Origin of the sequence: Marinovum sp. (genome assembly GCF_034669705.1) — a bacterium.
In the GTDB taxonomy this organism is placed as follows: Bacteria; Pseudomonadota; Alphaproteobacteria; order Rhodobacterales; family Rhodobacteraceae; genus Marinovum.
In genome coordinates this window covers 1-110760 of sequence record NZ_JAXMOR010000001.1, presented here as the reverse complement: position 1 = coordinate 110760, position 110760 = coordinate 1, and the positions used below count along the sequence as shown (strand labels likewise).

General features: G+C 64.6%; 112 protein-coding genes, 2 tRNA genes, 7 pseudogenes and 1 other annotated feature (1 of these 122 only partly in view). Of the genes and pseudogenes, 48 read left to right on the top strand and 73 right to left on the bottom strand.

What is annotated here, in order from left to right; translation table 11 throughout:
* The 16 genes from VOI27_RS00610 to VOI27_RS00535 form a co-directional block, all read right to left on the bottom strand.
* Positions 1–3233: the 5' portion of a phage tail protein gene (locus VOI27_RS00610; RefSeq protein WP_323763335.1), read on the bottom strand. The gene continues 91 nt to the left of window position 1, outside the view; the window shows 3233 of its 3324 coding nt (coding positions 1–3233); the start codon lies at positions 3231–3233; the stop codon falls past the left edge of the window.
* Complete coding sequence (locus VOI27_RS00605; protein ID WP_323763334.1) at positions 3230–3640, bottom strand: NlpC/P60 family protein; 411 nt, start codon at positions 3638–3640, stop codon at positions 3230–3232. The genes VOI27_RS00610 and VOI27_RS00605 overlap by 4 nt, the downstream gene beginning before the upstream one ends.
* Positions 3637–4161, bottom strand: a complete 525-nt coding sequence (locus tag VOI27_RS00600) for a hypothetical protein (protein WP_323763333.1) — start codon at positions 4159–4161, stop codon at positions 3637–3639. The genes VOI27_RS00605 and VOI27_RS00600 overlap by 4 nt, the downstream gene beginning before the upstream one ends.
* Positions 4158–4580, bottom strand: a complete 423-nt coding sequence (locus VOI27_RS00595; protein ID WP_323763332.1) for a hypothetical protein — start codon at positions 4578–4580, stop codon at positions 4158–4160. Before VOI27_RS00595 ends, VOI27_RS00600 begins: the two co-directional genes overlap by 4 nt.
* A complete protein-coding gene (locus tag VOI27_RS00590) occupies positions 4577–7378 on the bottom strand; it encodes a phage tail length tape measure family protein (protein ID WP_323763331.1) in 2802 nt (933 codons plus the stop codon). The genes VOI27_RS00595 and VOI27_RS00590 overlap by 4 nt, the downstream gene beginning before the upstream one ends.
* Position 7379: 1 nt before the next feature.
* Positions 7380–7607 (bottom strand): DUF1799 domain-containing protein, encoded by a 228-nt coding sequence (locus VOI27_RS00585; protein WP_323763491.1) that lies wholly within the window; start codon positions 7605–7607, stop codon positions 7380–7382.
* A 122-nt stretch (positions 7608–7729) separates the two neighbouring features.
* On the bottom strand, positions 7730–8050 hold the full coding sequence (locus tag VOI27_RS00580; RefSeq protein WP_323763330.1) for a hypothetical protein: 321 nt from the start codon (positions 8048–8050) through the stop codon (positions 7730–7732).
* 15 nt (positions 8051–8065) lie between these two features.
* Positions 8066–8995, bottom strand: a complete 930-nt coding sequence (locus VOI27_RS00575) for a phage tail tube protein (RefSeq protein WP_323763329.1) — start codon at positions 8993–8995, stop codon at positions 8066–8068.
* Positions 8996–9145: a hypothetical protein gene (locus VOI27_RS00570; RefSeq protein WP_323763328.1), complete on the bottom strand. Its 150-nt coding sequence runs from the start codon at positions 9143–9145 to the stop codon at positions 8996–8998.
* Positions 9142–9570, bottom strand: coding sequence for a hypothetical protein (locus VOI27_RS00565; protein ID WP_323763327.1), 429 nt, complete (start codon positions 9568–9570; stop codon positions 9142–9144). The genes VOI27_RS00570 and VOI27_RS00565 overlap by 4 nt, the downstream gene beginning before the upstream one ends.
* Entirely contained in the window at positions 9570–9998 is a 429-nt protein-coding gene (locus VOI27_RS00560) for a DUF1320 domain-containing protein (RefSeq protein ID WP_323763326.1), read from the bottom strand. The genes VOI27_RS00565 and VOI27_RS00560 overlap by 1 nt, the downstream gene beginning before the upstream one ends.
* Before the next feature lie 274 nt (positions 9999–10272).
* Complete coding sequence (locus tag VOI27_RS00555) at positions 10273–10626, bottom strand: hypothetical protein (RefSeq protein WP_323763325.1); 354 nt, start codon at positions 10624–10626, stop codon at positions 10273–10275.
* Positions 10627–10638: 12 nt separating this feature from the next.
* Positions 10639–11532, bottom strand: coding sequence for a Mu-like prophage major head subunit gpT family protein (locus tag VOI27_RS00550; RefSeq protein WP_323763324.1), 894 nt, complete (start codon positions 11530–11532; stop codon positions 10639–10641).
* Positions 11533–11544: 12 nt separating this feature from the next.
* Complete coding sequence (locus VOI27_RS00545) at positions 11545–11979, bottom strand: hypothetical protein (RefSeq protein WP_323763323.1); 435 nt, start codon at positions 11977–11979, stop codon at positions 11545–11547.
* Positions 11979–13025, bottom strand: a complete 1047-nt coding sequence (locus VOI27_RS00540; protein WP_323763322.1) for a phage protease — start codon at positions 13023–13025, stop codon at positions 11979–11981. Before VOI27_RS00540 ends, VOI27_RS00545 begins: the two co-directional genes overlap by 1 nt.
* A gap of 104 nt (positions 13026–13129) precedes the next feature.
* Positions 13130–13627, bottom strand: coding sequence for a phage virion morphogenesis protein (locus VOI27_RS00535; protein ID WP_323763321.1), 498 nt, complete (start codon positions 13625–13627; stop codon positions 13130–13132).
* A gap of 630 nt (positions 13628–14257) precedes the next feature.
* Between VOI27_RS00535 and VOI27_RS00530 the strand changes: the two genes are divergently transcribed.
* A complete protein-coding gene (locus VOI27_RS00530) occupies positions 14258–15127 on the top strand; it encodes a hypothetical protein (RefSeq protein WP_323763320.1) in 870 nt (289 codons plus the stop codon).
* A gap of 125 nt (positions 15128–15252) precedes the next feature.
* Here VOI27_RS00530 and VOI27_RS00525 read toward each other — a convergent pair whose 3' ends face one another.
* From VOI27_RS00525 to VOI27_RS00390, 28 genes are all read right to left on the bottom strand, one after another.
* Positions 15253–16191 carry a phage minor head protein gene (locus VOI27_RS00525; RefSeq protein ID WP_323763319.1) on the bottom strand — a complete coding sequence of 313 codons (939 nt, stop codon included), beginning with the start codon at positions 16189–16191 and terminating at the stop codon, positions 15253–15255.
* Positions 16184–17830: a DUF935 domain-containing protein gene (locus tag VOI27_RS00520; protein WP_323763318.1), complete on the bottom strand. Its 1647-nt coding sequence runs from the start codon at positions 17828–17830 to the stop codon at positions 16184–16186. Before VOI27_RS00520 ends, VOI27_RS00525 begins: the two co-directional genes overlap by 8 nt.
* Before the next feature lie 116 nt (positions 17831–17946).
* Positions 17947–19626, bottom strand: a complete 1680-nt coding sequence (locus VOI27_RS00515) for a hypothetical protein (protein ID WP_323763317.1) — start codon at positions 19624–19626, stop codon at positions 17947–17949.
* Positions 19623–19808 (bottom strand): hypothetical protein, encoded by a 186-nt coding sequence (locus VOI27_RS00510; RefSeq protein WP_323763316.1) that lies wholly within the window; start codon positions 19806–19808, stop codon positions 19623–19625. Before VOI27_RS00510 ends, VOI27_RS00515 begins: the two co-directional genes overlap by 4 nt.
* Positions 19805–20074 (bottom strand): DUF6527 family protein, encoded by a 270-nt coding sequence (locus VOI27_RS00505; RefSeq protein ID WP_323763315.1) that lies wholly within the window; start codon positions 20072–20074, stop codon positions 19805–19807. The genes VOI27_RS00510 and VOI27_RS00505 overlap by 4 nt, the downstream gene beginning before the upstream one ends.
* The gene (locus VOI27_RS00500) at positions 20071–20424 is read right to left on the bottom strand and encodes a hypothetical protein (protein WP_323763314.1); all 354 of its coding nucleotides are present in this window, start codon (positions 20422–20424) and stop codon (positions 20071–20073) included. The genes VOI27_RS00505 and VOI27_RS00500 overlap by 4 nt, the downstream gene beginning before the upstream one ends.
* Positions 20421–21002 (bottom strand): phage protein Gp27 family protein, encoded by a 582-nt coding sequence (locus tag VOI27_RS00495; protein ID WP_323763313.1) that lies wholly within the window; start codon positions 21000–21002, stop codon positions 20421–20423. The genes VOI27_RS00500 and VOI27_RS00495 overlap by 4 nt, the downstream gene beginning before the upstream one ends.
* Before the next feature lie 4 nt (positions 21003–21006).
* Positions 21007–21306, bottom strand: a complete 300-nt coding sequence (locus VOI27_RS00490; protein WP_048532394.1) for a hypothetical protein — start codon at positions 21304–21306, stop codon at positions 21007–21009.
* Positions 21307–21678 (bottom strand): DUF2730 family protein, encoded by a 372-nt coding sequence (locus tag VOI27_RS00485; RefSeq protein ID WP_323763312.1) that lies wholly within the window; start codon positions 21676–21678, stop codon positions 21307–21309.
* A complete protein-coding gene (locus VOI27_RS00480) occupies positions 21675–22202 on the bottom strand; it encodes a hypothetical protein (protein ID WP_323763311.1) in 528 nt (175 codons plus the stop codon). Before VOI27_RS00480 ends, VOI27_RS00485 begins: the two co-directional genes overlap by 4 nt.
* Entirely contained in the window at positions 22202–23113 is a 912-nt protein-coding gene (locus VOI27_RS00475) for a glycoside hydrolase family protein (protein ID WP_323763310.1), read from the bottom strand. The genes VOI27_RS00480 and VOI27_RS00475 overlap by 1 nt, the downstream gene beginning before the upstream one ends.
* A gap of 119 nt (positions 23114–23232) precedes the next feature.
* Entirely contained in the window at positions 23233–23625 is a 393-nt protein-coding gene (locus VOI27_RS00470; RefSeq protein ID WP_323763309.1) for a helix-turn-helix domain-containing protein, read from the bottom strand.
* Positions 23622–24230 (bottom strand): MT-A70 family methyltransferase, encoded by a 609-nt coding sequence (locus tag VOI27_RS00465; RefSeq protein WP_323763308.1) that lies wholly within the window; start codon positions 24228–24230, stop codon positions 23622–23624. The genes VOI27_RS00470 and VOI27_RS00465 overlap by 4 nt, the downstream gene beginning before the upstream one ends.
* Positions 24230–24484 carry a hypothetical protein gene (locus VOI27_RS00460; protein ID WP_082154505.1) on the bottom strand — a complete coding sequence of 85 codons (255 nt, stop codon included), beginning with the start codon at positions 24482–24484 and terminating at the stop codon, positions 24230–24232. The genes VOI27_RS00465 and VOI27_RS00460 overlap by 1 nt, the downstream gene beginning before the upstream one ends.
* Positions 24481–24939: a regulatory protein GemA gene (locus VOI27_RS00455; RefSeq protein ID WP_323763307.1), complete on the bottom strand. Its 459-nt coding sequence runs from the start codon at positions 24937–24939 to the stop codon at positions 24481–24483. Before VOI27_RS00455 ends, VOI27_RS00460 begins: the two co-directional genes overlap by 4 nt.
* A 112-nt stretch (positions 24940–25051) precedes the next feature.
* A complete protein-coding gene (locus VOI27_RS00450; RefSeq protein WP_323763306.1) occupies positions 25052–25225 on the bottom strand; it encodes a hypothetical protein in 174 nt (57 codons plus the stop codon).
* A gap of 16 nt (positions 25226–25241) precedes the next feature.
* Complete coding sequence (locus VOI27_RS00445; protein ID WP_323763305.1) at positions 25242–25550, bottom strand: hypothetical protein; 309 nt, start codon at positions 25548–25550, stop codon at positions 25242–25244.
* A gap of 1 nt (position 25551) precedes the next feature.
* A complete protein-coding gene (locus VOI27_RS00440; RefSeq protein ID WP_048532401.1) occupies positions 25552–26193 on the bottom strand; it encodes a DUF3164 family protein in 642 nt (213 codons plus the stop codon).
* Complete coding sequence (locus VOI27_RS00435; protein WP_323763304.1) at positions 26190–26579, bottom strand: hypothetical protein; 390 nt, start codon at positions 26577–26579, stop codon at positions 26190–26192. The genes VOI27_RS00440 and VOI27_RS00435 overlap by 4 nt, the downstream gene beginning before the upstream one ends.
* Positions 26572–26901: a hypothetical protein gene (locus VOI27_RS00430; protein WP_323763303.1), complete on the bottom strand. Its 330-nt coding sequence runs from the start codon at positions 26899–26901 to the stop codon at positions 26572–26574. The genes VOI27_RS00435 and VOI27_RS00430 overlap by 8 nt, the downstream gene beginning before the upstream one ends.
* The gene (locus tag VOI27_RS00425; protein WP_323763302.1) at positions 26891–27268 is read right to left on the bottom strand and encodes a hypothetical protein; all 378 of its coding nucleotides are present in this window, start codon (positions 27266–27268) and stop codon (positions 26891–26893) included. The genes VOI27_RS00430 and VOI27_RS00425 overlap by 11 nt, the downstream gene beginning before the upstream one ends.
* Positions 27265–27834, bottom strand: a complete 570-nt coding sequence (locus tag VOI27_RS00420; RefSeq protein ID WP_323763301.1) for a hypothetical protein — start codon at positions 27832–27834, stop codon at positions 27265–27267. The genes VOI27_RS00425 and VOI27_RS00420 overlap by 4 nt, the downstream gene beginning before the upstream one ends.
* Complete coding sequence (locus tag VOI27_RS00415; protein WP_323763300.1) at positions 27831–28523, bottom strand: ATP-binding protein; 693 nt, start codon at positions 28521–28523, stop codon at positions 27831–27833. Before VOI27_RS00415 ends, VOI27_RS00420 begins: the two co-directional genes overlap by 4 nt.
* A 119-nt stretch (positions 28524–28642) precedes the next feature.
* Entirely contained in the window at positions 28643–30796 is a 2154-nt protein-coding gene (locus tag VOI27_RS00410; RefSeq protein ID WP_323763299.1) for a transposase domain-containing protein, read from the bottom strand.
* Entirely contained in the window at positions 30789–31625 is an 837-nt protein-coding gene (locus tag VOI27_RS00405; RefSeq protein WP_323763298.1) for a ParB N-terminal domain-containing protein, read from the bottom strand. Before VOI27_RS00405 ends, VOI27_RS00410 begins: the two co-directional genes overlap by 8 nt.
* A gap of 3 nt (positions 31626–31628) precedes the next feature.
* Positions 31629–31880, bottom strand: coding sequence for a hypothetical protein (locus VOI27_RS00400; protein ID WP_323763297.1), 252 nt, complete (start codon positions 31878–31880; stop codon positions 31629–31631).
* Positions 31877–32350: a hypothetical protein gene (locus VOI27_RS00395; protein WP_323763296.1), complete on the bottom strand. Its 474-nt coding sequence runs from the start codon at positions 32348–32350 to the stop codon at positions 31877–31879. Before VOI27_RS00395 ends, VOI27_RS00400 begins: the two co-directional genes overlap by 4 nt.
* The gene (locus tag VOI27_RS00390) at positions 32350–32604 is read right to left on the bottom strand and encodes a hypothetical protein (protein WP_323763295.1); all 255 of its coding nucleotides are present in this window, start codon (positions 32602–32604) and stop codon (positions 32350–32352) included. The genes VOI27_RS00395 and VOI27_RS00390 overlap by 1 nt, the downstream gene beginning before the upstream one ends.
* Before the next feature lie 108 nt (positions 32605–32712).
* On the opposite strand from VOI27_RS00390, the gene VOI27_RS00385 reads away from it, so the two are divergent.
* From VOI27_RS00385 to VOI27_RS00375, 3 genes are all read left to right on the top strand, one after another.
* Positions 32713–33384 (top strand): helix-turn-helix transcriptional regulator, encoded by a 672-nt coding sequence (locus VOI27_RS00385; protein ID WP_323763294.1) that lies wholly within the window; start codon positions 32713–32715, stop codon positions 33382–33384.
* 373 nt (positions 33385–33757) lie between these two features.
* Complete coding sequence (locus VOI27_RS00380) at positions 33758–34267, top strand: hypothetical protein (RefSeq protein WP_323763293.1); 510 nt, start codon at positions 33758–33760, stop codon at positions 34265–34267.
* A gap of 1 nt (position 34268) precedes the next feature.
* Complete coding sequence (locus VOI27_RS00375; protein WP_323763292.1) at positions 34269–34511, top strand: hypothetical protein; 243 nt, start codon at positions 34269–34271, stop codon at positions 34509–34511.
* 479 nt (positions 34512–34990) lie between these two features.
* On the opposite strand, the gene VOI27_RS00370 is transcribed toward VOI27_RS00375, so the two are convergent.
* The 4 genes from VOI27_RS00370 to VOI27_RS00355 form a co-directional block, all read right to left on the bottom strand.
* On the bottom strand, positions 34991–35389 hold the full coding sequence (locus tag VOI27_RS00370) for a hypothetical protein (RefSeq protein ID WP_323763499.1): 399 nt from the start codon (positions 35387–35389) through the stop codon (positions 34991–34993).
* On the bottom strand, positions 35326–35562 hold the full coding sequence (locus VOI27_RS00365; protein ID WP_323763490.1) for a hypothetical protein: 237 nt from the start codon (positions 35560–35562) through the stop codon (positions 35326–35328). The genes VOI27_RS00370 and VOI27_RS00365 overlap by 64 nt, the downstream gene beginning before the upstream one ends.
* A 98-nt stretch (positions 35563–35660) precedes the next feature.
* Positions 35661–35870: a hypothetical protein gene (locus VOI27_RS00360; protein WP_323763291.1), complete on the bottom strand. Its 210-nt coding sequence runs from the start codon at positions 35868–35870 to the stop codon at positions 35661–35663.
* Positions 35871–36113: 243 nt separating this feature from the next.
* On the bottom strand, positions 36114–36800 hold the full coding sequence (locus tag VOI27_RS00355; RefSeq protein WP_323763290.1) for a fumarylacetoacetate hydrolase family protein: 687 nt from the start codon (positions 36798–36800) through the stop codon (positions 36114–36116).
* A 173-nt stretch (positions 36801–36973) separates the two neighbouring features.
* Between VOI27_RS00355 and VOI27_RS00350 the strand changes: the two genes are divergently transcribed.
* The 5 genes from VOI27_RS00350 to VOI27_RS00330 all read left to right on the top strand — a co-directional run bounded on the left by VOI27_RS00350 (position 36974) and on the right by VOI27_RS00330 (position 41095).
* Positions 36974–37654: a FadR/GntR family transcriptional regulator gene (locus VOI27_RS00350; RefSeq protein WP_323763289.1), complete on the top strand. Its 681-nt coding sequence runs from the start codon at positions 36974–36976 to the stop codon at positions 37652–37654.
* Between the two features lie 82 nt (positions 37655–37736).
* Complete coding sequence (locus VOI27_RS00345; protein ID WP_323763288.1) at positions 37737–38717, top strand: ABC transporter substrate-binding protein; 981 nt, start codon at positions 37737–37739, stop codon at positions 38715–38717.
* Between the two features lie 72 nt (positions 38718–38789).
* The gene (locus VOI27_RS00340) at positions 38790–39551 is read left to right on the top strand and encodes an ABC transporter permease (RefSeq protein WP_323763287.1); all 762 of its coding nucleotides are present in this window, start codon (positions 38790–38792) and stop codon (positions 39549–39551) included.
* A complete protein-coding gene (locus VOI27_RS00335) occupies positions 39538–40338 on the top strand; it encodes an ABC transporter ATP-binding protein (protein ID WP_323763286.1) in 801 nt (266 codons plus the stop codon). Before VOI27_RS00340 ends, VOI27_RS00335 begins: the two co-directional genes overlap by 14 nt.
* 4 nt (positions 40339–40342) lie before the next feature.
* Entirely contained in the window at positions 40343–41095 is a 753-nt protein-coding gene (locus VOI27_RS00330; RefSeq protein WP_323763285.1) for an ABC transporter permease, read from the top strand.
* 426 nt (positions 41096–41521) lie between these two features.
* On the opposite strand, the gene VOI27_RS00325 is transcribed toward VOI27_RS00330, so the two are convergent.
* Both VOI27_RS00325 and VOI27_RS00320 read right to left on the bottom strand, forming a co-directional pair.
* Positions 41522–43138, bottom strand: coding sequence for an alkaline phosphatase family protein (locus VOI27_RS00325; protein ID WP_323763284.1), 1617 nt, complete (start codon positions 43136–43138; stop codon positions 41522–41524).
* A gap of 176 nt (positions 43139–43314) precedes the next feature.
* Positions 43315–44223 (bottom strand): LysR family transcriptional regulator, encoded by a 909-nt coding sequence (locus VOI27_RS00320; RefSeq protein WP_323763283.1) that lies wholly within the window; start codon positions 44221–44223, stop codon positions 43315–43317.
* Positions 44224–44436: 213 nt separating this feature from the next.
* Between VOI27_RS00320 and VOI27_RS00315 the strand changes: the two genes are divergently transcribed.
* The 4 genes from VOI27_RS00315 (at position 44437) to VOI27_RS00300 (ending at position 47486) form a co-directional block, all read left to right on the top strand.
* A complete protein-coding gene (locus VOI27_RS00315) occupies positions 44437–45180 on the top strand; it encodes a glutathione S-transferase family protein (protein WP_323763282.1) in 744 nt (247 codons plus the stop codon).
* 133 nt (positions 45181–45313) lie between these two features.
* A complete protein-coding gene (locus VOI27_RS00310; protein ID WP_323763281.1) occupies positions 45314–46321 on the top strand; it encodes a hypothetical protein in 1008 nt (335 codons plus the stop codon).
* Between the two features lie 150 nt (positions 46322–46471).
* The gene (locus VOI27_RS00305) at positions 46472–46780 is read left to right on the top strand and encodes an IS110 family transposase (RefSeq protein WP_323763280.1); all 309 of its coding nucleotides are present in this window, start codon (positions 46472–46474) and stop codon (positions 46778–46780) included.
* Positions 46781–46913: 133 nt separating this feature from the next.
* Positions 46914–47486 carry a transposase gene (locus VOI27_RS00300; protein ID WP_323763279.1) on the top strand — a complete coding sequence of 191 codons (573 nt, stop codon included), beginning with the start codon at positions 46914–46916 and terminating at the stop codon, positions 47484–47486.
* 17 nt (positions 47487–47503) lie between these two features.
* On the opposite strand, the gene VOI27_RS00295 is transcribed toward VOI27_RS00300, so the two are convergent.
* Entirely contained in the window at positions 47504–47920 is a 417-nt protein-coding gene (locus VOI27_RS00295) for a secondary thiamine-phosphate synthase enzyme YjbQ (protein WP_323763278.1), read from the bottom strand.
* 212 nt (positions 47921–48132) lie between these two features.
* Between VOI27_RS00295 and yghX the strand changes: the two genes are divergently transcribed.
* On the top strand, positions 48133–49038 hold the full coding sequence (yghX, locus tag VOI27_RS00290) for a YghX family hydrolase (protein WP_323763277.1): 906 nt from the start codon (positions 48133–48135) through the stop codon (positions 49036–49038).
* Between the two features lie 56 nt (positions 49039–49094).
* On the opposite strand, the gene VOI27_RS00285 is transcribed toward yghX, so the two are convergent.
* The 4 genes from VOI27_RS00285 to VOI27_RS00270 form a co-directional block, all read right to left on the bottom strand.
* Positions 49095–49655, bottom strand: coding sequence for a hypothetical protein (locus VOI27_RS00285; RefSeq protein WP_323763276.1), 561 nt, complete (start codon positions 49653–49655; stop codon positions 49095–49097).
* A 5-nt stretch (positions 49656–49660) separates the two neighbouring features.
* A complete protein-coding gene (locus VOI27_RS00280; protein WP_323763275.1) occupies positions 49661–50200 on the bottom strand; it encodes a TadE/TadG family type IV pilus assembly protein in 540 nt (179 codons plus the stop codon).
* On the bottom strand, positions 50197–52107 hold the full coding sequence (locus VOI27_RS00275) for a TadE/TadG family type IV pilus assembly protein (protein WP_323763274.1): 1911 nt from the start codon (positions 52105–52107) through the stop codon (positions 50197–50199). Before VOI27_RS00275 ends, VOI27_RS00280 begins: the two co-directional genes overlap by 4 nt.
* A gap of 310 nt (positions 52108–52417) precedes the next feature.
* Positions 52418–53848: a Glu/Leu/Phe/Val dehydrogenase gene (locus VOI27_RS00270; RefSeq protein WP_323763273.1), complete on the bottom strand. Its 1431-nt coding sequence runs from the start codon at positions 53846–53848 to the stop codon at positions 52418–52420.
* A gap of 424 nt (positions 53849–54272) precedes the next feature.
* Here VOI27_RS00270 and VOI27_RS00265 point away from each other — a divergent pair, with 424 nt between their 5' ends.
* Genes VOI27_RS00265 through VOI27_RS00255 form a run of 3 tightly spaced genes read left to right on the top strand, consistent with a single transcriptional unit; the run spans position 54273 to position 57118 of the window.
* Positions 54273–56006 (top strand): pilus assembly protein TadG-related protein, encoded by a 1734-nt coding sequence (locus VOI27_RS00265; RefSeq protein WP_323763272.1) that lies wholly within the window; start codon positions 54273–54275, stop codon positions 56004–56006.
* The gene (locus VOI27_RS00260; RefSeq protein ID WP_323763271.1) at positions 56003–56542 is read left to right on the top strand and encodes a pilus assembly protein; all 540 of its coding nucleotides are present in this window, start codon (positions 56003–56005) and stop codon (positions 56540–56542) included. The genes VOI27_RS00265 and VOI27_RS00260 overlap by 4 nt, the downstream gene beginning before the upstream one ends.
* Before the next feature lie 6 nt (positions 56543–56548).
* Positions 56549–57118 (top strand): hypothetical protein, encoded by a 570-nt coding sequence (locus VOI27_RS00255; protein ID WP_323763270.1) that lies wholly within the window; start codon positions 56549–56551, stop codon positions 57116–57118.
* A gap of 78 nt (positions 57119–57196) precedes the next feature.
* Here VOI27_RS00255 and VOI27_RS00250 read toward each other — a convergent pair whose 3' ends face one another.
* Positions 57197–57676 carry a hypothetical protein gene (locus VOI27_RS00250; protein ID WP_323763269.1) on the bottom strand — a complete coding sequence of 160 codons (480 nt, stop codon included), beginning with the start codon at positions 57674–57676 and terminating at the stop codon, positions 57197–57199.
* A 172-nt stretch (positions 57677–57848) separates the two neighbouring features.
* On the opposite strand from VOI27_RS00250, the gene VOI27_RS00245 reads away from it, so the two are divergent.
* Entirely contained in the window at positions 57849–58760 is a 912-nt protein-coding gene (locus tag VOI27_RS00245) for a pirin family protein (RefSeq protein WP_323763267.1), read from the top strand.
* Positions 58761–58875: 115 nt separating this feature from the next.
* Here VOI27_RS00245 and argF read toward each other — a convergent pair whose 3' ends face one another.
* The 3 genes from argF to truA form a co-directional block, all read right to left on the bottom strand.
* Positions 58876–59802 (bottom strand): ornithine carbamoyltransferase, encoded by a 927-nt coding sequence (argF, locus tag VOI27_RS00240; RefSeq protein WP_323763266.1) that lies wholly within the window; start codon positions 59800–59802, stop codon positions 58876–58878.
* A 76-nt stretch (positions 59803–59878) separates the two neighbouring features.
* A complete protein-coding gene (locus VOI27_RS00235; protein WP_323763265.1) occupies positions 59879–61054 on the bottom strand; it encodes an aspartate aminotransferase family protein in 1176 nt (391 codons plus the stop codon).
* A gap of 193 nt (positions 61055–61247) precedes the next feature.
* Entirely contained in the window at positions 61248–62018 is a 771-nt protein-coding gene (truA, locus tag VOI27_RS00230) for a tRNA pseudouridine(38-40) synthase TruA (protein WP_323763264.1), read from the bottom strand.
* A gap of 108 nt (positions 62019–62126) precedes the next feature.
* Between truA and VOI27_RS00225 the strand changes: the two genes are divergently transcribed.
* The 4 genes from VOI27_RS00225 (at position 62127) to VOI27_RS00210 (ending at position 66230) form a co-directional block, all read left to right on the top strand.
* Entirely contained in the window at positions 62127–63542 is a 1416-nt protein-coding gene (locus VOI27_RS00225; protein ID WP_323763263.1) for a YcjX family protein, read from the top strand.
* Complete coding sequence (locus VOI27_RS00220) at positions 63539–63985, top strand: GNAT family N-acetyltransferase (protein WP_323763262.1); 447 nt, start codon at positions 63539–63541, stop codon at positions 63983–63985. Before VOI27_RS00225 ends, VOI27_RS00220 begins: the two co-directional genes overlap by 4 nt.
* Positions 63982–64971: a TIGR01620 family protein gene (locus VOI27_RS00215; protein WP_323763261.1), complete on the top strand. Its 990-nt coding sequence runs from the start codon at positions 63982–63984 to the stop codon at positions 64969–64971. The genes VOI27_RS00220 and VOI27_RS00215 overlap by 4 nt, the downstream gene beginning before the upstream one ends.
* A 68-nt stretch (positions 64972–65039) precedes the next feature.
* The gene (locus VOI27_RS00210; protein WP_323763260.1) at positions 65040–66230 is read left to right on the top strand and encodes a glycosyltransferase; all 1191 of its coding nucleotides are present in this window, start codon (positions 65040–65042) and stop codon (positions 66228–66230) included.
* Here the strand turns inward: VOI27_RS00210 and VOI27_RS00205 are convergent.
* The 3 genes from VOI27_RS00205 to VOI27_RS00195 are packed head-to-tail and all read right to left on the bottom strand — an operon-like array spanning position 66154 to position 68475.
* Positions 66154–67440 (bottom strand): MATE family efflux transporter, encoded by a 1287-nt coding sequence (locus VOI27_RS00205; protein WP_323763489.1) that lies wholly within the window; start codon positions 67438–67440, stop codon positions 66154–66156. The two genes, VOI27_RS00210 and VOI27_RS00205, sit on opposite strands and share 77 nt — an antisense overlap.
* Positions 67441–67489: 49 nt before the next feature.
* Positions 67490–67996, bottom strand: coding sequence for a PaaI family thioesterase (locus VOI27_RS00200; protein ID WP_323763259.1), 507 nt, complete (start codon positions 67994–67996; stop codon positions 67490–67492).
* A 56-nt stretch (positions 67997–68052) separates the two neighbouring features.
* A complete protein-coding gene (locus VOI27_RS00195) occupies positions 68053–68475 on the bottom strand; it encodes a PaaI family thioesterase (RefSeq protein WP_323763258.1) in 423 nt (140 codons plus the stop codon).
* 191 nt (positions 68476–68666) lie between these two features.
* Between VOI27_RS00195 and VOI27_RS00190 the strand changes: the two genes are divergently transcribed.
* The 7 genes from VOI27_RS00190 (at position 68667) to VOI27_RS00160 (ending at position 76124) form a co-directional block, all read left to right on the top strand.
* A complete protein-coding gene (locus tag VOI27_RS00190; RefSeq protein WP_323763257.1) occupies positions 68667–69053 on the top strand; it encodes a MerR family DNA-binding transcriptional regulator in 387 nt (128 codons plus the stop codon).
* A gap of 172 nt (positions 69054–69225) precedes the next feature.
* Entirely contained in the window at positions 69226–69627 is a 402-nt protein-coding gene (locus VOI27_RS00185; RefSeq protein WP_323763256.1) for a MerR family DNA-binding transcriptional regulator, read from the top strand.
* Positions 69628–69660: 33 nt separating this feature from the next.
* Complete coding sequence (locus tag VOI27_RS00180; protein WP_323763255.1) at positions 69661–71436, top strand: acyl-CoA dehydrogenase C-terminal domain-containing protein; 1776 nt, start codon at positions 69661–69663, stop codon at positions 71434–71436.
* 53 nt (positions 71437–71489) lie between these two features.
* Positions 71490–71702, top strand: coding sequence for a hypothetical protein (locus VOI27_RS00175; protein ID WP_323763254.1), 213 nt, complete (start codon positions 71490–71492; stop codon positions 71700–71702).
* 339 nt (positions 71703–72041) lie between these two features.
* Positions 72042–72683, top strand: a complete 642-nt coding sequence (locus VOI27_RS00170; protein WP_323763253.1) for a glutathione S-transferase — start codon at positions 72042–72044, stop codon at positions 72681–72683.
* Positions 72684–72694: 11 nt separating this feature from the next.
* The gene (locus VOI27_RS00165; RefSeq protein ID WP_323763252.1) at positions 72695–73906 is read left to right on the top strand and encodes an acetyl-CoA C-acetyltransferase; all 1212 of its coding nucleotides are present in this window, start codon (positions 72695–72697) and stop codon (positions 73904–73906) included.
* A 31-nt stretch (positions 73907–73937) separates the two neighbouring features.
* Positions 73938–76124 (top strand): 3-hydroxyacyl-CoA dehydrogenase NAD-binding domain-containing protein, encoded by a 2187-nt coding sequence (locus tag VOI27_RS00160; RefSeq protein WP_323763251.1) that lies wholly within the window; start codon positions 73938–73940, stop codon positions 76122–76124.
* A gap of 316 nt (positions 76125–76440) precedes the next feature.
* Here the strand turns inward: VOI27_RS00160 and VOI27_RS00155 are convergent, their stop codons facing one another.
* The 3 genes from VOI27_RS00155 to VOI27_RS00145 form a co-directional block, all read right to left on the bottom strand.
* On the bottom strand, positions 76441–77121 hold the full coding sequence (locus VOI27_RS00155) for an adenylate kinase (protein WP_416374625.1): 681 nt from the start codon (positions 77119–77121) through the stop codon (positions 76441–76443).
* Between the two features lie 5 nt (positions 77122–77126).
* A complete protein-coding gene (acs, locus tag VOI27_RS00150; protein WP_323763249.1) occupies positions 77127–79058 on the bottom strand; it encodes an acetate--CoA ligase in 1932 nt (643 codons plus the stop codon).
* Positions 79059–79547: 489 nt separating this feature from the next.
* Complete coding sequence (locus tag VOI27_RS00145) at positions 79548–80318, bottom strand: LytTR family DNA-binding domain-containing protein (protein ID WP_323763248.1); 771 nt, start codon at positions 80316–80318, stop codon at positions 79548–79550.
* A 481-nt stretch (positions 80319–80799) separates the two neighbouring features.
* On the opposite strand from VOI27_RS00145, the gene ileS reads away from it, so the two are divergent.
* From ileS to VOI27_RS00125, 4 genes are all read left to right on the top strand, one after another.
* Positions 80800–83790 (top strand): isoleucine--tRNA ligase, encoded by a 2991-nt coding sequence (gene ileS / locus VOI27_RS00140; RefSeq protein WP_323763247.1) that lies wholly within the window; start codon positions 80800–80802, stop codon positions 83788–83790.
* Between the two features lie 148 nt (positions 83791–83938).
* Positions 83939–84274, top strand: coding sequence for a GYD domain-containing protein (locus VOI27_RS00135; protein ID WP_323763246.1), 336 nt, complete (start codon positions 83939–83941; stop codon positions 84272–84274).
* Positions 84275–84382: 108 nt separating this feature from the next.
* On the top strand, positions 84383–85246 hold the full coding sequence (gene yghU, locus VOI27_RS00130; RefSeq protein ID WP_323763245.1) for a glutathione-dependent disulfide-bond oxidoreductase: 864 nt from the start codon (positions 84383–84385) through the stop codon (positions 85244–85246).
* Positions 85247–85298: 52 nt separating this feature from the next.
* A complete protein-coding gene (locus tag VOI27_RS00125; RefSeq protein WP_323763244.1) occupies positions 85299–85751 on the top strand; it encodes a methylated-DNA--[protein]-cysteine S-methyltransferase in 453 nt (150 codons plus the stop codon).
* A 209-nt stretch (positions 85752–85960) separates the two neighbouring features.
* On the opposite strand, the gene VOI27_RS00120 is transcribed toward VOI27_RS00125, so the two are convergent.
* Positions 85961–86794 carry a prephenate dehydratase gene (locus tag VOI27_RS00120; protein ID WP_323763243.1) on the bottom strand — a complete coding sequence of 278 codons (834 nt, stop codon included), beginning with the start codon at positions 86792–86794 and terminating at the stop codon, positions 85961–85963.
* Between the two features lie 119 nt (positions 86795–86913).
* Between VOI27_RS00120 and VOI27_RS00115 the strand changes: the two genes are divergently transcribed.
* The 11 genes from VOI27_RS00115 (at position 86914) to VOI27_RS00065 (ending at position 100456) form a co-directional block, all read left to right on the top strand.
* Positions 86914–87423: a cytochrome c family protein gene (locus tag VOI27_RS00115; protein WP_323763242.1), complete on the top strand. Its 510-nt coding sequence runs from the start codon at positions 86914–86916 to the stop codon at positions 87421–87423.
* Between the two features lie 217 nt (positions 87424–87640).
* A complete protein-coding gene (locus VOI27_RS00110) occupies positions 87641–89584 on the top strand; it encodes an extracellular solute-binding protein (protein WP_323763241.1) in 1944 nt (647 codons plus the stop codon).
* Positions 89585–89587: 3 nt separating this feature from the next.
* Positions 89588–90742, top strand: coding sequence for a microcin C ABC transporter permease YejB (locus tag VOI27_RS00105; RefSeq protein WP_323763240.1), 1155 nt, complete (start codon positions 89588–89590; stop codon positions 90740–90742).
* A 231-nt stretch (positions 90743–90973) separates the two neighbouring features.
* Positions 90974–92080 carry an ABC transporter permease gene (locus tag VOI27_RS00100; protein ID WP_323763239.1) on the top strand — a complete coding sequence of 369 codons (1107 nt, stop codon included), beginning with the start codon at positions 90974–90976 and terminating at the stop codon, positions 92078–92080.
* Positions 92077–93660 (top strand): ABC transporter ATP-binding protein, encoded by a 1584-nt coding sequence (locus tag VOI27_RS00095; protein ID WP_323763238.1) that lies wholly within the window; start codon positions 92077–92079, stop codon positions 93658–93660. Before VOI27_RS00100 ends, VOI27_RS00095 begins: the two co-directional genes overlap by 4 nt.
* A gap of 235 nt (positions 93661–93895) precedes the next feature.
* On the top strand, positions 93896–94639 hold the full coding sequence (fnrL, locus tag VOI27_RS00090) for a transcriptional regulator FnrL (protein ID WP_323763237.1): 744 nt from the start codon (positions 93896–93898) through the stop codon (positions 94637–94639).
* Between the two features lie 175 nt (positions 94640–94814).
* Positions 94815–97310, top strand: a complete 2496-nt coding sequence (locus tag VOI27_RS00085; RefSeq protein ID WP_323763236.1) for a heavy metal translocating P-type ATPase — start codon at positions 94815–94817, stop codon at positions 97308–97310.
* A complete protein-coding gene (gene cueR / locus VOI27_RS00080; RefSeq protein WP_323763235.1) occupies positions 97307–97741 on the top strand; it encodes a Cu(I)-responsive transcriptional regulator in 435 nt (144 codons plus the stop codon). Before VOI27_RS00085 ends, cueR begins: the two co-directional genes overlap by 4 nt.
* A 201-nt stretch (positions 97742–97942) precedes the next feature.
* Positions 97943–98128, top strand: a complete 186-nt coding sequence (hemP, locus tag VOI27_RS00075) for a hemin uptake protein HemP (RefSeq protein ID WP_323763234.1) — start codon at positions 97943–97945, stop codon at positions 98126–98128.
* Positions 98129–98195: 67 nt separating this feature from the next.
* A complete protein-coding gene (locus VOI27_RS00070) occupies positions 98196–99191 on the top strand; it encodes an aldose epimerase family protein (RefSeq protein ID WP_323763233.1) in 996 nt (331 codons plus the stop codon).
* Between the two features lie 92 nt (positions 99192–99283).
* Entirely contained in the window at positions 99284–100456 is a 1173-nt protein-coding gene (locus VOI27_RS00065; RefSeq protein ID WP_323763232.1) for an exo-alpha-sialidase, read from the top strand.
* On the opposite strand, the gene VOI27_RS00060 is transcribed toward VOI27_RS00065, so the two are convergent.
* Positions 100453–102984, bottom strand: a complete 2532-nt coding sequence (locus tag VOI27_RS00060; protein WP_323763488.1) for a cation:proton antiporter — start codon at positions 102982–102984, stop codon at positions 100453–100455. The two genes, VOI27_RS00065 and VOI27_RS00060, sit on opposite strands and share 4 nt — an antisense overlap.
* Positions 102985–103163: 179 nt before the next feature.
* Here VOI27_RS00060 and VOI27_RS00055 point away from each other — a divergent pair, with 179 nt between their 5' ends.
* Positions 103164–103913: a sulfite exporter TauE/SafE family protein gene (locus VOI27_RS00055; RefSeq protein ID WP_323763231.1), complete on the top strand. Its 750-nt coding sequence runs from the start codon at positions 103164–103166 to the stop codon at positions 103911–103913.
* Between the two features lie 88 nt (positions 103914–104001).
* On the opposite strand, the gene VOI27_RS00050 is transcribed toward VOI27_RS00055, so the two are convergent.
* Positions 104002–104078: transfer RNA gene (locus tag VOI27_RS00050), tRNA-Met, on the bottom strand.
* Positions 104079–104252: 174 nt separating this feature from the next.
* Here VOI27_RS00050 and VOI27_RS00045 point away from each other — a divergent pair.
* Positions 104253–104327 (top strand) — tRNA-Gln (locus VOI27_RS00045).
* A 793-nt stretch (positions 104328–105120) separates the two neighbouring features.
* Here the strand turns inward: VOI27_RS00045 and VOI27_RS00040 are convergent.
* From VOI27_RS00040 to VOI27_RS00015, 5 pseudogenes are all read right to left on the bottom strand, one after another.
* Positions 105121–105288: pseudogene (locus tag VOI27_RS00040) on the bottom strand (integrase core domain-containing protein); the annotation flags it as partial.
* A 487-nt stretch (positions 105289–105775) separates the two neighbouring features.
* Positions 105776–106218: pseudogene (locus tag VOI27_RS00030) on the bottom strand (IS3 family transposase); the annotation flags it as partial.
* Between the two features lie 305 nt (positions 106219–106523).
* Positions 106524–107553, bottom strand: a pseudogene (locus VOI27_RS00025) (IS110 family transposase).
* Positions 107554–107654: 101 nt separating this feature from the next.
* Positions 107655–107891 (bottom strand): annotated as a pseudogene (locus VOI27_RS00020) (transposase); the annotation flags it as partial.
* Between the two features lie 155 nt (positions 107892–108046).
* A pseudogene (locus VOI27_RS00015) lies at positions 108047–108192 on the bottom strand (transposase); the annotation flags it as partial.
* A gap of 110 nt (positions 108193–108302) precedes the next feature.
* Here VOI27_RS00015 and VOI27_RS00010 point away from each other — a divergent pair.
* Positions 108303–109344 (top strand): annotated as a pseudogene (locus tag VOI27_RS00010) (IS110 family transposase).
* A 326-nt stretch (positions 109345–109670) separates the two neighbouring features.
* A pseudogene (locus VOI27_RS00005) lies at positions 109671–110760 on the top strand (IS3 family transposase); the annotation flags it as partial.
* Positions 109952–110068 (top strand) — a sequence feature (AL1L pseudoknot). Its footprint overlaps the pseudogene before it by 117 nt.

The following is a 110760-nucleotide window of genomic DNA, read 5'->3' as shown; positions in this document are numbered from 1 at the left end:
GGGATGCAGACCGAGGTCTCGATGAAGCGTACCACCGCCGTCACCGTACCATCGAAATCCGAACTGGCCTCGAAGGCGAAGCCGGTGGGCGCGGTGGCGGCGCTGTCTGCGTCGAGGGTCTGGCTGAAGGTGCCATTGGCCGAGATCGCCGCGCCCGCGACCTCGTCGGAGCCGGTCAGGATGGGCGTAATCGTGCCCGCGGTCCGGCCACTCACCGTCAGGGCGATCCGCTGCTGGCCTGCGAGCGCGCCGGTGGTCTGAGACAGCCGGCCGGTGCTGCCCGCGGTATGGGTGGCGTCGCCGGTTCCGATGCTCCAGCCGGTGCCTTCAGTCCAGTCATCGGTGGTCGCGAAATCGCCATTCAACGCCAGATCAACGCGTGTTGAATCGCCGTCGACCACGGTGGCAAAGGTGCCAGGCGTGACCGAGACATAATCGCCGACGATGTGCTCGGAGCCTAAGGTCTCGCCGTCCGGCACTCGGAAGAGCAGGATCTTCGACCAGGCAGGATCGGTCACCGGAATGGTGAGCGTGGCGTGGCCAAGGCCACCCTCGACGGTGATCTCGTCGGAGGGCTGCGGCACCGCGGCGTCGGCCTGGATGAGCTGGCTTCCGGTAGTGGTGTAGGCGCTCGGCGTGCCGTCGGCCGCCTTGGCACGGGCGCGGTATTCGATCGTCTTACCGCCGTCGAATGGCCCCAGCTCCATGCCAGCTTCGGCGGCCGAGATGATCTCGATCGTCCAAGCGACGTCGCCAGCCTCGCGGTATTCCAGCTCGTATTCGGAGACCGGAGCCGTCGAGGCGAGGCCCGGCGCCAATTCGATCAAGAGCTGATAGCCGACGACGAACTCGCTACCGGAGAACTCCGAGGTGTTGACAATCAGCTCTGCGGTCACGAAGCGCGGCACCTGCGGCGCGATCTCCGAAAGGTCGATCTCCTCGCCGACGTAGCCGGTCCATGGCGGTGGCACCTCGGCGTCGGTGAGCGTGTCGATCTCCGGCGCGGCGGCGATCATATGCACCACCTGGGCGAACTCATCACCGGCTTCGATCCCCCGGATGCGCAGCGCGCGGCTCTCCTCGCCCAGCAGGCCGAAGTGGGCGATCTCGCCGATCCGCGGCGGATCGATCGCGGATTTGGCCAGCACGATCGACGACGTGCCGGCGCGGGTCACCAGCGGCACGACGACAGAGCTGCCGATCCCGTCTTCGGCGTCACTGTAGGTGCGGTAGCGCAGCGCATAGTCGGTGCCGGCCTCCATGGTCACCGGCTCGTCGAGGGTGATCATCTGGCCGTCGGCGGCGCGGATCCGCGCGGCGGTCAGTGTGCGGTCGAGCACATCGAAGGCGGCCATCACCGTATCGCCCCGGGTGGCCACGCGAGCGCCGCCGTCCTGAAGAGCCGAGAAACTGTCGGGGCGATGGATCAGCTCGTACTGCCGGCGGCGCGCCTCGATCCAGACCTCGTCGGGGTCGGTCTTGCCGATCATCGGCAGGTCCTCGGTCAGGGTGATGTCGCCCTCGTGGTCTGGCCAGGGGATGATGCGCTCGGCCAGCTCCCAGTCGTTGGTCTCATCGCGGAACTCGACCCGGAAGGCATGCGGCGGCTTGAGGTAGTTGCGGCGCCAGCGGAATTCGCGGGCATTGCGCGGGCTGATGTGATCGACCACGGGATCGCCCGGCCGATCGATGACCACGCCCCATTTCACGCCGTCATGGCGCGGGGTGGCGCGGCCCGCGGCGCAGATGGTCAGAAGCATCTCGCCGAAGCTCTGCGGCTGCTCGTGAATGTGGTCGTATTTGAGGCCCTTGGCGGCGCACCACTCGTGCCAGTCCTGCAGCTGTTCCAGGTCGATCTCGGCATCCAAGACCGGCCAGGGGTTTTGCTCGTCCTGCAGCGCCGCGCGATAGGCTGTGGCCGGGTTGCGACTCTCCTGCTCGGTCCAGGTGGTGCCGTCCCAGTCGAGTGCCTGGCGGTCGACCACGGCGTTCACCGAGTCGAGCGCGCCGCTCAGCTGCTCGGAGGCCTTGATCCGGACGCCCAAGAGCGCGAGCGGCTTGTCGAAGTTGAGCGGGTGCTCCGGCCGGAAGCTCTGGATCGCCGCGAGGATGACGGTCCGCGACTGGCGCGCGTCTTCGCCCTGTGTCGTCAGACGCATGACCTCGAACTCGTACTTGCCGCGCGCCGGCAGCTGGGTGCGATACTGGCGGAAGAACGGCTTGCGCTTCTTGGCCTTGAAGGAAAGCGAGATCATGTCGGTCCACGTCTCGGCACCGACAAGGCGCTGGCGGATCCGGACCTGCACCTCGGTGGTCTTGGTGTCGCCGTCGTCATTCACCTGGAAGAGCCCGGCGGGAAAGCCGAAGATGAAGGCCACCTCGGTGGCATTGCCGACGCCCTGGCGCACGATCGGCTTGTCGGTCCAGACGCCATCGATCTTCGGCCGGGTGAGCTCGACACCCTCGCGCTGCTCCAGCACCTGGCGGGGATAGACGGTTACCGGATCGTCATCCGTCCGCCCTTCGAAGAGCTGCAGCTCGACGTTGTCATACTCGTCGATCGATGTGTCGCCGATCCGGATGTCGGAGATGGTCAGCGGGCCGTAGCCGAAGGTGAAGAGCGCGGTGACAAACTGATCGTCGCCGACGATCGTGGTATAGGGCGGCGCGGCAAAGGGGGGCGCGGTGCGCATCTTGCCCAGGGCAAAGGGGATCGGCTCGTTCGGGCGCGCCGTGTTCTGCCAGCCTTGAATGGTATAGGTCTGACCAGGTTTCGAGGGACCTTCCGGCGGCTGGATCGGGATCAGCGCGTTCAGCAGCATGGTGCCGGCAACGGTAAGCCCGGCGGTAATCAACCCACCCACCAGCGTCTGGCCGAGCCCCGCGGTGGGCACGATTGCGGCCGCCCAGAACTGGCCCAGGGCCATCGCCGCGACCGAGATCACCACGGTCAGCACCGTGCGCATCGCGTTGTCGCCTGCCGGCACCATGCGCAGGATGACCTGGACCTCGGGCTTGGGCCGCACCATTGGCCAGAAGCGTGGATGCACGACGGCGACGTCGGCCGAGGTCACCATGAGCACGCGCAGGCCCGCCAGTTCCTCTTCGGACGTTGCCGGAAAGGCCCGCTCGATCATCTCGGAAATGGTGAGCCCGGCGGGCACCTCGACCGAACGGACCTCGCCCATGTCCAGGACCGGGATCGATGTGGTGGACATCAGTTCACGGGTCATTGAACGGCTCCTTCAACATACCTGAAACCGCCCCTGAACCGGTGCTGCCAGCGGCCGGTGCGGTAGTGTTCGAGCTTGGCGCAGTCATGGCCCTGGACATGCAGCATCAGCCGCGCGTCGAGGGCGATACCCACATGGCTGCGCCACCGGCCAACGCCGAAGGTCAGCACGTCGAAGGTTCGGATCACATGTGACGGCACCCACGGGCCGCGAGCCTCTGCGGCGTTGATCAGGCGGGAGACCTCGGCCACCTCACTCGGATCGACGTAGGCGCCGGCATAGCTCGGAAGCTCGATGCCCAGCTCCTCGCGATAGACCAGCTCCACCAGCCCCCAGCAATCGACGCCCTGCCAGCCTCGGCCGAGCCTGGCGGCCGGCAGTCCGACGTATCTGTCCGACCAGCTCATCGGAAGAGCCCCGGGAATCGCTGTGCCGTGAAGCGATCCATCGGCACGGTCTCGGCCTCGATCTCCTCGCGCGTGATTACCAGCTCGACGATCTCGGCATCGCCGTCGGCTGAGGTCATGTGAAGCCCGCGCGCCTCGCGCTCGATGACATCTGGCGTGTCGGCCATGACAAGCGCCATGTGCACCGTGGCGGGCGTGGTGAAGGAGCGCAGGAGCTTGGCGATGTCATTGTCGACATTGGCCAGCGTCAGCGAGAACGCGGTGGGCGCGTCCTCTTGATCCGAGGGCAGCGTGGCCGAGACAAGGACGAAGAAATAGGGATCGGTCACCGGGTCAGCACCGTTCCAGCGCGAGCGCGTGCCGTAGCGCAGCGGCTCGACAGAGAGACGCTCGGTCGGGTCGGTCGACAGCCGCACCGGCGCCGACAGCGCCTCGTGGTCGATCGAGATCAGCATGACTTCGACGGCAGCGCAATTGGCCTGCTCATGCGCAGTGCGGGCGTTGATCGAGACCTCTCTCATGGCAGCACCGCCACCTGGAAGGCGATCTCGAACTCGAGCTGACCATAGATGGCCTCACTGGGCGGCTCGGTGATCAGGCAAAGCCAGTTGGCCGAGATCAGGAGCGGCGTGCCGTCTTCGGTGGTCAGCGGCGTGCCGTCCTCGGTGAGCAGCTGCCAGCCGTCGGTCACCGGGTCAGGCATCCAGAACGGCAGGCTTCCCTTCTGCAGGGTCTCGTCGAAGAACTGGTCGAAGTAGCCTTTCTGGAACCGGCTGCAGATGAAGGACAGCGCCACCATCCGTGCCGTCGACGAAAACCGCCGGCGAAACCCCGGCGGCCCGGTTTCGGCATTGCGCCGAATGCGCGCCTCCTGCGGCGATGTCTGGTAGCCGGGCCGCGTGGGCTTGGGCAGCTGTGAGGGCCAGACGGGCACTGTCATCGCCGTGTTCCCCGCGGCTTGATGCCATAGCCCTGGCGCAGCTGCCGGCGGGCGCCGCCGCCCGGCGTGGCCATCGCATCGCCCACCATGTCGGCCAGCACCATCTTGTAGGCCCGGCCTCCACCCGGGGCCGCGACCTCTTGAACCTCTCCGGCGACCGGCGCCGAAGACCGGTTCTCGACGGTGAAGGAGACCGCCATGGCGCCGCCGCCGCCCGAGCCGCCGCCACCGACCATCCCGCCCTGGGCCAGCGCCGGGAACTCTTCGCCAGCGTTGATCCGTTCCAGCAGGCCGCGATTGCGCGCCGTGGAACGGGCGTTGACCACGTATTCGCCGTTCGAGGTCCAGGTCAGGTTGTCGTCGGAGGTGCCGCCACCCTTGCCGTAGATCATGCCGCCGGCGGCCCGGGCGTCGATGGTGCGCCATTCGGTTGGGCGCTGCGCGCTGCGCCTCGGCGTGGTGTCCACCATCCCGCCGGCCGCGAGCCTCTGCAGCGCCGAATCTTCGCCAACGATACCGCCCGCGGCGCGCGTCTGCGGCGCCGCGCCACCCTTGCCCAGAAGTGAGCCAGCCACCGATTCTGCCAGACCGGTAAGAAGACCGGTGCCGCCGAACAATCCGGCAAGCGGACCCTCCCCCAGCAGGATCGCCTGGAAGACCATGTCAGCCAAGGCCTCGACGGCGCGGTTTGCCGCTGCGGTCAGGGCGTCGACGCCCTGTGTTGCGCTGGTAAAGAGGTCATAGCCCTCAGACTTCAGGAAATCGGTGAGTTCACCCTTGCGCTCCAGCGCCTCTTCTTCATCGGCATGCGCCTCGATCAGGTCGCGCACCGCCGCACGCTCAGCGTCGGTTGCCGCTTTGAGCACCTCGCGGTTGCGCAGCATTTCCTTCTGGATCGGATCGGTCTCGCGCAGGATCGCCAGCTGGTCTTCGAGGGTTCCGATCAGGTCGGCAACGGCGTCGCGCTCCTTTTGCGCTGCGCTCGCGCCTCGCCCTCCGCTACGGCCGCGACGCCCAGAGCCCCCGCCTGCCAGCGTGCTCTGAAGCTTCCGGTACTCGGTATCCGCCGCATTCGCCGCCTGGTTCAGACGCTCGGCTTCCTCGGCTGCCGTGCGAACATCAGCCTCTGCGGCCGCCAATTCACCGGCACGGCCGCCTGAAATGAGCCCATAGCCACCGTCGTCGAGGCTTTCGCGGAAATCGATCACCGCCTCGCCGCCGGCGCGGGCCGCCGGATCACCAACCGTGTCGAGCCGGTTTTGTGCCCGCTGGGCCGAGACCCGCGCCGATGCGACAGCAGCGCCCCGCAGCGCATTCATCTGGGCAACAGCCGCCCCGAGGTTGGCAGCCATTGCCGAAGCCGCGCTGGCGCCGTCCCAGATGCCTGAAGAGACGTCGATGCCAGAGATTGCCTGAAGGATGCTCAGTGTCGCCCGCGCTTCTTCGGTCAGCGCCTCGGATGCCTCGTAGGTGGCAAGCGTCTCCTCGAGGACGGCCCGTTCGGCCGCCGCACGATGCGCGGCGACTTCGGCGCTGTCTTCACCATGTTGGGCGATCAGGCGTTGCCGCTCGACCTGGCTCTCCAGCTCACCCAACATCTCGCGCACCGCCGCGACATTGGCGTCCGACTCGATACGGGTCTGACTGTTGAGACCGTAGATTTGCTCAAGCGCCGCAGCCTCACGATCGCGTGCGCTCTGCAGGAACTCTTCACCCTGGATACGCGATTGGTAGTATTCCTGATAGGCCTCGCGCTGCGCCGTCGGGATCGCGCCCTGGTCCGGCTCCAGAGCCTGCAGCTCGCGCAGCTTCATCAGAAGCTCCTGCAGTTTCAGGATCCGATCGTTCTCGGATTTGCTGATCTCGCCCGAGGCCTGGGCCGCGCGGGTGAAGCTGCCGATGAGGGTTTCGACCGCCGCCACTTGCTGGCTGACCGATCCCTCGGCGGCGCGCGCCAACTCGGCGTAGTCATTGAGCACCGCATTGACCAGCGACTGACGTTCGCGCCGTGCCGAAGCATCAAAGCCGAACAGGCTCAGGTCAAAGTCCTTGGCCAGCGAACGCTGATCGCCGAAATCGAACCTCGGCAGGTCAAGCGCGCTTTCGTCCAGATCGGTCTCGATGACCGCCTTGATCTGGAACTTCATGTCGCGGCGGGCAGCCTCGCGCTGCTCTTCGAGAAGGCGGCGCACCTCGACAACCGCCTCACCGAACTTGGCGCGGAGCTCGTCGGTCCCGACCTCGGCGGCCTCCGACGCGTCGGCATAAGCCGACATCGCCGCTTCCAGATCGCTCATGGCATCCTCGAAGGACGCGGCCTCTTCCTCACCACTGGCGAACCAACTGGCCATTGCGCCTGCCGCGGCGATCGAGCCGATGGTGATCAGGTTAATCGGGCTCAGCATCGACATGAGAGCGCCGCCGATCGCCTTGAAGGCGCCCTTGCCGCTCACGCCCATCTGGCCCCAGACCTGGTTGATCTGGGTGCCCTGCTGAATCGCAAGCTGCATCGGGTCCTGCCCGGCGATCAGCATGGTGAGGACGTCGTTGCCCTGGGCCACGAGGTTGCCCAATGAACCGGCGGCACGGCGATTGGCATCGGCCATCTCGTCGACCTGACCGCCGGCGCCGCTGGCCGATCCGCCGAGCGTGCTGACCCCGCCGGCCGCCGTGCGGCTTTTGCGGCCGAGCTCGTCGCTGGCCTTGGCAGCACCCCGCTGAGCCTGCTCGACGCGCTTGACCTCTTGGACGGCTGCCTTGCCATCCGCGTCGATCGTCAATGAGACCTTGAACGTCATTTCAACCCTCGTTCAATGCAGCTTTCGCGGCCAGCTCGATCACCTGGAATTGCTCCCAGAGGTCCGGCGTCACCGCGACGCCCGCATGTCGCAGCGCCACGTCGCAGCCGGCGTAATCGAGGCCCGCCGCCCTGTCCCTCGCACCGTAGCGCGGCACCCAGCGCCACTGGGTCTGACAGGCAAGGAAGGCCTCGACGGCCGCGACGTTGTGCTGCCAGACCGCGCCGATGTCCGGACCCAGCTCATCCTCCGCGAGATCAATGCCCCAGAGGGCTGCGTCGTCGATCGCCTCGGCATGGGCGGCTTTGCCGGTGCAGAGCGTGCCATTGGCCCAGGCCCGCCCTGCCCAGATCAGTTTCCCAGCTTGAACTTCGCCACGGCCGAGGAATAGGTCGACATCATCGCCAGGCGGACGTTGTCGAAGCCGAGCACCCGGTCGAGCAGCTCGGCCGAGAACGCGACCGGCGCGTCATCCTCCCCCACCACCTCGTCGAGGTTCGTGACCGCCTCGCGCAGGAAGGCCTTCTGATCCTCCAGCCGGTGCAGATTGAACTCGGCCGAGGGCGTGACCTTGAATGTGGCTTTCAGGCTGTCTTCGCGGAACCCGTCGCCTTCAGGCGTCTGGATGGTGACGGTGCGGGTGAAGGTCGGGCGGGCGGTTACGTTGAACATGGGGCGGTCTCCGGATCAGGTGAGGGCGAGGGTCCACTGGTCATTGCCAGAGGACGCCAGGGGAACCAGGCGCAGCGGCCATTCGGTGATGTTCTGGGCATTCTCCAGACCCTGAACACGCTGCATCTGTGCCGTCGGCGCATTGAGCGTGACGATCTTGCCGGCTGTGGTGCCATGGGTCACCGCAACGGCCACTTCGGACTGCGCCCGGGCCAGAGCGTAGGGATCGAAGGAGGTCAGCGGCTGCGCCTCGACGGTGGCCTCGATTACCTCCTGCCGATCGGTGATCAGCACGCTTTCGGAACCGATCAGGAAGCGGTTCTCGACCTGGTTGCCGAGATCGAGCGACAGCGACCGGATCACGAAGTCGGTGGCGTCGATGGTGCCGGTGGGCGTGTTGACCGAGGTGGCCAGCGAGGGCTTGAGGAAGGCCGAGAGATCGGGCGTCGGCCGGGTGGCCTCGGCGGGATCGGTGAAGAGACCAGTGAACTCGAACTCGATGTAGGGGATGCCTTGGGCGCTCACGGTGAACTTGGCGTTGCCGCGCGTGCCCACCAGCTTGTGCAGGGTCTTGCCGACGTAGAAGTAGAGCGTCCCGCTCTCGTGGTCATCCGAGACAGGGTTGTAGGTGACCGAGGTGGCGGCGACGACGGTCTCGGCGCAGCCGCACATCCGCAGCAGCTTGCCCCAGCCCGGCGCAGTGCCGGCGGTGCCGGACCCCTGCAACTCGACCTTGAAGTTCACCTTGGCGTGCAGCTCGGCCGGGATGGTCGCATCGGCGCTGAGCCAGGGCGTCTCTAGGTTGCGGTTCACGTCGTTGCCTTCCATCGGCGTGATCGAGCCCTCGACGGTCAGTACGGCATCCGCACCGTCAGGTGTCGCATCGGTGCCGTAAGTGCTTTCGAGATCGACCGTGACGATCTTGGTGTTCCAGTAAATCGGCATTTACGCCTCCTTCTCCGCCGCTTTCGCGGGGCGCTTGCGACCGGGCTTCTTCGGCGCGGGGTTGGCGGTGAGAGAGCCGTCTGCCTCTCTGGTGTAGCTGCCGCCCGAGGCGGGCAGCGGGGCGGCATTGTCCTTGGCCGTCTCGGTCATGATGCGATCCTCAGTTGATCATTGATGGAAAAGTCGAGCTGGTAGCTCAGCAGCCCGCCGTTGATGTCGACCAGCGCGCCGCGGCTTAGTTGGAAGACGCCGATCTCGCCCGAAGGCTGCCAGCCGGCGATGGCTTCGATCACCGTGCCGATGAAGGGCCGGAGATTGCCCAGGGCGCGCGCGCCGGTCTGATCATGGCCGCGCAGGAACAGCACCACCCCGACGCTTTCGGCGACCTGCTGGGTGAACATCCCGGTGATCGCCTCGGCCTGGCCGCCCCGCATGCCCAGCGGGATCACATAGGCGGCGGGGTCATTCTGCGGCGCGCCCCGGCCGGCAAGAAGCCTCTTGAACTCCGCCGCGCCCTCGACGCTGCGCAGATCGCTTACCTGGTCTCTTAGCCGGGCCACTACCGCGTCGATCATCAGATGAAGCCCTTCATGTTGGCTTCGGTCATCGGCCGTTCGCGGTCGGTCATCTGCGCGCCACCGGCGCCGGTGTCGGCCGGCGCGATGCCCGCTACCGGCAGCTTGATCGCACCGGAGCCGATGTCCTTCAGCTGGCGCAGCGCCTCCTTGTAGTCCTCGACGATCTTGTCGTCGGGCGAATAGACGTGAAGCTTGTAGATCGCGACGGTCTTGGCGATGTCGGCCACCAGCGGCGGCGTCTCCGCGAGCGGCAGCTTGTAGCGGTTGGCGAGATAGCCGTCGATCAGCGCGTCAGTGTCGCCCAGAACCTCGTCGATCACATCGGGATCGACCGCGCCTGCCGGAGGGTCGGCCCGGTCGGTGAGCGAGATCAGCGTGCGTTCACCGTAGCGGTCGGTGAGGTCGGAAAGCGAGGTATAGGGCATGCTCTGGGCTCCGCGGTGAATATGCCCCGGCCGGAGAGCTGCCTTCCCCCGGCCGGGGCTCTGGCTCTCGCGCGCGCCACCTGGGGGGATGTTTCTACGCCTGCGCGAGGGCCAAGGGTGTTCAGGTGCCGGTCTCTCCCGGCTGTCACGTCCCTTTCTCAGACGTTGCAGGCTCCAACTCGGGTGGGCCTCCCCTACTCGGATCGCCGGTGGCGGGGTCTGCTTATCTGCCCGGGCTCCACTCGGTTCGCGACTGATCCTTTCGGTCTGGAATTCAGGTATCGGCGGCGCGCACCACCACGGTCAGAAGCGGATCGGCTTCCAGCGCCACGAGATCGTCTTCGGTCAGCTCACCCGCGTGGAACAGGACCGGCTCCGGACCGAAGCGATGACCGACGCGGCGGCGGCCCTGCTTCGGGCCAGTGACCTCGACGACAGGTTCGCCCTCGGGCTTGGTGGATGCCGGCGGCGTCTGGCCCCCGGCATCCTGCCCCCCGCTGCCCTGGGCCGCTTCCGCAGCCAGGACCCGCTCTTCGAGCTTGGCGTCGCCGATGTTGTGCGGGTAGTCCAGGCCTTGCTTGGCGGCCCGGGCTTCCAGTTCCTTGCGCTTCTCGCTCTTGTCAGCCATCGCTCAGCTCCCTCAGGCCAGCCAGGGCACGACGAGCAGCTCGGCGGTGCCTTTCCATTCGTTGGTTTCGCCGCCCGAGGCGTATTCCGAGTTGAGGATTTTCCGGCCGGCGCTTTCCAGCGAAGGCGGCACCACCAGCAGATTGGGCATGATGCCCAGCGGACGGCCGTAGTCGCCTTTCATGCCGGAGAGCGCGGCGCGCGCCGTGGCATAATTGGCGGCGCTCAGCGTCTGCTTGGACCCGTAGGCGAATTGCCAGAAGCCGAAGCCGACGTTGCCGCGCGCATCGGCGCCGTAGACGAACTCCTTGTTGTCGAAGACGTTGTCGTCGGTCAGCTTGTCCTTGGCCACAAAATCGAAGTCGCGCCGCTTCTGCAGGATGATCGGCTTGATCGCGCGGCTCACGTCCAGCAGGAACCAGGGGGTGCCGGCCCCGCCGTTGGTGTTGGCGACCGAGATTTCCTCGCCGTTTTCGTCAAGCACCGGGTGGTCGGTGTCGAAGAAATACTGGCCGTCATAGCACTCGGTGGTGAAGCCGGTCTTGAGCAGATCGAAGACCAGCTGATCCCATTTCGAGCCGGTCGACATGCCCATCTCGGTGAACATCGGGCCGTAGATCCCGAGGTTGTCGGTCTCGATGTCATCGCGATCGACGCCGATGGTCAGTTCCCAGGGCTTTTCCTTGATCGAGTAATCGTGCTGGGCGAGGTTCTGCACGGCGCGGGGACCGATCCATTCGCGGACGTTTGGGATCTTGCCCAGCCAGCCGTACTTCTGTTCTTTCTGGGTCGATTTGACTTCGGTCGACACGCGGGCGTGCATCGTCGAGGCCTGCGACAGGCCACCCTGGAAGGCAGTGGAGAACCCGGTGCGCAGGGTGTTGAGGTTTGCGGCGTTTACCAGCATCAGGTGTCTCCCTTAAGACGCTTTGGTGAGGGCTTCGTCGAGCCGGACCCAGACGACGCCAGCGGCATCGACATTGGCCACGACGCCGGCGGGTGAGCGGGACGCGGTCCCGTCGGTCTTGGCGACGGTCTGATCGTCGACCGCGTAAACCACGTCGCCGATCTCGGCGATTGTGATCTCGTCGGCACCCGCCGAGTTCTCGAACGGGTAGACGCCAGGGCGGAAGCTGACGGTCAGGTCGCCGTTCGAGCCCGAGCCATTGTCGACCCGCTCTTCGGCGCGGCCGACGCCAACCAGGCCGGTGGCGGTCTGGCCTTCGACGATGTAGCCGGCGGCGTTGCGCATCAGCAGGGCGCCGGCGAAGATCGTGGTGGATGCGGCCACGAGACCCGACAGGACGTCGCCCTGCAGCCGCGGCGTGTTGCGGTCCTTGGTGAGAGCAGCCATCAGAGAGCCCCTTTCCGTTTCTCTTCAGCCGCCTTGGTGGCAGCCATCTTCTCGGGATCGATCCCCAGCATCGCGGCGACATCGGTCTCCTGCGCGCTGAGCGCGGTGGTGCCCTCGGTCTTCGGCGGCTCGATCGTGGTGTTGGTGGCGTCGAGCTTCGGCAGGCCGGCGATCATCTTCTCGCAGCGCTCCGGGTTCTCGACGTGCAGCGCGACGTATTCTTCCCGCGCGGACTTGACGCCGACGCGCCGGTCGCGGATCGCCTGGTCGACGAAGGCCTCGGCGGCGGACGTCTTGCCGCCGTCGCGCAGTTCCTTGACCTCGGCCTGCAGCGCGGTCAGCGCCTCGGCGGTCTCGGTCTTGCTGGCCGTCAGGGTCTTGGCGAGGGTGGTCAGCGCGGCGACGTCCGCGTCTTCCTCCGCTCCCAAGGCCGTGGCCAGGCTGGCCAGCGCGGCATTGCCGCGGCCTTCGCCGCCGTCCTTCTTGGCGTCGAGCGCCTTTTTCAGCGCGGCGGTGACATCCTCTTCGGACGCGTCTTCGCCCAGGCCAAGCAACTTGGCCAGTTTCTGCAGGAACATCTCCTGTGTCTCCTCTGTGGAAAGCGGGGTGAGCTCAGTGAGCGCCGGATCGTTGGTGAGCGCGGCGCGAGCCACGGCGTGAACATCGCCGGTGGTCTTGTCGAACTGGATGACCGGCGAGATGCCCCAGTAGGCGCGATCTGCCAGGAGTTCCTTGCCGCGCCGGGTCCAGTCGACGCGGCCCCAGATGCCATCGGTGCGCTCTTCCATCTCGGTGACGTAGCCGACGGCCGGAGCTTCGAGCCCCTGCTTGGCGGCGGTCTCGGTCGAGTGGTTGAGATCGATGTGGATGCGCTTGCGCGCGGCGAAGCTGGCGGTGATCAGATCTTGCGCATTGCCGTACCTCCAGGGACCACGTCCATCGCGCGCACCGAATTGCCCCTTGGGGACCAGGTGAACCCATTCGGGCACCTCCCCCAGCGAGGGCAGCTCCAGTGCTGAAAGCGAAATATGGGAAAACTTGCTCATGCGGCGATATTTGCCGCTCAGGGGCCTGTGCTTACACTCACAACGCTGTGCGAGGGCGTGGCGCACTGCCCGTGGCGCCACTTTGCGTGGCCTCTCGGCTCAGGTCAAGCGGCGGTGATCCGTGCCAGGTATTCGAGGATTTCAGCGTTCACATTGGCGCGGTCCTCGTCGGACAGGCCAATGAACGGCCGCGCCGGGATGTCTCCCCAGGGGATCGAGCTGCCGTTTGCCGCCGTGCCGAATTGCCCCTTGCTGGCACCGAACTGCTGCACGGCCGAATAGATCAGCGCCGAGCCGATCTCCATGCTGGTTGTCCCTGCCTGGTAGAAGACCTCGGAGGACAGCCGGCCGGTCGGTCCGAAGAGCGGACGGAAGTCGACCCGGGCCTTCTTCTCGCGCTGCTGGTAGCCGTCGATCGTGGCCTGGGATTTCGGGGCCCAGGACGTGCCGTCGGGCGCGATGCCTTCGGCAAACAGGCTTTTTGTGCTGTCGGTCAGCAGCTCGCCAAGGTCCTGCATTAGATCGGTCATGTCGGTCAGCTGCATCCGCAAGCGCTGCAGGCCGGCAGTGAGATTGGCGTCGTCGAGCGAGGTGCTGATCACGCTGATGCCTCTTCGTCTTGCGTCGCTGCTGGCCGGCAGCTTCTGGTGTTGTCTCGTTCCCCGCACAGTTTGAACGGTTCACAAAAGTACGACTAATCGTCGGCAAACCTCTTCGGCCTTGCGTATCAAACGAACCAAAATCATAGCCGCATATCACGTTGTTGACCAGCTAACGCGCCCAAGGCATCCGCCATTGTTAGGTTGATAGAAAATAGGTTGATGCGTTGCAAGAATGCGTGGAGTCGGTCTAGGAGGGTTCGAGTACCGCTGTAGCGCTACCATAACTTTCTTGATCTGGAACATTTACTGAACTCAAGCCTCGACAGGCTCACCCCGCTGGAATATCCCCAACGGTCAAGAGAGCACAAACCCTGAACAAAGAGTACGAGATGGAAGTTTAGATCTCGGCAAAGCGCTACATGCGCGCCTTCTGTAGGCTTTGTTGGAAAGCTAGGGGGTGACTTAGGCACAACTTGTTGAAAAGCTGACAGGCATCGGAATCAGTAAAAACCGGCCAACGTCTGTAACATGGGATCTCAGTGGCGAGTTTATGGTGGCAAGTTGTTAACAAATCGTAGGCGCCGTTTGTTCTTCGCAGCTATATTTATCCTGATCCCATCAGGGATACTGATGGCCGGTTTCCTGTATGCCTTTTCGCTACACAAAGACTACGTGAAGGATCAACAGAACGCCGACACGCCAAACAGCATTCAGTCTGACTTCGAAATCAAGGCGTGCCGAGAAATCCCCAGCATACTCGCGAAAATAACCTGCGTCGGGCGTGCCATAGCCTCCCAAGATGAAAAGAGCACCGCCGAAAAGGATTTAAAGGTTCAGCAGCACATGTCGCTGTGGGCTTTTGGAATGGCTGCTATTGCCTTAGCCACTTTGGCAATCACTGGTGGCGGCGTCGTGTTCGTCTATCTTACGTTGCGGGAGACCGCCGCTGGCGTACTCGTGATGCGCAAAGAGCAGCGTGCTTGGTTGTGGGTGGAAGACGTCCAAGTTCAAGACATACATGCAGGCCCTGAGATTGATGAAAACGGACAAACATGGATTTGGATCTCCGGCACAATCACTGTCCGGAATTCCGGACACTCCGCCGCCAGGGCGAGCCTCATTGCGGGTGATCTGACCGACACCGGCCGGAACCAGAGAATACAAGAAATCAGCCGCGCGGCTTTGCGCAATTGGAAGGCCGGTGAGGGGACGTGGATCGCGCCAAATGCTTCCTACACACAGAAGTTCACCAAAGTTTATAAATTTGATCCGCCACCGCCGGGCGTTCGTGGTGGTGCGGCGGCGGGCATTTGCATTTCTATTGCCTACGCAAACGGTGTCGACTCGGGGGCCTCTGAGACATTTCGAATTGCAAATTTTTCACAATACCAGAATCCGCACACGGAGTTCGGCCCCACAATGGCTCTGGACCTCAACGACGTTATCAACGGTGCTGTCGTGCTTGTCGTCGAGATGTTCGGGCATGGAGAGATGACATAGCGTCTTTATCCCTAGTCGACGCACCCTACACGGTGCATTTGATAGACTAGGCCTAGCGTCTCCTCAAATTTAGACCAAGGGCGCTGGTAGACACGTCGGCCAAGAATGCGCGTGGTGGTGGCTTCTCAATGCCAAATAGCTTTCATCGCCTCGCGCAATATGTCCCGCGCCATGGGCCGTTCCACCTCGGGCAGCCGCGCCACTAGCTCCTCGATCCGTCGTTCCGCTTCAGCCGGAGAGCTCGCCTTCAGCACCGTCTCGAATTCAGCCAGCAGCTCTTCAAACGTCACGGCTCGGCCCGGCGATGCAGCGATGGCCAACGCCGTGCCCAAGGCCTGCGGCAGCTTCGCCCGCTTCTCCGCCACCATCCGGGTCACTTCCTCGGCCACGCTGCGACCCGGCCCATAGGCCCAGCCGCGGTCGATCCCCTCCGGAGCGCCGGTCTTGGCGTCAGGCCTTTGCCAGCCGTCGCCGAGTTCCACCGCCGGATCGCCTCCGCGCCGGCGCGCACCCTCGATCGAGCGCGCGCCGGTGACGTAGCAGCTGCAGCCCCAGCCGTTCGGCGGATAGTGGGTCTGCCAGAACAAATGACCGGCTTCGAGGATCAGCCCGTCCCAGCCCAGGTGCTGTTCGCGCGGCTCCAGCGAGCCGCCATGGCGGTAAATCCAGTAGGCAAAGCCGCCCTCGGTCAACTGGGCATAGCGCCCGGCGGCGTAGGTGGTGCGAGCATTGGTTCGGTACATGACCCGTGTGCGCCAGGCCTGCCCGGCCTCGGTGTCCTCGCCGGTCCAGCCGTGCCAGCCATGTTTCTCGACAGTGGCGCGGAAATCCCGCCGGAACTCTTCGAGGCTGCGCCCCTCGGAGATCGCCTTGTCTACCGCGCCCGCCAGATCGGCCAGAAGATCCGCCTTCGTCGCGCCCGCCACCATGAAGGCGCGGTCGTGCGCCTCCTGCCAGATGTCATCCCAGCGCGCCGTGGGCACCAGGTTGCCCAGGCGCAGCCGGAAGGCCGCCACCTGTTCGGGGAACGGGCGGCGGAAGACGGCGGCCAGCGGGTCAGCCACCGTCTTCCTCCTCCACCATGACGCGGCCCGCCGCAAAGGAGGCGACGAGCGCCTGCGCCACGACCTCGGTCAGCTGGCTGTTGTCGACCTTCGGAAAGCCCGCCAGCACCATCTCGCGGAACTCGGCGAGGTCGGAGGCGGCTTCGAGCATCACCTCGACCTGGCCCAGCATCGCCTCCACCGCCGGCGCCGCCTCGGCCTCCAGCCGGGTGGCGATTTCGGCCGCCGGATCGAGAGGCGCTGTACGGCCCGCTGAGGGGCCTTTGGTCTGGAGTGGGGCCGATGCTCCGGAATTCGGCCCGCGGGTATCAAATGGGTATTTAACGCCGCGCTCAGAGGGTATCCCGTCGCCATTGCCCGCGTCTGGCTGCGACTGCAGCCCTGATTTGGCGGTCGGGCGCAGGATTTCGTCACCGGCCTTGGGCGTGGCCAGCCCGAACTTGTTGCGGACTTCCTGGGCACGCACGGCCAGCCCTCGGTCGATCAGCCCACCGATGGCAGCGGAAAAGGCCTTGAGGTCCTCCGCCTCCGGCCGGGCGATGACGATCTGCGGATAGCGCGCCTGAGGCCCGCGTTCCAGGATCACCCATGGCTGCACCAGGTCGCGGTTAAGCACGGCCGAGAGCGCCTTGCAGTCGGCGCGCTCGATGTCCTCCTGTACCTCGCGGTGTTCCTTGCCGGAGCCCAGCCCGCCGGTCTCGGCGTCCGTGGTCGAGGTCTGGCCCAGCACGGCCTTCGAGACCTGCTTGTCGAGCCAGTCCGAGCGGCGCTCGTAATGATCGGTCGAGCTGCCGAGGTTGCCGGTCTCGACGAACTCGATCTGCATCGACTCGGGGATAATCGCAGCGCAGTCGCCAGCAATGTTGGCCACCGCGCGAAACAGCGTGTCGCGGTCACTTTCGCTGGAGCCAGGGCCGAACTTGCCGACGCGCAGCGGCTGGCCGTAGGTCTGGGTGAAGATCGCCCAGTCCCGCTGGGTGTAGGCCTTGAACATCCAGCCCCAGACCACCGCACGGGCCAGACCGGAACGCAGTGGCAGACCTGATTTCGCGGCCATCTGGTTGTAGATGAACTTGTAGGCCGGAAGCGGTTCTTCCTGCCCTTGCGCGTTCAGCATCATCGGCTTGGACAGCCCGACGCGGTCGAAGCGGAACCAGCGCGGATCGCGATACTCCAGCCGCTCCGGCCGCCACTGCCCGGCCGAGGTGTCCCAGAGGATCTCGGTGAAGCTGAAGCCCTTGCCGATCGCGTCGAGGATGTTGAACAGCTCATCCTGCAGCTCGTCGCGTTGCAGCCAGTCGCGCACCATCGTCGCCAGCTCTTCGTCGAGCGCGCTCTCGCCACCGGGCTTGACGGTGATCTCGATCTGGCTGACCGACCGTTTGCGGGTGCCCAACACGCCGAGGTAATGCAGGTCGCGTTCCTCAATCGTTTCGGCCAGTTCCAGGTAGCGCACCGGGTCGCCCATATCGGCCTCGCGCAGGATCGCCCCCAACCGCAGCGGGTTCAGCCCGTCGGCCGGATAGCCGGACATCGGGCTGCGCACGCCGCCGAACGTCGGCGCGGCGACCTCCTGGCGCAGCTCGGTGCGTTTGATCGGACGGCCCCAGCGGTCGAGAATAATCGGCGAGTTGTTCATTTAACGGCTCCTTGAAAAAGAGCGAAAAGACAGGAGTCTGGTGGACAGGCTGCAATGCGTGGCAAACGTCCGGCGATGGATTTCACGAAAGGTTAACCTTTGACAGACGGCGAGCATCACAGCCCTCCTCGCAGCCGGGCACCAAGCGGCGAACGCCACCAATCGTCACGTGCACCTTCGGCACCCTCAGCCTCTTCCGCCGTCCCGAGGCTGGCGCCAACTTGACCACTCAGGCCGCGATAGCCGTATTCGGTGTAGTCCTGCCGGCTGGCGTAGTAGCCCAGCGCTGCGGCGACGGCGCTGTCGCCGTGACGGGTCAGCCCGTCGGAACCCTTGAAGCGGAAATCGGCCGGCACCCGGATCAGCCCATCGACGTACTGCAGCGCCTGGTGGTCGCTCAGCACATCTTCATGTGCCGGCAAGAGCACCGTCTTGTCACTGAAGGCCTCGATGTAGGGCGGCATTTCGCGGGCGTACCATTCCCGGCTGAACGACACCTCGACGATGCGGCTGCCATAGCGCTGGGTGGCCTTTTCGGCGAGGTAGGCACCGTTGCCGGTCTTGTCCATCGCGCCCTTGGCGAAGTTGGGGATGCGATCGCAGATGTAGAAGAGGATGTCGCGCTGCTGGTCGAAGGGGATGTTGCGCAGCTCGACGATCAGCTTGCAGCGCCGGACGAGGTCCTGACCCAGCTCGAAGATCACGATATCAGTCACGTCGCCGGAGCGGGCAAAGTCCTCGCCCATGAAGTGCTGGCGATCCTCGTCGAGCGATTTCAGCACAGGGCCAAGATGCGCCTTGCACCATTCGTCCGCCTGGCGCTTGCGCTCGCTGTCCTCGGCATTCTTGAAGTCGTCTCCCCGCGCCCAACGGTGCTGAGGAATGCCCTGCGCCATGCAGGCCTCGATCTGGACACGGGTGAGCGCCGCACCCTCCATGTCGGCCGGGATCGCGTCGAGCTCCTGCCCCATGGCTGCGGTGCGTCCGCCGTAGGAGCCGCGGATCTGCGCCTCCCAGGCGTCCTGGGCCTCTTGGCTCCAGGGCTTGCCCTTGATCAGGCACACGCGCTGATAAAGCCCGTTCTCAACCGCCGTCGAAAACGGGATGTGATGGATGTTGAACGGGTTCTTTCCGGCCTGGGCCTCGCGGATCAGCTCGTTGAAGGGGTTGAGGCGGCCGTTGTGGGTCGAGATCACGCGCACCTTGCCGCCCCAGATCAGCAGGGCGTTCACCGCGTCGATGACCTCGCGCACATCGCTGTGGAATGCGGCCTCGTCGATCACCACCACGCCCTGAAGGCCCCGAATATTTGCGGGGTTGGATGACAGGGCTTCGACGCGGTAGCCCGAGGCGAAGGTGATGCGATAGGCGGTGATCATCTTCGACGAACCGTCGTCGCGCTTGTCCTCGAAGAGGAACTCCTCAACCTGGTGAAGCTCGCCGGCGATGACCTTGGCGAAATGCGCCACGTAGCCGATGAACTCCCGACCCTTGTCCTTGGTGTCGCCGATGTAGAAGACGTTGTCGCCCCCGGCCGAACGGCTGGCCGCGGCGATCAGCGTGTCATCAAGCGCCTCGGCAAAGGTGATCCCGGTCCGACGGCCTTTTTCGGCGATCTTCAGGTCACTGCTGTCCTCCAGCCACTCCTTCTGGTGCAGCATGAGAATACCCTCGGCCAGCGGATCGAGGTCCGCGGGGATCGAGGCGCCGCGTGGCAGCTCGTCGGGCAGCCCGGTCTCGTCGCGGGCAAGGATCGGTTCCGTCGGGGCGATGGTTGCAGGGTCAAGCGCAGTCATCGCTCCAGCCCTTCGCCCTGGGCAATGCGGCGCACCTTGTCAGCTGGCCAGCCCATCAGGCGGCAGAAGCTCTCGAAGGCGTCATTGCCGGTGCGGCCGGCATAGGTCGCTTTTTCTTCTTCTGCACCGGCAAGGAAGAAAGCCACTGCCGCGAGATCGTCGTGGCGATCGTTCTCGCTCATTGTCCCGGCTCCCAGTACCTGCCCCTCAACTGAGCAGCGCAGCCGCGATGTGGAAGGCCGATCTTTTCCGCCAGGGTCGGGCTGGTCTCGTCGCCGTTCCAACCGGCGTCCGGTGTGAGTGATACGGTGCCCATCTGACCACAGCCGCAGGGGCAGAAGAATTGCAGCGTGGTGCCGCCCTGGGCGCGGCGGTCAATATAGATCGAACCGGGAATGCCGGCGTCTCGATGCCTGAGCTGGTCGACGAAGGGAATTGCTCTGATCATGAGAAGACCTCTTCAGCTTCGGCCCATGCGGCACCGTGGCGGGCGCACAGGCTGTCGGTGTCGTCGGTGGGCGTTTGGGGATTGTGGCGGAGCAGGTCGGGGCAGAAGTCACCGGCACCCAGTCGCCACAGGTGGCGCATGTTACCCGCGTTCACCACGTCGCCCTGGACCGGGTAGACCTCGATCGCACGGGCGTCGGGGCCCCAGACCTCGTTCTTGACCGCCTGCAACTGATCCCAGGTGATGGTGCCGTCATGCCTGACGATCAGGTGGCCCAGCGCCTCGTGCTCTTCGGCCTCGATCCCGTCGAGGCCCCGAAAGGTGTAAAGGTTGATGACAGGATCGCTCATGTTCTCAGCCCCAGGAAGTCGCGGCGCATCTTGGCCACCGTCTCTTCGCCCAGCCCGGCCTCTGCCACGGCCTCATCGAAGCGCTCGGTCATCTCCGCCTGCGCCGCGGCGCGCGCCTCGCGGGCGATGCGATCGCGTTCGTCGGACATCAGCTTCTCGCGGATCCCCGAGGAACTCATGACGTCCTTCATCATCTTGCCGAGGAAGTGCAGCTCGCGCGGATCGATTTCCTCGCCGGTCTTCATCATCTGCGCTTTGAGCACCTTGAAGGCGACCGAGGTCATCATCTGGAACAGGACCCGGTGCTGCTCGGCCTCGTCGGAGAGATCGTTCTCGGACATCCATTGCTGCGCCCAGGCCCCGGCTTCCTCCTGCAGCTTGGCGAACTGCTCGTACTCCTGGCCGTAGTTGTGCAGGGCGGACTTGCCGATGCGCAGCTCCAGCCCCTCTTCTTCCAAACGGAAGTTCAGCGCCTCGGCCAGCCCGACGTAATCGCCGAAGCCGCGGGCCTTCAGCTCGTCGTGCAGCCAGCTGCGCAGCTCGCCCGGCAGCAATTCAACTTTCTTGGGGGGCGGCATCGGATCAGGCCTTCGGACGCGGGCGCTGGATCTCGGGATGCTGGGCACGGCCCCGGGCGATTTCAGCGCCGGCGCGGGTCGCCTCGACCACCACGAAGCCCGACTTGTCCTCCAGCGTCAGGAACTCGTTCTCCTTCAGCCAGTAGAGCTCGGTCAGCACCTGGCTGTGCGAACACGGCAACCCGACACCGTCGAGCACGTCGGTCAGGATCGAGGCGTTCGAGGTGTAGTCGGTGCAGCCTTCAAGGTGGCGGAGGATCGCAAGTCGGCGGTGCTTGCGGATGGTTTCGCTGTAGTCGCTCATTTAGCTGTTCCCCTTCTTGAGCAGGTGGTCTTCGTGCCGGGTGACGATGGTCTCCAGCCGTTCCATGACCTTGCTCGTGCCCTCGATCACGGCTTCCATCCGGGCCAGCGACCCGGCCTGGCGTTCCATGTGCAGCTCGATCGCATGGATGTCGTTGCGAGACGGAAGGCCCTGCACCGTCTGCTCAGTCCGGGCCAGGCGGCTGTCGAGCCGATCCATTCGCTCCGATCCCTCGCCGAAACGGCGATTGACGTCGGCGAACCGGGTCTCGACATCCTTCTGACGGGTGGCGACCCAGGTGTAGATCATGCCGGCGACGGGCAGCAGGAGCCCGATTAGCGTTCTGAGGTCGGCGAGGGTAAACTCGATCACGCGCGACCGCCTTTCGCCACCCATTTCGAGGCAACATCCTTGACGGTATGGCCGCCCATGTAGAGGCCGAGATAGAGCGTCGCCAGCTGCAGGATGATGGCCCATTCAACGGGCGGTAAAGCGATCTTTAAGGCGGCATTCAGCGAATGCAGGATCACCGCGTTCCACAGGATCAGGAAGCCCACGAGGTACATGCCGCCCGGCTTCCAGGCGCGGTACCAGAGCGGATCGTTCTGCTCCGAGGATAGCTGGGCCATTTGGAATTCGAGCCCCTGGGCATAGAGCGCCAGCAGTTCCGGCGTCTGGGTCTCGACGTCGATGATCGCGTCCCGCACGCTTTCCGGACTCTCCTGCATGAGAGCATCGAGCTCAGGGCCCGACTGCACCCCGGCGCTGCGGGCAATGCGGGTGATCACCTGTTGGGCCAGTTCGGCATTGCCCTGGCCGATCCGGCTGCCGAGGATGCGTTCGATCATCGGCGCGCCGATCTCGGCCGCAAGGGTCATGAGCAAGGCAGTGTTCATCAGAAGCTCCTCAGGAAACGGGCCGTGGCGGGCAGACGGCCCTGCACCTTGACGGCAATGACATCGCGGTAGCTCCAGGCGGTCCTGGCCAGCCAGAGCGCACAGAGGCCGAAGACGATCCAGGCAGCCCAGTCGCCGCCCGGAACCTGAGCCGTCAGCTCCTCAGGCACCACGGTGGCCCCGCCGCCGGCCACGGCCGCGCCGGAGGTGGCAGTGGTGGATTTGGTAACCGCGTCGAGACGGCGCTGCAGGGTGGACAGCGTGGCGCGCCCCAGCAGGCCATCGATCGTCAGATCATGGTCCTCCTGGAAATCGCGGACAGCGCCCACGAGAATGCCGCGCTCGTCGTCACCGGGATCATAGCCGAGCTTGGCAAAGGCCTGGCGCGCCTGCTCCAGCTCAACCTTCGACAGCGCCATGACGATCCGCGCCATACCACTTGGCTTCGACGGGCTCAGCCCGGCACCATAATCGCCGTAGCGGACCAGCTGATATTCTTCCTCGCGACGACGCACCAGGCCGGGCAGAACCTTCCCGCCGCCCTTTCGCCATGCGCGCAGACCATCGGCAATCTTGTCCCAAGGTGCCTTGGCGCGCCACGATTTGACCCAGCTCGCGCGGCCAATGGCCCCGGTGTTCCAGTGGAAGCTCACGCCGCCGTCGAATTCGTGCTGCAGCGCCTTCGGCATGGCGCGAGCCACAGCCGGCTCGTAGTTCCGGCCAAGCGCCAGAGAGAGCAGACGGCTTGCATCGCCCTTGCTGATCACCATGCCGGCCTTCGGCGCGACCACGCCGGAGGCCTTGGTCAGCCCCGCCCCGATCGTCCAGATGCCAACCGGGTCACGATAGGCCTTGAGCACGACGCCCTCGTGGCGCTCCAGAAAGGCGATGCCCTTTGGGGATGTCCGCATGATGATCTCCGCTGCATGGCCCGCCTTCACGGCGGTCGGCCCTCGCCTCAAAATGGCCTGAGGCGAGCACGGCAAAACACTCGCAAGGCTGTGCTAGGGGCGGGATCAGGTGGGGAGTATCAGAAGAGGTTCAGCTGCCGATCATCGCGCCGGGGGACGCGGTCGGTGCGAATGTCAGCGATGTTGCGGCGCACGGCGACATCGGTTGTCCGCAGTTTGCGGGCAATTTGCAAAACGGGCAAGCCTTTTGCGTAGAGCACCTGGGCCATCCACTTTTTCGGCAAGGGACAGCGCGCCGGCAACTGGTAGGGATGATCGCGCAGGGCGCGCACGGCCTCGGCGCCGATCAGCGCCTCGACCTCGGAGCGTCCGGCCGGGTTCTTGGCCAGGTAGACGGGCGTCCCGCCAAACTCGAGGAAATACTGGATCGCGAGGTCGACGCCCAACACCTCGACGAAGGGCGCGACATGCGCTGGCGGGCGCGGGTAAAGCGGCTGGGGGACATCGGTCATTGCGGCGCTCCGAACTTGTCGGACTCGTTGCCCCAGACTTCGTTCCCGGGCCAAGGCTCGCGGGCAAAGAGTTCGCACTTGTGAGCGCGCGGCAGAAGACGCTCGATCATCTCTCGCATCTCCGGCGGCTTGCGGGAATGCTCGCGGCGGATCGCCTCAATCGTATTCGGAACGAGACCATCCCGAGGCGCTTCGATCACATTACGTTCGGATTTGCAGGCTGTTGACGGTTTGCCAATCCGGCCAATCAGGTAGGGTTCGTTGGCCGATCGCTGCACGTATCCGGTGCCGAAGGTCAGCTTGCCAGTCACCGTCCGCTTGTTCCAGTTGCCCCCGGTGACGTAGGTGAAGCCCCAATCGCCCATGAGCTCCAGAGCCGCGGGGAGATGCGGCCAGGTGCTCCACATGAACAGCAAGCACGTCGGCCCAGCCAGATCCGCGACAGGCAAGCGCTTCAGATCCTCCATCGACATCGTGGCGTAATGCGCCTCCGGCGACTTGGCGTGTCCCTTCTCGGAGCGCATATTGTACGCCCAGGGCGGGTCGGCCAGGATCGCACCGTACTTCATTGGCGTCAGCGTTCCGAATGGCCACCTGGTCAGCATCACTCGATCTCCCGGCGGCGTTTGCAGGACCCGATGTGCTTCGGCGGTTTGCAGGCCGGAAACAGATCGGTGACCGTGCCGCCTGCCAGCACGAAATGCAGCCCGTCCACCCGGACGCCGCCAGCGCCATGCTCCAGACCGGTCTCGACCTTGCGGCCGATGGTGGCGCGGATGGCCTCGATGTCGAGCCCGGTGACGTGTTCCAGGTAGCGAACGACGACGCGGTCAGTGACCGGATGGATGGACTTCTTCATTTCCTGTGCTTCCCGAAATCGAAATCAGCGTCTGCCCGTTCGGCCCAGGCTTTGAGCGCCTGGATCACGTCGTCGATCTGATGCCACTCGCGCAGCATGTCGACGTCGGCCGGCACGGTCTGCCAGACCTTCTCGAAGCGCGCGCGGATGAAAGTGTTCAGCGCCTTACGGCTGGGGTCTCGCAGCGCGTCGGCCTCGCCCAGCTTCTTCCACAGGACATGGATCAGCCGCAGATCATTGCGCGGCGCGCGCTTGTGCCTGGCGCCATGCTTCCTCGGCTCGGGGTTGAAACCCGCTTGCTTCAGCCGCGCCAACACCTTGCGCTTTTCCTCGTCGGTCATGTCCGACAAGCTGGATTTGCCGGTCACCGCAAGCTGCAGATCGTGGCGCGCCTCGGTGTCGAGGCCCAGCTGCTTGCAGCCGACGAAGATCTTGCGTTGCAGGACGCCAGTCATGCCGCGCACGCAAATACGAAGGCCAGCCAGAGCCCGATGCTGACAATCCCGGCCGGGGCGAGCCACCAGCCCGGCGCAGGGTTCCAGGAGCCGTACCATTTCGTCAGCCGCCTCATCTGAAGTCCGCCTCGTCCGGGCAAAAGCGGATGATCCGCTTGCCGATGTAAATCTCGAAAGCCTCATCCCACCAGCCGAAGCCATACTTCCATTCGCTCGTGTCCCAGCGGTCGACGCGAAACAGGCGTTCCGAGGCTTTGAAAAGACGGTCGAAGAGTGTCTTGAACATGGGTCTCAATCCTCCTTCAGGCTGCGTTCAACGACGCGCAGCCACTTCTCCAGCGCGCCGATAAGGCCCAAGCGAGAGGTGGCCACCCGCCAAAGCCCGCGATGGTGCAGTACTCGTCGTTCCGGCTGATCCGGCCGTCCTTGCAGAGCTTGCGGAACGCCGCCTCCAAGCCGTCGAGCCCAATCCAGAAGGCTGCCTCGAAGGCTTTGTAGTCACCGAAGTCGTGATTATCCGGCAAATCGCCGAGCACCTCGCGCAGCCCTGTGACCGCATTGCGAACGCGGCCCGGATCGGCCTGACGAGGTTTGGACATCACCAGGGTCATGTCAGGCCTTCGCCAGGTCGATGGTGATCGCCTGCCACGGGCTCTCCTGCGTCTCGCGGCGATAACAGCGGACGTAGGTCTTGGATCCGACCACGCGCATCGCATCGCGGATCGCCACCATCGCCTGCTTCCAGCGGGTGTCGTCTATCTCCAGCCGCAGCAGCATGAAGATCTCCGCCCGGTTCACCTGGCCCGGTTTGTCGGTATTGAAGGCGCGGGTGACGATGGCGCGCAGGTTGTCATTGGCCTCGGCCGCCCATTCGTTGAGACAGTCGTCGATCAACTCCTTGGCCACTTGCAGCTGCGGCCCGAAATCGATGTGATCCTGCACCGCGATCTGGACCTTCTTGAGCCCGTCGAAGCTGAGGAAGGTCTTGTTGCCCTTCTGCCCGCCGCGTGTCGCTTCGTACTCTTGCGCCAACAGCGCCTCGAAGTCGCCGAGATCGTCGAAGGTGTGCGCCTTGAACCGGGTCACCTGGGCGCTGAGGTCTTCGGCATGGCCGATGATCTTGCACACGGTCTCATGCTCCAGCAGGTCCTGCGGCTTGATGGTGCTGACCGGCTGCCAACGGCCCTTGCCGTCCTGCATGTGCGGGGTGCCATTGATCATCTCGACACCGGGAATTGGCGTCTGCTCTGTCATCTCTGCTCTCCTTCGTTGAGAATGGGTGAGGTCGCGGCCATCGCGACGTCGACCTCGGCCATCGCGGCGTCGATCGCTTGATCGAGGTCCTCGCCGGTCAGAACCACGTTGTCGGGGGTGAGACCGGCAAAGACGCCGCCGGCCTCGATCGCATCGGGATTGCGCATCCTCAGCCAGCGGTACCGCACAGCATCGCGGTCTTCGGCCAAAGCCTCCTCTAGACCCGCCAGGGCGCCGGCTCCCATATCGAGCAGCGTGCCGATCACGGCGACGATCTCGTCGTGGGTCACCATTTCGACGCCGCGCCGGCCGCGGAGGTGCACCTTTTTGATCGCGCTGGCGGTCAGCTCGATGACCTGCATCGGTGTCAGTTCCGGTTCAGCCATGAAGCGCCACCTCGTCGTCGAGAATGGAATCGATCAGCTCGCCCTGTGCCGCGCGCCGGACGATCTGACGCGCCAGCTCGTCGGTGCTGCACATCCGCCGGTTGGCATGCGGCCGCAGTGCCTGAACGGTCGCGGCGTCGATGCAGATCACCTTCCCCAAACGTGGGCCGCGCTGGAAGTTCGGGATGTCCTCTCCGGCACGGCGCGCCTCGCGCAGGTAGTGATAGACCGAGTTGACCGCGAGGCCGGTCCTGACAGCGATCTCGGCCGGCGGGTGTCCCTGTCGGGCCAGGGCGATTGCCTCGTCACGCTTACTGACCATCATCGGCTCCCTTGTGGATCGGGCACCGGTTGCAGGCCCGGAACATGGTGACATTGAGCGAATTGGCGCTGTTGAGCTTGCGCGCCTTCCGGCGCCACTTGCGGCAAATGTCGGTGGGCAACTCGCCCAGTGCCGGACAGTCGGTGACCAGGCGGGCGTAGGCGCCGCGAACGATGTCTTCGACGCGGGTCATGTCACCGGTGTACTTGGCCCCCAACACATTCGAGACCAGCGTCGCCGAGACGCCCAGGCGCTTGGCCACCTGGTTCTGGCTGGCGCCGGCGCAGGCGCTGGCGAGCAGAGCGACCCAGTCGGGCATGTCTGCACCCCAGGCGGCGCGGGCCTTGGCAAGCGGATCCGAGGTCATGTCGTCACCCCGTCCGGCAGATGGGTGATCCGTTCGAGGTTGTCGTCCCAGATCACACTCAGGCGGCGGACGCGGGGTGCACGCGGCCCAGTGTTCTTCACCAGCTGATAGACCGCCAGCTTCTTGCCAGGCTGTTCCTTGCGCAGAACGCGCAGGTAGCCGGAGCGGCAGAGCATCCGGCAGAACTCGGCCGCGGCGCGTTCCGAGATTGTCAGCTCGGGGCTGTTGGCATACATCGCCACGTCGCGCGCATCGAAGGAACCGATCTTGCGGATCACCCGCCACATCCGGTCCTGAGCGGTATCCCTCCCATCCTCGTCGACGGCAATCCGCCCGCGGTTCAGATGCTGGGGGACCTGCATGTGCACATGCTGAGACCGCTCCGACGGCACGCGCTGAAGCTTGCCTTCCTTTTCCCAATCGAGGCACAGCACGCCGATATACTTGACGTCCATACCGACATCGGCACTCAGCTGTTGATAGGTGAACGGGCCAGCCAGGCTCAGCGCCTGCGCCTTGCGCCAGATGTAGTCGAGACGCTCGGGATCCTTGGTGCGCCAGCTCATGCGAGCCTCCGCATCTCGGCCGGGATGCCGTCATGCAGTTCGAACTTGCCCAGGTCGGCCAGAGAGAGCGCGCGGCGCACGCCGCGCACCTGGGCCTCCAGCCGGACGCTGTCGAGGTTGTTGACGATCAGCCGGGCCGAGCCGCGGCTTGCACCCTTGATCGCCGCGACCAGGTCATCGGCAAGCTCGACGTCCGGGCAGCGGATGTTCCTCAGAACCTCGAAGTCTTCGTCGTCCAGCGGTTGCGCCGGAACGCGCGCCAGCATGCGGCTGTTGATCCGCTCCCAGTGCCGCAGCTTCGAGGGCATCGCCTCTTCGCCGATCAGGATCACCGGCACCTGGCTCTTCTCGTAGATGTCGCGGATCAGCTCGATGTACTTCTTGGCCACGATGTGATCGGCCTCGTCGATCATCAGCGGAATGCCTTCGCTCGCCAGCGCCTGCTGGATTTGCTTGGCCATCCGCCAGACGGTCGACTGCGGCTTGATCCCCAACTCGTCGAGGATCGCCTCGCAAAGCGCGGTGGGCGTCCAGCAGCTCTCGCACTGGACAAGGCAGGCTTCGGTCCGCATGGCGCAGTACATCGCCGCCATGCTTTTGCCGAAACCGGCCGGGCCGTAGAAACACCCCATACCGGGGATGCCGCTGCTGCGGCCGTTGAGGCGCTCGACCATAGTCATGAAACTCATGACGTTCCTCAGGGGCGCCAATGTATTGTGGATCTGACTGCTCTCTGTCATTCTGACCTCGTTGCTTTCGTCAACAGGCGCTGGCGGGGGTCCAGCCCGCTGCGCCACCTTCACCCCGATCAATCCTGTCTAGCGTCCCGAGCGGGGGTCTCTTTCTCGCGTTTGAAGACGCGATATTCCGGTGTCTGCCGATAGCCCTCCATCCAGCGGATCAGGTCCCGAGAGACCTCTTCGCCATCGGCCAACCGGGCCTCGATTTCCTCGGCCCTGGCAAACCGCTCCCGCGCGTCGTCGCGCTTGGCGGCAGCTTCGTCCTTCTCGGTCTTGCGCGCCTGGAAGTCGGCGACAAAGGCCGCGCGTTGCGCACTCTCGGTCTCGGACAATGGCGCTGCCTTCGGCGCGCCCTTGACCGGGCGTTGCTGGGGCATCATCCGCACCACCTTGGTTTCCGGCGCAGGGGCCGGCTCCCGGGCTGCGATCCCGTCGAGATAGCCACCCAGTTCCTTGGTGCGCAGAGTACGCGCCGCAGTGGCGGCCTCCTTCTCGGCCTTGATCCACTTCTTGCGCGCTGCGTTATGCTGTCGGGCCTCGTCGAGGTCGAAGAAGCCAGCCGCAACACGGCACTCGGCCTCTCCCAGATATCCCCCGCTGAGCGCGTAGATATGCAGCGGCGCGCGCAGGTCGGCCGGATCGAACCGGGCCACGACGCAGTCGCCGGCGATCTCGTACATCCATTCGGCGTGGTATTCGTTGCCCATGAAGCGGATCAGCCCGTTGCGACTGTCGGCTTTCACCCCCTCGGCCCCCATCAGCCAGAGCCGGCGTTGCTCCGGCGTCGCCTTTCGGATCGGCGCATTGGCATAGGATTCCTCGAATGTCTCGATGATCGAGCGCCCTGCGGTGGTCTGGCCACGCCGGTTCGGACGCGCGTTGTGTTCCTCGATACCGCGCGCCACGACAGCGATGAATTCCTCGAGCGGGATCGCCGTGCTGCCATAGTTTTCCGGCTTGGCGTCTGGACGATTGCCCGTATAGGCACCGGCAAACCGGGGATCCTTTGCGATGTCGTCGGCCATGTCCCTGAAGGCGCGTTCAATCGGCTTTGACTGGCCGCTGTAGGGCGTCGCCCAGTGTATCTCGACACCCAGCGTTGTGAGGATGCCTGGGATATCGTCATCCTTGACCTTGAACCGGTACCGCGTCTTGACGCCGCCGGTCAGGAACTTGTTGGCGAACTCCCGGCCGTTATCCAGCACGCCGTGGCTGGGAATGCCGAACCGCTCGATCATGTCGCCGAGCGCGAGGCTCACGCCCACTTTGTTGGGCGTCCGGTCCAGCCGCCAGCTGAGGATGCGACCGGAATAAATATCCTGAAACGCCACCAGCTGCGGGCGTACGATCTGGCCCCCACCGCTGTTCGAGCCAGGATCGACCGGCCAGCGAACGAAGACGTCGAACCGATGATAGTCGGCATTTACCGCTTCCATCGCATGGAGCGAGACACGGTCCCGGGTCTGGGCGGGATACAGTGCCTTGAGCGCATCCACGCCCTTACGACACAGGGTTTGCGTCAGCTCCGGGACCTCTGCGGAGAGCCTGTTGCGCATGGTCCGTTCCTTGCCGGTCTGCCACCCTTGATCGCGGGCAACCTGCACGGCGCGTCGGTAGCAGCTGGCGAAAGAGGGCGCTTCCGGGCGAAGGTAGTCGCTCTTGAGGAACTCCCAGAACGCATCGTCAACTTCGGCGCGCTGCACCCTGCGCATTGCGGCCTGATAGCGTGGCGCAAGATATGGCAACCGGTCATCAATCCTGACGCCCGCGATGTCGGCCATGTAGTTCCAGATCGTCTTTCCGCTGACGCCTTCGATCTGAGCCACTTCCCGCACGGCCAGATCGCGACCAAGACCGCCGGCGACCAGGGCCTCGACCCGCTGGATCATGGCCAGTCTCTGCCGCGCCTTTGCCTGGTGCTTCTCGGGCAGGCCCTCGAACCATTCCCATGCCTCGCCCCGCGGCATCTGTTGCGGAGCACCATCCTGCTTGACGGTCGCCAGCAAGGCCTGCTGCGCGCGCATCGGCAAAAGGGTCCAATGGTACTCCCAACCGCCGCCCTTTCCTTTCCGGCGGCGCGCCTTGCCTGTCACCGCGCGCCAGTTGAATCGCGCAGCCATCGCGTTGATCCTACGCCCAGTCTGCGGAAGATCGGGCAGAGCCGCCTCTGCCAATTGGTCAGGCGTCCACCATACGCGATCGGGGCTGCGCAGTTCAGGCATTGTCGGCCTCCAGCATTGCGCGCAGCTCATCGCTGATTCGATCCAGGAAACGCGCCCGGGCAGACCTGCGAGCACGGCCCCAAGCCTTCAGCAGCGCTTGGAACTCGGCATCGACCGGATCGACCGGCGCAGGTGCGTCACCGGTTGCGGCGGCGTAGAGCTTGCGGGCTTTCGATGCTGTCTTCGCCTTGCCCGCAGCCAACGCGCGGACCACCTCACGCCGCTCGGCATCCTCGGAGACCTTCGCGATCTCGTACAGATCGTTCATCTTGAGCTGGCGCGACACGACTTGCAGCGCAGCGACATCGTCGCTCTTTAATCCTTCACCGGCAGCAACGATGCGTTGCGCCTGGCGCGCTGTAATCCCGACGACTTCACCGATGTACTGAGCAAACGACATTTCTGTCTGTTGCTGTCCATGCCGAGCCATTGCGCCGGCCACGCCGCGCTTAGTTTCCGGGTACATCTTCTCATAGAACCGCTTGCGCTCGGCCAAGCTGACAGCCATGTCGAGCGGAGTCAGGAAGCCCCCCGAGAGGTTGGCATCGGCCTCCATAAACCGCGCCTGATCTTCTGTACATTTCCAGATATCCGCTTCCAGATCATCCAGACCTAGCGGATCGCAAGACGCCAAACGATGGCGCCCATCAATCAGGAAATACCCTTTGCTGGTCTTGCGAACGTGGATCGCATCGCGAATGCCATGGCCATCGCTGGCAGACTGCACGATCAGCGCCACCTTCTTCGGATCGACATCCCTCAACCGGTCCGGGATCTCGATTTCGCTGACAGCCAGCCGCATGGTGCTGATTTTCTGGGGAGCCGGCATCGCTCACGCCCTCCCGTAGGTCAGATCGAGCAGCTCCGGCACATCGTACAGAGCGCCTTGGATATCGAGCGCATCGAGTTCGGTTATTGCGGCCACGACGTGCTGGCTATAATCGGCCGCCGCTTGCTCGCGGACATCGGCAGCCTCATAGATGTCGGCCATCGCCGGCCAACAGAGCCGCGCCTTACGCAGCTGCTCTTGCAAGTGGTTCCAGCGCTCTACCGGCGAGCGCGGGGTCAGATCGAAATGAGTCACTGCAAAACTCCGGCAAAGAGAAATCCAAGAGTGGCGGTCGCAACGAAGCAAACACCGCCAACAATGCTGCCCGTCCAGGTGTCGTCGGACCGGGCAAACCAGTCGCTGGCTTTTGCCAGGGCTACGCGCATACGTGCACGCAGCCCTGGCTCAGGATCGAGCGTTTCGGCGTGAGTGGCGGCGGCCCGATCCAGCAACTCTTCCCGCAAAAAGACAGGCAGCCTCCCATCGGGCGGACCTGCGCAAAAGTTTCCCTCTGCAAAGGCCTCGCGATCGGCGGCAATGGCCGCTTCGAGGCGAACGTCGCGGCAATGCTCGGCTGTCATCCCGAGGAACATGTCGAGCTGGTGGAAGTCCTCTGGGTCTGCAACCCGTTCAACCATCCACCACGCCACAGCCAGGATCTGGGTGTTGGTCAAACCCTCGGTGGCAGTCTCGACCACGGCCTGAAGGTCAGCGCGACTTGTCATCACGATGCCTTTCTCGCTTTCACCCTCAGAGCCGGGCGTTCGATGCCCTGAGGCCACTCAAGATCGGCAGGCCAGTTGTCCGAGAACCACTGCAGCGCTTCAGTATAGGTCTTCAGCGTGCAGCCCAGATTTGCGCGGGCGCGCTGAAACAGCCGCGCGTGGCTTCCAGTGACTTTGTTGGAAACGGTGGCCTCGCTGCGATTCACAGCGGATCGGTAGGTATCGACAAGCGTAACGAGGTTCGAAATTTGCATCAGCCCTGCTCATGGTTTTTTCCATCGTTAACACAATGGTTATTTCCACTGCATGCTTGACGCAAGAGGAAACTTGCCTGAACCTGCGTTTCAGTGCATTCCTCCACCATGAAGGCGGACAAAGTGATTGACCTGATAGAAGCGCGTCGGGCGGAACTCGGATTGTCGATGGCTGATGTCGCCGAAATGGCGTTGGGCTCTCGAAAGCGAACGCCTATTCAAGATATGAAGACCGGCAGCTCACCCAGCATCAAGACGATGGAAGCGCTCTGTAACGCGCTTGGTCTTGAGTTTTATGTTGGTCCACCAAGGCTTGCCGCAGAAGACCAGGTCGGCGCCGTACAGCCGTTTCTGAGGATCTCGATCGAAGGCAGCACAGAGGCGCTAGAGCGTGGGTATGCGGCTATTCCCTATCACAAATCCGAAGTCCAGAATATGGAGCTGCCGCCGGTCGCCCTCGGGCGCGCTTGGCTGGAGAGCAAAGGCCTCGACGCCAAATCGCTCACCGCGGTTATGGCCGTCGATGACCGCATGAACCCCGTCATCTCGAAAAATTCGATAGTACTACTGGAACGTGAAGTACCGAAGGATTTCGATACGCCCGTTCTATGCGCGCTCAGAGAGAGTAGCAGGCTACTTATCGGCTATTTGTCCAAATCTGGCAGCAGCTTCGTAATGACCTTCGAAGAAAGAGCTACTCCGCCGGTTGTGCTTCCATATAGTAACCATGTTCACATGCAGGTCATTGGTCCGGTGCGGGCAGTTCTGTCTGTCCGGTAGCATCACGCCCCAGTTCGCGGAACATACATGGAAGGCGCACGTCTCGGCTACAAGAAGATCCGCACTGCGTTCACGAACCGCGTTCAGTCGATAGACACCGAAAAAGTCATTTCGATCGAAGTCGTCCGCGCGTCGTAGGCTTAGATTTGACGTCACGGGTGAGGTCTCCGCCGAGCCCATCGCGTATGTTCTAAGTTCACCGATAGCGGCCTCCAGAACAGGTGGCTTAGTGGCAAACAGCAACGCAACCGAGATTGTCTTGCAGTGTGGAATGGACCGGAAATCCTAGTAGCCACACGCCCTTTCTTGATGTAGCGTTGTTGAAGTTGCGCGCATCAGAACGCTACGGTCATTCGGCTATACACCAGAAGTCATGCTCAATCTCTTAAGAAACCCCAAAGATCCCGGTGAGAATATTTTCAATGAACGGGGTATCCCTGTTCCAGCTTCTCGGGTCGAAAGGTTTCTTCAAGATGGCCCTATTAGAGCGATACTTATCTTAGAATCGGGCGAAAGCTTTGTTGGTGCACTTGACAATATTTCCTATTCTGGCGTTGCCGACTTCCAAGATGGCTCGGGAGAGAGTGCTTGGATGATAGATTTATTCTATCTAAGTGGTTCGTCATTGGACGCTGACTCGTTGGAGTTTTCTCAGTTTGAAAGCCATCAAGCTGAAGCGCTAATTGTATTTAACCGCTACCTTAATATAGAAGACGTCCCAGAAGATGTTCTTTTGATTTTCAATGAGAATGGGACGAAGATGGGAATCGCGGTTAATCTCGTCGAGATAATGAGGCGACGCCTGGAGGCAGCAGAATCCGTACTTTCTTTAATCGATATACAGGTGTTTCTGCGGAAATCTGTAACGTTAAAACAAATCTGAGATGAGCATCTACTCTGACATCAAAGTAATACTTAACGCTGTGGGCATAGCAGAACAGCTTTCCGACGAAGTAGGGGCCCTCACGGAACGAGTACGGCAATTAGAACTAGAGTTAGCTGAACTCAAGGGCCGCCATGAATCGATTGTGCTTTTGTCAGAAAAGGCGGCTCGCAGAGCGACGCTTGATGCCATAAAGGAAAACAGAGAAAACCGACGCGACGACAAGTCGATTAGCCCTGAATAGGGCCGCAACCTAATAGCTCCCACGAGTGACCGCTTTGTCCGCATAGCTGAAAAACACGGTTTGCGGACACCCCCTAAAAATCGCGTCCAAGTTCAACGCCGGCATCGCGCAGGAAAATCCGAATTAACCACATGTTTTATCGTCGAAATTTCCGTTCTCGGACGTCTGCAGCCTTCTAGGACGCCAGAGTCCAGAAAAATCGGTCTGAGAGACCTGTTGAAACCGCCTTGAACAGCACTTCAGGGGCGGTTTCTTTGTTTATTGAACAGCACTTAGACGCCACACACGGTCCGCCCTGATTAACGATCACATCCGGGCTTCCAGTCGCTCGGAACTGCGATTTCCAGTACTCCTGAAAGTATTACGCCTCGACCGTGCCTACAGCACACCCTCGCCGCAACGCCCTGATTTTAAAGGCTATCCGGCTTAGTCCGGCGTCATCTTGGGTCTTCCGGTTTCCCTGAAAGAATCTGTTTCAACTAACACTCGTCAGCCTCGACGATCCCGGAGAAACTCCCGGCAGAGCTTCCAACGATGATCGAGAACATGAGCATTCGCCAACGCCAGATGGTGTATTTGTTGAGCCCGAGCCGGCCTGCAAGCTTAAGCACCGATTGCGGAGCCGGTTCTGCCGGAGTAGGTCTTCCGGCAGCCGCCGCATCGGTAGCGCTGGACTTGGGTCCGTGTGCGCCCCACTTCTGTCGCGTGCCGTCGCCGCAGTGCGGGCAGGTGCCTGCCTGGTTCGTCCGGGCCTCTATCTCCGAGATCGCCTCCGTCCTGCGCCGAAGATCGCGGATCTTGGATTGGGCGTATTCTATCTGGGCCGGATTGAGCCCATCGAGCGCGTCGAGAAGACGGCGAGCATCGTGGTGAAGCAAGGGCGTCCTCCGCCAAAAAACGGAGGTATATAGGCGCTTCCTTCACCTGGCGAAGTCGACCAACACGGTTTGCGGACCCCCCCAAATCTTTGGATGGCCGTTTCATCCAAGGCCGATCCCTCTGTCAGAACCGCCGCCGCGGCAATGTCTGCTCCGTGCTTCGGATGCGGCACGGCGAAACAGACAGCCTGGGCAATCTCGGGATGGGACAGCAGCGCCGCGTCTACCTCGAGCGGGCTAATCTTCTCGCCGCCGCGATTGATGATCTCTTTCAAGCGCCCGGTGAGACGCAGATAACCCTCGGTGTCGAACGCCCCCTGATCGCCGGTGCGGACCACCGTTTGCCATCCGCTTCGAAGAAGTTCTCGGCATTGGCGTTGGGATTTCCCTCGTAGCCCGGCGTGACGTAAGGGCCGCTGATGACGATCTCGCCGGTTGCACCACCGTTGATCAGCAGGTTCTTGGCCGAGTCGGCGATCATCTCCGGCCCGTGAGGCAGAACGATGGCGACCCGGTCACCGCGCCCTATGCCTTGCTAATGCGCACGAGAGACATCGGCGCGCGCGCGCGCAGGCCGCCATAACTCAATCACGCCCGCTTCGGCGCACCGATGGCAGGAGCCTTGGCGTCATGCGCCGCGATCAGGGAGCGATTGAGTTGCCCATGGCAGCCTCCTGGGCATTGCGGACCGCCCGCCGGGGCGGCCCCTGTCTGGTCACCGCGGTCAGACGACCGGGACGTTCAGGCTGCCGAGGCCCTCGATGGTCAGCTCCATGACGTCGCCCTTCTGCACCGGCCCGACACCGGCGGGGGTGCCCGACAGAATCACATCGCCCGGTGCCAGCTCGAAATACTCGGAGAGGTACGAGATCATCTCCGGCACCTTCCAGATCATCTGGTTCAGGTCGCCTTCTTGCTTGGTCTCGCCGTTCACCGTCAGCTCGAGCCGCCCCTCGGAAGGATGGCCGACCTGGTCCACCGGCAGGATCGGTCCGATGGGAGCCGAGCGCTCGAAGGCCTTGCCGACCTCCCATGGGCGGCCCTTCTTCTTGGCTGCGCCCTGCAGGTCGCGTCGCGTCATGTCGAGCGACAGCGCGTAGCCGAACACATGGTCCAGCGCCTGATCCAGCGAAATGTTGACACCGCCCTGTTTGAGCACGACGGCCATCTCGGCCTCGTAATGCACGTCGTCGGATTTTGTCGGATAGGGAAATTCGCCCGACGGATCGAGATTGTCGGGGTTTTTCTGAAAGAAGAACGGCGGGTCGCGGTCCGGATCATCGCCCATCTCGATCGCGTGCGCCGCGTAGTTGCGCCCAATGCAGTAGACCCTGCGGACCGGGAACAGGGCATCGCTTCCAGCGACTGGTAGCCCCACGGGCTGCGGCGGTTCGATGATGTAGTCGGGCATGGTTCCTCCAGGTTTTTGATTCGCTCTCAAAAGTCATAGGCCCAGATCAATTTCGGATCAATCGGGAGTGGCGCGCATAATATCGATTTTTATTCCTTGCAATATAGCATTGATCGGCCATAATCGACGGAATACTCCCTAATTGGTAGATCAATTAGAGGATGAAAACGGAAATGGATCAACCAATGCACATCAGCCGACAGGCCAGCGTGGAAAGTCTGAGAGCCTTCATTGACGCCGGCGGTTACGCGCCCGGTGACAGGCTTCCGGCCGAACGCGACCTGATCAGCGCATTGGGAATGTCGCGAACCACGCTGCGCAAGGCCCTCGACTCGCTTGAGCGTGAGGGTCTGATCTGGCGGCATGTCGGCAAAGGCACGTTCCTGTCCGAGCCGAAGGCCGCCGAGCCCGGTTTGCCGGACATCGGTCACCACCTGACCCCGGTCAAGGTGATGCGCGCCCGCCTGAGCATCGAGCCGGCGATCGCCCGTGAGGCGGCGGTCAATGCCTCGGGCCAGGCCGTCGCGCAGATCATGCGGGCCGTCGAATTCTGCGAGCAGGCGGAGACCTGGGCCGAGTACGAGACGCATGACGACGCCTTTCATCATGCTGTCGCCGTGGCCTCGGACAATCTGTTGCTGGTGACGCTGTATGACCAGATGAACAAGGTTCAGCGCAATGTTGCGTGGCGCAGGGTGGTGCGTGACAGCATCCGCCCGCCGCGCAGTCACACCAGCTTCGAGGAGCACAGGAATATCGCCGCCGCCGTCGAGGCGCGCGATCCGATGGCGGCGCATGACGCGATGCGGCGGCACATCGGATCGGTGTCGGCGCGCCTGTTCGGGGAGATCTGAGAGCAGGCCGGGGGCCGGAAGACGGAAAAATCCGCGCCAGCCTGCCGGTTAGGACCAGAAGCAAAATCCAAGGGAGGAACTGATGAAACATCTATTTCGCAAGACCACGGCGTTCATCGCCGGGGCGGTGATGGCCGGCAGCCTGATGCTGCCCGCCATGGCCCAGGCCGAGACGATCAAGATCGCCTTGGCCGAGACGCCATCAGATGAGTTGGCGGCCTTCTTCGTGGCACTCGACCGCGCCAAGGCCGAGGGTCTGGACTATGAATGGACCGCCTTTTCCGACGAAGAGCTGGCCATCCAGGCAGTACTCAGCGGACAGATGGATATCGGCTTCGGCACGCCCTACGCAGCGATGCAGCGGTCGAAAGCGCCGATCCGGATCATCTTTCAGCTCTCCAAGCTGAAATTCTTCCCAGTGACCACCAAGAAATACGAAACACTCGAGGATCTCGACGGTGAGCCGATCCTGCTGCATTCGCGCGGCGGCGGCACGGATTCGATCGCCAATGTGATTGAGGAACGGATCGGCATGAAGTTTGGCGCCCGGTCCTACGTACCGGGCTCGTCCAACCGGGTTGCCGCGCTGCTGGGCGGTCAGGCGGATGCCACGATCATCGACCTGTCGAACACCAACAAGCTGATGCGCAGCCCCGAGGCCGACCGGTTCAACGTGCTCGAGATGTTCGAAGTGGAAGCCTCAGACGAAGCGCTGTTCGCCAATCTCGACTGGATCAAGAACAACGAGGAAGACGTGGAGATCTTCGTCAACGCGCTGCTCAGCGTCTATCGCGACATGCACGAGGACCCGACGATCATCCGCCGCGAGACCAACCCGGACGGCCCGATCGGCCAGTTGCCGAAAGAGATCCTCGACGAGCTTGACGGCTTCTACGGCGATGCGGTCAAGGCTGGGCTCTATTCCAAGGACGGTGGCGGCAAGGTAGCGGCCAACGCCGATCTCGAGTGGTACTCGGCAGCCGGCCAGTTGGAAGGCGCTCCGTCAGAGTTGAACATCGAGGACTTCTGGTACCTCGCACCGCTCGACAAGGCGATGCAGTAAAGCACGCGGGTGACCGGACTGGCACTTTGGTCCGGTCACCACTTCCTCTTCCATGACACGGGACCGCACCCCATGGCGAACCGCTCGCTTTACTTGAAATTCCTGTCTGCCTTCATCATCTTCGGGGCTTGGGAAATCGCTGGCAGGATACCCGTCAGCTACGCTTTTCCGACGTTTATTGAATCCATGGCCGCGCTTGTCGAGATGGCCTTCGACGGACGGCTGTGGAACGCCTACGCAGAAACCCTGAGGCCGCTGATCTTCGGCGTGGCGATCTCCACGGTTCTGGGCATCGGACTCGGGCTTTGGATCGGCCTCAGCAAGTTCTTCGACTGGCTGGTGTCGCCGATCTTCATCGTCATGCAGTCGGCGCCGCTGGCCGCACTGATCCCGCTTCTGGTCATGGCCTATGGCATCGGACTGACGTCCAAGGTGTTCGTGGTCTGCATCATGGCGATGCCGGTGATCGTTCTGAACACTGCAGGCGCGGTCCGCCATACTCCGGAATCGATGAAGGAGATGTGCAAATCCTTCCTCGGCTCGCGCACCGACATGCTGATCAAGATCATCATTCCCGCCGCGTCGCCGCTGATCTTCTCGGGGCTGCGCCTCGGCGTCTCGGCCGGGTTTATCGGCGCCATCCTGGCCGAGCTGAAGATCACTCCGACCGGCGTCGGCGACATCATCACCTTCAGCCGGTCGATTGCCGATTATCCCAGCATGTATGCCGCGATCTTTTCGATCATCGTGCTGGCCGTCCTGTTCCTGAACCTTCTGGAGCGCACCGAAAAATCTCTCTTCAAAGGACACGACCGTGGATATGTCACTGACTAAGGAAGCCACTGCCAAGGCAGAACCCGCCCTGAGCGAGATCGCCGTCTCGGTTCGCAACATCTCGAAGAACTACGGCGCGGTGGAGGCGCTGAAGAACCTGTCGCTGGAGTTTCCGCGCGGCCAACTCACCTCGCTGCTCGGCCCCTCCGGCTGCGGCAAGACCACCCTCCTGAAGATCATCGCCGGGCTGCTCGAACCGACCTCGGGTGAGGTCGAGGTCAATGGCAAGCCGGTCACCGGGCCGGGCCCCAACCGGGCCTTCGTCTTTCAGGACTTCGCCCTGCTGCCCTGGGCTTCGGTCATGCGCAATGTGGCCTTCGGGCTGGAACTGCGCGGCGTCAACAAGTCCAAGCGCGAGGACATCGCCGCGCGATACATCAAGGAAGTCGGGCTTGCCGGCTTCGAGAGCAGCTACCCGCATGAGCTTTCCGGCGGGATGCGCCAGAGGGTCGGCCTCGCGCGTGCCTTGTCCGTCGATGCCAAGGTCCTGCTGATGGATGAGCCGTTCTCGGCGGTCGACGAGCAGACACGGCGCAAGTTCCAGGAGGATCTGCTGGGCCTCGTTCAGAACGAGAACAAGACCTTCATCTTCGTCACCCATTCGATCGAAGAAGCGGTCTATGTTTCCGACCAGATCGCTATCCTGCTGCCCCGCCCCTCTCGCGTGTCCGAGATCATCCGGCCCTCGGGCTTTCGCCACAAGGACATCGACAAGATCCGCCGCGACCCGGAGTATCTGGATATCGTCGACAATATCTGGGCCTCGCTGCGCAGCTACGTGGAGTGAGGACATGAAGATTTATGGCTACAACCTGCCGGGCATGTCCTCGCTGATCATCTGGGGCCTGCTGTGGGAACTCATCGGGCAACTGGACGTGACATTCTTCGTCCCGCCGCTGTCCGAAGTTCTGGCCACGCTGTTCGAGATCATCGGCACGCCAGCCTTCCTCAAGGCGCTCGGAGAAACCGCCTATGCGTTCTCGCTGGGGGTGTTCTTTGCCGTCTTCATCGGCATTCCGGTCGGCATCCTGATGGGGCGCTCGCGCCTTCTGGACGAACTGCTACTGCCGTGGGTCAACGTTTTTCTCAGCGCGCCGCTGACGGCACTGGTGCCGGTTCTGATGGTGCTGTTCGGCTTTGGCATGAAGTCGATCATCATCACCACGACCCTGTTCGCGATCTGGATCATCATCCTGAACTCGCGGGCGGGTGTGAAGCAGATCAACCGCTCGCTGGTCGAAATGGCAAGGTCCTTCGGCGCGTCGCCGACGGACGCCTTTTTCAAGGTCTACTTCTGGGCCGCGCTGCCCGAGATCCTCGGCGGCGTCCGCATCGGCATCATCCGGGCGGTCAAAGGGGTGATCATCGGGCAGCTTTTGATCTCGATTGTCGGCTTCGGCGCGCTGTTCGAGCTTTATTCCTCGAACTTCCTGATGGCGCATTTCTGGGCGGTGCTGATTGTGCTCTTTGCTCTCGCGTTCACCATTTCGGAGTTCCTTGCCTACCTTGAACGGCGGGTCGCCTACTACGCCGCGAAACGCTGACATTCAGGGCTGCCGCACAGCGTTGCCCGGCCTGCGGAGGCAGGCTGGGCGTCCTTGCCACGATGCGAATGCTTCCGCGAGCCCGCCCACGACAGGCTTCGGGTTCTCGAGAGAAGTCAGATCAAGAGCCCCCTTGCGGCAGTGCAGTGAAGGACACTCCTTCAAGCTCGCATATATGTCGGCTTAGGTGATGGTGGCACGCCGGCATCGCCCCTGTAGCGGATTCACACGTTCCGCCCTTGGTGCGGCCGATGTTCGGGGTTCTGGCGGGTGCGCTTATCTTGTCAGGGCCGGTACGCACAACGGGCGTGAGGACCCCCTCACGTCCTATGTTCAGACGTGTCTGACGTCGGCCGCCCGGTTACGTCCAGCCATGGCATCACATCAATTCCCGATGAAGCGCGCGGCGGTGCAGGATTGGCGGCCCTACCGTGTCACATGCGCAGGGAAAATACGGCCGTCCCTCTCCACCTCGTCCTTGGTCGCGTATCCGATCAGCACGCCGGGCGGGGCGCCCCGGTCGGTCGCCTTCTCGATGGCGTCGCAGTCGCGTGTGAGACGCGTGTGATGTCGTCGGCTCCAGTCGAAATGCATCGCTTGCATGCGGGCAATCTGATCGGAGTACTGCGGGTCGGCGCCAAGCTCGTTCAACTCGTTCGGATCTGCCTCCAGATCGTAGAGCAGCGGGCGCATCTTCTCGACATGGACGTATTTCCAACGCCCGTCAAAGATCATGACCATTCGCGCGTCGGCCTGGTCGATATCGTTGGCACGGCGGGGCGGCCGGGTGGCATAATCGTATTCCGAGACGCAGAAACCCCGCCAATCCGGTGTCTCGCCGTGCAGGATCGGGCAGAGCGAGCGCCCTTCGAGGATGTGCGGCTTGGCAGCGCCTCCGAAGAACTCGACGAAGGTCGGTGCCAGGTCGATCGCCTCGACAAGCGCGTCGCTGGCCGTGCCACGCGTCGCGTCCGCGGCCGGCCGGGGGTCGTAGACCAGAAGCGGCACCCGGGCGGAGCAGTCGTAGAAGAGGTCTTTCTCGCCCATCCAGTGGTCGCCCATGTTGTCGCCGTGATCCGAGCAGAAGACGATCATCGTGTCGTCCATCCGGCCGCTTTCGCGCAGAAAGTCAAAAAGCCGGCCCAACTGGTCGTCCAGCTCCTTGATCAGTCCCATGTAGACGGGGGCGACCTTGTCGCGGATCTCGTCGCGGGAGAAATGCCTGCAGACCCGCATCTTCAACCAGTCCCGCAGCAGCGGATGGTCGGTGGATTTTTCCGACGGGCTGCGGTTGACCGGTGGCAGATCGTCGGCACCGTACATGTCGTTGTAGGGTGCCGGCGCCATGTACGGCCAATGCGGTTTGATATAGCTCAGGTGGCAGAGCCAGGGTTGGTCGCCCTGGGCCTTGATGTAGTCGATACCGCGGGTGGTCAGCCAGGCGGTTTCGGAGTGCTCTTTCGGCACCCGTGCGGGATAGGCCGCGTTTTCCAGCACCCAGCCCGAAACCAGCTCGCCGTCGGGCGTGATCCCGGTATTCGCCCATTCTTCCCAGAGGTTATCGCCCTCCATGCCGTGGCTTCGCAGGTAGGCTTCGTAGTCCTCGCCCCTGCGCCCGGGATGGGCCGTCGGATTTTCGCCGTCGTCGCGCAGGACCACCTCGAATCCGCATTCCCGCACCAAGGTGCCGATCCGGCTGTCGGGGTCGATGCCCAGGCGTTTCATGCCGGCGAGGTCCGCCGCCATGTGGGTCTTGCCGACCAGCGAATACTTGACGCCCACGTCGCGCAGGTGCTCGCCCAGTGTCGGCTCGCCTACCCGCAACGGCGTGCCATTCAGGGTGGATCCGTGACTGCGGACGTAACGACCGGTGTAATAGCTCATCCGGCTGGGTCCGCAGATCGGCGATTGCACATAGGCCTTGTTGAACCGCATGCCCTGCGCGGCCAGCCAGTCAAGGTTCGGCGTGTCGATATGCACAGCCCCGTAACAGCTCAGGTAGTCCCAGCGGAGTTGATCCACCATGATCCACAATACGTTCATTCTTTGTCAGCCCTTGGCGATTGGAATGCAGCGGCAGGACCGCAGCGGGTCCACCGACTATGGACATGCGGAGGTATGATGTAAAATTCGGTTTTTACCGGAGGCCAAATCATTTCTCTATGACTGGAAGCGGAGCGTCCACATAGGCTGGAACCCGAACGGGTGACCTTTTCGTGTCACCGCGGCACCGTGGCCTGTGCGACCGCCTTCGTCAGGTAGGCATTCAGCCGTTCTATGAAATCCACCACATCCGGACGGTCCCGGCTGGCGAGTTTGGTCCAAAGGCCGATATTGCGCGACGGAAGTTCCACGTTCAGGCCGACAGGCGCCACGCGGAACCGCTCCTGGAAGGCCCCGGCCAGCCGAAAGGGCAGCATGCTGCAGGAGTTCGTCTTCTCCAGCAGTCGGAACGTCATGGTGACGTCGCCCGATATCTCGATCGACGGCGTGACGGTTGTCAGGCCCAACCAATCCAGGGTTTCACGGGTCATGTCGAACAGCCCTGAAATCGCGCCAACCGAGATCCAGTGATATTCTGAGAGGTCCTGTGGCGAGACGTTGGTCTTCCACGCCAACGGGTCGTCTGCGCCGACGAAGATCGACAGACGCTCGCGGAGAATCTTCTCGCGAAACAGACCGTCATCCTGGCGGTCCAGCTCATAGGGGATAATGGCGACATCCAGTTCGTCATCCTTCAACCGCTTGACCAGTCGCGCGGCGACTTCGCAATGCAGTTTCAGGCTGTAGAATGGCGGGGCCTTGACGGTTTCGACAAAGAAATCACCCATGACGGTCGCGGCGAGCATGGGGCCCACGCCGACCCGCAGTTCGCCGACAAGACCATTGCGCCATTCCTGCACCGCGACCTGTGCCTGCTCCGTGCTGCGCAGGATCGCACGGCCTTCGGTGGCCAGTCGCTCACCGATTTCCGTAGCCGTGACCCCGTAGCGCCCCCGACGCAAGACCGCGCCTCCGGCCCGATCCTCGATGATCTTGACGGTGCGCGACAAGGTGGGCTGCGTGACGTTCAGCTTTCGCGCCGCCTTGGTGACCGAGCCAAGTTCAACGATGATTGCCAGTTGCATGAGGTGCTTTGGGTCCATCAGGTATAGACGTTCTCTATGGAAGGGGATTTTCTTTAGATTTTACATTATACCTGCCGCCGTTCAACATCCGTTTCAACGCAAGCGGTGTCGCGGATGTTGACCTGAACATTCCGAAACACATCGCCGAAGAAAACGACGGGACGGCAGGCCGTCCCGCCATGACATTTCAACCGTCAAGCGGAAGTCGGACACATGCTCAAACTATACCACTACTGGAGTTCAACCTGTTCACGTCGAGTGCGAATGACCCTTGCGGAAAAGCAGGTCGACTGGGTCAGCCACCACGTGGATATCCATCGCAAGAAAGAGCAGCTCGAGGATTGGTACAAGGAGATCAATCCGAACAGCTACGTTCCCGCGCTGGACCATGACGGGCGGGTCCTGATCGAATCCCTGATCATCATGCAATACCTCGACGAGGTCTTTGACACCGGGACAAGGCTGATCCCCGAGGATGCCTATGCGCGCGGGATGATGCGGGTCTGGATGGACCGTTTCGAATATGCCGTGCACAAGGCGATCAACGCGCTGTCGCACAGCCGGTCACACAGCGACAAGTTCGTCGGTCTCTCGCATGACGAGCTGAAGGCCCTGTGGATGAAGGTCGGCAACCCGGAAAAGCGCCGCATTCTCCTGCATCGGCTCGAGCATGGCGTTTCGGAAGCCGAAGAAGCCAGTGCGATCGAACGGATCGAAACCGTTCTCGACATGATGGAGGTGCAACTCGCGAAAACGCCATGGCTGTGCGGAGATCGGCTGACTCTGGCCGACATCGCGATGGCGCCTTACCCCGAGCGATTCCAGGCCAACAAGCTCGACATGCTGACAGATTTTTCGAAGCGTCCACACTACGGCGCTTGGGTCGCCAAGGTCCAGTCGCTTCCGTCCTATGCCGAGGCTTACGCTTTCCCGAACCCGGACGCGAACGCAGCCTGAAGGCCGCGCCGGCATCAGACCAAGCCTGAGCCGGACCGGGCACGGCGCGCCCGAGGGAGGGACCGGACGCGCCACCGATCAAGAATGAAGAGGCCGGCGCAATCGCCGCGCCTATTGGAGGAGAACCAAAATCATGAAACTGAAGCATCTCATGGCATCCCTGACCCTTGTCGCCGCGAGCAGCGCGGCACAGGCCGAGACGCGGCTGCTGGTCAACTGCTTTTTCGGGTCCGGTCATCAGGTCTGTACCAACGTGGTACCCGCCTGGATCGAGGACGTCGAGCGCGTCACGGAGGGCCGGGTCACGGCGCGTATCCTGCCAAAATCGGTGGCGCCGCCGCCGGAACAGCTGACCGCGGTCGAAAAAGGGCTGGCGGACGTGGCCATCCAGTTCAATGGCCTGATCCAGAACCGGTTTCCTGGCCCGGCGGTCGCGATGCAGCCTTTCGTCGGCAACTATGATGCCGCGAAGATGAGCGTTGCGCTCTGGGAGACAAACCGCGCGTTCTTTCCTGACGAATTCGACACCGTGCACTTGCTGTCGCAGTTCGTGATCTCGCCCGGCCGCCTCTACAGCCAGACCGACACACCGATCAACTCGATCGAGGAACTGGTGTCCCGCAAGATCTGGGTCCTGCCGGGTCCGCTTGCAGAGATCGCCAAGAGCCTGAGAGCAGGTGTCGTCTCCACCCCGGCGGTGCAGTCCAACGAAATCATCTCGCGCGGCGTGGTTGACGGATTCCTCGGCGTCGACGCGGATGCGCTTCGGTCATTTCAGCTTATGGCCTATGCGACATCTGAAACAAAGTTCGCCGCGCCGATCTATACCACGACCTTTTCGATGTTCGTGAACGAGGACACATGGGCGACGATCTCGCCCGAGGATCAGGCGGCGATCATGGAAGTGAGCGGTGCAAACCTGGCTGCCGCATTCGGCACCGCATGGGATGCTTCGAGCGCCGAGGCCGAGGCGGAATACGGCAATGAGGGTATTGAGGTGGTCGATGCAGACCCGGCTTTCGAAGCCGCGCTGATCGAGGCCTCAGCCTTCGTCACCGAAAAATGGCTCAAAGACGCCAGCGCCGCCGGTATCGACGCTCAGGCGGCGCTCGATTTCTACAAGGCGCAATCGGCCGAGTAAGGGCGGAACACAAAGCGCGCACCGCCATCTTGGAGGTGTCGCGCTTTGACGCCGCTCTGTCTGACGGATGAACTGATGCGGCGGATGCCCCCAACAGCGGCATCTCTTATGCCATGATGGTCCCAGAGGAACCAAGTGGTGGGCACACCAATGATGACTTCGATCAACATGCTGGCGATCGATTTGGCGAAGGGCAGCTTTCAGGTCTGCGCGGTCACAGCGGATGGGACGGTTATATACAATCGGGTATTGTCTCGGGCTCGTCTGACAGCGCTTCTGGCCGAGCACTCGGCTTGCATCGCGGCGATGAAAGCCTGTGCCACATCACATCACTGGGGCCGCGTGGCGCAGAAGCACGGCCACGAGGTCTGGCTCATCCCGGCAGCCTACGTAAAACCGTTCGTGAAGCGTCAGAAGAACGACCGCGCGGATTCAGAAGAACGACCGCGCGGATGCTGAAGCCATCGCGGAGGCAGCCATGCGACCGACCATGCGGTCCGTGGCGGTCAAGAGTGCCGAGACACAGGGTCGTGCGTCGTCTATCGGGCTCGAACCTATGGCGCCCTGATGGACGCCCATTTCGGACGCATCAATGCCTGGTCCGGCAGCGCACGCAGCTCATCAATTCCCTCCGGGGAACCTCGCCGAGTTCGGGCTGGTGGCGCCGAAGGGGCCGGCGAGCCTGAAGATTCTTGAGAACGCACTGGTAGACCAGACCAGCGATCTACCCGATCCGGTTCAGGAGATGGGAGCAATTTACGTTGAACAGATCGCGAGGCTGACAGAGGTGATCAATCGATTGGCGGCCGGGCTGGAAGAGGCATCGAAGACAGATGACGGGTTGCGGCGGCTTTGCACCATTCCCGGGATCGGCCCCGTCACGGCCGGCGCCGTCGCGGCGTTCGCTCCGGATCTCGATACGTTCGACAGCGGGCGCAACTTCGCGGCCTGGCTTGGCCTGGTGCCGCGACAGAGGTCGACGGGTGGCAAGACCATGTTGGGCTCTGTCAGCAGGATGGGGCAGACCGACATCCGCCGATTGCTGATCGTCGTTGCGTCGTGCCGCAGGCACGCCTTCGGCGTGACAGGGCCAAATAGGCAGTTTACGGATAGTCGGGGGCTCTGCCCCCGTCGCCTTTGGCGACTCCCCCGAGGGTATTTGTGAACAGAAGAAGCCCGGGATCAGGCGAGATGGGCCGCGATCTGGCGGTTGTGGGGGGCGTGGCGATGCTCGAAGACATAGAGGCCCTGCCAGGTGCCAAGCCGCAGCCGCCCGGCCTGCACCGGGATCGACAGGCTGACCGGCAACAGCGCCGACTTGATATGGGCCGGCATGTCGTCGGGGCCCTCGTAGGTGTGGGTGAGATAGGACATCGCCGGATCGTCCGCCGGCGGCACCAGGCGGTGAAAAAAGGCGCGCAGGTCGCCCTGTACCTCGGGATCGGCGTTTTCCTGGATCAGCAGGCTGGCCGAGGTGTGGCGGATCAGCAGGGTGAGCAGACCGTCTCGCGGCTCTGAACGCGCGACCCATTGCGCGACCTCGCGGGTGAACTCGTAGAGCCCGGGGCCGCGGGTGGCGATGGTGAAGGTGGTCTGCATCTTGGCCCTGGCCCCCGGTCAGCCGCTGTGGATGACAGCGGTGATAGGCCGCGGCGGGCGGGCTGTCCATGAGCGGGCGCCCCCGGACCCACGCAGTTGTGAGCCGCAAGACCGGCGCCGGGCCGGATTTTCCATGGCCTCCTTTCCGCTGCGCTGTATCGTTGCCCGGCGGGCCGCAGGACAAGGGTTCGCTTTATCAAAAAGGTATACCGATGACCGAGACGTCCCCCCTCCCCCGCATGACCGCGAAGGATTTCGATCAGGAGCTGCTCGATCTCTATGATTTCTACGCCCATGGCCGGATCAGCCGCCGCGAGTTCATCGACCGTGCCGGCAAGTTCGCCGTGGGCAGCGTGACCGCGGTGGCGCTGCTCGACATGCTCAGCCCGAATTACGCGATGGCCGAGCAGGTGCAATTCACCGATCCCGACATCCTGCCGGAATACATCACCTACCCCTCGCCCGAGGGCCACGGCGAGGTGCGCGGTTATCTGGTGCGGCCCACAGGCGTCGAGGGTCCGGTGCCGGCAGTCGTGGTGGTACATGAGAACCGCGGCCTCAACCCCTATATCGAGGATGTGGCGCGGCGGGTGGCCAAGGCGGGCTTCCTTGCGCTGGCGCCCGACGGGCTGAGCTCGGTCGGCGGCTATCCCGGCAATGACGCCGAGGGCCGCGAGCTGCAGCAGACGGTCGATGGCGAGAAGCTGATGAACGACTTCTTTGCCGCCTACGAGTTCCTGGCCGATCATGACGACACCACCGGCAAGGTCGGCTGCGTCGGTTTCTGCTATGGCGGCGGGGTCTGCAACGCCTTGGCGGTGGCCTATCCCGAGCTTGCGGCCTCGGTGCCATTCTACGGCCGCCAGGCCAGCGCCGAGGACGTGCCGCGGATCGAGGCGCCGTTGCTGCTGCAATATGCCGAGCTCGACACCCGCATCAACGAGGGCTGGCCGGCCTATGAGGCAGCGCTGAAGGAGCACGGCAAGACCTATGAGGCGCATATCTACGACGGCGTGAACCATGGCTTCCACAACGACAGCACACCGCGCTATGACGAAGCCGCGGCGGAGCTGGCCTGGGAGCGGACGATCGCGCATTTCGACCGGTATTTGCGCTGACCCCGGCAAAGGGCGCCCCGCGGGACGCCCTTTTTCCTGCCACCGGCCGGCGGGCTCTAGCTGCCGGCCCATTCCAGCTTGGGGGCAAAGCGCGGCCGGGTGAAGGCGAAGTTGTAGAGCTCCTGGTCGCCGGTCAGCCCCGGCACCGCAAAGGTCGGCGAGTAGACCGTCGAGGTCTCCACCACGATCACCCGCTCGTTGTGCAGCAGAGTCGGCAGGTACGCGGTCAGGGTGGTGTTCAGGTCGCGGTTGTGCAGCGGATAGAGCGGCCCGCGGGTCTTGGACCAGTCGCTAAGATAGAGGTTCTCGTGCGCGTTCCAGCGCACCATGGTGACCCGCAACCCGACCTGTGTGTCGGCATGGGTCAGGAAATCCAGCATGCCGTGCAGACCGTCGAGATAGGCATCATCCACCGCATCGGTCTCGCGGGAGAGCGCATCAGAGATGGTATAGGCGGCGTTGATGTTGATCGATTTCTGCCGGTAGGCATCGTAGTAGACATAGGCGCCGGCCAGCATGGTAAAGAGCAGCGGTGTAAAGATGATCAGCTCGAGGCTGGCCCCGCCCCGGGTGTCACTGGCGAACTGCCGCAGTTTCTGCAAGATCGTGGCGATCATGGCGGTTACCTCGGTTCCTGGACGAATGCGGATGTCGAAACGATGGCGGTGAAGCCCTGGGCATCCTTGACAAGACTGCCGCCGAGCCCAGTGGTCGGGAAGATCGGCTCGAACTTGTAGCAGGCGCGCAGCAGCATGATGTCGTTGTCCTCGCCGCTCTGGAAATTGCGCAGCGGGCGCGGATCCTCGGCCGAGTTCTGGCATTCGGCCGCGTCAGGAATGCCGGTGAAGGCGCGCGGATCGACCACCTTCATCTCGAGCCGGAGCGTGGCGATACAATCGGGAATGATGCCGGCCGAGGCGCATATCTTGTCGCGGATCGTCTCGTAGGTGGGCACGAAGCCGGTGGCGAGGCGGATTTCCCGAACCGTGGTGTCAAGCCCGCGCTCCAGCATGGCGTGGCGGATGTTCATCCAGCCCAGTTCGACCATCGCGCCGAGGAACAGGGCGAAGAGCGGCATGATGATCGCGAATTCGATGGTCGAGGCCGCGCCACCTTCGTCGCGGCAGAACCTGGCGGTAACCCTCTTCAGGATACGTCTCATTGGATCAGCCTCAGGTTGTTGATCTGTCGGGCCACCATATCGAAGACATCCGAGATCTCGGCGCCATTGGTGCGGAAGAAGTGGCTGGCGGAGGAGGCACAGTGCTGCATGTCTGCCGCCGCTTCGTCGTTGGTTTCGTAGGCGATGGTGAAAACCACCACACCTTTGGACTTGGCCAGGTCGCATTGCTTGTGCAGGTTGGAGACGTTGGTCGCCTGATCCGAGAAGTTGACGTAGCTCGCCGCTCCCTGGATTTGCAGTTCAACCTCGCCGTTTTCCGACGCCTTGGGATCGGTGGGCCGGAACTGGTCCGTCACCATGCCGTCAGACATCAGGACGATGAACTTCTCGGTCTCGGTGTTCTCCCAGGCAATTGGGCGTCCCTCGAACTTGGGGTCCACGTGACCTTCGTCGATCATGAAGCTCACGGCGTCGCGGGTGGCGGGATCGAGCAGCGCCAAAGCATATTTCATGCCGTACTGCGGGGCGGTGCCATCATGCATCCGCAGATTATCAATGAAGGTCTTCAGCTCGGCCGCGTCGTTCGAGTAGTAGCGGACCGCGGTGTCGTCCTCGGGGCACCAGCCCCAGTCCATCACCGTCTCCTCGATCGGCCAGAACATGAAGTGCGGTACGTTGTCACTCGAGGTGGGCAGCGAGGTATTGTCGAACTCGGCGTCGTAGATCTCGACGCAGGAGGACGTCATGTTGACCTTCTGGTTGGGCGACTTGGTATTGGTGTCAGAGTTGGTGTTGGTGTTGCCCTTCGGCGCGACATAGGACGCTTCCCATCTGGCATGGTTGATGCTGCCGTAGTTGTAGGTCTCGCCGGGGATCTTGCCCTGATTCTTGGTCGGGCCGAGATCGCTTGCGGGACCGTTCTGGTCGCCCTTCACCTGAAAGTACTTGTTCTTCTCGTTGCCGCCCTTGATCGAAGCACCGAGGAACATGTTCGGATCAGAGAGTTCCGCATGGGCATTCATCAGGTAGGCGACATGGCCCTTGAAAAAGTCGTCGGCGTCGCGCGGGGCGCTTTCCGGGAAGCTCTCAATCTTGTGGGCGACATCGTACTGGTCGTCGTTGTCGAGATCGAAGTAGTACACGACGTTTGAGATCGCCTGCGGCCATGGGGAAAATCGGCCACCGGCGGAATCCTCGGGCAAGCCTTCGGCACAGCTCGGATCGGCGGCGCCTGCCTCGGCGTTCTCGGCGTTGTTGTTGCACAGCGAGTTGCCGGGCGCATCCTGGTCGCCGTTGCCCCAGCCGTTGTTCTCCCAGACCTTCGGCCGGCGCCCGTTGAAGTAGTCGAACATTTCCTTGCCGGGGTTCACCTGGCCGGCATAGGGCACGAGGTTGAGCGTGGTGACACCGTTGGTCTCGGAGGTCATCACCTTGTCGACAAAGGCCTTGGCGGCGGGCTTGAGGTTCTCGAGCCGGTTGTTGAGACGCATCGAGCCGGAAATACCGAGCACCAGTGAGATTTCCACGTTTGCGATTTTTTCCTCGGCGGTGCTGGCCGCCGGGGCGCTCAGGGTGTCGATCCCCGCCATCCGCATGAACAGCGTCTGCACACTGGTGGTGCCGGTGGCCGACACCGTGCGATAGTTCAGCCCGTCGTCAACCACCACCGAGGTCAGCGCGCCCGAGACCCCTGCGGTGGAGACGTAATCCAGCGCCACGCCCGAGGGATCGGCCTGCTGGTCGAGATCGGCGGCGGCCAGCACGGCGCGGTCGAGCACGTGTTGCATCTTGGTGCGGATCGCCTCGTAGCGCATCACGTCGATGGCCGCGCCGGTGGTCAGCAGGATCGCGAGGCTCAGATAGACACAGACTATGGTGGCATTGCCGGCCTCGTCCTTGCGGAAGCGGCGGACAAAGCTGGCGGGCCGTATCGCAAATCCTGTCATCACATCAGTCCCTCTCGAAATCAGAGACCGAAGCCTCCGTGCGACGTTTACTTTCGCGTGAGAAATCGTTCCGAGAGGGGGCACAATCTGGGCGAGAATAAGGTTATCTGAGACGAATTGAGGCAAATCCTTCCTGTCCCGCCAGACGACAGGTCGAGAACAATTCTCTTATTTCAATGAGTTAAAGCCTGTTTTGGCGGTCAGCTCCGGTGACCAACCTGCAAGGCCAGCGCAATCCAACCGTTAGCCGGTCCGTTAGTCCGCCGTATTTCGCCGCGGGACAGGCCCGCGGCGACGCCCCGGCCGGGGCTCAGAGACCCTTGGCGCGGTAGCTTGCGGCCACCTTGTTGATTGCCACCAGGTAGGCGGCGGTGCGCAGATCGTCGACGTCGTCGCGCTCGTGCCAGACATCGCGCATCGATTGGTAGGCGATGCGCATGGTGTCATCGAGCCCCGAGCGCACCAGCTCGAGCTCGTCGGCGCCCTTGAGGTACTTGTCCTTGAAATGCGGCGTCATCGACCACTTGTCGCCAAGGTGATCCGACAGCCGCTCAAGCTCCTTGACGATCAGCTCGTGACGCGCCTCTTCCTGGCGGCGCTGCATCCGGCCAAAGCGGATGTGGCTGAGGTTCTTGACCCATTCGAAGTAAGACACGGTGACACCGCCGGCGTTGGCATACATGTCTGGGATGATGACCGTGCCCTTCTTGCGCAGGATATCGTCGGCCCCGGCCGTCACCGGGCCGTTCGCGGCCTCGATGATCAGCGGCGCCTTGATCCGCTCGGCGTTCGACATGTTGATCACGCCCTCAAGCGCGGCGGGGATCAGGATATCGCACTCCTCCTCCAGCACCGCCGCGCCTTCGGCATGGCAGGCCGCGTCGGGATAGCCGGTCACCCCGCCGTGTTTCACGATCCACTCGCGCACATGTTCGATGTCGAGCCCGTCATCGCTGTAGAGCGCGCCGTCGTGTTCGATGATCGCGATCACCTTGCAGCCATCCTCTTCCGACAGGAACTTGGCGGCGTGATAGCCGACGTTGCCAAGGCCCTGAACGATCACCCGCTTGCCGTCGAGCGTGCCGAAGAGCCCGGCCTTGTCGACGCCGGTCCGGTCGCGAAAGAACTCGCGCAGGGCGAATTGCACGCCGCGGCCGGTCGCCTCGATCCGGCCGGCGATACCGCCGGCGTTGAGCGGCTTGCCGGTGACGCAGGCACGGGCGTTGATGTCGGTGGTGTTCATCCGGGCATACTGATCGGCAATCCAGGCCATCTCGCGCTCGGAGGTGCCCATGTCGGGCGCCGGCACGTTCTGCGAGGGGTTGATCAGGTCGCGCTTGGCCAGCTCATAGGCAAAGCGGCGGGTGATCAGCTCGAGCTCATGCTCGTCATATTGCCGCGGATCGATGCAAAGCCCGCCCTTGGAGCCGCCGAACGGCGCCTCGACCAGGGCGCACTTGTAGGTCATCAGCGCCGCCAGCGCCTCGACCTCATCCTGGTTGACGGCGTTGGAATAGCGGATGCCGCCCTTCACCGGCTCCATGTGCTCGGAATGGTTCGACCGGTAGCCGACGAAGGTCTGGATGCGGCCGCGCAGCCGCACCCCGAAACGCACGGTGTAGGTGGCGTTGCAGACGCGGATCTTTTCCTCCAGCCCCGGCGGCAGGTCCATCAGAGAGACCGCGCGGTTGAACATCAGGTCGACGCTTTCGCGAAATGTCGGTTCATTGGCTGGCTGCATTGGTTCCTCCATTGGATCGGGCAGACGAGTCGCCCCTTGGTCTTGCTTTTGGCATGAAGCCTATGACGCTAAGGTTAACCCGTGCGAGCGTTATTTCCGCCCATTCTCCGAGAGTTTTTTTATTGGATGCCGGGGGTTGCACCGGGTCACCGGGCGAGGCATGCTCCGGGAAATCCTTAACTTCGCAATCTCAACCTCATTTCGCTCAAATTGTTTCGAGCGGCCGGACAATGCCGTCAACCACTCGGCACTGGGCCGCCTTCAGACACAAAAACCCCTTGTTTTACAGGCGCTTGCCTTAATTTGGCCGACATCGTCAGGCATAGATGATGCCGCGCGAGGTCTGTCCCGGGCACAGCCGCACCCATCGCCGTTATGGCGTTGGCTTGGATGTCCGGGGCTTCAGTGAGTGAGGATTTGAGAGATGTATAAGGACACCAGAGGTCCGCTGCTTTCCGTTGGGGAAAGAGCGGCCCGTCAGCTTGATCGGTTTCGGCGCGATGACGCCGGCACGATCACAGTTCTTGCCTTGATCATTTTTGTCGGCATCATCGCGATCTGCGGTTTCGGCGTCGACCTGATGATGAACGAGATGAAGCGCGCCAAGCTGCAGGCGACGCTCGATCGCGCCGTGCTGGCCGCCGCCGACCTCGAACAGAATCTCGATCCCGCCGCGGTGGTAGCGGATTACTTCGTCAAATCCGGCCAGGGCGACACGCTCAGCACCACCACCGTGGATGACGGCCTCAACTACCGCGTGGTCTCGGCCACGGCGCATCAGGAAAGCGATCCGCTGTTTCTCGGCGTGCTGGGCATCGACCGCATGGTCGCCCCCGCCGCCGGCGAGGCGATGGAGCGGATGTCCAACGTCGAGATCTCGCTGGTGCTCGACCGCTCCGGCTCGATGGGGTCGAACAACAAGATCCAGAACCTGCGCGCCGCCGCCCGCGAATTTGTCGATACCGTGATCCAGCCCGAGGGCGCGCCCAGCCTGACCACCGTCAACCTGGTCAGCTACAACGCGACCGTCAACCTGGGCTCGGTGGTGTCGCAGTATTTCAACCTGTCGGCCGAGCACACCTATTCCAGCTGTGCGGTCTTCCCCGACAGCGCCTTCGAGACGCTGGGTATCTCGCGCACGGCCGAGCTCGACCGTCTGAGCCACTTCGACCTCTCGGGCACGAGCGAAAACACCACCGAGATCTCCGATCCCTGGTGCCCGGATGACGACTATGGCTCCATCGTGGTGCACAGCGCCGATGCCGATGCGCTCAAAGACGCCATCGACGACCTCGGCGCCAATGGCAACACCGCGATCGACCTCGGCATGAAATGGGGCACCGCCCTGCTCGATCCGAGCACGCAGTCGCTGGTCACCGACATGATCTCCGACGGCAATGCCGACCCGATCGTCGCCGGCCGCCCGACCTCCTATACCGATCCCGATGCGCTCAAGATCATCGTGCTGATGACCGACGGGGCCAACACCACCGAGTACGACCTCAGGCCCCAGTTCCAGACCGGCATGTCCGACATCTACATCGACGACCGCGGCGACAACAACCCGTCGAACGACCGGTTCTCGATCCGCATCGTCGATCTGCCTGGAACCTTGGGCGACGTCTATTACTGGACCCGCTACTCGAGTGGCTCGTTCTGGCAAAGATATCGCAACCGGCCCGACGGCGCTGATGACGACTGGGACGATGATGATGACGATGACGACGGCGACGATGATGACGACGGCGATGATGGCGATGACGGCGACAACGATGACGACGACGAGAGCGTCCGCCGGATGAGCAATGCCGAAACCTTTGCCCGCTGGGGCACCCGCGGCCGCGCCACCAAGTTCTTCCGCACGCCCTACCGTGACGGCCAGCTGGGTTATGGCACCTATGTCGGCAATTATTACGCGTATGAGGGCATCGTCGATGCCGACCACGCCGATGACCGGCTCGAGGCGATCTGCGACGAGGCCAAGAACTCCGGCGTCGTGGTCTTCGCGATCGGCTTCGAGGCGCCTCAGCGCGGGCTTGATGCGATGGAAAACTGCGCCTCCTCGCCGTCGCATTACTTCGACGTCGACGGGGTCGAGATCTCCGACGCCTTCAACTCCATCGCCCGGACCATCACCCAACTGAGGCTGACACAATGACCCATCGCCTGACACTTCACCTGCGCCGGTTTGCCCGCGAAGAGGCGGGCTCGGTCGAGACCGTGGCCTTCGCCCTGTGGATGCCGATGATCGTGATCCTGCTGCTGACCATGCTCGAGGTCGGCGCCTATACCGCCCGCTCGGTGATGCTGGAGCGTGCGGTCGACCAGACCGTCCGGACGATCCGGCTCGAGACCGGCGCGGCGCCGCAGCATGATGCGATCAAGGAGATGATCTGCGAGCGCGCCGTGATCCTGCCCAACTGCAACGCCAACCTGCGGCTGGAAATGGTGCAGCGCGATCCGCGCAGCTGGCTCGACCTGCCGGGCGCACCGGATTGCACCGACAACGCCCTTGAGGTCGCCCCGGTGCGCCAGTTCACCAACGGTCTGACCAACCAGCTGATGGTGCTGCGCGCCTGCGCCAAGATCACCCCGATCTTCCCCACCACCTTTCTGGCCGGCGCGATCGACCGAGACACCGCCGGGGACTATGCGCTGGTCGCGTCCACATCCTTTGTCCAGGAACCGAGGTAATCCGTCATGATCGTTAAAACTTTTGAAAAAACCGCCTCGCAATTGCGACAGTTCCGCACCGAGACCCGCGGCAGCGTCAATGTCGAGGCCATCATCTTCATGCCGTTGCTGATCCTGACCATGGCGGTGACGATGATCTTCTATGACGCCTTCCGCCGCGACAGCCTGGGTGAAAAGGCCGCCTATACGCTGGGCGACATGCTCTCGCGCGAGACCGACTACATCACGCCGGACTATGTCGACAGCGCCATCTCGCTGTTCGGCTTTCTCTCCGAAAGCGAGGACGAGCTCACCGGCATCCGCGTCAGCGTGGTGTCCTTTGACGGGGCGACCCAGAGCTACAACGTCGAATGGAGCGAAGTGCGCGGTGGCCATGCAACGCCAATGACCGAAGCCGAGGTCGCCACCCAGCATGACCAGCTGCCCAACATGGTGAGCGGCGAACAGCTGATCGTGGTCGAGACCTTCATCGATTACGAATGGCCGCTCAACCTCGGCTTCGATGACGGCGTGCTCACCGCGCGGGTCTTTACCCGCCCCAGATTTGCGCCACAACTCGTCTGGCAGGGAAGCTAACCCCCCAACAGGCATGACTGCGAACGAGATGTGGGCAACAGCAGGCCGGGCAGCGATGTCCGGCCTGTCCTGTTGCGCTCAGAGCCCGCCGCGGCGCTCGACCAGTTGCATGTTCATCAGGTCGGCCAGGTATTTCGCATCCGCCGCCGCCGTCACCCCGCCGACGCCGATCCGCCGGCCCATCACCCAGTAAAGCCCGGGCCGCCAGCGCCGCGGCTTTTTGCTGCGGGTGACGATCATGAACCCGTTCGAGGGTTTCATCGCCAGCATGCCGCGTTCGACGGTGACGATATCGTCATAGGCCGCCAGCAGGTGATCCTCGGAATCGTAAAGCCCGTCCTCGCGCAGCTCGAGCCTCAGGGCGGTGGCCTGCAGCATCCGCATCGCCGCCCAGAGAGCGGCCACCGCCATCGCGATCAGCGCCAGCTTCCAGCCCATCTGGTCGAAGTTCTGGGTCAGCGCCAGCCAAAGCAGCAGCACCCCCAGCCCGGTCATCGTCGCGACCCCGAAATACCGCCGCACCGGCGAGGCCGCCAGTTCCGCCACAAGCTCTGCCATGATCCGTTTCCCTCCGCTTTGCCGCCTCATAGCGCGGTTTCGGACCGGGCGCGAGAGGCCATGGCCGGCCGCGCGCCCTGTGCTTTGATGCACAATCTCCCTTCGGGACCCCGGATTGCAGCGCGCAGGTGCACGACCTATCTCTGACGCAAGAGGCAAAAGGAGACATCTCATGTCCTTACGACCCACATTGGAGACCCGCCGCGCCCAGCCCACGATGGAGGGCGCCGGCGTCAAGCTGCACCGTGCCTTCGGCTTTCAGGACCCGAGCGAGCTCGACCCGTTCCTGCTGTTCGACGATTTCCGCGGCGAGACGCCGGGCGATTACAGCGCCGGCTTTCCCTGGCACCCGCACCGCGGCATCGAGACCATTACCTACGTTCTCGGCGGCGCGGTCGAGCATGCCGACAGCCTGGGCAATTCCGGCACGCTTGGGGCCGGCTCGGTGCAATGGATGACCGCCGGCTCGGGGATCCTGCATCAGGAGATGCCCAAGGGCAATGCGCTGGGCCAGATGCACGGGTTTCAGCTCTGGGCCAACCTGCCGTCGTCATTGAAGATGACCGCGCCGCGCTATCAGGACATCCATGCGCCGGATATTCCGGAGGTCGTCGATGACGATGGCACTCGGGTGAAGGTGATCACCGGCGCCTTCTGGGGCAAGCGCGGACCGGTCGACGGCATCGCCGCCGATCCGCAGTACCTCGACGTCTTCGTACCAGCGGGGCGCAAGAAGACCTTCCGGATCGACACCTACCGGCGCGCCTTTGCCTATGTCTTCGAGGGGGCCGGCGCCTTCGCCGATGCCTCGGGGCCTCAGGGCGTATTGCTCGAGAAGGAGGTGGCGGGCCAGGAGGTCAACATCCGTGACATGTCGGGCAATCGCACCCTGATCCGCTTTGGCACCGGTGACGAGGTGACGGTGCAGGCCGGGCCAGAGGGGATCCGCTTCCTGCTGATCTCCGGCGCGCCGATCAACGAGCCGGTAGCGTGGCACGGGCCAATCGTGATGAACACCCGCGAAGAGCTGCAACAGGCCTTTGCCGAGCTGCGGAATGACACTTTCATCAGACCGGCCCATTGACGTGACAGGGCGCCCCTCGCAGGGCGCCCTTTTCTCCAGGGGCTGGCGCACCGCTCCTCGGGCCCTTGCGGCCCCTCTTCGCGATGACGCCCGCAGGGGCGGAAGAGCGCTCGGCTCAGACGCCGAGACACCAGCGCATGATCGCCTTTTGCGCGTGCAGCCGGTTTTCCGCCTCGTCGAAGACCACCGAATGCTTGCCGTCCATGATCTCCGATGTTGCTTCTTCCTCGCGGTGCGCCGGCAGGCAATGCATGAAGAGCGCATCCGGCCGGGCGTGCGCCATCAGCGCCGCGTTCACCTGATAAGGCCGCAGCATGTTGTGGCGCCGCTCTCGCGAGGACTGGCTGTCATGCATCGAGACCCAGGTGTCGGTCACCACCAGATCGGCGTCGGTGACCGCCGCCACCGGGTCCCGCTCGATGGTGACGCTGACGCCCTGCTTGCGGGCATGGCCGATGAACTCCGGCTCGGGATCGAGCTGCGACGGGCCGGTGAACACCATGTCGAACCCGAACTGCCCGGCGGCATGCAGGAAGGAGGCGCAGACGTTGTTGCCGTCGCCTGCCCAGACCACCCGCTTGCCGCGGATCGGGCCTCGGTGTTCCTCGTAGGTCTGGATGTCGGCCATGATCTGGCAGGGGTGGGTGCGGTCGGTGAGCCCGTTGATCACCGGCACATCGGCATAGTCCGCCATCTCGATCAGCACGCTCTCATCGAAGGTGCGGATCATGATCAGATCGACATAGCGCGACAGCACCCTTGCGGTGTCGGCGATGGTCTCGCCGTGGCCCAGCTGCATGTCCTGCCCGGAGAGCACCATGGTCTGCCCGCCCATCTGGCGCACGCCGACGTCAAAGCTCACCCGGGTGCGGGTCGAGGGTTTCTCGAAGATCAGCGCCACCATCTGCCCGGCCAGCGGCTGGTCATCGTCCGGCGTGCCGCGCGGGCGGCCCTGGCGGGCGGATTTCATCGCCTGGGCGTTGTCGATGATCGCCCGCAGGTCGGTGGCGTCGGTCTTGTGGATGTCGAGGAAATGGTTCATGGCGGTTCGCTTTGTCTGGCGGCAGGAGTGGGGGCCAGCCCCCACACCCCCGAGGGTATTTTTGAACAGAAGAAGATCAGGTCGCGTCAAGCGTGGCGGCAGCCCTGTCGAGGCGGAGGGCGGCTTCGGCGATGTCGTCTTCGGTGAGGGTCAGCGGCGGCAGCAGGCGCACCACGTTGTCGGCGGCCGGCACGGTGATGACCTGCGCCGCGTAGCCGGCGGCAACCAGGTCACCGGGGGCCATGCGGCATTTCAGTCCGAGCATCAGGCCCTGGCCGCGCACGCCTTCGAAGACCTTCGGGTGGTCGGCCACCAGCCCCTCGAGCTTTTGCCGCAGCAGCCCGGCCTTGCGGTTGACGCCGTCGAGGAAGGCCGGCGTGCCGACGTGATCCATCACCGCGCAGCCCACCGCGCAGGCCAGCGGGTTGCCGCCATAGGTCGAGCCATGGCTGCCGGCGGTCATCGGGCTTGCGGCCGCCTCGGTGGCCAGCACCGCGCCCAGCGGGAAGCCGCCGCCGATGCCCTTGGCGACCATCATGATATCGGGCGTGACGCCGGCCCATTCATGGGCAAAGAGCCGGCCGGTGCGGCCCATGCCGCATTGCACCTCGTCGAAGATCAGGAGCAGCCCGTGCGCGTCACAGAGCGCGCGCAACCCTTGCAGGAAGGCGTCCGCGGCCGGGCGGATGCCGCCCTCGCCCTGGATCGGCTCGATCAGCACGGCGCCGGTGGACTCGGTGATCGCCGCCTTCACGGCCTCGAGGTCATTCCAGGGCAGATGGGTGAAGCCGGGCATCAGCGGACCGAAGCCTGACGTCATCTTCTCGCTGCCCGAGGCGGCGATGGCGGCGGTGGAGCGGCCGTGGAAGCAGCCCTCGAAGGTGAGGAATCCGGTCTTTTCCGGCTGGCCCTTGGCGTGGTGGTACCTGCGCGCCATCTTGATCGCCAGCTCGGCGCATTCGGTGCCGGAATTGGTGAAGAACACGGTGTCGGCGAAGGTGGCGGCCACCAGTTTTTCGGCCAGTGCCTCCTGCTGCGGGATCTCGTAGAGGTTCGACACATGCCAGAGCGCCTGCGCCTGTTCGCTCAGCGCCTTGACCAGCGCCGGATGCGCATGGCCCATCACGTTGACGGCGATGCCGCTGCCCAGATCGAGAAATCGGCGCCCGTCCGCTTCGGTCAGCCAGCTGCCTTCGCCCTTGGTGAAGTGCAGCTTTGCCCGGTTGTAGGTTGGCAGGACAGGAGGGATCATGGCGTCATCCTTTGCAAGAAGGCCGATTGGTGCCAAGGGCACGCGGTCAAGTCAAGGTTTTGATGGAAAGAAACAGGCAGGCCGGAGCCGCGCGCCGGGGGCACGGGACAGGTGAGATCAGATGTCTCGTCGGATCCAGGGGGCCTGTGTCATGCGTCGTTGTCTAGGGCCGATGCGCGACCCGCGCAAGAGGCTATCGTGCAAAGGGATCGTCCGGATAGCCCACGCCCATCAGGTAGAGCCCCTGCGGCGGACAGACCGGGCCGCAGGCGGCGCGACTCTTTGCTTCGAGCGCGGTCCTGACCTGGTCGGGGTGCCAGGCGCCGGCCCCCACCCTTTCGAGCGTGCCGACGAAGCTGCGCACCTGGTTGTGCAGGAAGGAGCGCGCGGCGAGGCGAAACCGGTACTCGGGGCCGGCGTCGGTCTCGACGCAGGTGATCTCGAGGCTGTCGAGAGTCTTGACCGGCGAGGCCGCCTGGCAGATCGACGAGCGGAAGGTGGTGAAATCATGGTGACCCACCAGATGCGCCGCGCCGGCGCGCATCGCCTCGAGATCGAGCGGGTTGTTGACCCGCCAGACCTGCCCGGCCTCCATGGTTGAGGGCGCGCGGCGCGACAGCAGGCGGAACAGGTAGCGCCGTTCCAGCGCCGAGAAGCGCGCGTGCCAGTCGTCGTCGACCCGCGCGCAGTCGCGGATTGCCACCCGGGCGGGCTTGAGGTGGTGGTTCAGCGCCTCCGACAGGCGGAACGGATCCCAGTCCTTGACCATGTCGCACTGCGCCACCTGACCGCGGGCATGCACCCCGGCATCGGTGCGGCCGGCGGCGGCGATGGTATGCGCGCGCGGCTCCAGACGCGCCAGAGCAGCCTCGATCGCGCCCTGCACCGAAGGCTGGTCGGCCTGTCGCTGCCACCCGGCGAACCCGGTGCCGTCATATTCCACTTTCAGCGCGTATCTGGGCATGGCCGCGCGTCTAGCGCGCGGATCGCGGCAAAACAATCCCCTTCGCGCCACTGGATAAGCGGCGCCGGCGGGCCTATCCTCTGGGACAGTCAGAACGAGGGGACAGGTTTGGTCATCAATTCCTTGGCCGATGGTGTGTTGCGCAGCGTCGAGGCGGTGACCGATACGGTCAGCGGCACGTTCTTCGAACCGGTGATCCGGCTCGGCGTCACCGGGCTGGCGCGGGCCGGCAAGACGGTGTTCATCACGTCGCTGGTAGCCAACCTGATGGACCGGGGCCGGATGCCGGGGCTGGTGGCGGCGGCCGAAGGCCGGTTGCTCACCGCCTATCTGCAGCCGCAGCCCGACAACACCGTGCCGCGGTTCGACTACGAGGCGCATCTGGGCGACCTGACCTCGCGCAGCCCGCATTGGCCCGACAGCACCCGCGCGGTGAGCGAGCTGCGGCTGTCACTCAAGGTGCAGCCGGGCGGGCTGCTCTCGGGCTTTCAGGGGCCGCGGGTGATCCATCTCGACATTGTCGATTATCCCGGCGAATGGCTGCTCGACCTGGCGCTGCTGGACAAGTCCTATGCAGAGTGGTCCGAAGAGGTGATCCAGAGGATCAAGGGGCGGTCGGAAGCGGCTGATTTCCTTGTGCTGTCCGCCCGGACCGACGCGGCGCAACCGGCCGAGGAACCTGTGGCCAAGGCGCTGGCGGCGCGCTTCACCGCCTATCTCAACGCAGCGCGCGACGCGGGATACTACGATTGCACGCCGGGGCGTTTCCTGTTGCCGGGGGACCTCGCCGGCGCGCCGGTGCTGACCTTCGCGCCGCTGGCCAAGCCCGAGGACACCCCGCGCCGGGCGCTCTGGCGCGAGATGGAGCGGCGCTTCGATGCCTACAAACGCGAGGTGGTGAAGCCGTTCTTTCGCGATCATTTCGCCCGGATCGACCGTCAGGTGGTGCTGGTCGATGCGCTTGGCGCAATCCACAAGGGGCCGCAGGCGGTCGAGGACATGCGCCACGCGATGGCTGACATCCTCTCGGCCTTCCGCCCCGGGCGCAACGATTTCCTGACCCGGCTGCTGAGGGGCAAGCGGGTCGAGAAGATCCTCTTTGCCGCCACCAAGGCCGACCACCTGCACCACGTCCAGCACCCGCGGCTGACCGCGATCATGGAGGCGCTGACCCGCGAGGCGCGCGACCGGGCGCGCTTTGCCGGGGCCGAGACCGCCGCCATGTCGATCGCGGCGTTGCGGGCGACCACCGAGCAGACCGTCGATCACAAGGGCCGCAGCCTTGACTGCGTGCGCGGCGCACTGCTCGACACCGGTCGACAGGCGGCGTTCTATCCCGGCGAGTTGCCAGAGGATCCGGGGGCCCTGCTCGGCCCCGCCCGCGAGGGGGCGGCGCGCTGGCTTGACGGCGAATTTCAGGCGATGCGCTTTGCGCCGGCGCCGCTGACGTTGAAACCGGGCGATGGCCCGCCGCACATCCGGCTTGACCGGGCGGCGCAATTCCTGATCGGAGACAAGCTGTGACACTGACCATCAGAGACGCCCGTTCCACCGATGCCGGCAAGATCGCCGCGATCATGACCGAGGCCAATGGCGCCCCACCATGGAAGCCACACCTGCACACCGGCGCGCAGGACGTGGCCCATTGCGGCAAGCTGATCGACCGCGGCTGGGTGCGGGTGGCCGAGGGCGAGGATGGCCGCATCCTCGGTTTCATCGCCCGCGACGGCGAGGAGATCGATGCGCTTTACGTCGCCGCCCCCGAGCGCGGCCATGGGGTGGGCGTGGCGCTGCTCGAGGACGCCAAGGCGGCGGTCAAACGGCTCGAGCTCTGGACCTTCCAGCTCAACACCGGGGCGCAGAAATTCTATGAACGCGAAGGCTTTACCGAGCTCAAGCGGACCGACGGCGCGACCAACCAGGAGAAGCTGCCGGACGTGCGGTATGGCTGGGAGGCCAAACCATGAGCAAGGGCCCGGTCCTGATCGAGCTTGAGGACGACACCCCCTCGCCCGCCGAGGCGCCGCCGGTGCCGGAGCTGGGCGCGCCGACCCCCAAGGGCCAGGCGATGCAGACCGCCGCGGTGCTGGCGGCGCGGCGGCCGTCGCGGCTGGCGCGCTGGTTCTGGGGGCTTCTGGGCGCGGTGATCGGTGCTGCTGTCTCGGTCGCGGCCTGGGATTTTGCCACGGCGCTGATCGCACGACAGCCGCTCTTGGGCTACGCGGTGACGGCGCTGATCGGCGCGCTGCTGCTGGTGATGGGGCTGATTGCGCTCAAGGAGGTCGCGGCCTTTGGCCGGTTGCGGCGGATCGACAAGTTGCGGCTCAAGGCCGACGCGGCGCTGGCCAACCGCGATCTCAAGGCGGCCCGCGCGGTGGCCGCCGAGCTGCTGACGTTCTATGCTGGGCGCGAGGACACCCGCTGGGGCCGCGACAAGCTGCGCGAGGGGATGGAGGATGCCTTTGACGCTGATGCCATGCTGGGCGAGGTCGAGCTCGACCTGCTGGCGCCGCTCGATGCCGCCGCCCGGCGCGAGGTCGAGGCGGCGGCGCGGCAGGTGGCGACGGTGACCGCGGTGGTGCCGCTGGCGCTGGCCGACGTGGTGGCGGCGCTGACCGCCAACCTGCGGATGATCCGCCGCATCGCCGAGATCTACGGCGGCCGCTCGGGCACGCTGGGCAGCTGGCGGCTGACCAAGGCGGTGATGGCGCATATCGTGGCCACCGGCGCGGTGGCGGTGGGCGACGACATGCTCGAGCCGATCCTCGGCGGATCGCTCCTCGGCAAGGTCTCGCGCCGCTTCGGCGAGGGCATGGTCAACGGTGCGCTCACCGCGCGGGTCGGCGTGGCGGCGATGGACGTCTGCCGGCCGGTGCCCTTCCTGCGCAAGCCGCCCTCGGTGCGCGGCATCGTGCAAAGCGCGCTGACCGGGGTGTTCCGGTCTGACCGCTGAGCCCGTGCTTGCGGCAAAACGGGTGCGCTGCTAGGCACGGGCCCGAACCAAGGAAAGGCCCCGCCCCCATGCGTACCTGCATCGTGACCGGTGAATATCACCTGCCCGGCGAGACCTTCATCAACCGCCATATCCAGCACATCTTCGGCGGCGCCGCGGCAGTGGTCTGCGGCCGTTACCACGGTGCGAACCCCTATGACGTGGCGTGGTTCAACCGTCGGGGCCGCGACACCGGGTTGGGCGACAGGCTCCTGATGCCCTTTGCGGTCGGCGCCAACCGGCTGCGCCACGGCACCGGGCGGCTGCCCTTCGGGCGCGCCAAGGCCAAGTTGAAAGCGTTCCTCTCAGAGCACCGCATCGAGGTGATCCTCGCCGAGTTCGGCACCCAGGCGCTGGCCATGGCACCGCTGGCCAACGAGATGGGGATCCCCTGCTTTTCCTACTTCCGCGGCACCGATGCCTCGAAGGCGCTGAACCAGGGCAATATCCCCGCAGCCTACGCCAAGATGATGCCGCGGCTGGCCGGGGTGTTCTCGGTCTCGCAATTCCTGCTCGACAACCTGGCAACGCGCGGCGTGACCCATCCGAATGCGCATGTGATCCCGTCCGGCGTGAATGTGCGGCTGTTTCAACCGGGCGAGAAACGTCCGCGCTCCTGTCTCGCCGTCGGCCGTATGGTCGAGAAGAAGGCGCCGCTGGTGACGCTCAGGGCCTTTCTGAGCGCGACCGAGGGAATGGCGGACGCGCATCTCGATGTCATCGGCGACGGCCCGCTCCTCGCGCCCGCACGGGCGCTCGTCGCCGATGCGGCGGCCGAGGCCAAGGTCACCTTCCACGGGGCGCAGCCACATGAGATGGTGCGCGAGAAACTGGCGACCACCGAATTCTTCCTGCAGCACTCGATCACCGCGGCCAACGGCAACACCGAGGGGCTGCCGACCGCGATCCAGGAGGCGATGGCCTGCGGCTGCCTCACCGTCTCGACCCGCCATGCCGGCATCCCAGAGGCGGTCGACGAGGGCCGCACCGGCTGGCTGGTCGACGAACATGACGAGACCGGCTTTGCCGCAGCGATCCGCAGCGCCATGGCCACCGAAGGCCGCGCCGTCATGGCCGCCGCGGCGCGTCAGGTGGCCGAGACGCGCTTTGACAATCAGGCGCTGCTCGAAAAGCTCGAGCGGGTCATCCGGCAGACCGTGTCATCCGCGCCGCCGCATGCGCCGCCCGCTCGAGCGCCGGGTAGCGCGCCAGCAGGCTGAGGCCGCGGGCGGCGAAGGAGACGTGCAGCGCCAGCCAGAGCCCGTGGTTGGCCAGCACCGGCGTCAGCAGCCAGACCGCCGCCAGGTAGCAGCCCACCGCCAGCACCATCATGTTGCGCATGTCGGCCGAGCGGGTGGCGCCGATGAAGATGCCGTCGAGCATGGTCAGACCGATCTGCATCACCGGCGCGGCAATCATCCAAGGCAGGAACTCGCGCGCCAGCCCCCGCACCTCTGGCGCCTTGGTCAGCAGGTCGATCAGCGCCGGCCCCGCCAGCCAGAACACCAGCGACAGCACCGCCGCGGTGATCGTCGCCCAGAGCGTGGTCAGCAGCGCCGCGCGCCGCACCCGGTCGACCACGCCGGCACCAAAGGCCTGGCCCACCAGCGCCTCGGCGGCAAAGGCGAACCCGTCGAGCGCATAGCCGGTCACGTAGAGGAATTGCAGCAGCACCTGGTTGGCGGCCAGCGTGGCATCGCCGAACCGGCCGCCGAACAGCAGGAAGCTGACGAAGACCGCCTGCAACAGCGCCGAACGGATCATGATGTCGGCATTGACCGCCGCCATCCGCTTGAGCCGCACCCGGTCAAAGACCCGGGACCAGTCGCGCCACGACGGATGGCGAAAGGCCGCGCGGCACATCCAGAGCCCCATCGCCAGCCCGCTCCATTCAGCCAGGAAACTGGCCAGCGCCACGCCGCTGACGCCCCAGCCGAAGCCCAGCACGAAGACCACGTCGAGCGCCATGTTGGCACCGTTCATCCACAGCTGCAGACCCAGCAGCGCCCGCGTGCGTTCTTGCGCGATCAGCCAGCCCGAGATGCCGTAGATGGCGATGGCGGCCGGTGCCGACCAGATGCGGATCTGCATGTAGTCGCGGGCCATGCCCTCGACCTCCGGCGAGGCCGGCGAGACGGCAAAGGCGGCCGGGTAGAGCAGCGGCTGCAACAGGATGAACATCACCCCGCCGGCCAGCCCGATCATCAGCGATCGGGTCAGCAGGGCGGCCACCTCGGCGTGGTTGCCCTGCCCCGCGGCCTGCGCGGTCAGACCGGTGGTGCCCATCCGCAGGAAGCCGAAGATCCAGTAGACCGCCGAGAGGATGATCGCACCGACGCCAACGGCGGCGATCGGTTCGGCCTCGGGGATCTGGCCCACCACGCCGGTGTCGACCACCCCGATCAACGGCGTGGTCATCGCCGCCAGCATGATCGGCAGCGAGATTGCCAGCACCCGTCGGTGGGTCAGCGGCAGCCGCTCAGTCACGCGACGGCATCAGGAAATGCCCGGTCGCCTGGGCGTGAGGCTTGGCGCGGTTGTCCTGCCAGGCCTCGGCGTGGACGCTGGCATAGCGCCGCCCCGAGCGGGTCACCCTCGCGCGGGCATAGCTGTCGCGCGGCAGGCCGGAGCGCAGGTAGTCGACGGTGAAATCGATCGTCTTGGGCAGGCGCGGCAGCGCGCCGGCCTCCATCTGGTCGGGCGAGAGCGCCCCGCTCTCCATGTCTTCCCAGATGAACGACCACGACAGCCCGACAATCGCCGTCACCTCGAGAAAGGCCGCCGTCACCCCGCCATGCAGCGCCGGCAGCATCGGGTTGCCGATCAGCTTGTCGTCATAGGCCAGCAGCGCGGTCAGCTCGTCGCCGCGGCGGTCGAAGGTGATGCCGAGGTATTGCGCATAGGGAATGCCCCCGGCGAGGGCGCGCAGGGCGGCGTCGCGGCGGTGCTTGACCTGTTGCAGGGGTTCGCGGCGGTTCTGGGGCATGGGGATGGCCTCTGGATCAGGGCATTGCGGGGGGCTGGGGCAGCGCGGGGGGGCGCTCAGCCGGTCTCGACGGTAAAGGTGCCGGTGGCAGTGGCCACCGGCCGGTCGAAATCCTCGTCGAAGGTGGTGGCACGAACAAAGGCCACCGAGCGGGTGACGTGATAGCACTCGGCCCGCGCGGTGATCGTCTGGCCCGGTGTCGCGGCGCGCATGTAGTCGATCCTGAGGTCGATCGTGGCGGTGGCGCCGCCCACCTGCGGATGGCTCATCACCGCGGTGCCGCAGCAGGTGTCCATCAGCGCCGAGACCGCGCCGCCATGGATCACCCCGGTCTTGGGATCGCCAACGAAACGGCTGTCATATCCCATGGTGATCTCGGCCTTGCCGTCGCCCATGTCGGTGATCTCCATGCCAAGTTCGCGCGAATGCGGGATCTGGCCCATGAACTGCCGGGCAAAGGATGTCTTGTCGGTCGCCATCAGTCTTCCCCTGTCTGTCGCCGGTTTATGCACCTCACCGCGCGCCGGTTGCAAGCGGCCCGCGGTCATTGCACCCGATCTGCTTTGTGCCTAATCTTGCGCCAGATCGCCCGCGGTCCGGAGCGGCATCCGCCTTGGGGGGCGGTGTTTCGGGAGGCGGCAGAACAGCAAAGCAACCGGGGGAATGCGGCATGAGCGAAACACGGCTCGGCTTCAAGGAGATGTGTGCGAAGTTCGATGTCACACCACGGACCTTGCGGTACTACGAGTATATCGAACTGCTTTCGCCAGAGCGCGAAGGCCGGTCACGGTTTTACGGCCCGCGCGAGATCGCGCGGATGGAACTGGTCATGCGCGGCCGGCGTTTCGGTTTCTCGCTCGAGGAATTGCGCCAATGGCTGATGATCTATGACCACGAAGGCACCCGGGCGCAGATGCAGGTTTTCCTCGACATGGCCGACCGGCAGATGGTGGCGCTCAGCGAGCAGAAAGAGCAGCTCGAGGCCGCCATGCGCGAGCTCGGTGCCCTGTGCCAGGAGACGAAAGACATCCTGGCCAAGGACGAAAACCAGGCCTGACGGAACTTTCAAAGCGATTAGAAAGTTGCGTTGACCCAGGGTGACGCGCAGTGATCTTACGTCATCTTCAAACTGACGTAGCGTTTGAGTTACGTCACCCAAATTTCCCATTGTAGGCAGAGGGTGCGAACTGCAACTGCACCCAGGTCAGCAATGATCAACAGGTGTACCCATGAACGAACAAACCATGACGATCCGCGAGATGTGCGATGAATTCGACGTCACTCCGAGAACGCTGCGCTTCTATGAAGCCAAGGAACTTCTGTTCCCTGCGCGCGATGGCCAGAAGCGTCTGTTTTCCCGCCGCGACCGGGCTCGTCTCAAGCTCATCCTGCGCGGCAAGCGCTTCGGCTTCTCGCTCGAGGAAATCCGCCAGCTTCTCGACCTCTACGATATCGGCGACCAGCAGCAGACCCAGCTGCGCCAGACCTACGATCTTGCCAGCAAGCGGCTGGCCGACATGGAGCGCCAACGCGCCGAGATGGATGCCAATATCAAGGACCTCAAGGACCAGCTGAAATGGGGCGAGAAAATGATCGCCTCGATGTCCGCCCACAAGAAGGCCGCAGAATAGCGGTCATGTAACACCCCCCAGGGAGACCCCCAGATGCCCATCTACACACCGCCCACCAAGGATCTGCAATTCATCCTGCACGAGGTGCTCGACGCGCCGTCGCAGGATGTGCCCGGCTATGACGAGCTGGACGCGGATTTCACGTCCGCGGTGCTGGAAGAGGCCGGCAAGATCGCCCGCGACGTGCTCGCGCCGCTCAACGCGGTGGGCGATACCGAGGGCTGCACCCTGGAGAACGGCGTGGTGGGGACGCCCACGGGCTTCAAGGCGGCCTTCGACCAGCTGCGCGATGGCGGCTGGACGGCGCTGGACTGCGATCCCGACTATGGCGGACAGGGCCTGCCCTATCTGGTGCAAACCGCGGTGGGTGAGATGCTGACCGCCTCCAACATGGCGTTCCAGATGTACCCCGGCCTGACCCATGGCGCCTATTCGGCGATCCATGCCCATGGCACCGACGATCAGAAGGCGATGTACCTGCCCAAGATGGTCACCTGCGACTGGACCGGGACGATGAACCTGACCGAGCCGCATTGCGGCACCGACCTCGGGTTGATGCGCACCAAGGCAGAGCCCTCGGACGACGGCTCCTACGCCATCACCGGTCAGAAGATTTTCATCTCGGCCGGCGATCATGACCTCTCCGACAACGTCATTCACCTGGTCCTGGCCAAGATCCCCGGCGGGCCGGAGGGGATCAAGGGCGTCTCGCTCTTCATCGTGCCGAAGTTCCTGGTCAACGCCGACGGCAGCCTCGGTGAGCGCAACGCGGTCTCGGTCGGCAAGATCGAGGAGAAGATGGGCATCCACGGCAACTCGACCTGCGTGATGAACTACGACGGCGCGAAAGGCTGGCTGCTCGGCACCGAGCACAAGGGCATGCGGGCGATGTTCACCATGATGAACGAGGCGCGCATCGCCGTCGGGCTGCAGGGGCTGGGACAGGCTGCGGTGGCCTATGACAATGCGCTGGCCTATGCCCGTGACCGGCTGCAGGGCCGCGCGGTAACCGGGGCGGAAAACCCCGACGGGCCGGCCGATCCGCTGATCGTGCACCCCGACATCCGCCGCACGCTGCTGGACCAGAAGAGCTTTGTCGAAGGCGCGCGCGCCTTCGGCCTCTGGGGCGCCAACCTGATCGACCGGGCGCATCGCAACAAGGATCCGCAGGCCGAGGGGCTGATCTCGCTCTTGACGCCGGTGATCAAGGGCTTCCTCACCGACAAGGGTTTCGAGAACGCGGTGGCGGCGCAGCAGGTCTATGGCGGCCATGGCTACATCGAGGAATGGGGCATGTCGCAGTTTGCCCGCGACGCCCGCATCGCGATGATCTACGAGGGCGCCAATGGCGTTCAGGCGCTCGATCTGGTCGGCCGCAAACTGGCGCTGGACGGTGGCAAGCACGTCATGGGCTTCTTCGAGCTGGTCAAGAGCTTCTGCAAGGAGAACGCCGAGGACGCGGGCCTGAAGGACTTCGTCGACCCGCTGAAGGCGGCGTCGAAGGACCTGCAGGCGGCGGGGATGTTCTTCATGCAGCAGGGCATGAAGAACCCCAATGCCGCCCTCGCTGGCAGCCATGACTTCCTGCATCTCTTCGGCCATGTCTGCCTCGGGCTGATGTGGGCGCGGATGGCCAAGGCCTCGCAGGCGGCGCTGGCCGGTGGCACCACCGACCGCGACTTCCACGAGACCAAGCTTGCGACCGGGCGCTACTACATGGCGCGGCAACTGCCGATGACGCGGACGCATCTGGCGCGAATCGAAAGCGGCGCCGAGCCGGTGATGGGGCTGGCCGCGGATCGGTTCTGAAAATACGGTGGGGGGAAACCCCCACCCTACGCTCAACCTGCGAGGTCCGACCGATGCCCAAACGCTTCCGCCTTACCCGGCGCTTCAACGCGGCGATGACCGAGGACGGCTATCGCCGCCTGCGCCGATTTGCCGATGCCGCCGGGCTCGATGAGGGCGAGGCGCTGTCCTTCGTGTTCGAGCATTTCGACAGCATCACCGATGACGAGGCGCTGACCCACCGGCTGCGGATCTTCAACTCGGAACTCGATGCGCGGAAACGATGAGGCCGCCTGCCGCGAAACGCCGCGGACCGAGGCGCCCGGCGCTGGCTGCGGGAGCCTCCGGCGGGAGTTTACCGGGCAAGATGAAGCAGGAGCGTGGCGCCACAAGCTCCACCCCGTCGCCCGGGGCGACCGGGGCCGCAGCGGGAGACGGGGCTTCACCTTGCACGCCGCTCAGCTCTCCAGCCTGCGGCGCAGCCTGAGGATGGACCAGGGAAGGTAAAGCGACGGTTAAGAACAGGCTTCAATCTTCATCTTGCCAGGTAAACTCTGCGGGGGTGCGGGGGTGCAAAACCCCCGCTCCGACATCGGCCACAAGCGAACAGATCAGGACTGACAGACATGACCATGCAACTCTACTGCTTCGGCGAATCCGGCAATGCCTACAAGGCGGCACTTGCGCTGGAACTCTCCGGCCTCGACTGGGCGCCGGTCTACGTCGATTTCTTCAACGGCGCGGCGCGCACGCCGGAATACCGCGAGACCATCAACCCGATGGGCGAGGTGCCGGTGCTGATCGACGGCGACACGCGCCTCACCCAGTCCGGCGTGATCCAGAGCTATGTCACCGAAAAGGCCGGCAAGTTCGGCGGCGCCACCCCCGAAGAGAAGCGCGAGGTGTTGCGCTGGGTGCTCTGGGACAACCACAAGCTCTCGGGCCAGAACGGCCCGCTCCGCTTCCTGATGAACTTCCTGCCTGAAGACAAGCGCCCGGCCGAGGTGATCGGCTTCATGCAGGGCCGGCTCAACGCCGCCTATACCGTGCTGAACGCCCATCTCGAGGGCCGCGACTGGATCGTCGGTGACGGGATCACCAACGCCGATCTGAGCTGCTGCGGCTATCTCTTCTACCCCGAGCCCTTCGGCTTCGACCGGGCCGACTGGCCGCATATCGACGCCTGGCTGACGCGGCTTTCCGAAACACCGGGGTGGAGACACCCCTACGACCTGATGCCCGGCTCGCCCGCCGACCGGGCCACCTGAGGAGGACGACCATGACCGACGCCTATATCTACGACGCCCTGCGCAGCCCGCGTGGCAAGGGCCGCAAGGACGGTGCGCTGCACGAGGTCACCAGCCTCCGGCTTTCTGCGCAGATTCTGAACGCCGTCAAGGACCGCAACGGCCTTGAGGGGCACGCCGTGGAGGACGTGATCTGGGGCAATGTCACCCAGGTCGGCGAACAGGGCGGCTGCCTCGCGCGTTCGGCCGTGCTCGCCTCGGACCTCGACCAGCGCATCCCGGGCCTGTCGATCAACCGCTTCTGTGCTTCGGGCATGGAGGCCGTCAACCTCGCCGCCAACCAGGTGCGCGGCGGGGCCGGCCGGGCCTATATCGCCGGCGGCGTCGAGATGATGGGCCGGGTGCCGATGGGCAGCGATGGGGCGGCGATTGCCGTCGATCCGTCGCTCGCCATGGAGAGCTACTTCGTGCCGCAGGGCATCTCGGCCGATATCATCGCCACCGAATACGGCTTTTCCCGCGATGACGCCGACGCGCTGGCGGTGGAGAGCCAGAAACGCGCCGCCGCGGCCTGGGAGGACGGCCGCTTTGACAAATCCATCGTCGCGGTGCGCGACATCAATGGTCTGCCGATCCTCGAGCGTGACGAATACATGCGCCCCGGCACCGACATGCAGAGCCTCGGCGGGTTGAAGCCGGCGTTCAAGGACATGGGCGAGACCATGCCGGGCTTCGACGCGGTGGCGCTGATGAAATACCCGCATCTCGAACGGATCAACCACATCCACCATGCCGGCAACTCCAGCGGGATCGTCGATGGCGCCGCCGCGGTGCTGATCGGCAATAAGGCATTCGGCGAGGCGCACGGGCTTACCCCCCGCGCCCGGATCCGCGCCACCGCCAAGATCGGCACCGACCCGACGATCATGCTGACCGGCCCGGTGCCGGTGACCGAGAAAATCCTCAAAGACAGCGGCATGGCAATCTCCGACATCGATCTCGTCGAGGTCAACGAGGCCTTTGCCAGCGTCGTGCTGCGCTTCATGCAGGCCTTCGACGTCGATCACGACCGGGTCAACGTCAACGGCGGCGCTATCGCCATGGGCCATCCCCTCGGCGCCACCGGTGCGATCATCATCGGCACGCTGCTGGATGAGCTGGAGCGGAGCGGCAAGGGCGTGGGCCTCGCCACGCTCTGCATCGCCTCGGGCATGGGTGCGGCCACGATCATCGAGCGCCTGTGAGCGCCCCGAACCGATTTATGGGAGAGACAGAATGACCGATTTCACCATGCGCACCGACGCCGACGGCGTCGCCATCATCGAATGGGACGTGCAGGGCAAGAGCATGAACGTGCTGTCGCTCGACGGGCTGGCCGAGCTTGACGCCCATCTCGACACGGCGCTTGCCGACGACACCGTCAAGGGCATCGTCATCACCTCGGCCAAGGCGGATTTCGCCGGCGGGATGGACCTCAACGTCATCGCCAAGATGAAAGAAAGCGCCGGCGACGACCCGGCCCGCGGGCTGTTTGACGGGATCATGCAGATGCACCGGATCCTGCGCAAGATCGAGCGCGCCGGGATGGACGACAAGAACAAGGGCGGCAAGCCCGTCGCCGCCGCCCTGCCCGGCACCGCGCTGGGCATCGGCCTCGAGATCCCGCTGGCCTGCCACCGGATCTTTGCCGCCGACAACCCCAAGGCCAAGATCGGCCTGCCCGAGATCATGGTCGGCATCTTCCCCGGCGCGGGCGGCACCACCCGTATGGTGCGCAAGATGGGCGCGATGGCGGCCTCGCCCTTCCTGCTGGAAGGCAAGCTCAGCGACCCGAAGAAGGCCAAGATGGCGGGTATCATCGACGAGGTGGTCGACGATCCGCTGGCGGCGGCAAAGGAGTGGGTGCTGTCGGCGCCGAAGTTCGTCAAGCCCTGGGACGAGAAGGGCTACAAGATGCCCGGCGGCGCGCCCTATCACCCGGCGGGCTTCATGACCTATGTCGGTGCTTCGGCGATGGTCAACGGCAAGACCAAGGGCGTCTACCCGGCGGCCAAGGCGCTGCTCTCGGCGGTCTATGAAGGCGCGCTGGTGCCCTTCGACACCGCGCTCAAGGTCGAGGTGCGCTGGTTCACCAACGTGCTGATGAACCCCTCGTCCGCGGCGATGATCCGCTCGCTCTTCATCAACAAGGAGGCGCTGGAGAAAGGCGCCAACCGCCCCGAAGCGTCTGACCAGAAGGTCAAGAAGGTCGGTGTTCTGGGGGCCGGCATGATGGGCGCCGGGATCACGCTGGTCTCGGCCATGGCCGGGATCGAGGTGGTGCTGATCGACCAGAAACAGGAGGCGGCGGACCGCGGCCGCGCCTATACCGCCGACTACATGGACAAGGGGATCAAGCGCAAGAAGGCCACCGAGGCCAAGAAGGAGGCCGCGCTGGCCCTGATCACCGCGACCACGGATTACGCCGCACTGGAAGGCTGCGACCTGATCATCGAGGCGGTTTTCGAGGACCCCAAGGTCAAGGCCGAGGTCACCGCGAAGGTCGAGGCGGTCATCGGCGAGGATTGCATCTTTGCGTCGAACACCTCGACCCTGCCGATCAGCCAGCTTGCCAAGGCCAGCAAACGGCCCGAGCAGTTCATCGGCATCCACTTCTTCTCGCCGGTCGAGAAGATGATGCTGGTCGAGATCATCAAGGGCAAGGCGACGGGTGACCGGGCGGTGGCCAAGGCGCTCGACTACGTGCGCCAGATCCGCAAGACCCCGATCGTGGTCAACGACGCGCGCTTCTTCTACGCCAACCGCTGCATCATCCCCTATCTCAACGAGGGGATGCGGATGGTGAAGGAAGGCGTCTCGCCGGCGCTGGTGGAGAATGCCGCCAAGATGGTCGGCATGCCGCTGGGTCCGCTGCAACTGGTCGACGAGACCTCGATCGACCTCGGCGCCAAGATCGCCCGCGCCACGAAACAGGCGATGGGCGACGCCTACCCCGACGGCGATGTCGACGAGGTGATCTTCTGGATGGAGGGCGAAGGCCGTCTCGGTCGCAAGTCCGGCAAGGGCTTTTACGACTACGACGACGCCGGCAAGCGACAGGGCTTGTCAGAGGCGGTGAAGGCGCAGTATCCGCAGGCGGCCGACCAGCCCGACCTGATCGAGGTCCAGCACCGCCTGCTCTTTGCCCAGGTTCTGGAAGCGGTGCGCGCGCTCGAGGAAGGCGTGCTGGAAGACATCCGCGAAGGCGATGTCGGCGCGATCCTCGGCTGGGGGTTCGCCCCTTGGTCCGGCGGGCCGTTCAGCTGGCTCGACATGATCGGCGCGCCCTATGCGGCCGAGCGCTGTGACCAACTGGCCGCGGCGCATGGCGCACGCTTTGCCTGCCCCGATCTGCTGCGCGAGATGGCCGAGAAGACCCAGAGCTTTTACAAGCGCTTCGGTCCGGACGCCAAGGCCGCGTAGCGGACGGTCCGCCGGGGTTTGATGCCTCCGGCGGCAATATTTCGGAACCAGAGACGGGGCGGACCTGCGCATGGGTCCGCCCCGCATGCGTTCAGGGCCCGGGGGGCGCCGGTTGCGGCCCCGGACGATCCGGCAGGGGGCGACGTGGCGGATTTTCGTCTGTCAGTAGCCTGTGCATTGGGAGCTGTCCCGAATCTCGGTCGCTCCTGAGGTACCCGGCTCCTAAGAAACAGAGACAGCGTCCCTGTCCGCGGGCTGCCAAGGGCTGCCCGCGGTGTCCCGACGCATCTGAGCGGGTCGATCCGCCGCCCCGGCCCTAGCGGGCCGCGACGACAATCTCTCCGAGCGCGCCGGCAATGGCGCCGATCTCGCCCATGGCGTCGACCCGGCGCAGCACGCCACGGCTTTCGTAATAGGCAATCAGCGGCGCGGTCTGCGCGTGATAGGCCGCGAGCCGCGAGGCCACGGTTTCGACGTTGTCATCGGCGCGGCGCTTGAACTCGCTGCCGCCGCACTTGTCGCAGGTGCCGGCCTTCTCGGGCTGCTTGAAGCTGTCGTGGTAGCCCTCGCCGCAGGTGGCACAGGTGGAGCGGCCGGAGATCCGCGTCACCATCGCCGCGTCCTCCACCTCGAGCGAGATGGCGGCGTTGATCTGCTGGCCGTTCTCCTCGAGCAGCCGGTCGAGCGCCTCGGCCTGCGCGCTGGTGCGCGGAAAACCGTCGAGGATCACGCCGCTGGCGGTGTCCTCTTGCGCCAGACGGTCGCGCAGGATGGCGATGACGATCTCGTCAGAGACCAGCCCGCCCGCATCCATCACCGCCTTGGCCTCGCGGCCGGCCTCGGTTCCGGCGGCCACCGCAGCGCGCAGCAGGTCACCGGTCGAGAGCTGGACCAGGCCGAAACGCTCTTCGAGCATCCGGGCCTGGGTGCCCTTGCCGGCCCCCGGAGGGCCAAGCAGGATCAGGACGGCGGGGCGGGTTTGCACCTGGGCGTCCATCGCCATCAGCCCCGGTTCATCCGGTTGTCGATCAGGTCGTCGACGACGCTCGGATCGGCCAGCGTCGAGGTATCGCCCAGCGCGCCGAAATCGTTCTCGGCGATCTTGCGCAGGATGCGGCGCATGATCTTGCCCGAGCGGGTCTTGGGCAGGCCTGGCGCCCATTGGATCAGGTCTGGCGAGGCGATCGGCCCGATCTCCTGCCGCACCCAGGTGCGCAGCTCCTTGCGCAGCTCGTCAGAGGGCTCCTGCCCGGTCATCAGGGTGACATAGCAATAGATGCCCTGCCCCTTGATGTCATGCGGATAGCCCACCACCGCGGCCTCTGCCACCTTGGGATGCGCCACCAGCGCGCTCTCGACCTCGGCCGTGCCCATGCGGTGGCCCGAGACGTTGATCACGTCATCGACCCGGCCGGTGATCCAGTAGTCGCCGTCGGCGTCGCGCCGACAGCCGTCGCCTGAGAAGTAGTAGCCCTTGTAGTCCGAGAAATAGGTCTTCTCGAAGCGCTCGTGATCGCCCCAGACGGTGCGCATCTGCCCCGGCCAGCTGTCGGCGATGACAAGCACCCCCTCGACGCCGTTGCCCTTGATCTCTTCGCCGGTCGTCGGGTCGAGCACCATCGGTTTGATGCCAAAGAACGGCTGCTGCGCCGAGCCGGGTTTCAGCTCATGCGCGCCGGGCAGCGGGGTCATCATGTGGCCGCCGGTCTCGGTCTGCCACCAGGTGTCGACGATCGGGCATTTGCCCTTGCCGACCACATCGTTGTACCAGTTCCAGGCCTCGGGATTGATCGGTTCGCCGACGGTGCCCAGCAGCAGCAGCGACGACAGGTCGGCCTTCTCGACGAACTCCGGCCCCTGCCCCATCAGCGCACGGATCGCGGTGGGCGCGGTGTAGAACTGATTGACCTTGTGCTTGTCGCAGACCTGCCAGAAGCGCGAGGCATCCGGCCAGGTCGGCACGCCCTCGAACATCAGCGTGGTGCCGCCGTTGGCCAGCGGGCCATAGACGATGTAGCTGTGACCGGTGACCCAGCCCACATCCGCGGTGCACCAGTAGATGTCGCCGTCGTGGTAGTCGAAGGTGATCTCATGCGTCATCGCGGCATAGACAAGATAGCCGCCGGAGCAATGCACCACCCCCTTGGGCTGGCCGGTGGAGCCCGAGGTATAGAGGATGAAGAGCGGATCCTCGGCGTTCACCTCGACCGGATCGAAACTGTCGGAAGCCTTTTCGGCCAGCGCATTGTAATCCACGTCACGGGCGTCATCCCACGCGACATCGCCGCCGGTGCGCCGAACCACCAGCGATTTCACGTCGTCGCCGCAATTGGCCAGCGCCTTGTCGGCATTGGCCTTGAGCGCGGTCTTGCGGCCGCCGCGGGGCGCTTCGTCGGCGGTGATCACCACCTTGGCGTCACAGCCGTTGATCCGCGCCGAGAGCGCGTCGGGCGAGAAACCGGCAAAGACGATGGAGTGGATCGCGCCGATCCGGGCGCAGGCCAGCATGGCATAGGCGGCTTCGGGGATCATCGGCAGGTAGATCACCACGCGGTCGCCCTTGGTCACGCCCAGATCGCTCAGAACATTGGCCATGCGGCAGGTGTTGGCATGCAACTCGCGATACGAGATGTGCTGCGCGTCGTCCTGCGGGTCGTCCGGTTCCCAGATGATCGCGGTCTGGTCGCCGCGGGTCTCGAGATGGCGGTCGATGCAGTTGGCCGAGACGTTCAGCGTGCCGTCGTGATACCATTTGATGTGGATGTCACCCGGCGCAAAGCTCACGTCCTTGACCTGACTGTAGGGTTTGATCCAGTCGATGCGCTTGCCCTGCTCGGCCCAGAATGCCTCTGGATCGGCGATTGAGGCGCTGTACATCTCCTGATATTTGGCAGCGTCGATATGGTACTGGCGTGCGGAATGGTCGTTGGGCATGTGCTCCCCCTCTTTCGGTATGCCGGTGCGCAGCATGGCTCCTCCATGCGCCCCGAAGATCAACGTCGCCGCGAGTTTACAGAGGATTGCCGGGATTTGATCCGGGTCACTCAGTCTTAAGACTTTTTCTGTAAAGAAATCGACAGGCGCGATTGTCAATTAGTAAATTTTCACCGGATAGGGCGGAAAAATGCCGTTGCGTCAGGCAGTTGCATTCTCCCGCAGGTCTTTCTTGGTCAGCAAATCTTGGCGATGCTCCGGCGCGTTGCCCGCTAACAATCTTGCGCGCAGCCTGCGACAAATTTGCAGGCCTGTCGCCGAGGCGGTCCCGCCCGTGCCGGATAATTGCGAAAACCGCGACCAAAGTGCCATCTCGGCGCATTTGTGATCACACAGGTGATTCCCTGCATTCCCGGTAGGTTCCGAGGCCCCGCTCCGGGGCATTCCGGCGCCGATCCGCAACAGCCAGGCGCCGGCCGGCATTTGTGATCACGACTTTTCGCTCTTGGCTTTTAGGGCCGCGCGCACCGCGTCGGCGTGACTGGCGCTGACCGGCAGCTCGCGCCCGTCGGACAGGGTCGCCTTCAACCGTGTGCCCTCGCGGTGCAGGCGCACCAGATGGGCGATGCTGGCGTAATGCGACCGGTGCAGCTGCAGCCCGGCGGCGCCTTTCAGCTCGGCCATGGCATCGCTCAGACGGATCAGCACCAGATGGCTGCCCAGCGTCGTCGTCACCTCGGCGTAGTGGTCCTGCATCGAGATCGAGATGATGTCGTCGCCCAGTTCCGGTGGCAGCCGCTTGTGAAATCCGGTACGCCGCTGCGGCGGTTCCCGGGAGGTGCCCTTGCCGCCCCAGTCGAGGAACTCGACGATCCCCACGACCCAGCCGATCAGCGCCACCTGCAGCCAGATCACCGGCAAGGCCGCCCCCGCAACCACCGGCGGCCGGAACACGCCATGGACAAAGATCACCACCGCCGCCCCCGGCAGACCGGCCAGCAGCGCCCCGACCGCCAGCCGCAGCACCGGCGGCAGAGGCCCCAGCCAGGCGGTCTTGAGCGCCGTGGTCTGGCAGACGTGCATGAAGAACCCGACCCCGGTAAAGACCACCAGCCAGAACACCAGCCGCTGGGCAAAGCTCATGACCTCATAGGTGCCGAACGGTCCGGTCACCGCCAGGACCAGCACGCCCCCAAAGAAGCCGAGGATCTTGCGTTCCCAGCCAATCGAGCCCCAGATATCCGCCAAGGTTTCACGCATCGTGAAATTTGACCCTAGGTAACTCACGAAATCCAGCAAAAATTCGCGAAGATTAACTAGGTTTTATTAAGATTCGGGCGCTTCATGCTTTTGCCTGCCGCGATATTCAGGGGGGAGCGATTGTTCTATCACTTTTGCGGGTCTTCGGATCCATGACCTAGTCACCGCGTTCTTCGGGGCGCGTGTTTCAGAGCAGGCCGGCCTGGATGGCGCAATGACCCTGGGGGAGTTGCACCACCGAGGCCGGCCTTCCTTTGTGGCGACCTTCCTTTGTGGCAACCATGGCCCGCGCCGCCCCTCCCGCACCCTCTGGACGCCCCTTTCCCTGCCGCCTATAAGCGTCCGCAAGATGGCTCAATTCGCGATCATCATTCGAATTACGTGCCCGGCGCTCTGATCAGACGAGCCGCCGGGACAAGGCGCATGGACGCCCGCGCCGCCACACCCCTGACATCCGGACAAAGTGACAAGGACGCCCTTCATGTGCGCCGATACGCCTGAGTACAAAGACACTCTGAACCTGCCGAAAACCGACTTCCCGATGCGCGCCGGCCTGCCCAAGCGCGAGCCCGAATGGCTGGCCCGCTGGGAACGGCTCGGCATCTACGACCGCCTGCGCGAGCGCGCCGGCGACCGCAAGCCCTTTACCCTGCATGACGGCCCGCCCTATGCCAACGGCCACCTGCATATCGGCCACGCTTTGAACAAGACGATCAAGGACATGATCGTCCGCTCGCACCAGATGATGGGCTTTGACGCGCGCTATATCCCCGGCTGGGATTGCCACGGTCTGCCGATCGAATGGAAGATCGAGGAACAGTACCGCAAGAAGGGCAAGAACAAGGATGAGGTCGACGTCGTCGACTTCCGTCAGGAATGCCGCCGCTTTGCCGAGGGCTGGGTCGATGTCCAGCGCGAGGAGTTCAAGCGTCTTGGCATCACCGGCAACTGGCCCGCGCCCTACCTGACGATGGATTTCCACGCCGAGCGGGTCATCGCCGAGGAATTCCAGAAGTTCCTGATGAACGGCACGCTCTACCAAGGCTCCAAGCCGGTGATGTGGTCGCCGGTGGAACAGACCGCGCTGGCCGAGGCCGAGGTCGAATACCACGACAAGGAGAGCTTTACCGTCTGGGTCAAGTTCCGGGTGTCGAACGTGGAATTCCCCGACCTGACGCTCGCCGGCGAGGAAACCGAGATCGAGGAAGGCCGCGACATCATGGCCGCCGAGGAACAGGTCGCCCATGACCTGATCGGCGCACACGTGGTGATCTGGACCACCACGCCCTGGACCCTGCCGTCGAACAAGGCCGTCGTCTTTGGCCGCGACATCAGCTACGGGCTCTACGAGGTCACCGGCGCACCCGAGGAATGCTGGGCCGCCAAGGGCGACCGCTTCCTGCTGGCCGACAATCTCGCCGCCGATGTCTTCAAGCGCGCCCGCCTGAACGACGACCAGTACCGGCGCGTCCGCACCGTCAGCGCCGATCTGCTGGCCGGTCTGACCCTGCACCACCCGCTGGCCGGGGCCGAGGGCGCAAACGGCGAATGGGACGAGCCGCGCGACTTCCGCGCCGCCGATTTCGTCACCGACACCGAGGGCACCGGCTTCGTGCATTGCGCGCCGAGCCACGGGATGGAGGAATACGAGCTCTACCGTGACCTCAATATGCTCGACAAGGTGATCACCTACAACGTGCTCGACGACGGCTCTTTCCGGACCGACCTGCCGTTCTTCGGCGGCAGCTACATCCTGAGCCGCAAGGGCGGCGAAGGCGACGCCAACAAGAAGATCATCGACAAGCTGGTGGAGGTCGGCGGTCTGCTCGCCCGCGGCAAGATCAAGCACTCCTACCCGCATTCCTGGCGCTCCAAGGCGCCGGTGATCTTCCGCAACACGCCGCAATGGTTCGCCGCCATCGACCGCGAGGTCGGCGACGGTCAGGACCAGTATGGCAAGACCATCCGACAGCGGGCGCTCACCTCGATCGACCAGCTGGTAAACTGGACCCCCAAGACCGGTCGCAACCGGCTCCACGCGATGATCGAGGACCGGCCCGACTGGGTGCTGTCGCGCCAGCGCGCCTGGGGCGTGCCGCTGACCTGTTTCACCCGGAAGGGTGCCCTGCCCACCGACCCCGGCTTCCTGCTGCGCGACGAGACGGTCAACGCCCGCATCCTCGAGGCCTTCGAGGCCGAGGGCGCCGACGCCTGGTACAGGGAAGGCGCCAAGGAGCGCTTCCTCGGCGCGGATCACAACCCCGATGAGTGGGATCAGGTGTTCGACATCCTCGACGTTTGGTTCGATTCCGGTTCGACCCATGCCTTCGTGCTGCGCGACCGCGAGGACGGCACCGAGGACGGCATCGCCGATGTCTACATGGAGGGCACCGACCAGCACCGCGGCTGGTTCCACTCCTCGATGCTGCAGGCCTGCGGCACCAAGGGCCGCGCCCCCTATCGCAACGTGGTGACCCACGGGTTCACGCTGGACGAGAAGGGCAACAAGATGTCCAAATCGCTCGGCAACACCATCGCGCCGGATCAGGTGGTCAAGCAATACGGCGCCGACATCCTGCGGCTCTGGGTGGCGCAGACCGATTACACCGCCGACCAGCGCATCGGGCCCGAGATCCTCAAGGGCGTCGCTGATGGCTATCGCCGGCTGCGCAACACCATGCGCTTCATGCTGGGCGCGCTGGCGCATTTCGAGGAAAGCGACCGGGTTGAACCGTCAGAGATGCCCGAGCTCGAGCGCTACATCCTGCACCGTCTGGCCGAGCTCGATCACGTGGTGCGCAAGGGCTATGCCGCCTTCGATTTCCAGGGCGTGTTCCAGCAGCTGTTCAATTTCGCCACGGTCGAGCTCTCGGCCTTCTACTTCGACATCCGCAAGGACGCGCTCTATTGCGACGGCGACACCCAACGCCGCCGCGCTGCGCGCACGGTGATGGACCTGCTGTTCAACCGACTCACCACCTGGCTGGCGCCGGTGTTGGTCTTTACCATGGAAGAGGTCTGGCTCGAACGCTTCCCCGGCGACGACAGCTCGGTGCATCTGACCGACATCCCGGAAACGCCGGCCGACTGGCTCGACGAGCCGCTGGCGGCGAAATGGGCCAAGGTGCGTCAGGCACGCCGGGTGGTCACCGCGGCGCTGGAGATCCAGCGCAGCGACAAGGTGATCGGCGCCTCGCTCGAGGCCGCCCCGGTGGTGCATGTGCGCGATGCCGAGATGCTGCAGGCGCTGAAGTCGATCAATTTCGACGACATCTGCATCACCTCCGGCATGTCGCTGACCGGCGACCCGCAGCCGGCCGAAGCCTTCCGCCTGCCGGAGATCGAGGGCGTTGGCGTGGTCTTCGAAAAGGCCGATGGCGAGAAATGCCAGCGCTGCTGGAAGATCCTGCCCGACGTCGGCAGCCACAGCCACCCCGCCACATGCGCCCGCTGCGACGCCGCGCTGAGCTGAGAACTGCACAGCGGGCGGGCTTTCTTCCGCCCGCTGTGTTATGCTCCTCTTGCGGGAGAGGCATCGTTTGAGCGGCCAGACCATGGCCCCGCACCTCCGTGACAGTGCCAGTCTCCTCACCCGCCAATTTCAATGAGGAGTATCCACAATGGCATATTACATGTTTCAGGGCCGCTATTCGCCCGAGTCGATCAGGAAGATGGTCGAGACCCCGCAGGACCGCGAAGCCGAGGCCCGCAAGCTGGTCGAGGCGATGGGCGGCAAGCTGCATCACATGTTCTTCTGCTTCGGGCGCGAAGACGTGGTGGTGCTGATCGAAGCCCCGGATGACGAGACGATGGCCGGTGCCATCATGGCCGTCGGCGCAAGTGGCGCGATGTCCGGCGGGGCCACCACCAAGCTGCTGACCTCGCAGCAGGCGCAAGCGGCGATGAAGAAAGCGCAAGCTGTCGGGAAGAGTGACTATCGCCCCGCCAATGCCTGATCGGACAGCGCTGCACAGAGGCTGTGCGCCGCCTTGAGCGCATCGGTGGGTTGGAAAACCCGGCAAAGGCGATATCTATGGCGGAAAGGCACAAGGAGCTTTTCCGCGATGACCGAGACCTACACCCCGCCCACCGTCTGGACATGGGATCAGGAGAACGGCGGCCAGTTCGCCTCGACCAACCGCCCCATCGCCGGCCCGACCCATGACAAGGCGCTGCCGGTCGGCAAGCATCCGTTCCAGCTCTATTCGCAGGGCACGCCCAACGGGGTGAAGGTGACGGTGATGTTCGAAGAGCTGCTGGCCGCCGGTCATGACGCCGAATACGACGCATGGCTCATTCGCATCGGCAAGGGCGACCAGTTCGGCTCGGGCTTTGTCGAGGTCAATCCGAACTCCAAGATCCCTGCTCTGATGGACCGCTCCGGCGAGACACCCGTACGGGTTTTTGAATCCGTCGCGATCATGCTGCACCTGTCTGAAAAGTTCGGCAATGCCTTCCAGGGCGCGTCGGAACATCGCGCCGAGCTTTTGTCCTGGCTGTTCTGGCAGATGGGCAGCGCGCCGTTTCTTGGCGGCGGCTTCGGCCATTTCTACAACTACGCGCCGGAGAAGTACGAGTATCCGATCAACCGCTACGCGATGGAATCCAAGCGCCAGCTCGACGTGCTGAACCGGCACCTGTCAGAGCGCGACTGGATGGTCGGCGGCGAATACACCCTGGCCGACATGGCGATCTGGCCGTGGTACGGTCAGCTGATGCTGGGCCGGCTCTACGGTGCGGCCGAGTTCCTTGACGTCGAGAGCTATACCCACGTGATGGAGTGGGCCAAGCGGATCGACGCGCGCCCCGCCGTGCAACGTGGCCGCATGGTCAACCGCACCGGTGGCGAGTTGTCGTCGCAGCTGCACGAGCGGCACGCAGCCGAGGATTTCGAGACGAAAACCCAGGACAAGCTGGAAGACGCCTGAAACCCGCAAGTTCCGGATTGAGCCTTTGCGCCGCAGGGGCCAATCTGGCCGCATGCCGGAACGCAGCCTGACCACACCGCTTGGCCCCGTCACCCTCGAAGCACGGGACGGCGCGATCACCGCCTTGCATTGGCGGTGTGGCGAGGCCAACGACGATCCGCTGCTGGTCGAGGCCGAACGCCAGCTGACTGCCTATTTCGCCGGGCGCAGCGAGGACTTCGACCTGCCTTTTGCGCCGCAGGGCACCGACCTCACCCTCCGGACCTGCGCCGCACTGCAGGCGATCCCGTTTGGCGAGACCCGGACCTATGGCGATCTGGCGGCTGAGCTGAACGTGCCGGCGCAGGCCATCGGACAGGCCTGCGGCGCCAACCCGATCCCGGTGTTGATCCCCTGCCACCGCATTCTGGGCGCAAACGGGCTCGGCGGGTTTTCCGCCAAGGGCGGCGTCGAGACCAAGGTCTGGCTGCTGAGGCACGAGCGCGCAGCCGGCTTGCTGATCTAGCCTCGAGGAAAAACGTACCGGCGGGTTAACAGCGGGCTGCAAGCCCGTCACACATCATGTCGGAATCCTGCGTTCGGCACAATTTGGCGCCCACCGACACGGCGATGTGGCTGCCCGCATCGCTCCGGTCCGATGCCTGCAGACTATGCCGGGATAAACTGCCCTACGCCCCCGACGGATCGCCGCACCACGGCCCGTCGATGCGCGGCTCAGTCCCGTCTGGGATCGCGCGGATAGGTGCCGAGGATTTCCAGCATGTCGGTGAAGTAGTCCAGTTCCTCCAGCGCCCGCTGCACCGCCGGGTCGTCGGGGTGGCCCTCGATATCGGCATAGAACTGCGTCGCGGTGAAGGAGCCGCCGACCATGTAGCTTTCCAGCTTGGTCATGTTGACGCCGTTGGTGGCAAACCCGCCCATCGCCTTGTAAAGCGCCGCCGGGATATTGCGCACCTGAAAGACGAAGGTGGTCAGCATGCCATGATCGCCCCGCCGCGACATGTCGGGCTCGCGGCCCATCAACAAAAAGCGCGTGGTGTTGTGGGCATGATCCTCGATATGCCGCGCGAGGATGTGCAGCCCGTGGATCTCGGCCGCAAGGTCAGAGGCCAGCACGCCAGAGCGGCGATCTCCGCTCTCGGCCAGTTCTGCCGCCGCGCCGGCGCTGTCGGCGGCCGCCTCGCCGCGGATGCCGTAGGTCTTGAGGAAGTCGGCGCATTGCGGCAGCAGCACCATATGCGCACGCACCGTCTCGATCTCCTCGATCTGCACGCCGTGATGCGCCATCAGGCTGACATGCACCCGGACGAAGGCCTCGCCGACGATCCGGAGCCCGCTCTGCGGCAGCAGCCGGTGGATGTCGGCGACGCGGCCATAGGTGGTGTTTTCCACCGGCAGCATCGCCAGATCGGCCGCGCCGGAACTCACCGCGGCGATCACGTCCTCGAAGCTGTTGCAGGGCATCGGATCCATCTCGGGGCATGCGTCGCGGCAGGCTTCGTGGCTGTAGGCTCCGGGCTCCCCCTGAAAGGCGATGCGTCCTGTCATGGCAATTTTTCCGCTTTTTTGGCCCGGCCCGGGCGTTTCGTCGCGGTTTCTATACCTTGCCTCCGAGAAGGGGAAGCCGTAAGACCCCGAACAAGACCAAGCTAAGGGACTCGCGTGTTATGGATACAATGACCTCGACCAAGATTCTGGGGGGCTTCTGCGGCGCTTTCCTGATCTTCCTGCTCGGTAAATGGGCGGCTGAAGAGATCTATCACACCGGTGGCGGCCATGGCAGCGAAGAGCAGGCCTATGTCATCGACACCGGCGAAAGCGATGCCGGCCCTGCCGAGGATGCCGTGCCCTTTGCCGAGCTTCTCGCCGCGGCCGATCCGGCCAAGGGCGAACGCGTCTGGGGCAAATGCCGCGCCTGTCACAAGGTCGAGGACGGCGTCAACGGCACCGGCCCGCATCTCTACGGCGTCGTCGGCCGCGACGTGGCCTCGGTTGCAGGCTTCGGCTATTCCGGCGCGCTGGTCGCCGTGGCCGATGTCTGGACCCCGGAAAACCTGCAGGCGTTCCTCGAGAACCCCAAGGGCTATGCGCCCGGCACCAAGATGTCCTTTGCCGGCCTGAAAAAGCCCGAGGACCGCGCCGACCTGATCGCCTGGCTCGACGGCATCGACGGCTGATTGCACGTCCGATCGCCCTGTCGCATCGAGTAAAATGCGCCGCCGTTCCTTCGGGAGCGGCGGTTTTTCTTTGCGCGCCGGGGTTTCCGCCGGATCTCACCCAAGTTCACGGAATATCGACTTGATTGATCCTGCCGCACCGCTCTAGCGTACGGGGCCAAAGACGCCTTCCGCTTGCGCGCCGACAAGGCGTCTCGTGGCCAACAGGAGCGACTGAATGACCGACGAAAGATACCTGCCCCGCACCGGGTTCGAATTCTCACGCCGTGCCGCGCTTGGCATGTTCGGGGCGACGGCGCTTGGCGCCGCGCTGCCGCCGGCGCGGGTGATCGCCCAGACCAGCGAGGGCGAGGAGATCGTCACCAGCCACGGCTACTCCTTCTACGGCGACCTGAAATACCCCAAGGGGTTCCCGCATTTCGACTACGTCAACCCCAACGCCCCCAAGGGCGGGCAGATCTCGCTCGGCACGCGGGGCACCTTTGACGGCTTCAACCGCTGGGCCTGGCGCGGCAATGCCGAGAGCAATTCCGGCATCGTCGCCGAGGCGATGTTCGGCGAGATGCCCTGGGGCGGCGGTCTGCCGGCGGATTCGATCACCGACGCCTACAACCTGATCGCCCGCGAGGTCGAATACCCCAAGTCCAAGACCTGGTGCGTGTTCCACATGCGCGACGATGTCACCTTTCGCAACGGCCAGCCGCTGCGCGCGCGTGACGCCGCCTTTACCCACAACCTGTTCCTCGAGCAGGGCATCCGCTCCTATGCCCGCGCGGTCAAGGAACGGATCACCGGCGTCGAGGTGATCGACGACCTGACCATCCGCTACACCTTTGCCGACGAGATCTCGCGCCGCTCGCTGATCTCCCAGGTCGGCGGCACGCCGATATTTTCCGAGGATTGGTACAAGGAGACCGGCGAGCGGCTCGACGAGCCCTCGGTGGCCTCGCCGATGGCCTCGGGCCCCTATCAGGTGGGCGATTACGAGTTCAACCGCTACGTGGTCTACGAGCGCAACCCGAATTACTGGGGCTGGGATCACCCGCTCAACGTCGGCCGACACAATTTCGACCGTATCCGGTTCGAGTATTTCGCCGATGACGCCGCCGAGTTCGAGGCCTTCAAGGCCGGCATCTACACTTTCCGCGCCGAGGGCTCGACCAAGCGCTGGGCCACCGGCTATGACTTTCCGGCGCTGAAAAAGGGCCACGTGGTGCGCGAGGAGATCCCCGACGGCACCGCGCCCAACAACTCGGGCATCATCTTCAACACCCTGCGGCCGCCGCTCGACAACCGCAACGTGCGCCATGCGCTGTCGCTGGCGTTCAACTTCGAATGGGTCCGCGACTCGCTGCAATTCGGCCTGACCACCCAGCGCAAATCCTTTGCCGAGGGTCAGGAGTGGGAGGCTACCGGTGTGCCCGAAGGCGCCGAGCTGGAGCTGCTGAAATCGCTGGGCGAGGTGGTGCCGCCGGAAATGCTGACCGAGGAAGTGGTGATGCCGCATACCTCCGAGCCGCGCACCCCGAGTGACCGGCGCAACCAGCGTGCGGCGCTGAAGCTTCTGGCCGAGGAAGGCTATTCGGTCAACGATCAGGGTCAGATGGTCGATGCGGAGGGCCAGCAGCTCAGCCTCGACTTCCTCGTGCTGTCGAGCTGGGATGACACCCGCAAGGCGGTGATCGAGACCTATGCCCAGACGCTGGAAAGCTGGGGCATCGCGGTCAGCGCCGAGGCGATCGACAGCGCCCAGGGCCAGCAGCGGTTTCTCGACAAGGATTACGACCTGATCCACACCCGCTACTTGACCTTCTCGGTCGCCGGTACCGGGCTCAACCAGCTGTTCGGCTCCGAGACCGCCGAGGTCTCGTCTTACAACGGCGCCGCCCTGCGCAGCCCGGTGGTCGATGCGCTGATCGATGCCGCGCTCGACACCAACAACCGCGAAGACGAGATCACCGCCCTCAAGGCGCTGGACCGGGCGCTGCGCTACGAACGGATCGTGGTGCATGACGGTTTCGTGCCGGAATACTGGGTGGCCTATTACGACATGTTCGAACGGCCCGACCCGCTGCCGCCGCTGGCGCTCGGCGTGCTCGACTTCTGGTGGTTCAACGACGAGAAGTACCAGGCCCTGAAAGCCGCGGGCGCGCTGAAGTAACCCATGGGCGCCTATATCCTTCGCAGACTGCTGCTGGTGATCCCCACACTCCTGGGGATCATGATCATCAACTTCGCCCTGGTGCAATTCGTGCCCGGCGGCCCGGTGGAACAGATGCTCGCCCAGATCCAGGGCGAGGGCGACGTCTTTGGCGGCTTTTCCGGCGGCGGCGAGGACGTGGGCGAGGAGACCTTCGGCTCCGACAGCGACTACATCGGCGCGCGCGGGCTCGACAAGGAGTTCATCGAACAGCTTGAGGTTGATTTCGGCTTTGCCCGCGTGGTCTGTGAAGACGGCTATACCGGCGAGCCTGACCTCGACGATCCGGCCTGTCTCAAGGAAGACATCGGCATCGGCGAGCGCTTCTTCATCATGATGGGCAACTACCTGCGGCTCGACTTCGGCGAGAGCTATTTCCGCTCGATCGGCGTGCTCGAACTGGTGATGGAGAAGCTGCCGGTCTCGATCACGCTGGGGCTCTGGTCGACGCTGATTGCCTATGCGGTCTCGATCCCGCTGGGCATCCGCAAGGCGGTCATGGACGGCTCGACCTTCGACACCTGGACCTCTGGCGTGATCATCGTGGCCTATGCGATCCCCGGGTTTTTGTTCGCGATCCTGCTGCTGGTGCTGTTTGCCGGCGGCTCCTACTGGCAGATCTTCCCGCTGCGGGGCCTGACCTCCGACAATTTCGAGAACCTGAGCCTGCTGGGCAAGATAGGCGACTACTTCTGGCACATCACCCTGCCGGTGCTGGCCTCGACGATCTCGGCCTTTGCCACGCTGACGCTCTTGACCAAGAACAGCTTCATGGACGAGATCAAGAAGCAATACGTGATGACCGCCCGCGCCAAGGGCCTGTCGGAGCGCCGGGTGCTCTATGGCCATATTTTCCGCAACGCCATGCTGATCGTGATCGCCGGCTTCCCGGCGGTGTTCATCGGCGTGTTCTTCGGCGGCTCGATCATCATCGAGACGATCTTCTCGCTCGACGGGTTGGGCCGGCTCGGCTTCGAGGCCGCGGTGGCGCGGGATTACCCGGTGATCTTCGGGACGCTCTTCGTCTTCGGCCTGCTGGGTCTGCTGGTCGGGATCCTGTCGGACATGATGTACGTCTTCGTCGATCCGCGGATCGACTTTGAAAAGCGGGAGGGGTGAGCATGGCCTCTTACGCCACATCAGGCGCGCATGCGCCATGCTCGACCTCGGGAGGGTCTCTCAATCTCATCGAACGGCCGTCAGACAGACATACAGTGGCTCCGGGCGCTGCGAGTGCTTTGAATATGCCCTCCCGGGGGGGAGGTCGGGCATGGCGCATGCGCGCCGGGCGGACGTTCGGTGTGACCGTCACACCCAGCCTGCAACCGTTGAAAACCGGAGAGCTTTAGGATGACCCTCTCCCCCATCAACCAGCGCCGTTGGCGCAATTTTAAGGCCAACCGCCGCGCGCTCTGGTCGCTGATCATCTTCCTGATCGTCTTCACCGTCACGCTCTTTGCCGAGTTCGTCGCCAACGACAAGCCGATCCTCGTCAAGTACCGCGGGGAATTCTACACCCCGGTGTTCAACTTCTACCCCGAGACGGCCTTCGGCGGCGATTTCAAGACCGAGGCGATCTATCGCGACATCGAGGTCAAATGCCTGATCCGCACCGGCGGGCTCGAGGAATGCTGGGATGACCCCGAGGGCCTCGTCGCCCTGGTCGATCAGGGCGGCACCCCCGAGGGCGATTTCGCCCGCGGCTGGATGATCTGGCCGCCGATCCCCTACAGCTATGACACGCCGGTCGACCGCCCCGGCGCCGCCCCGCTGCCGCCGAACGAGCAGAACTGGCTCGGCACCGACGACACCAAGCGCGACGTGCTGGCGCGGATCATCTACGGCTTCCGGCTGTCGATCCTCTTCACCCTGATCGTCACCACCCTGGCCTCGGTGATCGGCATCATTGCCGGCGCGCTGCAGGGCTATTTCGGCGGCTGGCTCGACCTGATCTTCCAGCGGGTGATCGAGATCTGGGGCGCCACCCCCAGCCTCTACATCATCATCATCCTCTTCGCGATCCTCGGCCGCAGCTTCTGGCTTTTGGTCTTCCTCATGGTGCTCTTCGGCTGGACCGCGCTGGTGGGCGTCGTCCGCGCCGAGTTCCTGCGGGCCCGCAACCTCGAATACGTCCGCGCCGCCAAGGCGCTTGGCGTCTCCAACACCACCATCATGTTCCGCCACATGCTGCCCAACGCCATGGTCGCCACCGTCACCTTCCTGCCCTTCCTGGTGACCGGCACCATCAGCCAGCTCGCCGGCCTCGACTTCCTCGGCTTCGGCCTGCCGTCGTCCTCGCCCAGCCTCGGCGAGCTGACCCTGCAGGCGAAACAGAACCTGCAGGCGCCCTGGCTGGGCTTCACCGCCTTCTTCGTCTTTGCCTTCATGCTCTCGCTGCTGGTCTTCATCTTCGAAGGCGTGCGCGATGCCTTCGACCCAAGGAAAACCTTCCAATGACGCCGCTTCTCAAGGTCCGCGATCTCAAGGTCGGCTTTCGCCAAGACGGCCAGACCGTGGCGGCGGTCAAGGGCGTCTCTTTCGACGTCAACAAGGGCGAGACCGTGGCGCTGGTGGGCGAGAGCGGCTCCGGCAAATCGGTCACCGCGCTCTCCACCGTGTCGCTGCTCGGCGGCTCGGCCGAGGTCGAGGGCTCGGTCACTTACGCCGGCCGCGAGATGGTCAGAGCCTCCGACAAGACCCTGCGGCAGATCCGCGGCAACGATATCTCCTTCATCTTCCAGGAGCCGACGACCTCCTTGAACCCGCTGCACACGCTGGAGAAACAGCTGCGCGAGTCGATGGAGCTGCACCAGAACGTCACCGGCGGCGAGGCCCGCAGCCGGATCATCGCCCTGCTCAACAAGGTCGGCATCCGCGACCCCGAAGAGCGCCTGACGGCCTATCCGCACCAGCTTTCCGGCGGCCAGCGCCAGCGGGTGATGATCGCCATGGCGCTGGCCAACGGGCCGGATCTCCTGATCGCCGACGAGCCCACCACCGCGCTTGACGTCACCATCCAGGCGCAGATCCTCGATCTGCTGGCCGAGCTGAAGGAGGCAGAGAACCTCAGCCTGCTGTTCATCACCCACGACCTCGGCATCGTCCGCCGCATCGCCGACAGGGTCTGCGTGATGAAGAACGGCGAGATCGTCGAGACCGGCCCCACGGCCGAGATCTTCGCCAACCCGCAGCATCCCTACACCCAGATGCTGCTCGCGGCCGAAAGCACCGGCCAGCCCGACCCGGTCGATCCCGCCGCCCCGGTGGTGGCCGAGGCGGAGAACCTCAAGATCTGGTTTCCGATCCAGAAAGGCCTGCTGAAACGCACCGTCGGCCATGTCAAGGCGGTCAACGACGCGAGCTTTGCGGTCCGCGCCGGCGAGACCATCGGCATCGTTGGCGAGTCGGGCTCCGGCAAGACCACCCTGGCGCTGGCGATAATGCGGCTGATTTCTTCGGAAGGCGCGATCACCTTCGACGGCCGCGACCTGCGCACTTACACCACCCGCAACCTGCGCCGGCTGCGCGCCGAGATGCAGATCGTCTTCCAGGATCCCTTCGGCTCGCTCTCGCCGCGCATGTCCTGTGCCGAGATCATTGCCGAGGGCCTCGGCGTCCATGGCGACCGCGGCGACGCGCGGCCCAAGCGCGACAAGGTGGCGGAAGTGATGCAGGAGGTCGGTCTCGACCCGGCGATGATGGACCGCTACCCGCATGAGTTCTCCGGCGGCCAGCGCCAGCGCATCGCCATCGCCCGCGCGATGATCCTGCGGCCCAAGCTGGTGGTGCTCGATGAGCCGACCTCGGCGCTCGACATGACGGTGCAGGTGCAGATCGTCGAGCTGCTGCGCGCATTGCAGCGCAAATACGGCCTTGCCTACCTGTTCATCAGCCACGATCTCAAGGTGGTCCGCGCCATGTCTCACCACGTGATGGTGATGAAACAGGGCGACGTGATCGAGGCCGGCCCGGCCGAGCAGGTCTTCAATGACCCGCAGACCGAATACGCCCGCACCCTGCTCGCCGCCGTGGCCTAGCGGCCAACGCGCCGACGTCCTCCCGAGTGACCGCGTCCCGTGCGACACGGAGCGGGCGTGAGGGCTGCGACCCCGCCCCCTGCGCCGCGTTTACGCAGCCCCGCGGATCAGGCGCGCACGGTCCGTTCGCGTCAAAAGGCCCCAGCCCCGCGCGTTGTGTTTCCGTCCACGTCCGCCTAGCCTAAGACACCGATCAGCCCCGATCCTTGACCCAGATCAATCCGGACCCAGCCAGATGCTCAAGACCCTGTCCCACGACCTGTCGCTGCAATGTGGCGACTGCCCGATCCGTCATCGCGCGGTCTGTGCCCGCTGCGACACGGACGAGCTGCAACTGCTCGAGGACATCAAGTACTACCGCAGCTACGAGGCCGGCCAGACCCTCGTGTGGTCCGGCGACCGGATGGAGTTCGTGGGCTCGGTGGTCACCGGCATCGCCACCCTGACCCAGACGATGGAGGACGGCCGCACCCAGATGGTGGGCCTGCTGCTGCCCAGCGATTTCGTCGGCCGCCCCGGGCGCGAGACGGCGGCCTACAATGTCGTGGCGACCACCGACATGGTAATGTGCTGCTTTCGCAAGAAGCCGTTCGAGACGCTGATGACCCGCACTCCGCATATCGCCCACCGGCTGCTCGAGATGACCCTCGACGAGCTTGATGCCGCGCGCGAATGGATGCTGGTGCTGGGCCGCAAGACCGCGCGCGAGAAGATCGCCTCGCTCCTGTCGATCCTCGGCCGGCGCGATGCGGCGCTGCGGTTGACCGGCACTGGCGACGGCGCCTCCTTCGAGCTGCCGCTGACCCGCGAGGCGATGGCCGATTACCTCGGGCTGACGCTGGAAACGGTCAGCCGGCAGGTCTCGGCGCTGAAACGCGACGGGGTGATCGTGCTCTCCGGCAAGCGCGGCGTCACCGTGCCCGATTTCAACCGCCTTCTCGGCGAAGCCGGCGAGGACAGCGACGGCCGCCTGGCCTGACACTCCCGACAGCGCCCTCCCCTGCTTCATCTTGCCAGACAAACTCCGGGGTCCGGGGCAGAGCCCCGAAAACGCCACCCGCCCCCCACCCCACCGCTCGCCATAAAAAAAACGCCCCCAACAAAACCCGCCCCCCTCTTGACCTTCCCGTGACTGGAAGCCCTATCTGAGAGGCATGACACAGCCCAATCCCCCCGCGCGCCCCGTGGCCTTCACGGTCGAGATCGACACCATGAGCTGCGGATCCTGCGCCACGCGCATCGAGACCGCACTCGCCAAGGTCCCCGGCCTTGACGCGGTCAGCGTCAACCTGGCCGCTCAGAGCGCCCGCGCCGAGGCCGCCTCGCCAGAGGCGGTCACCGCGGCGCTCGCGGCTCTGGACGCCGCCGGCTATGCCCCGCGCAGCCACAAACTGCAGCTCGAGATCGAGGGGATGACCTGCGCCTCCTGCGTGGCCGGCGTCGAGCGCGCGCTCATAGGTGTGCCCGGCGTGGTCTCGGCCCGGGTCAACCTCGCCGACAGAAGCGGCCTTGTGGAAAGCCGGCTGCGCGACACCGACCCCCTGATCGCGGCGGTGCGCAATGCTGGCAAAGACGCGCGTCTGCGCGGCAACAGCCCGGCTGCCCGGTCCGATCAGAGGGCGCAGGAGGCCGCGGGCGAACGCCGGCGGCTCTGGCTGGCCGCCGGGTTGACGCTGCCGGTCTTCTTGCTCGAGATGGGCGGCCATCTTTATCCACCGTTGCATCACGCGATCAACGCCAGCATCGGCCAAACGGCGAGCTGGTCGCTGCAATTCGCCCTCACCGCGCTGGTGCTGGCGCTGCCGGGACGGCAGATCTTGCTGCAGGGTTACCGCGGACTGGCCCGCCGCGCGCCCGATATGAACGCGCTGGTGGCGCTCGGCGTCACTGCGGCCTTCCTCTACTCCGCGCTCGCGCTCCTTGCCCCAGGCCTGTTGCCGCCAGAGGCGCGCGCGGTTTATTTCGAGGCGGCGGCGGTGATCGTCACGCTGATCCTGCTCGGCCGGATGCTCGAGGCCCGGGCCCGTGGCCGCACCGGCGCGGCGATCCGCCGGCTGATGACGCTGGCCCCCGACACCGCGTTCGTCGACCGCGACGGCGCGGTCACCGAAGTGCCCGTGTCAGAGATCACCCGCGGCACCCGTGTGCATGTGCGCCCGGGCGGCCGCATCGCGGTGGATGGGCGCGTCATTTCGGGGCAGTCCTATGTCGACGAGAGCATGGTGACGGGCGAGCCGGTGCCGGTCTCCAAGACCGGCGGCGACACGGTGACCGGCGGCACGGTCAACGGCAGCGGCGCGCTGGTGTTTCGCGCCACGGCGGTGGGCGGCGACACGGTTCTGGCGCAGATCATCGCCATGGTGGAAACCGCGCAATCGGCCCGGCTGCCGGTGCAGGACTTGGTCAATTCGGTGACCCGCTGGTTCGTGCCGGCGGTGATCGCGGTGGCGGTTGTGACGGCGCTGGCCTGGCTGGTCTTCGGCCCCTCGCCGGCGCATGCGCTGGTCGCCGGCGTCTCGGTGCTGATCATCGCCTGCCCCTGTGCAATGGGGCTGGCCACGCCGACCTCGATCATGGTGGGCACCGGCCGCGCCGCCGAGATGGGGGTGCTGTTCCGCAAGGGTGACGCGCTGCAGAGCCTGCAGTCGGTGCGCACCCTGGCCTTCGACAAGACCGGCACCCTGACCCGCGGCCAGCCCGAGCTGACCGGGATCGTGACCCGCGGCGACGCGGCCGCGCTGCTGCGGCTGGCCGCCGCCGCCGAGGCGCAGTCAGAGCATCCGCTGGGCCGGGCGGTGGTGGCCGCGGCGCAGGCGCGCGGGCTGGACCTGCCGGCGGCCGAAGGGTTCGGAACCGAGACCGGCAAGGGGCTGAGCGCCACCGTCGAGGGCAAGGAGGTGCGCATCGGCTCGGCGCGGTACCTCACCGAGGCGGGCATCGACACCAGCGCGCTGGAGGCACAGGCCGGCGCTCTGGCCGCCGAGGGCAAAACCGCGATCTACCTCGCGGTCGACGGTCGGGCCGAGGCCGTGCTGGCCATCGCCGACCGGGTCAAGGACGGCACACCCGAGGCGCTGGCCCGGCTGCGCGACATGGGGCTGACGGTGGCGATGATTACCGGCGACGCCGAGCCCACAGCCCGCGCCATCGCCCGCGAGCTGGGCATCGACGTGGTCAGGGCCGGTGTCCTGCCCGAGGGCAAGGTGGCGGCGCTCTCGGCGCTCGAAGGCCCGGTGGCCTTCGTCGGCGACGGCATCAACGACGCTCCGGCGCTGGCGCAGGCGGATGTCGGCATCGCCATCGGCTCTGGCACCGATGTGGCGATCGAGGCTGCCGACGTGGTGCTGATGTCGGACGATCTGCGTGCGGTGTCGGATGCGCTCGAGATCTCGCGGCTGACCCTGCGCAACATCCGCCAGAACCTCGGCTGGGCCTTCGGCTACAACGTGCTGCTGATCCCGGTGGCAGCGGGCGGGCTGGCGCTCTTTGGCGGGCCGATGCTCTCGCCGCCGCTGGCCGCCGGGGCGATGGCGCTGTCGAGCCTCTTCGTGCTGTCGAACGCCCTGCGCCTGCGCTGGGCCGTCCGGCCGCGTCCGGCGCCCGCCCGGCCCCATACCCCTCAAGACCCCGCAAAGGAGGCGTTGGCATGAACATCGGCGAAGTTGCCAAACGGTCGGACCTGCCGGCCAAGACGATCCGCTATTACGAGGAGATCGGCCTGATCACGCCGCTGCGCGACAGCAACGGCTACCGCGCCTTCCGCGAGAGTGACGTGCACAAGCTGATCTTTCTTGGCCGCGCCAGGGCGCTGGGGTTCTCGATCGAGGATTGCCGGGCGTTGCTGGCGCTCTGGGCCGACACCGGCCGCGCCTCGGCCGACGTGCGTGCCATCGCGCGCCAGCACCTGGCAGAGATCGACCGCAAGATCGCCGACCTCAGCCGGATGCGCGGAACGCTGTCGCATCTGGTCGATTGCTGCGCCGGAGACGACCGCCCCGACTGCCCGATTCTCGAGCAGCTCTCGGCCGAGGAGGACGCCCCGGCCCCCGCTGCCGAAGGGACACGCTCGCGGCCGGCTTGACATACCCGAGCAAATCAGTCAACTTAACCTCAGTGCCCAGCCATCCTCCGAGGACAGCCCGGTTTTTGTCCTGTAGTTCTGGAGACTGACAATGGCGACAGCGTGTTCGCGTGACCTTTCCCGCCCCACCCCGCCCTGGGCCGATTTTCTTGGCGCCGATCTGCGGATCGAGGCTTTGCTCGACCGTGTGGAGGGCCTGAGATGAACGCCATCGCCCGCCCGCGCGACCTGCGCCACCACGCCGCCTCCGCTGTGCCGGACGAGGCCGGACCGATCTATGACGCCCGCCTGCTGGTGGGCGAAAACGCCACCGCGCGCATCGTTCTGGACGGCAAGGTCTATACCCTGCGGATCACCAAGGCCGGCAAGCTGATCCTGACGAAATGAGCCATGCGCGCCATTGACCTCGTCGCGCGCATCGCCTTTGCTGCGCGGCAAACGGGGGGCTCTCGCAATGGCAAAGCGCAACATCACCGATCTCGGGGTGGCGCCGGACGGCAAGGTGTTTCAGAGCATCAAGATCGGTCTTGGCGGGCTCTCGGCCCGCATCCTGACCTTTGGCGCGGCGCTGCAGTCGCTGCGGCTGGGCGGGCATTACCATTCCGTGGTGCTGGGCTATGCCGATCCGACGGATTACTTCGACAATCCCGGCTATCTCGGTGCCATCGTCGGCCGCTATGCCAACCGCATCGCCGACGGGCGGTTCACGCTCGAGGGCCGCACCCATCAGCTCGACCGCAACGAGGCCGGCGTGCAATGCCTGCACGGCGGCAGCCAGGGCACCGGGGTGCGCAGCTGGCAGGTGCTCGACAGCGGCGAGGATCACGTGACCCTCGGGCTCAGCCTTGCGGACGGGCACATGGGCTTTCCCGGCGCCATCGACCTGCGCTGCCGCTACGCCACCCGCGGCTCGACCCTGACCATCCTGCTGACCGGGCGCAGCGACATGCCGACCTACTGCAACCTCGCCAGCCACGCCTATTACAACCTGACCGGCGAAGACACCATCGCAGCGCACAAGCTGGGGCTGACGGCCGAGCAGTACCTGCCGGTTGACGACCGCAAGATCCCGCTGGGCCACCCCGAGGATGTCGCCGGCACGTCCTTCGACTTTCTCACGCCGCGAAGGCTGAGCGCGCCGGTCGATCACAACTTCTGCCGCGCCCGCGCCCGCACCGCGCTGGGCCCGGCCGCCACGCTCGAGGCCGGCGGGCTGCGGATGACGCTCGAGACCACCGAACCCGGAGTGCAGGTCTATGACGGCGCGGCGCTGGGGCGCTCCGGCCGCCGCGGGTTGACCGGCGCGCCCTACGCCGCCCATGCCGGCCTTGCGCTGGAGCCGCAGGCCTGGCCCGACGCGCCGAACCAGCCTTGGGCGGCACAGGCGCGGCTTGACCCCGGCGAGACCTGGCGCAGCGAAACCCGGCTGTCGTTTACCCGCGCGGACTGAGCGCCCGGCGCAAGAAACCCTTCGGACCCTGCGTCAACCGGTGCTATCCTCGGGCAGGCAATTGAGCCAGCCATCGGCCCGGAGGAGCGCCCATGCCCCGCATCACCCTGCTTGTCGGCACCACCAAGGGGGCCTTCCTGCTGGACGGCACCGAGGATCGCCGCGACTGGTCGGTCGCCGGGCCCTTCTGTCACGGTTGGCCGATCAACCACATGGCCGCCGATCCCGACAGCGGCGTGATCTGGGCCGCCGGCGGCAACGCCTGGTTCGGCGCCGGGGTCTGGCGCTCCGACGATCACGGCGGCGACTGGCAGCTGTCGAAACTGGCCAATGGCGAGATGGATCAATGGCTGGCCAACGACCCCGAGATGGCCCGCACCTTCGGCATGGAGCCCAGCCCGCCGGCGCCCTTCACCGGCGAGATCGAGGCGCTCTGGTCGGTCCGTCACGCCCACGGCCGGCTCTATGCCGGGGCCAAGCCCGCCACGCTCTTTGCCAGCGACGACGGCGGCACCAGCTGGCAGAAGCTGCCGGCGCTCAACGATCACCCCTCGGCCGAGGGCTGGCAGCCCGGCGCGGCGGGGCTGACGCTGCACACCATCCTCACCGATCCTGCCGATCCGGCCAAGCTCTGGCTTGGCATTTCGGCCGCCGGAGTCTTTGCCAGCGAGGATGGCGGCGCCAGTTGGGAGCGGCGCAACCGGCGCAGCAATCTCGACGGGCCGGCGCCGCAATCCGACCATCCGGCCGCGGGGTCTGGCGACGAGACCGGGCTTTGCGTGCACAACATGGTGCGCGCCGATCAGCCCGGCGGCAGCGACCTGCTCTACCAGCAGAACCATCACGGCACTTTCCGCTCCGAAGACGGCGGCCGCAGCTGGCACGAGATCAGCGCCGGGTTGCCGTCGACCTTCGGCTTTCCGATCGCCGTGCACCCGTCCGACAGCCGCACGGTCTGGGTGCTGCCGCTCAACGGCGACAGCCAGGGGCGCTATCCGCCAGAGGCCTCGGCGGCGGTGTGGAAATCCACCGATGGCGGCGAGAGCTGGCAGAAGAAACAGGCCGGTCTGCCGGCTGAGGCCTGCTTTTTCACCGTGCTGCGCCAGTCGATGGCCACCGACCGCGTGCAACCGGCCGGGGTCTATTTCGGCACCAACTCCGGCTCGGTCTTTGCCAGCCGCGATGAAGGCGAGCGCTGGGACGAGATCGCCCGCCACCTGCCGACGGTGCTCTGCGTCGAGGTGCTGGACCGCGGCCGACGCTAGACGCTCTCGCCAGTCGCGGCGGTCTCGGCGCTGTCGGGCAGCAGCACCGAAGGGTCGATGCCACGTTTCTCGGCGCTGGCGCGGACCGCCTCGCGCAGCGCCTCGCTGCGGCGCAACAGGCGGCGAAAGCGCTCCTCGTCGAGTTCCAGCAGCGTTGTCGGCGCGATGGCATGGGCCTCGGCGCGGGGCGAGCGTTTCATCAGGATCGCCATCTGCCCGAACATCTCGCCGCGGCCCAGCCGCCAGGTCTGGCCGGCGCTCTTCAGCTCGACCGCGCCAGAGGCGATGAAAAACACCCGCCGGGCGGCGCTGTCGCGGCGGATCACCGTCTCGCCGGCATTGACATAGCGCGTCTCGAGCACCCGGCCGAGGCGCTTGACGGCGCGTTCGTCGAACTCTTCGAACAGCGGGAACTGGCGCACCAGCGTGGTGCGCTGCAGCGCGATATCGAGCCGCGGGCGGGTTTCGGCGGCGGCGCGGCGGGCGTCGAGATCCGCCATCAGCGCGGTCAGAACCTCGGCGCCGATGAGCCCGTCCTCGCGCATCATCATGTATTCGCGCTCCTCCATCCGCAGCGCAGTGCGGCGGATGAAGCGGCGCTCCAGCTCTTCGGCATAGCCGGGGTATTGCAGCCGCATCCCCTCGAGCGCGGTCTCCACCGCCTCGATCCGCCGCGACAGCAGCTCGTGCAGCAGCTCCGCCACCCGGCGGCCGTGAATGCGGCGGATGCGGCCGTCGATGAAGGCGCCGAGATCGCGCAGGATCAGCCGTTGCGACAGCAAGAGCTCGAACCGGTCGGCGGTGAGCCGGGCCAGCGGGCCGGAGAGTCGCAGCCGGCGGTGCAGCTGCACCGCGGTCCGGAAGCCGCGGCCATAGGCGACACTGCGCCGGGCGGCGCGCTGGTAGCCGCTGCGGCCCTGGGTGCGCGCGCCCTCGATCAGCCGGTCTGCATCCGAGAGCACCTGTTCGGCCATCCGCGCCGAGATCGTCCGCTCGCGCACCCGGGCGAGGATGGTGTCGCGCTCGTGGCCGGCCAGAGCGATCAGCCCGAGCGCGATGCGGTCGCGGTCGAGGATGTCGGCACTGTCCTCGGCCAGCTTGACCGCGGCATCCAGGCGTTCGGCGAAACGCTTGGCCTCCGAGCGCACGGTCTCGCGGCTCAGGTCGTAGTTCTCGGTGGTGCTGGCCACGTCCTCTCGCACGGTCTGCAGCGCCACGGCGACCACCTGCCGCGACAGCGCCTCGTCGATCGGCGACAACCGGTCGAGCCCCAGCCGGCCGATCACCCAGCGCAGGGTGGTGCCCTGCACGATCAGGGTGAAGAGGGTGAACCCGGTGGCGAGAATGCCCACCACCCGCTGGATGCCGTCCGGCACCCGGAAGCTCTCGGTCACCGCCAGCGCCAGCGCCAGGGTCACCGCGCCGCGCAGCCCCCCCCAGAGGATCGCCACCCGGTAGGGCCGGTCGACGGCGGGCGACAGCCTGAGCAGCGTCAGCAGCGGCAGCAGCCCGAAAAGGATCACCACCCGCGCCGCGATGGCGGCGAGGATCACCACGCCGACCAGAAGGAAATCCGCCAGCCGGACCTCCTCGAGCAGCCGCGGGATCAGCAGTGCGGCGAGGATGAAGATCAGCGCTCCGGCCCAATGCGCCAGCACGTCCCAGAGCTCTCGCAAGTTGGCCCAGGCCTGCGGCGGCAGCCGGCCCGGCGCGGTCAGGTTCATCGTCAGACCCGCGGCCACCACGGCGATCACGCCGGAGGCCCCGATGCTCTGTTCGGCGATGATGTAGGCGAGATAAGGCAGCGCCACCGAGATCGAGGTCTGCGCCAGCTCGTGTCGGCCAAAGAGCGCCATGATCCAGACCGCCACCCGCGCCGCGAGCCAGCCGGTAAAGGCGCCGCCGGCGATCAGCAGCGGAAAGCGCGCCAGCGCATCGCCGAGCTCGGGATCGGGCAGCCCCAGCATCACGAAGCCCATGAACAGACCGAAGAGTGCGATGGCGGCGGCATCGTTCAGCAGGCTCTCGCCCTCGATGATTCGCGCCAGCCGCCGCGGCGCCGAGATCGAGCGGAAGATCGAGACCACCGCCGAAGGATCGGTGGTCGAGACGATGGCGCCGATCAGCAGGCAGGCCGCCAGCGGCAGCGCACTGGCCCAGGCCAGCGCGTAGCCGACGCTCAACGTCGCCACCACCACCGCCACAACCGCCAGCACCAGGATCGGCACCCAGTCGTCCAGCATCCGCCGCAGGTTCATGCCCAGCGTGGCCTGAAACAGCAGTGTCGGCAGGAAGACATAGAGAAAGACGTTCGACCGGATGGGCAACCCGAGGATCGCCTCGGCCACCGGGTTGAGCGCATCGGTCAGCTGGGTGCGCAGGAAGAAGGTCGCGCCAAGGCCGATCAGGATGCCCAGCCCGGCAAGGATCACGCTGTAGGGCAGACGCAATCGGGCCGCCACCGGCTCGGCGGCGCCGATGACAAGGAAAAGCGAGGCGATGATGGTGGTGACCAGAACGATATCCATGGCCCGGGAAATAGCAGACACAGCCGGTGGCGCACCTGGATTTTGCATCCCTGCGCCGGCATGGCGCAGAGGGTGGCAGGTTTGCGCGCGCGGGCGGCACTGCGGCCACCCGGCGACCGGTTTGCAGACCGCGCGGTTTTGCGTCCTTATGCCCCGGTGTCCATCTCGAGGAGTCGCCGATGCTGTCGATTGCCGTTCTCACCGTCGCGGGTCTGCTGGCCGGGATGATCAATGCGATTGCCGGCGGCGGCACGCTGCTCAGCTTTCCAGCGCTGGTCTGGCTCGGCGTCCCGCCGATCATGGCCAATGCCACGGCCACCCTGACCGCCCTGCCCGGCTATATCGGCAGCGCCTGGGCCTATCGCCATGACCTGCGCGCAGAAGGCACCCTGACGATGCGCCGGATCATCGCGGTCTCGGCGCTCGGCGGACTGGCCGGCGCCGGGCTGCTCCTGATCACGCCGGGCGAGGCCTTTGTCGGCATCGTGCCGTGGCTGTTGCTGACCGCGACCCTGCTCTTTGCGCTCGGCCCGCGGCTGGTGGCGCAGGTGCGCGCCCGCGGCCATGCCGAGATCGGCCCGCTGCTCTCGGCGCTGGCGCTGTTCGCGGTGGCGGGCTACGGCGGTTATTTCAACGGTGGGCTGGGGATCATGCTGCTGGCGGCGTTCAGCCTGATCGGCTTTCAAGATCTGCACAACATGAACGGCTTGAAGAACCTGCTCTCGGCCGTGCTCTCGCTGGTCTCGGTCACCACCTATGCCACCGCCGGGCTGATCGCCTGGGACTCGGCGCTGGTGCTGGCGCTGGCCACCACGCTCGGCGGCTACATCGGTGCCCGCCAGGCCCGCCGCATCCAGCGCACCGAGCTGCTGCGCGCCCTGATCGTCGCCATTGGCGCGGTGCTGACGGTGGTGTTCTTCCTGCTGTGAGAAAGGCTTTGGAGACGCGCTGACCGGTGGAGGCCCCGTCGCGCACAGGCAATGCCCTTCGGGCCGGCTGCTTGTTTGGAAGGGGGGATGGTAGCGGAGGAGGGACTTGAACCCCCGACACGCGGATTATGATTCCGCTGCTCTAACCAACTGAGCTACTCCGCCTTAAGCCCGGCGGAATTAGGACAGCGGCCGCGCGGGGTCAAGACAAAAATCACTGCTCTTCGGGAGATTTTTCACCTTCCGCTTCTGCAGCCAGCAGGATGCAAAAAAGCTGACTTTTTTCACTTTCGGGGGCTTGCGCCTGCACCCTGATTTGCGTAATCACAGCCGCACCGTTGGGGTGTAGCCAAGTGGTAAGGCAGCTGTTTTTGGTACAGTGTACCGTAGGTTCGAATCCTACCACCCCAGCCATAACTTCCTGAGAAAACGACACAATAAGCTCCTTCGCCTCTGAGCGGTGGGAATGCCCCTGTTTCTGCCCCCGTTCGGGCGGCCCCCTTCTCGTGTCTTCAGGGTACGGTTCTCCGCTCTGGCGGGGCCTGAGGGCTGGCCAGGTGCTGGGAAGGGGGATATTTAGGTAATAGGTATAAGTAATGGATAAGAAAGAATTCACTCTAAGAAGAGGCTTACCCTCGGTAAGGTCTCTAGGAGAGGTACGTGTATGCCTGAGTATCCTCAGTTCTCCCGACTTATGGTGAGGTGATTCCCGAGGGTGAAGGGTTGGCTGCGGGTGCCTAGATGGTGAATCAGGTATTGGTAATGGATAAAGAATAGCATAATAGAACGTATGATTTCCTGAAAGAAATAAGTGAAAATAAGTGCTTACTTGGTGTTTACGTACTCCCTCAGGGTGCCGAAGTAATGGGGTAACAGGCCCACTACAAAGGAACGCCAATGCCCCAGATTGACAACCCCCGACACTCCCGCCCCCTCGATGTTCATCGCTGGTCAGATCACCCTGAGGTTAAAGGGTTGGTGGAGGAGGTATGGGATGACTGACTGGCAGAAACTGACCTGAGGAAAAAAGAGCGTGGAGGAGCTGGCAAGCGGGGGCCGAAACCGAAAGCCTCGGATAAAGACATGCTGAGGGTGCGTCGCCCTCTTACCTGCCACTGATGTTTCATCCAGCCGTGACCGGAGCCCGGTTGGCATAGATCTGATCCCCAACGTTGGACCGCCCGAAGGCAGAGTTTTCCGGCTTCGATCAGGGTGACAGGCAGGTGATGCCCCCCGATTTCGTCAGCGTGATCGGGGCTTTGTTGCCGATCGCGCCGTGTGGCCGTTCCTCGTTGTCGCATCTACGCCAAGTTTCCAACTTTTCGGCCGCATCTGCAAGCGTCAGAAACCAGTGGGCGTTCAGACATTCGGTCTTAGGTAGCAAATGCACCAAGTTGCCATCTGGCTGCGCGTCGGGTTCTCGGGTGGAATGGGTACATGACAGAACCATTGATCATCCACACCCTGACCGAGAAGCGGGCCGAGATTCTGGGCCAGATCAAGGCCTACGAAGCGCAGATCGCCAATGCCAAGCACGATCTGGCCCATGTGAATGCCACCATCGAGCTGTTCGCGGTCCCGGAGCGGCAGCGCGCCCGTTACATCGTGAGCCACGGCTTCTTTAGGAAGGGCGAGATCGCCGACATCTGCGTCCGTCACCTTGGAGTGGACGCTGAACTGACCACCCGCGAGCTCGCGGAGCGGGTCATGGCGGAGCGGAAGCTGGACATATCCGACACGGTGCTGAGGAAATCGGTGGTGTTCAAGGTTGTCCAGGCGCTGCGCCACGCCCGGCGCCGCAAGCTCGTCCGCATGATCGAAAAGCGCAAGGGCATGTGCGTCTGGGCCGCGGGTGAGGCGGTCACGTTGCGCGCCGTTGCCAGTAGCCTTTCCACGACCGGCATCGCCCAAACATCGTTGGGCCCGACGGCTTCGGCACGATCATCGCGCAGCTTTGCCTTCACCCGCTGCTTCGGCGTCTTGTTTCTGAGCTGCATGCCCAACGCCCTGTAAATGCGATAGACCTTCTTGATGTTGATACCCCAGCTCTCGCGATCCAGAAGCACGTGAACCCGGCGATAGCCGTGACGGACACGCGTTTGGCAGATCTCCTTGATCGGCTTCTCCAAGGCAGCCTGATCGGCGCGGCGGAATTTGTAGTGGAACGTCGAACGGTCGAATCCGATGGCGCCACACGCCGTCCGGATCGAGACCGCCCAATCGCTGCACATCCCGCGAACCAGCTCGCGCATCCGACCAGGCTTCAGATCATTCGCCGGATGACGTCCGTTCGCCATTGTCTCTCGGACCATGTATGGATGGCGCCCGAGGGGCAAGGACGGATCGGTCAAATCTGGCGTCTGGTCGGTTGCGGCCATGTATACGGCGTCTGATGTGCAGCTCGGCGGCTGCGCGCCCTGATGAAGTCCACGGTCGCTTGGGTCCCAATCAATGGCACGCGCTCTCCGGCGCTCCGGTTCGAACAGGGTGTCCTTCGCGATATGCCCGCCATTTGCCATCATTTCGTCGCGCCAGAGGCGCGCTCTTGAAATGGCACGCCTTCGGCGTGATGCACTTGCCTTTCTGTCGGGGCGTAATCCCCGGTTTCGTTCAGGCCGCTTCGGCGACCTGGAATTCGGTTCCATTCTTCAGCAGCGCATAGACCGTCCGTGCCATGCGGTTGGCCAGCGCGATGGCGGCCTGCTTTGGTTTCTTGCGCTGGATGATACTCCATAGCCAGTCGTCGCCGGGTTCGGCTCTGCGGCGGGCGCTGACCTGGGCGATCGCGCCAAGATAAAGCAGACGCCGAAGGTATCGGTTCCCCATCTTCGAAATCCGCCCCAATCGCTCCTTACCGCCGGATGAGTGGGGCCTTGGCGTCAGGCCCAGCCAGGCCGACAGGTCTCGGCCCGATTTGAAGTCCGACACATCCGGCAGGGAAGCCACCAGAGCGCTTGCCGTGATCGGCCCGATCCCCGGGATTGTCTGCAGCCGCCGGCCCGCTTCGTTCGCGGCGGCATCGGCACGAACATCCGTCGTCAGGTCCTCGATCTCTCTCTGCGTATCGGCCAATTGATCCGCCAGCAGGTTCAAGGCTTTGCGGGCGGGTCCAGGAAGATCGGCCCTGTCGCAGGCCGCAATCAAACGGCCCATGTTATGGATACCCTGCGGCACGACGATGCCAAACTCGCCAAGATGAGCCCTTATGGCGTCATGCTGAAAGCATGCCTCTGGCATGACGACCTGCGTCTGCTGGCGAACCAGGAATTCACGAGCCTTGTGGGTCATCAGCAAGGCCTGTGTTGCCTCGCTCTTCACCGGGACAAAGCGCATCGACGGGCGGCTGACAGCTTCGCAAATGGCTTCAGCGTCAGCTTTGTCGGTCTTCCCGCGCTTGACGTAACCTTTGACATAGCTGGGCTGCATCAGCCGGACTTCGTGCCCCAGCTTCATCAGTTCCCGCACCCAGTAGTGCGCCCTCCATGCCGACCAGGCACCCGCCGGGCAGGCGCTGAAAGAACTCCAGCATCTGATTGCGACGGAGCTGCCTGCGCAAGACGGCGGTCCCTTCCGCGTCAACGCCGTGCAACTGGAAAACTGTCTTCGTCAGGTCGACCCCGATTATGCTAATCTTTTTCATGGACGGCTCCCGTCATTGGTGATCTTACGACACCCAATGTGGCACATTGCGATGCCGGAAGCGGGCGCCATCCATCCCATCAATGGCGGACAACGGCTCGCCATCTCGCGGTCGAGGGTCAGATCGGCCACGATCTTCTTCGACCGGCTGTTCTCGTCCTCGAGTTGCTTCAGCCGCTTCATCTCGGTCGGCAACAGGCCCGCATACTTCTTCTTCCAATTGAAGTAGGTCGCTTCGCTGATGCCTGCCTCGCGGCAGATCTCAGCTACTGGCGTGCCTTCCTCACCCTGCTTGATAATGAACGCCTTCTGCGCGTCCGAGAACTTCGATGCCTTCATGTGATTCCGCTCCTCTCCCAGCCGGAAAATCGTAGCGGAAAAATTCAGCTTCAGACGGTCCAGATTCCGGGGATCAGATCACCAGCTACCCGCGTGCTCCAAGGAGCTCATTTTTTTGACGCCGATAGGGGGTCAAGATTGCGTGCCAATTGACATTCCTCGATGTGCACTTGGATTTCTCGGGTCGTCATTCCGCGCGCATACATGGAGATGATCTTGGTACCGAACTCCGCGAAGCGGCGCTGATACTTGCGATCAGCACGGGGTCGAAGCTGCCGTTACGGTCCCGGGGGCTGTCCAGAACGACCTTGCCGCAGTTGGCGGCAACTGAACTGATGCGGTGGATGCCCCCACCCAGCGGCATCTCGTATGCCATGATGATTATGTGAGAACCAATTGGAGGGCGCACCGATGACGACGAAGATCAACATGCTTGCGATTGACCTGGCGAAGGCCAGCTTTCAGGTTTGCGCGGTGGGGCCGGAGGGGACGGTTCTATATAGCCGAAGTTTGTCGCGGACACGGCTGGCGACGCTTCTTGCCGAGCAGCCGGCCTGTATCGTGACGATGGAAGCCTGTGCCACGTCGCACCATTGGGGTCGGGTAGCGCAACAGCACGGCCACGAGGTGCGGCTCGTCCCGGCGGCCTACGTGAAGCCGTTTGTGAAACGCCAGAAGAACGACCGCGCAGATGCGGAAGCTATTGCGGAGGCGGCTTTGCGGCCGACCATGCGCTTCGTGGCAGTAAAAAGCGCTGAGACCCAAGGGCGCGCGTCGTCCATCGGGCTCGAACCGATGGCGCCTCAATGAACGACCCTTCCGAACGCACCAATGTTTGGTCCGGCAACGCACGCAGCTTATCAACGCGCTTCGAGGCCATCTGGCTGAATTTGGCCTCGTGGCGCCGAAGGGGCCGGCGAGCCTGAAGGTGCTGGAAGACCAGGCCACTGACCTGCCAAGCCCGGTCCGGGAGATGGGCGCGATTTACCTCGACCAAATCGCGCGGCTCACCGAGGTGATCGAACAACTGGCAGACGAACTCGAAGAGGCATCGAAGACAGACGCACAACTGCGCAGGCGTTGCACCATCCCCGGGATCGGCCCGGTCACCGCTGGCGCAGTCGCTGCCTTCGCACCGGATCTCGACACATTCAAAAGCGGGCGCAACTTCGCAGCCTGGCTTGGCCTGGTGCCACGACAGAGGTCGACCGGCGGGGAAACCAGGCTGGGCTCGGTCAGCAAGTTGGGTCAGACCGACATCCGCCGCCTGCTGATTGTCGGTGCGATGAGCGTGATCCGTTGGGTGGTTCGCAAGGGTGGCAGCTCGAACCGTTGGTTGGCCGCGCTCGTGGCGCGCAAGCCCAAGATGGTCGCGGCGGTGGCACTGGCGAACAAGATGGCCCGTATGATCTGGGCAATGACGACGAAACAAGAGGATGATCGAATGGCGTGATCCGAGCCCGGAAAGGGCGTAGGCACGGCATGGCCGCAAGGCCGGGGTGAGCGATCGACGAGGAGTAGGCGACACGGACTTCGAAGTTCAAGGCGGGAGATTCAGTCCCGGGGCTCGAGCGCTTGCAACTCTCTGAACCGATGTGAACCCAGCCTTCCGAACAGCATACCGGCCCGTGGCGTCATCCAAGGCCACGCTCAGAGGCCTGACACACGTCCGATCGAAGACCCCGCCGAAATACCGAAGATTCTGCTTGCCAAACAGGGGGCATCCACACAAGCACCGGGTTTGCCGGAGGCTCCAACTCCTGAGTAGGATGGAGGATCATGAGCAAGACCACGAACAAGTTTTCCCCTGAAGTGCGCGAGCGCGCTGTGCGGATGGTTCTCGCCGGCGAAGGCCAGCACGGTTCTCGCTGGCAGTCGATCACGTCGATTGCCGCGAAGATCGGCTGCGCGGCGAACACGCTGAACGACTGGGTCAAGAAGGCCGAGGTCGACAGTGGCAGGCGCGCAGGCATCCCCAGCGACATGGCTGAGAAGATGAAGGCGCTTGAGAGGGAGAACCGGGAGCTACGCCAGGCCAACGAGATACTTCGTAAAGCCTCGGCGTATTTTGCGATGGCGGAGCTCGTCCGCCGGTCGAAGTGATGGTGGATTTCATTGAAGCGCATCGTGATGCGCACGGGGTCGAGCCGATCTGCGCGGTGCTGCCGATCGCCCCTTCCACATATTATAATCATCTGGCGAAGCGGGCTGATCCGGCTCGGTTGTCGGACCGTGCCCGGCGTGACCAGGCATTGCGGCCCGAGATCCGGCGGGTCTTCGAAGAGAACTGGCGGGTCTACGGCGTTCGTAAGGTCTGGCGGCAACTCGTCCGGGAAGGCTTCGATGTCGCCCGCTGCACGGTGGCACGGCTTATGAAGGACATGGGTATTCAGGGCGTCATCCGTGGCAAGCCGCACCGGACGACCATCCCGGACAAGACGGCCCCATGCCCGCTGGATAAGGTGAACCGTGAGTTCCGGGTCCCGGCCCCCAACATGCTCTGGGGTCGTCCATGCAGGCGCCATTGGTCCGAGCCCAATGGACGACGATTTCACCTACGTCGCAACCTGGAAGGGGTTCGCCTATGTCGCCTTCGTTATTGATGCCTATGCCCGCAAGATCGTTGGTTGGCGTGTCAGCACCTCGGCGCATGCCGGATTCGTTCTCGATGCTCTGGAACAGGCTGTTCACGACCGGCGGCCGACAAAGGCGATGGGGCTTGTTCACCACTCCGACCGCGGCAGCCAAGGCGGATTCAACTGGTCGTCGCAACGGTTCCAGATTGGAGGTTGTGATGACAACACACAAACGAGCTTCGGATCGAAGCACCCGAGACAAGATGCGCTCGCCAGGACGGCCCAAAGTGGCA

Coding starts and splice junctions, on each gene's coding strand:
- VOI27_RS00205 (WP_323763489.1), bottom strand. CDS start 67,440: ATGCTGGCGGCGATGACCACGCCGTTGATCGGGGTGGTCGACACCGGC.
- VOI27_RS00215 (WP_323763261.1), top strand. CDS start 63,982: ATGAGCAAGGGCCCGGTCCTGATCGAGCTTGAGGACGACACCCCCTCG.
- VOI27_RS00115 (WP_323763242.1), top strand. CDS start 86,914: ATGGATACAATGACCTCGACCAAGATTCTGGGGGGCTTCTGCGGCGCT.
- acs (WP_323763249.1), bottom strand. CDS start 79,058: ATGCCCAACGACCATTCCGCACGCCAGTACCATATCGACGCTGCCAAA.
- VOI27_RS00515 (WP_323763317.1), bottom strand. CDS start 19,626: ATGACTGCGCTTGACCCTGCAACCATCGCCCCGACGGAACCGATCCTT.
- VOI27_RS00555 (WP_323763325.1), bottom strand. CDS start 10,626: ATGGCTGACAAGAGCGAGAAGCGCAAGGAACTGGAAGCCCGGGCCGCC.
- VOI27_RS00375 (WP_323763292.1), top strand. CDS start 34,269: ATGAGCATCTACTCTGACATCAAAGTAATACTTAACGCTGTGGGCATA.
- VOI27_RS00490 (WP_048532394.1), bottom strand. CDS start 21,306: ATGAGCGACTACAGCGAAACCATCCGCAAGCACCGCCGACTTGCGATC.
- VOI27_RS00110 (WP_323763241.1), top strand. CDS start 87,641: ATGACCGACGAAAGATACCTGCCCCGCACCGGGTTCGAATTCTCACGC.
- VOI27_RS00550 (WP_323763324.1), bottom strand. CDS start 11,532: ATGCTGGTAAACGCCGCAAACCTCAACACCCTGCGCACCGGGTTCTCC.
- VOI27_RS00270 (WP_323763273.1), bottom strand. CDS start 53,848: ATGCAGCCAGCCAATGAACCGACATTTCGCGAAAGCGTCGACCTGATG.
- VOI27_RS00390 (WP_323763295.1), bottom strand. CDS start 32,604: ATGCAAATTTCGAACCTCGTTACGCTTGTCGATACCTACCGATCCGCT.
- VOI27_RS00420 (WP_323763301.1), bottom strand. CDS start 27,834: ATGAGCTGGCGCACCAAGGATCCCGAGCGTCTCGACTACATCTGGCGC.
- VOI27_RS00265 (WP_323763272.1), top strand. CDS start 54,273: ATGTATAAGGACACCAGAGGTCCGCTGCTTTCCGTTGGGGAAAGAGCG.
- ileS (WP_323763247.1), top strand. CDS start 80,800: ATGTGCGCCGATACGCCTGAGTACAAAGACACTCTGAACCTGCCGAAA.
- VOI27_RS00335 (WP_323763286.1), top strand. CDS start 39,538: ATGTCACTGACTAAGGAAGCCACTGCCAAGGCAGAACCCGCCCTGAGC.
- VOI27_RS00280 (WP_323763275.1), bottom strand. CDS start 50,200: ATGAGACGTATCCTGAAGAGGGTTACCGCCAGGTTCTGCCGCGACGAA.
- VOI27_RS00340 (WP_323763287.1), top strand. CDS start 38,790: ATGGCGAACCGCTCGCTTTACTTGAAATTCCTGTCTGCCTTCATCATC.
- VOI27_RS00295 (WP_323763278.1), bottom strand. CDS start 47,920: ATGCAGACCACCTTCACCATCGCCACCCGCGGCCCCGGGCTCTACGAG.
- VOI27_RS00260 (WP_323763271.1), top strand. CDS start 56,003: ATGACCCATCGCCTGACACTTCACCTGCGCCGGTTTGCCCGCGAAGAG.
- VOI27_RS00540 (WP_323763322.1), bottom strand. CDS start 13,025: ATGAGCAAGTTTTCCCATATTTCGCTTTCAGCACTGGAGCTGCCCTCG.
- VOI27_RS00415 (WP_323763300.1), bottom strand. CDS start 28,523: ATGAGTTTCATGACTATGGTCGAGCGCCTCAACGGCCGCAGCAGCGGC.
- VOI27_RS00325 (WP_323763284.1), bottom strand. CDS start 43,138: ATGAACGTATTGTGGATCATGGTGGATCAACTCCGCTGGGACTACCTG.
- VOI27_RS00425 (WP_323763302.1), bottom strand. CDS start 27,268: ATGACCTCGGATCCGCTTGCCAAGGCCCGCGCCGCCTGGGGTGCAGAC.
- VOI27_RS00500 (WP_323763314.1), bottom strand. CDS start 20,424: ATGAGCGATCCTGTCATCAACCTTTACACCTTTCGGGGCCTCGACGGG.
- VOI27_RS00380 (WP_323763293.1), top strand. CDS start 33,758: ATGCTCAATCTCTTAAGAAACCCCAAAGATCCCGGTGAGAATATTTTC.
- VOI27_RS00085 (WP_323763236.1), top strand. CDS start 94,815: ATGACACAGCCCAATCCCCCCGCGCGCCCCGTGGCCTTCACGGTCGAG.
- VOI27_RS00520 (WP_323763318.1), bottom strand. CDS start 17,830: ATGAACAACTCGCCGATTATTCTCGACCGCTGGGGCCGTCCGATCAAA.
- VOI27_RS00360 (WP_323763291.1), bottom strand. CDS start 35,870: ATGATCGCCGACTCGGCCAAGAACCTGCTGATCAACGGTGGTGCAACC.
- VOI27_RS00155 (WP_416374625.1), bottom strand. CDS start 77,121: ATGGACGCCCAGGTGCAAACCCGCCCCGCCGTCCTGATCCTGCTTGGC.
- argF (WP_323763266.1), bottom strand. CDS start 59,802: ATGAACCATTTCCTCGACATCCACAAGACCGACGCCACCGACCTGCGG.
- VOI27_RS00590 (WP_323763331.1), bottom strand. CDS start 7,378: ATGACGTTCAAGGTCTCATTGACGATCGACGCGGATGGCAAGGCAGCC.
- VOI27_RS00095 (WP_323763238.1), top strand. CDS start 92,077: ATGACGCCGCTTCTCAAGGTCCGCGATCTCAAGGTCGGCTTTCGCCAA.
- VOI27_RS00070 (WP_323763233.1), top strand. CDS start 98,196: ATGGCAAAGCGCAACATCACCGATCTCGGGGTGGCGCCGGACGGCAAG.
- VOI27_RS00180 (WP_323763255.1), top strand. CDS start 69,661: ATGCCCATCTACACACCGCCCACCAAGGATCTGCAATTCATCCTGCAC.
- VOI27_RS00480 (WP_323763311.1), bottom strand. CDS start 22,202: ATGAACACTGCCTTGCTCATGACCCTTGCGGCCGAGATCGGCGCGCCG.
- VOI27_RS00575 (WP_323763329.1), bottom strand. CDS start 8,995: ATGCCGATTTACTGGAACACCAAGATCGTCACGGTCGATCTCGAAAGC.
- VOI27_RS00210 (WP_323763260.1), top strand. CDS start 65,040: ATGCGTACCTGCATCGTGACCGGTGAATATCACCTGCCCGGCGAGACC.
- VOI27_RS00495 (WP_323763313.1), bottom strand. CDS start 21,002: ATGCCGCCCCCCAAGAAAGTTGAATTGCTGCCGGGCGAGCTGCGCAGC.
- VOI27_RS00175 (WP_323763254.1), top strand. CDS start 71,490: ATGCCCAAACGCTTCCGCCTTACCCGGCGCTTCAACGCGGCGATGACC.
- VOI27_RS00250 (WP_323763269.1), bottom strand. CDS start 57,676: ATGGCAGAGCTTGTGGCGGAACTGGCGGCCTCGCCGGTGCGGCGGTAT.
- hemP (WP_323763234.1), top strand. CDS start 97,943: ATGAACGCCATCGCCCGCCCGCGCGACCTGCGCCACCACGCCGCCTCC.
- VOI27_RS00600 (WP_323763333.1), bottom strand. CDS start 4,161: ATGAGAGAGGTCTCGATCAACGCCCGCACTGCGCATGAGCAGGCCAAT.
- VOI27_RS00410 (WP_323763299.1), bottom strand. CDS start 30,796: ATGCCTGAACTGCGCAGCCCCGATCGCGTATGGTGGACGCCTGACCAA.
- VOI27_RS00310 (WP_323763281.1), top strand. CDS start 45,314: ATGAAACTGAAGCATCTCATGGCATCCCTGACCCTTGTCGCCGCGAGC.
- VOI27_RS00200 (WP_323763259.1), bottom strand. CDS start 67,996: ATGCCCCAGAACCGCCGCGAACCCCTGCAACAGGTCAAGCACCGCCGC.
- VOI27_RS00135 (WP_323763246.1), top strand. CDS start 83,939: ATGGCATATTACATGTTTCAGGGCCGCTATTCGCCCGAGTCGATCAGG.
- VOI27_RS00570 (WP_323763328.1), bottom strand. CDS start 9,145: ATGACCGAGACGGCCAAGGACAATGCCGCCCCGCTGCCCGCCTCGGGC.
- VOI27_RS00285 (WP_323763276.1), bottom strand. CDS start 49,655: ATGATCGCCACGATCTTGCAGAAACTGCGGCAGTTCGCCAGTGACACC.
- VOI27_RS00445 (WP_323763305.1), bottom strand. CDS start 25,550: ATGACCCTGGTGATGTCCAAACCTCGTCAGGCCGATCCGGGCCGCGTT.
- VOI27_RS00395 (WP_323763296.1), bottom strand. CDS start 32,350: ATGACAAGTCGCGCTGACCTTCAGGCCGTGGTCGAGACTGCCACCGAG.
- VOI27_RS00300 (WP_323763279.1), top strand. CDS start 46,914: ATGCCTGGTCCGGCAGCGCACGCAGCTCATCAATTCCCTCCGGGGAAC.
- VOI27_RS00345 (WP_323763288.1), top strand. CDS start 37,737: ATGAAACATCTATTTCGCAAGACCACGGCGTTCATCGCCGGGGCGGTG.
- VOI27_RS00470 (WP_323763309.1), bottom strand. CDS start 23,625: ATGACCGATGTCCCCCAGCCGCTTTACCCGCGCCCGCCAGCGCATGTC.
- VOI27_RS00305 (WP_323763280.1), top strand. CDS start 46,472: ATGATGACTTCGATCAACATGCTGGCGATCGATTTGGCGAAGGGCAGC.
- VOI27_RS00105 (WP_323763240.1), top strand. CDS start 89,588: ATGGGCGCCTATATCCTTCGCAGACTGCTGCTGGTGATCCCCACACTC.
- VOI27_RS00160 (WP_323763251.1), top strand. CDS start 73,938: ATGACCGATTTCACCATGCGCACCGACGCCGACGGCGTCGCCATCATC.
- VOI27_RS00465 (WP_323763308.1), bottom strand. CDS start 24,230: ATGCTGACCAGGTGGCCATTCGGAACGCTGACGCCAATGAAGTACGGT.
- yghX (WP_323763277.1), top strand. CDS start 48,133: ATGACCGAGACGTCCCCCCTCCCCCGCATGACCGCGAAGGATTTCGAT.
- VOI27_RS00190 (WP_323763257.1), top strand. CDS start 68,667: ATGAGCGAAACACGGCTCGGCTTCAAGGAGATGTGTGCGAAGTTCGAT.
- VOI27_RS00475 (WP_323763310.1), bottom strand. CDS start 23,113: ATGCGGACATCCCCAAAGGGCATCGCCTTTCTGGAGCGCCACGAGGGC.
- VOI27_RS00315 (WP_323763282.1), top strand. CDS start 44,437: ATGCTCAAACTATACCACTACTGGAGTTCAACCTGTTCACGTCGAGTG.
- VOI27_RS00580 (WP_323763330.1), bottom strand. CDS start 8,050: ATGTTCAACGTAACCGCCCGCCCGACCTTCACCCGCACCGTCACCATC.
- yghU (WP_323763245.1), top strand. CDS start 84,383: ATGACCGAGACCTACACCCCGCCCACCGTCTGGACATGGGATCAGGAG.
- fnrL (WP_323763237.1), top strand. CDS start 93,896: ATGCTCAAGACCCTGTCCCACGACCTGTCGCTGCAATGTGGCGACTGC.
- VOI27_RS00055 (WP_323763231.1), top strand. CDS start 103,164: ATGCTGTCGATTGCCGTTCTCACCGTCGCGGGTCTGCTGGCCGGGATG.
- VOI27_RS00435 (WP_323763304.1), bottom strand. CDS start 26,579: ATGGCTGAACCGGAACTGACACCGATGCAGGTCATCGAGCTGACCGCC.
- VOI27_RS00560 (WP_323763326.1), bottom strand. CDS start 9,998: ATGCCCTATACCTCGCTTTCCGACCTCACCGACCGCTACGGTGAACGC.
- VOI27_RS00320 (WP_323763283.1), bottom strand. CDS start 44,223: ATGCAACTGGCAATCATCGTTGAACTTGGCTCGGTCACCAAGGCGGCG.
- VOI27_RS00605 (WP_323763334.1), bottom strand. CDS start 3,640: ATGAGCTGGTCGGACAGATACGTCGGACTGCCGGCCGCCAGGCTCGGC.
- VOI27_RS00185 (WP_323763256.1), top strand. CDS start 69,226: ATGAACGAACAAACCATGACGATCCGCGAGATGTGCGATGAATTCGAC.
- truA (WP_323763264.1), bottom strand. CDS start 62,018: ATGCCCAGATACGCGCTGAAAGTGGAATATGACGGCACCGGGTTCGCC.
- VOI27_RS00060 (WP_323763488.1), bottom strand. CDS start 102,984: ATGGATATCGTTCTGGTCACCACCATCATCGCCTCGCTTTTCCTTGTC.
- VOI27_RS00195 (WP_323763258.1), bottom strand. CDS start 68,475: ATGGCGACCGACAAGACATCCTTTGCCCGGCAGTTCATGGGCCAGATC.
- VOI27_RS00355 (WP_323763290.1), bottom strand. CDS start 36,800: ATGCCCGACTACATCATCGAACCGCCGCAGCCCGTGGGGCTACCAGTC.
- VOI27_RS00545 (WP_323763323.1), bottom strand. CDS start 11,979: ATGGCTGCTCTCACCAAGGACCGCAACACGCCGCGGCTGCAGGGCGAC.
- VOI27_RS00330 (WP_323763285.1), top strand. CDS start 40,343: ATGAAGATTTATGGCTACAACCTGCCGGGCATGTCCTCGCTGATCATC.
- VOI27_RS00235 (WP_323763265.1), bottom strand. CDS start 61,054: ATGATCCCTCCTGTCCTGCCAACCTACAACCGGGCAAAGCTGCACTTC.
- VOI27_RS00145 (WP_323763248.1), bottom strand. CDS start 80,318: ATGCGTGAAACCTTGGCGGATATCTGGGGCTCGATTGGCTGGGAACGC.
- VOI27_RS00430 (WP_323763303.1), bottom strand. CDS start 26,901: ATGGTCAGTAAGCGTGACGAGGCAATCGCCCTGGCCCGACAGGGACAC.
- VOI27_RS00440 (WP_048532401.1), bottom strand. CDS start 26,193: ATGACAGAGCAGACGCCAATTCCCGGTGTCGAGATGATCAATGGCACC.
- VOI27_RS00350 (WP_323763289.1), top strand. CDS start 36,974: ATGGATCAACCAATGCACATCAGCCGACAGGCCAGCGTGGAAAGTCTG.
- VOI27_RS00275 (WP_323763274.1), bottom strand. CDS start 52,107: ATGACAGGATTTGCGATACGGCCCGCCAGCTTTGTCCGCCGCTTCCGC.
- VOI27_RS00255 (WP_323763270.1), top strand. CDS start 56,549: ATGATCGTTAAAACTTTTGAAAAAACCGCCTCGCAATTGCGACAGTTC.
- VOI27_RS00530 (WP_323763320.1), top strand. CDS start 14,258: ATGGCCGGTTTCCTGTATGCCTTTTCGCTACACAAAGACTACGTGAAG.
- VOI27_RS00245 (WP_323763267.1), top strand. CDS start 57,849: ATGTCCTTACGACCCACATTGGAGACCCGCCGCGCCCAGCCCACGATG.
- VOI27_RS00505 (WP_323763315.1), bottom strand. CDS start 20,074: ATGATCAGAGCAATTCCCTTCGTCGACCAGCTCAGGCATCGAGACGCC.
- VOI27_RS00595 (WP_323763332.1), bottom strand. CDS start 4,580: ATGACAGTGCCCGTCTGGCCCTCACAGCTGCCCAAGCCCACGCGGCCC.
- VOI27_RS00405 (WP_323763298.1), bottom strand. CDS start 31,625: ATGCCGGCTCCCCAGAAAATCAGCACCATGCGGCTGGCTGTCAGCGAA.
- VOI27_RS00165 (WP_323763252.1), top strand. CDS start 72,695: ATGACCGACGCCTATATCTACGACGCCCTGCGCAGCCCGCGTGGCAAG.
- VOI27_RS00455 (WP_323763307.1), bottom strand. CDS start 24,939: ATGACTGGCGTCCTGCAACGCAAGATCTTCGTCGGCTGCAAGCAGCTG.
- VOI27_RS00100 (WP_323763239.1), top strand. CDS start 90,974: ATGACCCTCTCCCCCATCAACCAGCGCCGTTGGCGCAATTTTAAGGCC.
- VOI27_RS00510 (WP_323763316.1), bottom strand. CDS start 19,808: ATGAGCGAGAACGATCGCCACGACGATCTCGCGGCAGTGGCTTTCTTC.
- VOI27_RS00460 (WP_082154505.1), bottom strand. CDS start 24,484: ATGAAGAAGTCCATCCATCCGGTCACTGACCGCGTCGTCGTTCGCTAC.
- VOI27_RS00385 (WP_323763294.1), top strand. CDS start 32,713: ATGAAGGCGGACAAAGTGATTGACCTGATAGAAGCGCGTCGGGCGGAA.
- cueR (WP_323763235.1), top strand. CDS start 97,307: ATGAACATCGGCGAAGTTGCCAAACGGTCGGACCTGCCGGCCAAGACG.
- VOI27_RS00125 (WP_323763244.1), top strand. CDS start 85,299: ATGCCGGAACGCAGCCTGACCACACCGCTTGGCCCCGTCACCCTCGAA.
- VOI27_RS00170 (WP_323763253.1), top strand. CDS start 72,042: ATGACCATGCAACTCTACTGCTTCGGCGAATCCGGCAATGCCTACAAG.
- VOI27_RS00450 (WP_323763306.1), bottom strand. CDS start 25,225: ATGTTCAAGACACTCTTCGACCGTCTTTTCAAAGCCTCGGAACGCCTG.
- VOI27_RS00065 (WP_323763232.1), top strand. CDS start 99,284: ATGCCCCGCATCACCCTGCTTGTCGGCACCACCAAGGGGGCCTTCCTG.
- VOI27_RS00120 (WP_323763243.1), bottom strand. CDS start 86,794: ATGACAGGACGCATCGCCTTTCAGGGGGAGCCCGGAGCCTACAGCCAC.
- VOI27_RS00565 (WP_323763327.1), bottom strand. CDS start 9,570: ATGATCGACGCGGTAGTGGCCCGGCTAAGAGACCAGGTAAGCGATCTG.